The 87291-nt window shown below is 71.0% G+C and carries 99 protein-coding genes and 1 pseudogene; 44 read left to right on the top strand and 56 right to left on the bottom strand.

Annotated features, from left to right (window positions below; genetic code table 11):
* Positions 1-175 precede the first annotated feature (175 nt).
* From ADY59_RS14245 to ADY59_RS14230, 4 genes are all read left to right on the top strand, one after another.
* The gene (locus ADY59_RS14245; RefSeq protein WP_049562311.1) at positions 176-1504 is read left to right on the top strand and encodes an SWIM zinc finger family protein; all 1329 of its coding nucleotides are present in this window, start codon (positions 176-178) and stop codon (positions 1502-1504) included.
* A complete protein-coding gene (locus tag ADY59_RS14240) occupies positions 1501-4713 on the top strand; it encodes a DUF6493 family protein (protein ID WP_049562309.1) in 3213 nt (1070 codons plus the stop codon). The genes ADY59_RS14245 and ADY59_RS14240 overlap by 4 nt, the downstream gene beginning before the upstream one ends.
* Positions 4714-4874: 161 nt before the next feature.
* Positions 4875-5657: a hypothetical protein gene (locus ADY59_RS14235; protein ID WP_049562307.1), complete on the top strand. Its 783-nt coding sequence runs from the start codon at positions 4875-4877 to the stop codon at positions 5655-5657.
* A gap of 57 nt (positions 5658-5714) precedes the next feature.
* Positions 5715-6452: an alpha/beta fold hydrolase gene (locus ADY59_RS14230; protein ID WP_049562305.1), complete on the top strand. Its 738-nt coding sequence runs from the start codon at positions 5715-5717 to the stop codon at positions 6450-6452.
* Here ADY59_RS14230 and ADY59_RS14225 read toward each other — a convergent pair.
* Entirely contained in the window at positions 6399-7595 is a 1197-nt protein-coding gene (locus tag ADY59_RS14225; RefSeq protein ID WP_049562304.1) for an MFS transporter, read from the bottom strand. The two genes, ADY59_RS14230 and ADY59_RS14225, sit on opposite strands and share 54 nt — an antisense overlap.
* A 54-nt stretch (positions 7596-7649) precedes the next feature.
* Positions 7650-8243, bottom strand: a complete 594-nt coding sequence (locus tag ADY59_RS14220; protein ID WP_049562302.1) for a TetR/AcrR family transcriptional regulator — start codon at positions 8241-8243, stop codon at positions 7650-7652.
* A 220-nt stretch (positions 8244-8463) separates the two neighbouring features.
* On the opposite strand from ADY59_RS14220, the gene ADY59_RS14215 reads away from it, so the two are divergent.
* Both ADY59_RS14215 and soxR read left to right on the top strand, forming a co-directional pair.
* A complete protein-coding gene (locus ADY59_RS14215) occupies positions 8464-9897 on the top strand; it encodes an MFS transporter (protein WP_053174749.1) in 1434 nt (477 codons plus the stop codon).
* 34 nt (positions 9898-9931) lie between these two features.
* Positions 9932-10420: a redox-sensitive transcriptional activator SoxR gene (gene soxR, locus ADY59_RS14210; RefSeq protein WP_049562300.1), complete on the top strand. Its 489-nt coding sequence runs from the start codon at positions 9932-9934 to the stop codon at positions 10418-10420.
* 4 nt (positions 10421-10424) lie between these two features.
* Here soxR and ADY59_RS14205 read toward each other — a convergent pair whose 3' ends face one another.
* Complete coding sequence (locus ADY59_RS14205) at positions 10425-11363, bottom strand: SDR family NAD(P)-dependent oxidoreductase (RefSeq protein ID WP_049562298.1); 939 nt, start codon at positions 11361-11363, stop codon at positions 10425-10427.
* Between the two features lie 102 nt (positions 11364-11465).
* On the opposite strand from ADY59_RS14205, the gene ADY59_RS14200 reads away from it, so the two are divergent.
* A complete protein-coding gene (locus ADY59_RS14200; protein ID WP_082310097.1) occupies positions 11466-12212 on the top strand; it encodes a helix-turn-helix transcriptional regulator in 747 nt (248 codons plus the stop codon).
* 173 nt (positions 12213-12385) lie between these two features.
* Here the strand turns inward: ADY59_RS14200 and ADY59_RS14195 are convergent, their stop codons facing one another.
* From ADY59_RS14195 to ADY59_RS14180, 4 genes are all read right to left on the bottom strand, one after another.
* Entirely contained in the window at positions 12386-14002 is a 1617-nt protein-coding gene (locus tag ADY59_RS14195) for a thiamine pyrophosphate-dependent enzyme (RefSeq protein WP_049562296.1), read from the bottom strand.
* Between the two features lie 40 nt (positions 14003-14042).
* Positions 14043-15140, bottom strand: a complete 1098-nt coding sequence (locus ADY59_RS14190) for an FAD-dependent oxidoreductase (RefSeq protein WP_049562295.1) — start codon at positions 15138-15140, stop codon at positions 14043-14045.
* Positions 15141-15301: 161 nt separating this feature from the next.
* Positions 15302-16009: a DUF4097 family beta strand repeat-containing protein gene (locus ADY59_RS14185; protein ID WP_156325497.1), complete on the bottom strand. Its 708-nt coding sequence runs from the start codon at positions 16007-16009 to the stop codon at positions 15302-15304.
* Between the two features lie 50 nt (positions 16010-16059).
* Positions 16060-17232: a lipase family protein gene (locus ADY59_RS14180; protein ID WP_197093630.1), complete on the bottom strand. Its 1173-nt coding sequence runs from the start codon at positions 17230-17232 to the stop codon at positions 16060-16062.
* Positions 17233-18275: 1043 nt separating this feature from the next.
* Here ADY59_RS14180 and ADY59_RS14175 point away from each other — a divergent pair.
* Positions 18276-19202 carry a Na+/H+ antiporter NhaA gene (locus tag ADY59_RS14175; RefSeq protein ID WP_331459485.1) on the top strand — a complete coding sequence of 309 codons (927 nt, stop codon included), beginning with the start codon at positions 18276-18278 and terminating at the stop codon, positions 19200-19202.
* 386 nt (positions 19203-19588) lie between these two features.
* Positions 19589-20392 carry an endonuclease/exonuclease/phosphatase family protein gene (locus ADY59_RS14170; RefSeq protein ID WP_156325496.1) on the top strand — a complete coding sequence of 268 codons (804 nt, stop codon included), beginning with the start codon at positions 19589-19591 and terminating at the stop codon, positions 20390-20392.
* Positions 20393-21169: 777 nt separating this feature from the next.
* On the opposite strand, the gene ADY59_RS14165 is transcribed toward ADY59_RS14170, so the two are convergent.
* The gene (locus ADY59_RS14165) at positions 21170-21538 is read right to left on the bottom strand and encodes a type II toxin-antitoxin system Phd/YefM family antitoxin (protein WP_197093629.1); all 369 of its coding nucleotides are present in this window, start codon (positions 21536-21538) and stop codon (positions 21170-21172) included.
* A gap of 68 nt (positions 21539-21606) precedes the next feature.
* On the bottom strand, positions 21607-21864 hold the full coding sequence (locus ADY59_RS14160) for a GntR family transcriptional regulator (protein ID WP_049562287.1): 258 nt from the start codon (positions 21862-21864) through the stop codon (positions 21607-21609).
* A 252-nt stretch (positions 21865-22116) separates the two neighbouring features.
* Between ADY59_RS14160 and ADY59_RS14155 the strand changes: the two genes are divergently transcribed.
* Positions 22117-22701 (top strand): hypothetical protein, encoded by a 585-nt coding sequence (locus tag ADY59_RS14155; RefSeq protein WP_049562285.1) that lies wholly within the window; start codon positions 22117-22119, stop codon positions 22699-22701.
* Here the strand turns inward: ADY59_RS14155 and ADY59_RS14150 are convergent.
* The 4 genes from ADY59_RS14150 to ADY59_RS51370 all read right to left on the bottom strand — a co-directional run bounded on the left by ADY59_RS14150 (position 22698) and on the right by ADY59_RS51370 (position 24437).
* Entirely contained in the window at positions 22698-22901 is a 204-nt protein-coding gene (locus ADY59_RS14150) for a hypothetical protein (protein WP_049562284.1), read from the bottom strand. The two genes, ADY59_RS14155 and ADY59_RS14150, sit on opposite strands and share 4 nt — an antisense overlap.
* Before the next feature lie 9 nt (positions 22902-22910).
* Entirely contained in the window at positions 22911-23315 is a 405-nt protein-coding gene (locus ADY59_RS14145) for an NUDIX hydrolase (protein WP_049562282.1), read from the bottom strand.
* A complete protein-coding gene (locus tag ADY59_RS14140) occupies positions 23312-23962 on the bottom strand; it encodes an NUDIX hydrolase (protein WP_049562281.1) in 651 nt (216 codons plus the stop codon). The genes ADY59_RS14145 and ADY59_RS14140 overlap by 4 nt, the downstream gene beginning before the upstream one ends.
* Positions 23963-24209: 247 nt before the next feature.
* Positions 24210-24437 (bottom strand): helix-turn-helix domain-containing protein, encoded by a 228-nt coding sequence (locus ADY59_RS51370; RefSeq protein WP_049562279.1) that lies wholly within the window; start codon positions 24435-24437, stop codon positions 24210-24212.
* 177 nt (positions 24438-24614) lie between these two features.
* On the opposite strand from ADY59_RS51370, the gene ADY59_RS51365 reads away from it, so the two are divergent.
* From ADY59_RS51365 to ADY59_RS14055, 22 genes are all read left to right on the top strand, one after another.
* The gene (locus tag ADY59_RS51365) at positions 24615-24995 is read left to right on the top strand and encodes a helix-turn-helix domain-containing protein (protein WP_049562277.1); all 381 of its coding nucleotides are present in this window, start codon (positions 24615-24617) and stop codon (positions 24993-24995) included.
* Positions 24996-25009: 14 nt separating this feature from the next.
* On the top strand, positions 25010-25168 hold the full coding sequence (locus tag ADY59_RS49960; RefSeq protein ID WP_156325495.1) for a hypothetical protein: 159 nt from the start codon (positions 25010-25012) through the stop codon (positions 25166-25168).
* Between the two features lie 49 nt (positions 25169-25217).
* Entirely contained in the window at positions 25218-25382 is a 165-nt protein-coding gene (locus ADY59_RS51360; protein ID WP_197093628.1) for a hypothetical protein, read from the top strand.
* An 84-nt stretch (positions 25383-25466) separates the two neighbouring features.
* Positions 25467-25784, top strand: coding sequence for a hypothetical protein (locus tag ADY59_RS14125; protein WP_156325494.1), 318 nt, complete (start codon positions 25467-25469; stop codon positions 25782-25784).
* A complete protein-coding gene (locus ADY59_RS49955) occupies positions 25785-25931 on the top strand; it encodes a hypothetical protein (protein WP_156325493.1) in 147 nt (48 codons plus the stop codon). It begins immediately after the preceding gene.
* A 109-nt stretch (positions 25932-26040) separates the two neighbouring features.
* On the top strand, positions 26041-26184 hold the full coding sequence (locus tag ADY59_RS49950; RefSeq protein ID WP_156325492.1) for a hypothetical protein: 144 nt from the start codon (positions 26041-26043) through the stop codon (positions 26182-26184).
* A gap of 33 nt (positions 26185-26217) precedes the next feature.
* Positions 26218-26400 carry a hypothetical protein gene (locus ADY59_RS14120; protein WP_049562275.1) on the top strand — a complete coding sequence of 61 codons (183 nt, stop codon included), beginning with the start codon at positions 26218-26220 and terminating at the stop codon, positions 26398-26400.
* A 43-nt stretch (positions 26401-26443) separates the two neighbouring features.
* Positions 26444-26758 (top strand): hypothetical protein, encoded by a 315-nt coding sequence (locus ADY59_RS14115; RefSeq protein WP_049562273.1) that lies wholly within the window; start codon positions 26444-26446, stop codon positions 26756-26758.
* A gap of 111 nt (positions 26759-26869) precedes the next feature.
* Entirely contained in the window at positions 26870-28066 is a 1197-nt protein-coding gene (locus ADY59_RS51355; RefSeq protein ID WP_049562272.1) for a hypothetical protein, read from the top strand.
* 2 nt (positions 28067-28068) lie between these two features.
* Positions 28069-28383 (top strand): hypothetical protein, encoded by a 315-nt coding sequence (locus ADY59_RS51350; protein ID WP_049562270.1) that lies wholly within the window; start codon positions 28069-28071, stop codon positions 28381-28383.
* On the top strand, positions 28380-30386 hold the full coding sequence (locus ADY59_RS14100) for an FtsK/SpoIIIE domain-containing protein (protein ID WP_049562269.1): 2007 nt from the start codon (positions 28380-28382) through the stop codon (positions 30384-30386). Before ADY59_RS51350 ends, ADY59_RS14100 begins: the two co-directional genes overlap by 4 nt.
* Positions 30387-30666: 280 nt before the next feature.
* Complete coding sequence (locus tag ADY59_RS14095; protein WP_049562268.1) at positions 30667-30885, top strand: hypothetical protein; 219 nt, start codon at positions 30667-30669, stop codon at positions 30883-30885.
* Complete coding sequence (locus tag ADY59_RS14090; protein WP_156325490.1) at positions 30885-31067, top strand: hypothetical protein; 183 nt, start codon at positions 30885-30887, stop codon at positions 31065-31067. The genes ADY59_RS14095 and ADY59_RS14090 overlap by 1 nt, the downstream gene beginning before the upstream one ends.
* Positions 31068-31122: 55 nt before the next feature.
* Positions 31123-31305: a hypothetical protein gene (locus tag ADY59_RS14085; RefSeq protein WP_049562265.1), complete on the top strand. Its 183-nt coding sequence runs from the start codon at positions 31123-31125 to the stop codon at positions 31303-31305.
* Entirely contained in the window at positions 31305-31457 is a 153-nt protein-coding gene (locus ADY59_RS49945; protein ID WP_156325489.1) for a hypothetical protein, read from the top strand. The genes ADY59_RS14085 and ADY59_RS49945 overlap by 1 nt, the downstream gene beginning before the upstream one ends.
* On the top strand, positions 31454-31846 hold the full coding sequence (locus ADY59_RS14080) for a hypothetical protein (protein WP_049562264.1): 393 nt from the start codon (positions 31454-31456) through the stop codon (positions 31844-31846). The genes ADY59_RS49945 and ADY59_RS14080 overlap by 4 nt, the downstream gene beginning before the upstream one ends.
* A 105-nt stretch (positions 31847-31951) precedes the next feature.
* Positions 31952-32224, top strand: a complete 273-nt coding sequence (locus ADY59_RS14075) for an HU family DNA-binding protein (RefSeq protein WP_049562262.1) — start codon at positions 31952-31954, stop codon at positions 32222-32224.
* Positions 32225-32292: 68 nt separating this feature from the next.
* Positions 32293-32457 carry a hypothetical protein gene (locus tag ADY59_RS49940; RefSeq protein ID WP_156325488.1) on the top strand — a complete coding sequence of 55 codons (165 nt, stop codon included), beginning with the start codon at positions 32293-32295 and terminating at the stop codon, positions 32455-32457.
* A 68-nt stretch (positions 32458-32525) separates the two neighbouring features.
* Positions 32526-32717 (top strand): hypothetical protein, encoded by a 192-nt coding sequence (locus tag ADY59_RS14070; RefSeq protein ID WP_049562261.1) that lies wholly within the window; start codon positions 32526-32528, stop codon positions 32715-32717.
* A gap of 5 nt (positions 32718-32722) precedes the next feature.
* Positions 32723-32950, top strand: coding sequence for a hypothetical protein (locus ADY59_RS14065; protein WP_049562259.1), 228 nt, complete (start codon positions 32723-32725; stop codon positions 32948-32950).
* Positions 32951-32981: 31 nt separating this feature from the next.
* Entirely contained in the window at positions 32982-33278 is a 297-nt protein-coding gene (locus ADY59_RS14060; RefSeq protein ID WP_049562255.1) for a hypothetical protein, read from the top strand.
* Between the two features lie 61 nt (positions 33279-33339).
* Positions 33340-33822, top strand: coding sequence for a hypothetical protein (locus ADY59_RS14055; RefSeq protein WP_049562253.1), 483 nt, complete (start codon positions 33340-33342; stop codon positions 33820-33822).
* Between the two features lie 236 nt (positions 33823-34058).
* Here ADY59_RS14055 and ADY59_RS14050 read toward each other — a convergent pair whose 3' ends face one another.
* From ADY59_RS14050 to ADY59_RS13895, 33 genes are all read right to left on the bottom strand, one after another.
* Complete coding sequence (locus tag ADY59_RS14050; RefSeq protein ID WP_049562252.1) at positions 34059-34334, bottom strand: hypothetical protein; 276 nt, start codon at positions 34332-34334, stop codon at positions 34059-34061.
* Between the two features lie 72 nt (positions 34335-34406).
* Positions 34407-35171: a CHAP domain-containing protein gene (locus ADY59_RS47520; RefSeq protein ID WP_156325487.1), complete on the bottom strand. Its 765-nt coding sequence runs from the start codon at positions 35169-35171 to the stop codon at positions 34407-34409.
* Positions 35168-35317, bottom strand: a complete 150-nt coding sequence (locus ADY59_RS51345; protein ID WP_197093627.1) for a hypothetical protein — start codon at positions 35315-35317, stop codon at positions 35168-35170. Before ADY59_RS51345 ends, ADY59_RS47520 begins: the two co-directional genes overlap by 4 nt.
* Positions 35307-35636 (bottom strand): hypothetical protein, encoded by a 330-nt coding sequence (locus ADY59_RS14040; protein WP_156325486.1) that lies wholly within the window; start codon positions 35634-35636, stop codon positions 35307-35309. The genes ADY59_RS51345 and ADY59_RS14040 overlap by 11 nt, the downstream gene beginning before the upstream one ends.
* Positions 35633-36064 (bottom strand): hypothetical protein, encoded by a 432-nt coding sequence (locus ADY59_RS14035; protein ID WP_049562250.1) that lies wholly within the window; start codon positions 36062-36064, stop codon positions 35633-35635. Before ADY59_RS14035 ends, ADY59_RS14040 begins: the two co-directional genes overlap by 4 nt.
* Positions 36061-36519, bottom strand: coding sequence for a hypothetical protein (locus tag ADY59_RS14030; RefSeq protein ID WP_049562249.1), 459 nt, complete (start codon positions 36517-36519; stop codon positions 36061-36063). Before ADY59_RS14030 ends, ADY59_RS14035 begins: the two co-directional genes overlap by 4 nt.
* Positions 36516-37436: a hypothetical protein gene (locus ADY59_RS14025; protein ID WP_049562248.1), complete on the bottom strand. Its 921-nt coding sequence runs from the start codon at positions 37434-37436 to the stop codon at positions 36516-36518. Before ADY59_RS14025 ends, ADY59_RS14030 begins: the two co-directional genes overlap by 4 nt.
* A 10-nt stretch (positions 37437-37446) precedes the next feature.
* A complete protein-coding gene (locus ADY59_RS14020) occupies positions 37447-40194 on the bottom strand; it encodes a hypothetical protein (protein WP_156325485.1) in 2748 nt (915 codons plus the stop codon).
* Positions 40194-42854, bottom strand: a complete 2661-nt coding sequence (locus ADY59_RS14015; RefSeq protein WP_049562246.1) for a hypothetical protein — start codon at positions 42852-42854, stop codon at positions 40194-40196. The genes ADY59_RS14020 and ADY59_RS14015 overlap by 1 nt, the downstream gene beginning before the upstream one ends.
* Before the next feature lie 141 nt (positions 42855-42995).
* Complete coding sequence (locus ADY59_RS14010; RefSeq protein WP_049562245.1) at positions 42996-43427, bottom strand: hypothetical protein; 432 nt, start codon at positions 43425-43427, stop codon at positions 42996-42998.
* Entirely contained in the window at positions 43424-43849 is a 426-nt protein-coding gene (locus ADY59_RS14005; RefSeq protein ID WP_197093626.1) for a hypothetical protein, read from the bottom strand. The genes ADY59_RS14010 and ADY59_RS14005 overlap by 4 nt, the downstream gene beginning before the upstream one ends.
* A 2-nt stretch (positions 43850-43851) precedes the next feature.
* A complete protein-coding gene (locus ADY59_RS14000) occupies positions 43852-44070 on the bottom strand; it encodes a hypothetical protein (protein WP_156325484.1) in 219 nt (72 codons plus the stop codon).
* A gap of 5 nt (positions 44071-44075) precedes the next feature.
* Complete coding sequence (locus ADY59_RS13995) at positions 44076-44507, bottom strand: hypothetical protein (protein ID WP_049562243.1); 432 nt, start codon at positions 44505-44507, stop codon at positions 44076-44078.
* On the bottom strand, positions 44504-44818 hold the full coding sequence (locus ADY59_RS13990; protein ID WP_049562242.1) for a hypothetical protein: 315 nt from the start codon (positions 44816-44818) through the stop codon (positions 44504-44506). Before ADY59_RS13990 ends, ADY59_RS13995 begins: the two co-directional genes overlap by 4 nt.
* Entirely contained in the window at positions 44818-45573 is a 756-nt protein-coding gene (locus tag ADY59_RS13985; protein WP_049562240.1) for a hypothetical protein, read from the bottom strand. Before ADY59_RS13985 ends, ADY59_RS13990 begins: the two co-directional genes overlap by 1 nt.
* Entirely contained in the window at positions 45573-46589 is a 1017-nt protein-coding gene (locus ADY59_RS13980; protein WP_156325483.1) for a hypothetical protein, read from the bottom strand. The genes ADY59_RS13985 and ADY59_RS13980 overlap by 1 nt, the downstream gene beginning before the upstream one ends.
* The gene (locus ADY59_RS13975) at positions 46586-46978 is read right to left on the bottom strand and encodes a hypothetical protein (protein ID WP_049562237.1); all 393 of its coding nucleotides are present in this window, start codon (positions 46976-46978) and stop codon (positions 46586-46588) included. Before ADY59_RS13975 ends, ADY59_RS13980 begins: the two co-directional genes overlap by 4 nt.
* Before the next feature lie 191 nt (positions 46979-47169).
* Positions 47170-48243, bottom strand: a complete 1074-nt coding sequence (locus ADY59_RS13970; RefSeq protein WP_049562236.1) for a hypothetical protein — start codon at positions 48241-48243, stop codon at positions 47170-47172.
* A gap of 663 nt (positions 48244-48906) precedes the next feature.
* Positions 48907-49365 (bottom strand): hypothetical protein, encoded by a 459-nt coding sequence (locus ADY59_RS13960; RefSeq protein ID WP_049562233.1) that lies wholly within the window; start codon positions 49363-49365, stop codon positions 48907-48909.
* A gap of 9 nt (positions 49366-49374) precedes the next feature.
* Positions 49375-49803, bottom strand: coding sequence for a hypothetical protein (locus ADY59_RS13955; protein ID WP_156325482.1), 429 nt, complete (start codon positions 49801-49803; stop codon positions 49375-49377).
* Positions 49804-49816: 13 nt separating this feature from the next.
* Positions 49817-51193, bottom strand: coding sequence for a phage major capsid protein (locus tag ADY59_RS13950; protein WP_049562230.1), 1377 nt, complete (start codon positions 51191-51193; stop codon positions 49817-49819).
* Positions 51190-52200 carry a head maturation protease, ClpP-related gene (locus ADY59_RS53360; RefSeq protein ID WP_082310095.1) on the bottom strand — a complete coding sequence of 337 codons (1011 nt, stop codon included), beginning with the start codon at positions 52198-52200 and terminating at the stop codon, positions 51190-51192. The genes ADY59_RS13950 and ADY59_RS53360 overlap by 4 nt, the downstream gene beginning before the upstream one ends.
* Entirely contained in the window at positions 52197-54209 is a 2013-nt protein-coding gene (locus tag ADY59_RS13940; protein WP_049562228.1) for a phage portal protein, read from the bottom strand. Before ADY59_RS13940 ends, ADY59_RS53360 begins: the two co-directional genes overlap by 4 nt.
* Before the next feature lie 14 nt (positions 54210-54223).
* Entirely contained in the window at positions 54224-54511 is a 288-nt protein-coding gene (locus ADY59_RS13935) for a hypothetical protein (RefSeq protein ID WP_049562226.1), read from the bottom strand.
* A 294-nt stretch (positions 54512-54805) separates the two neighbouring features.
* A complete protein-coding gene (locus ADY59_RS13930) occupies positions 54806-55057 on the bottom strand; it encodes a hypothetical protein (RefSeq protein ID WP_049562224.1) in 252 nt (83 codons plus the stop codon).
* Positions 55054-56454 (bottom strand): hypothetical protein, encoded by a 1401-nt coding sequence (locus ADY59_RS13925; RefSeq protein WP_049562223.1) that lies wholly within the window; start codon positions 56452-56454, stop codon positions 55054-55056. The genes ADY59_RS13930 and ADY59_RS13925 overlap by 4 nt, the downstream gene beginning before the upstream one ends.
* Positions 56451-56933, bottom strand: coding sequence for a hypothetical protein (locus ADY59_RS13920; RefSeq protein WP_049562221.1), 483 nt, complete (start codon positions 56931-56933; stop codon positions 56451-56453). Before ADY59_RS13920 ends, ADY59_RS13925 begins: the two co-directional genes overlap by 4 nt.
* A 101-nt stretch (positions 56934-57034) precedes the next feature.
* Positions 57035-57172, bottom strand: coding sequence for a hypothetical protein (locus tag ADY59_RS49935; protein ID WP_156325481.1), 138 nt, complete (start codon positions 57170-57172; stop codon positions 57035-57037).
* 117 nt (positions 57173-57289) lie between these two features.
* Positions 57290-58141: a hypothetical protein gene (locus ADY59_RS13915; protein WP_049562220.1), complete on the bottom strand. Its 852-nt coding sequence runs from the start codon at positions 58139-58141 to the stop codon at positions 57290-57292.
* Entirely contained in the window at positions 58138-58647 is a 510-nt protein-coding gene (locus ADY59_RS13910) for a hypothetical protein (RefSeq protein WP_049562218.1), read from the bottom strand. Before ADY59_RS13910 ends, ADY59_RS13915 begins: the two co-directional genes overlap by 4 nt.
* Positions 58648-58837: 190 nt before the next feature.
* Complete coding sequence (locus ADY59_RS13905) at positions 58838-59926, bottom strand: AfsR/SARP family transcriptional regulator (RefSeq protein WP_197093625.1); 1089 nt, start codon at positions 59924-59926, stop codon at positions 58838-58840.
* A 137-nt stretch (positions 59927-60063) separates the two neighbouring features.
* A complete protein-coding gene (locus ADY59_RS13900; protein WP_049562215.1) occupies positions 60064-61443 on the bottom strand; it encodes an alpha/beta fold hydrolase in 1380 nt (459 codons plus the stop codon).
* Between the two features lie 132 nt (positions 61444-61575).
* Positions 61576-63642, bottom strand: coding sequence for a S9 family peptidase (locus ADY59_RS13895; RefSeq protein WP_049562213.1), 2067 nt, complete (start codon positions 63640-63642; stop codon positions 61576-61578).
* Between the two features lie 45 nt (positions 63643-63687).
* Here ADY59_RS13895 and mshB point away from each other — a divergent pair, with 45 nt between their 5' ends.
* The 3 genes from mshB to ADY59_RS13880 all read left to right on the top strand — a co-directional run bounded on the left by mshB (position 63688) and on the right by ADY59_RS13880 (position 65973).
* The gene (mshB, locus tag ADY59_RS13890; RefSeq protein WP_049562211.1) at positions 63688-64593 is read left to right on the top strand and encodes an N-acetyl-1-D-myo-inositol-2-amino-2-deoxy-alpha-D-glucopyranoside deacetylase; all 906 of its coding nucleotides are present in this window, start codon (positions 63688-63690) and stop codon (positions 64591-64593) included.
* Between the two features lie 447 nt (positions 64594-65040).
* Positions 65041-65454: a DUF6113 family protein gene (locus ADY59_RS13885; RefSeq protein WP_049562209.1), complete on the top strand. Its 414-nt coding sequence runs from the start codon at positions 65041-65043 to the stop codon at positions 65452-65454.
* 18 nt (positions 65455-65472) lie between these two features.
* Positions 65473-65973, top strand: a complete 501-nt coding sequence (locus tag ADY59_RS13880; protein WP_053174738.1) for a flavin reductase family protein — start codon at positions 65473-65475, stop codon at positions 65971-65973.
* Positions 65974-66022: 49 nt separating this feature from the next.
* Here ADY59_RS13880 and ADY59_RS13875 read toward each other — a convergent pair whose 3' ends face one another.
* Positions 66023-67072: a hypothetical protein gene (locus ADY59_RS13875; RefSeq protein ID WP_049562208.1), complete on the bottom strand. Its 1050-nt coding sequence runs from the start codon at positions 67070-67072 to the stop codon at positions 66023-66025.
* A 75-nt stretch (positions 67073-67147) separates the two neighbouring features.
* On the opposite strand from ADY59_RS13875, the gene ADY59_RS13870 reads away from it, so the two are divergent.
* The gene (locus ADY59_RS13870; protein ID WP_049562206.1) at positions 67148-67579 is read left to right on the top strand and encodes a hypothetical protein; all 432 of its coding nucleotides are present in this window, start codon (positions 67148-67150) and stop codon (positions 67577-67579) included.
* Positions 67580-67617: 38 nt separating this feature from the next.
* Here the strand turns inward: ADY59_RS13870 and ADY59_RS13865 are convergent, their stop codons facing one another.
* The 8 genes from ADY59_RS13865 to ADY59_RS54020 form a co-directional block, all read right to left on the bottom strand.
* Positions 67618-70119, bottom strand: a complete 2502-nt coding sequence (locus ADY59_RS13865) for a penicillin acylase family protein (protein WP_049562317.1) — start codon at positions 70117-70119, stop codon at positions 67618-67620.
* A 337-nt stretch (positions 70120-70456) separates the two neighbouring features.
* The gene (cysS, locus tag ADY59_RS13860; RefSeq protein WP_049562205.1) at positions 70457-71827 is read right to left on the bottom strand and encodes a cysteine--tRNA ligase; all 1371 of its coding nucleotides are present in this window, start codon (positions 71825-71827) and stop codon (positions 70457-70459) included.
* Between the two features lie 9 nt (positions 71828-71836).
* Complete coding sequence (locus ADY59_RS13855; protein WP_049562203.1) at positions 71837-73675, bottom strand: sigma factor-like helix-turn-helix DNA-binding protein; 1839 nt, start codon at positions 73673-73675, stop codon at positions 71837-71839.
* A gap of 48 nt (positions 73676-73723) precedes the next feature.
* A complete protein-coding gene (locus tag ADY59_RS13850; protein ID WP_049562201.1) occupies positions 73724-75544 on the bottom strand; it encodes a UvrD-helicase domain-containing protein in 1821 nt (606 codons plus the stop codon).
* A gap of 3 nt (positions 75545-75547) precedes the next feature.
* Positions 75548-77794, bottom strand: coding sequence for a hypothetical protein (locus tag ADY59_RS13845; RefSeq protein WP_049562200.1), 2247 nt, complete (start codon positions 77792-77794; stop codon positions 75548-75550).
* 145 nt (positions 77795-77939) lie between these two features.
* The gene (locus ADY59_RS13840) at positions 77940-78716 is read right to left on the bottom strand and encodes a class I SAM-dependent methyltransferase (RefSeq protein WP_049562198.1); all 777 of its coding nucleotides are present in this window, start codon (positions 78714-78716) and stop codon (positions 77940-77942) included.
* Positions 78717-78816: 100 nt separating this feature from the next.
* Positions 78817-79878, bottom strand: coding sequence for an ABC transporter substrate-binding protein (locus ADY59_RS13835; protein ID WP_049562197.1), 1062 nt, complete (start codon positions 79876-79878; stop codon positions 78817-78819).
* A 17-nt stretch (positions 79879-79895) separates the two neighbouring features.
* The gene (locus tag ADY59_RS54020; protein ID WP_049562196.1) at positions 79896-80126 is read right to left on the bottom strand and encodes a putative acetyltransferase; all 231 of its coding nucleotides are present in this window, start codon (positions 80124-80126) and stop codon (positions 79896-79898) included.
* Positions 80127-80241: 115 nt separating this feature from the next.
* On the opposite strand from ADY59_RS54020, the gene fdxA reads away from it, so the two are divergent.
* The 3 genes from fdxA to ADY59_RS13815 all read left to right on the top strand — a co-directional run bounded on the left by fdxA (position 80242) and on the right by ADY59_RS13815 (position 82482).
* Positions 80242-80568, top strand: a complete 327-nt coding sequence (fdxA, locus tag ADY59_RS13825) for a ferredoxin (RefSeq protein ID WP_049562195.1) — start codon at positions 80242-80244, stop codon at positions 80566-80568.
* A 74-nt stretch (positions 80569-80642) separates the two neighbouring features.
* Positions 80643-81713 carry a succinyldiaminopimelate transaminase gene (dapC, locus tag ADY59_RS13820; RefSeq protein ID WP_156325479.1) on the top strand — a complete coding sequence of 357 codons (1071 nt, stop codon included), beginning with the start codon at positions 80643-80645 and terminating at the stop codon, positions 81711-81713.
* A gap of 100 nt (positions 81714-81813) precedes the next feature.
* Positions 81814-82482, top strand: coding sequence for a DUF4178 domain-containing protein (locus ADY59_RS13815; protein ID WP_049562193.1), 669 nt, complete (start codon positions 81814-81816; stop codon positions 82480-82482).
* On the opposite strand, the gene ADY59_RS13810 is transcribed toward ADY59_RS13815, so the two are convergent.
* Positions 82479-83342: a hypothetical protein gene (locus ADY59_RS13810; protein ID WP_231618710.1), complete on the bottom strand. Its 864-nt coding sequence runs from the start codon at positions 83340-83342 to the stop codon at positions 82479-82481. The genes ADY59_RS13815 and ADY59_RS13810 overlap by 4 nt on opposite strands.
* On the opposite strand from ADY59_RS13810, the gene ADY59_RS13805 reads away from it, so the two are divergent.
* The 5 genes and pseudogenes from ADY59_RS13805 to ADY59_RS13785 all read left to right on the top strand — a co-directional run.
* Positions 83341-84177: a 2,3,4,5-tetrahydropyridine-2,6-dicarboxylate N-succinyltransferase gene (locus ADY59_RS13805; protein ID WP_049562192.1), complete on the top strand. Its 837-nt coding sequence runs from the start codon at positions 83341-83343 to the stop codon at positions 84175-84177. The two genes, ADY59_RS13810 and ADY59_RS13805, sit on opposite strands and share 2 nt — an antisense overlap.
* Positions 84177-85232: a succinyl-diaminopimelate desuccinylase gene (dapE, locus tag ADY59_RS13800; protein WP_049562191.1), complete on the top strand. Its 1056-nt coding sequence runs from the start codon at positions 84177-84179 to the stop codon at positions 85230-85232. Before ADY59_RS13805 ends, dapE begins: the two co-directional genes overlap by 1 nt.
* A gap of 191 nt (positions 85233-85423) precedes the next feature.
* The gene (locus tag ADY59_RS13795; RefSeq protein ID WP_049562314.1) at positions 85424-86221 is read left to right on the top strand and encodes a TIGR00730 family Rossman fold protein; all 798 of its coding nucleotides are present in this window, start codon (positions 85424-85426) and stop codon (positions 86219-86221) included.
* An 11-nt stretch (positions 86222-86232) separates the two neighbouring features.
* Positions 86233-86955, top strand: coding sequence for a TIGR00730 family Rossman fold protein (locus tag ADY59_RS13790; protein WP_082310091.1), 723 nt, complete (start codon positions 86233-86235; stop codon positions 86953-86955).
* Positions 86874-87291 (top strand): annotated as a pseudogene (locus ADY59_RS13785) (hypothetical protein); the annotation flags it as partial. The gene ADY59_RS13790 and the pseudogene ADY59_RS13785, both read left to right, overlap by 82 nt.

Below are 87291 nucleotides of genomic sequence, written 5' to 3'. Positions count from 1 at the left end.
CCGCGGCCACCACGATGCTGCTGACGCTGGCCCAGAACGAGCGACTACCCCAGAACCGCGTCGAACTCGCCACCGAACTCGTCATCCGCGACAGCACCGCGCCTCCCTCGCTTCCCTCCGCCTGAGCCGATCCGACCGCGCCGGTTTGTCGGTGGGCTGATCTACTGTCCCGGCCATGACTTCAGCGACGCAGGCGTACACGTACGCCGCGCCCTCCTCTCTCGTCGACGGTCGTCTCGGCTTCGCGACCTCCGGCGGGCGGGCCCTGTCCGGCCCCGCCGTGGCCCCCCGGTTCTTCAGCGGCGTGGTGACGCAGGCGGCGCCCGCCGCGGCGGGCCTGCTCGGCGTCGCCGCCGTGGCGCTGGCCCGCTACCACCAGCCGCAGGCGCGGCCCGCCTGGGTGCGTGACCCGGTGGTGACGTGCAACGGCGACCGGCTGCGGTTCGAGTCGTTCTCGGCCTGTGGCGGCGTGTACGCGCGGCTCGATCTGCTGGACGGCGCGCTCGACGGCGAGGTGTTCGACCGGGGCACCACCAACGTCGACGTGAACGCGCCGCTGCGGGAGGCGCTGGCGCGCATCGGCGCCCGTGACCCGTTGCACCTGGGCGTCGGGCTCGACGAGCTGGTCGTGACCACGATGGACGGCGCGGTGGTGGAGAAGAAGGTGCCGCTGCCCGAACGCTGGTTACGCGGCTTCGCCGAGGTGCAGGTCATCGCCTCGGGCATGGACCAGCGGGGGGAGCTGGCCGGCATGGCGGCGGTGCGGTTCCTGCGCGGGCTGCCCAAGAAGGGCACGGTGTGGGTGGCGCAGGCGGGGCGTGAGCTGAAGGTCGCCGACCGCCGGCTCCCGGGCTCGGTCCAGCTCGCCGGCCCCAACCGGCTCGGCACCCTTCTGCCGCTGCTGCGCTTCGCGAAGTCCCTGCGGGTCTACGGTCCGGCCGACGCCGCCTCCAGCGCCTGGGAGCTGGAGCTTCCGGGCATGCGCTACACGCTCACGCTCTCGCCCGAGCGCTGGCGCGGCTTCTCCGGCGAGGGCGCGGTGCTCGACGACCTGGCCACCGACGAGGCCGAGAACGACGCCGACGTGGTGGGCATGCTGCTCAACTTCGAGCCCGAGGTCGAGATCGGCCTGCTGGCCGGCCGCGCGGGCATTCCCGCTGACCGGGTACGGGCCGCGCTGACGCGGCTCGGCGTCGCCGGCCGGGTCGGCTACGACCTGTCGGAGGCCGCCCACTTCCACCGTGAGCTGCCCTACGACAAGGACAACGTGATCCTGCTCAACCCTCGGCTGGCCAAGGCGCGCAAGCTCGTCGACGCGGGCGCCGTACACCTCGAAGGCGAGCTGGCCACCGTCCGCACCTCGGGCGGCGCGCGGCGGGTCTCGCTGGCCGACGACTCCTGCACGTGCGAGTGGTGGTGGGACCATCACGGCTCCCGGGGGCCGTGCAAACACGTGCTGGCCGCCCGGATCGTCGCCCGCGCCGCCGTGGAGGTCTCCCGATGACCCTCTGGACGGAGCTCTGCGACCTGGTCGCCCGCAACCAGGTCACCCGCCTCGCCGACCGGCTGGTCACGCTCACCGAGGAGGAGCGCGCCGAGCTGGGCGGGCGGCTGCCCGGCCTCGTCAAGGAGCTGCGCCGCGCCCGCACCGAGCGGGTGCGCGCCCAGCATTCCGACGACTTCGAGGAGATGGCGTCCTGGGAGGTCGGAAGCCTGCTCGACGAACTGGCCGGCGCGCTGCTGCTGACCGGCGTCGGCGTCATCACCGGCCCGGCGGCCGCCGTGACGTGGATGACCGGCCGTGACGTCAACCGCCGCTGGGCCGCGGCCCCCGACGTCGCCCAGGTGTGCCGGGTGGCGGCCGGCCGCCCCCTGGAGTGGCGTCGCGAGGTCGCGGTCCGGCTGGCCCAGCGGGTGCGCCGTCCCGCCGACCGCATCGCGCCGCTGGCCGTGGCGCTGCTGCGGGAGTCCGGCGCCGTGCCGCCCGACCACGATCCGCTGGTGGCCGCGTGGCTGTCCGCGCCGAGCGTGGCCGACGACCCGCTGACCCCCGCGTTGCTGCCTCGTGTCTTCACCGCTGACGGCGCGGGCCGCGCCCTCCGCGACGAGCGGCTGGAGCCCCGGCCGAGCGGCTGGCTGGCCGCCGCCGCCCGCGAGCTGCCCAGGGAGCAGGCGCTCGACGGTTGCGTGAGCCGTTTCCTGCGCGGAGGCGAGGCGCAGGACCTGCGGTTCTTCGTCCGGCTGCACCTGCTCCTCGACCCCACGCCCGAGGAGTCCGCGCCCCGCCTGCGCGACTACCTGCGGTTGTTGCCGTCGGCCCCGGGGACGGTCGCCGAGCTGGCCGCCGGGCAGGTGCGCGGGGCGACGCAGCTCGACCACGCCGACCTGGTCGAGGCGGTCGACGCGCTCACCTTCCGTGACGAGGCCAAGCTGGCCGCCACGGGCCTGCGCTGGCTCGACCAGGCGATCCGGGCTGCCCCCGAGGTGGCCGCCGACTTCGTGACGGCGCTGACCACGGCTTACGCGCACAAGTCCTTCGACGTGCGCAACCGCGCGGTCGAGCTGACCCTGAAGCACGCCGGCCTGTTCGCCGGCCACACCGGGGCGATCCTCGACGGCGTCCGCCACCTCCCCGCCGACCTGGGCGCGAAGCTGGCCGAGCGGTTCGGCGGGGAGATCCCGGTCGAGGAACCGGCGGCGCGGAAGGAGTTCCCGCCGCTGCCCGAGCCGCCGCAGGCGCGGCCGTTCCCCGAGCCGGGGATCTTCCCTGACTCCCATGATCGCTGGGTCGAGCGCGAGCGCTGGCTGGCGGCCTTCGTCGCCGGGACAGCCGGCGACCGGGCGGCACTGCGCCGCGAGCTCCAGCGCCAGGTCGAGCAGGACCAGGGCTACTGGCGGTCCAGGGACGTGCGTGTCGACCCCGGCGACTGGCAGTCGGCGCTGGCGGCCGAGCTCGTGACCCCCGGCAGCGTGCCGGAGCTGCCGCCGATCGGCCCGGAGAGGTTCTGGGACAGGGCGAACCACTCCGTGAGGGTGCGCGAGCTCATCCGGGGCGAGGAGCCCGGCCCGGAGCCGTCGCCGCGGCGCATCACGGTGATCGGCGGCTACCGGCCCGGCCGCTATCTCGACGACGACGCCCCGCTGCGCGCCATCTTCATCACCTGGACCAGCGACGACGGCCCGGACGGGGCGGTGGCCCGCGAAGGCGACCGGCAGATCCCCTTCGCAGGGGGCCGGATCCACCTGAACGGTTCCCCCACCGACGTCGAGGAGCCGTCGCGTCACGACGACGAGGAGGACGAGGAGGACGAGGAATACGGCGGCTACGGACCGGATCGGCTCAGTCCGGTACGGGCGAGGCCCGGCGTCCTGTACGACGACTCGGTGGCGGCCATGCCGCCTTGGATCCTCGACGACGCCTACGAGCGCATGGCCGAGCTCGGCGTGGACCCCGCCCGGATCGCGGCGATGCGGGCGGGGGACCGGGTGCCGCCGCCCCGCCCCGACGAGCCGCTGGTGCGGGTGACCGTCGTCTTCGTCCCTCCCCGGCTGCGTTCCTACCAGCCCAAGGAACTGCCCGAGCACGACGAGTGGCGGCGGCGCAACCAGCTGCCCCATCCCCATGGCGTCTCCCCGCTCCACGACTTCCTGCTGTACCGCTACGCGGAACTCGCCGAGGCCCTCCGCAACGGCGCCCTGCCGCCGGTGCTGCTGGCCACGCCGACCTGTATGAGCGGCCACCTCGACCCCGACGTGCTGATCGACCGGCTGGAGACCTGCGCCGCCGCCGGCGTCGAGCCACCCCCGGCCGACCTGGCGCAGGCGCTGCTGCGGTTGCCCCGAGGCTGCCACGGGGCCGCGGCCGACCGGGCCGCCAAGGTCGACTCGGAGGCGGCGCGCTCGGCCGTTCGCTGGCTCGCCGGTGACGGCATGGCCGACCCCGAGTGCGGCCACGTGTGGCGCCACATGGTCGACGCGTCCATGGTGGAGTTCGGCGACGGCGAACCGGAATACTTCACCGAGGTCAGGCTGCAGCCGGTGCTGCGGGTGACGGCCCCGACCGGCCATCGGCTGATCGACGAGGTGCTGCTGCGCCAGCCGTTCGACTGGAGGGTCGAAGAATACGGCGGCACACCCGAGGCGTGGCCCGCCATGCTGCCATCGCACCGCGAGGTCGTGGCCGTCAACTTCCTGCCCTTCCTGCTGCGCTCCCGCTGGGACGCGAGAGTGACGCCCACGAAGATCACCGGCTTGGAGATCGCCCAGGGGCCCATGGGGGAGTCCACGGGGGTGATACTCGCTTTCCTGCTGGCCGACAGCGTGCCCGGTATGGTCCCGCTGGTCCTGAGCATGGCGGCCAGGGGCGAGCTGCCCGCCGAGGCGATCGGCCGCCAGCTCGCGCTGGTGCTGCGCCGCACGTGGCTGGAGACCCGCGGCGCCATCACGGCCCTGACCGGGCTGGCCGACGCCGGCGGCCACCAGGAGGTGTGGCGCATCCTGCGCGCCCTGCTGCCCGAAATGCTGCCGGGCAAGGGACGGCGCGTCACCGTGACCCACACCGAACTCGTCGCCTTCGCCGCCGACGTGGCACGCTGGACCGGCGCGCGCGGGGAGATCCCGGTCATCGGCGAGTTCGCGCGAAGTCGCCGGACGAGCCGCTTCGTCCACGAGTGCAAGCGGCTCCACGCCCAGCTGACCGGGCCGGCGTCATGAGGGAGCATTCCGCCGGGCGGGGGCCCGTCCGCTGAAAGTTTCCCCGGCCGCAGCGCCTCCACCAGCGTCGTTGCCGGGGGCCGTCGCCGCGCGCCCTCCTGTCCGCACCGGATGGCGTACCGTACTCCCGCTCATCCACATCCGCGTCCAAGGGAGTCGTCGTGCGTACATGGTTGGCCCGCGCCGTTGTGTCCTTCCTGATGGTGCCGCTGGCCGCCTCGGCGGCCCCACCCGCCTCCGCTCAGACGGGCACCCGTACGTGCGCGAAGGCGAACCTGCTGTTCTGCGAGGACTTCCAGGCCATGGCCGTCGGCGGTGCGAGCAGCCTCCGCTGGGGAATCGACACCGAGCACGGCACGCTCACCGTCGAGCGCGGCCGGCGGGGGCAGAAGGTGCTGCGCGTGCACACCGAAGGCAACGGCCGCGCGTTCCTCAAGGTGGACGACTTCGCCGCGCCGGGCAACAGCTTCTACGGGCGCGTACGGTTGCGGGCCGGGGCGTTCCCGACCGCGCCGGCCTGGGCGCACTACACGCTGGTCGAGGCGACCGGAGACGGGCCCGAGATCGTCCGTCCGCTCGGCGGTCAGTACGCCCCGCCGCCCCACGGGGGAGCCGCGTACTGGGGCGTCGGCGCGGACGGCGGCCCCACCGGGGACTGGACGAACTGGCGAACCACCGCCCCCTCCGTCGCCGGGGCATGGACCTGCGTGGAATGGCACATGGACGCCGCCGACAACCGGATCTCGTTGTGGTTCGACGGGGTCGCCAAGCCGGAGCTCACCGTGTCCACCCGGGAGCACGGCGGCAACCCGGTGGACTTCGTGTTCCCGAGGTTCGACACCGTCAAGCTGGGCTGGCAGCTCTACCAGGCGAACCCGACCCCCGCCGGCTACGACGTGTGGATGGACGACATCGCGCTGAGCACCCGGAGAGTGGGCTGCTGACGCGTGCAGCGGCGGCGGCGTTTGCCGTGACCGCCCTCGGGCCGGGAGAGTGGCACGATGCACCAGATCATCCTGTTGCCCGGTGGCGGGCGGACCTCCACGGACTGGCGGCTCGCCGCGCCCCTGCTGGAGGCGGCGGGGGTGCGCGCGGTGGCGGTCGACCTGCCGGAGCTCGGCACCTGGTCCTGGGCCGGAGCCGTCGAACACCTGAGTGAGGCGATCGACGACCACGGCTTGGAGAACCCGGCGGTGGCCGGGCACTCCCTCGGCGGCATCGTCGCGGCCCTGTGGGCCGCGCAGCATCCGGAATGCCCGCTCGCGGTCAATCTGGACGGGCACACCAATCCCACCGGCCCCTTCGACGGGATCGACCCGGTCGAAGCGGAGCGCACCATGCGCGCGTTCCTCGCGGGGGAGACGGCTGGTGATCCGGAGCTGACCCACTTCATCGCGCAGATGGACGCCCTCGACCTCATCCCGGTCTACCGGGCGGCCCGTTGCCCCCTCCTCGTCGTCTCCTCCACCGGCTCGGACCTGAGCGCGATGCTGCCCCCTGACGTTTCGGCGGCCTTCGACGCCTACGTCCGCGGATTCTCCCGTGAGCTGACGGAGGCCGCCGCGCGAACTCCGTTGCTCTCCCTGGCCGACATGGCCACCGGGCACGACATGCACCTGGAGGCGCCGTACGAGGTGGTGAGCCTGATTCTCGGGCACCTGCGCGGCGGTGAACGCCGCGGGGCGTCAGCGGGGGGTGGCGGCTCCGGCGCGGTCCAGGGCGGGGCTGTCCGTCGTTGACCGCGCTCTGGTACGGGCGAGCTCGGGCAGGAGGGACACCAGCCCGAGTACGGCCAGCGCGACGCCCAGCCAGAGGGGAGCGCGCAGCCCGAAGCCGTCGATGACCAGCCCGCCGACCGACGAGCCGATGATCACGCCGAGGGTGATGAACGAGGCGTGGACGGTGTTGACCAGCGGCCCGGGGTTGCCGGCGCGCTGGACGCGTACGGCCATCGCCGGGTTCATGGTCACGCCGACCAGCCCGACGCCCAGCATGGCGATCACCGCCGGGACGCTGAGGTGGGCGAAGACCGCGAATGCGGCCAGGAAGATGGTGTTGAGGATCAGCCCGGACAGCAGGACGCCGATGGTGTGTCGGTCGGCCAGGCGTCCGACGAGGTAGTTGCCGATCACGGTGGCCGCGCCGTACGCGACGAGCAGGAAGGGAACGGCCCCCGAGGTGAAGCCGGTGACCTGGGTGAGGATCGGGCTGAGATAGCTGAAGGCGGCGAAGGTCGCGCCGATGATGAGGGTGCTGGTCGACAGCGCCAGCCACAGCCGGTCGTTCCTGAAGACCGCCAGTTCCTGCCGGAAGTCGGTGTTGCCGCCGTCGGCGCGCCCGAGCCGGGGAACGCCCGTCATGGTGGCGAGGGCGGCGACGACGGTCAGGGCGCCGACGGCCCAGAAGGCGGCGCGCCAGCCGAGCTGCCCGCCGATCAGCGTGGACAGCGGCAGCCCGAGCAGGGTGCCGAGCATCAAGCCGTTCAGGACGACGGCGAGGGCGCGGCCGCGTACCTCGGGGCGGCTCAGCTGGACGGCCACCGAGATGGCGACCCCGAAGAACGCCTGGGAGGCGACGCCGGTGATGACGCGCGCGACCATCATGATCGAGTAGGAGGGCGCGACGGCCGCTAGCACATTGCCCGCCAGGAAGATCGCGAACAGCAGCATGAGCGCGGGTTTCGGGCGTATCCGTACCAGCGCGACGGTCATCAGCGGCCCGCCCGCCGACATGGCCACGGCGAAGGCGGTGATCAGGTAGCCGATCTGGGAGATGGTCACGCCCAGTCCGCCCGCCATCTCGGGCATCAGGCCGCCGACGGCGAACTCGCTGGTCACCATGGCGAAGATGCCTATGGCCAGGACATAGACGGCTCTGGGCAAGGGGGCTCCTTTTTGCATCAATCGGTGTAGAACTCGGGCACCAAAAAGCAGGGGTCAGGCCAGGGCGTCCATGGCCGTGGCCGCGATGGCCTCGATGGTGGCGTCGCCGGCGCCGCCCTGGGCGGCCACCCGGATCCCGGCGATCACGGCGTTGACGAACCTGGCGAGGTCGGCGGGATCGCGGGCGGAGCCGATGTCACCGGCGCGCTGCCCGCTCTCGATGACGGCGCTCAGGCCGGCGACCCTGCGCCCGGTGTCGCGATCGAGCATCAGGGCGATCTCCGGGTCGCGCCCGGCGAGCTCCATCGTGGTGTTGACGGTCAGGCAGCCGAGGCCGTAGCCGTCGCGCCGGTTCGCCGCCTCAGTCCGGAGGATCCCGGCGAACAGCGCGCGGATCCGCTCGATCGCCGGGAGCGTGTGATCGTCAAGAATGCGCAGCTGGTCGGCGGTGGTGGCGTCGATGTAGCGGGTCAACGCGCGTTTGAACAACTCACGCTTGTTGGTGAAGGCGTTGTACACGCTGCTGCGGTCCAGGCCGAGCGCCTCGCACAGATCTCTGGTCGAGGTCGACTCGTAGCCGTTCGCCCAGAACGTGCGCATCGCGGTGTCCAGGACCCGGTCCTCATCGAATGATCTCGGCCTTGCCATACGGGCACGCTACCGGTTTTGCACCACTCGGTGCAATATGGGGCCGTCCGGCCTGCGAAAATGCCGGGCGCGTGCGGGCTGACCTGGGCATTTGACCTCAACCGCGGTTGAGCTGGTGGGCTGTTCGCTGTCGACCTTCAGTCCAGAGAGAGCGAACAGCATGGACACCACAACCGCAGATTCCTCTCGGCGCCCGGCCTCGGCGGACCGGCGGTCACCGTTGACGCTTCCGGTGGTCCTGGTCGGCGTCGTCCTGGTGGCGATGTCCATCTCGGGGACCGCGGTCGCGCTGCCGAGCATGGGCCGTGATCTCGACGTCTCCGGGGCGGCGCTGAACTGGGTGGTCGCCGGGTACAACCTGGCCTTCGCGGCCATGACGCTCGTGGCGGGCTCGGCCGCCGACCGGGTCGGCCGCCGCCGGGTGTTCATCGTCGCGGCGCTGGTCTTCGCGGCCGGGTTCCTCGCGACGGCTCTGAGCCCGGAGATCGTCGTCACCGACGTCGCCCGTATCGTCTCCGGCGCCGGAGGGGCGGGAATCATGGCGGCCGGCGGCGCGATCCTGGCCTCCAGCTACGACGGTGCGGCGCGTAACCGGGCCTTCGCGCTGATGGGAACCATGGCCGGGATCGGCATCGCCATCGGTCCCACCCTGTCGGGCGCGCTGATCACCGCCACCGGGTGGCGGGGCAGTTTCGCGATCTTCACGGTGATCGGCCTGCTGATCGCCCTGGGCGCGACCCGTGCCCGCGAGTCCCGCGCGAGCGGCGCCGGTCCCGTCGACCGGGCCGGCAGCGCGTTGTTCATCGCCGCGCTGGCGCTGCTCATGTTCACGCTCCTGGAGGCGCCCGCACGCGGCTGGGCCCACCCGCTCGTCCTGGTCACCGGGATCGCCGGCCTGGCCGCCCTGGTGATCTTCGGTGTCGCGCAGCGGCGCAGTGCCGCTCCGGTCCTGGCGCCCTCGCTGGTGGCCAACCGCGGTTTCCTGGGGTGGAGCCTGGCGACGCTGACCACCTCGATCGGGTTCCTCGGCGTCCTGGTCTTCCTGCCCACCTACCTGCAGGCGGCGGCGGGGCTCTCCCCGGCGGCCGCGGGCGTGGCCATGCTGTTGCTGACCGCTCCCGTGCTGATCGTGCCCATGGTCGCGGTGACCCTGGTGAACAAGGGCGTCTCGGCCCGGCTTCTGATCATGGTCGCGCTGGCGCTGGTCGTGGCCGGGAACCTGTGGCTGACGGGGCTGAACGCCGGCGACGCGGTCTCGGCCGTCGCGGCACCGCTGGTGTTGATCGGCGTCGGCATGGGGGCGTCCTTCGGCATCACCGACGGCCAGGCCATGGCCCTGGTCCCGGCCGACGCCGTCGGCATGGCGGCCGGGTTCATCAACACCCTGCGCGGGGCCGCCGAGGCGCTCGTGATCGCCGCGTTCAGCGCCTCGCTCATCGGCCTCCTGGCGACCAGGCTGGGAGACGGGGACCGCGCCGCCGCCGTCAGCGCCGGACGGGTCACCACCGGAGCCGGGGCCGCCGCCGAACTGGACGCCTTCACCTGGTCCTGGCAGATGACACAGTTCGGCGTCGCCCTGCTCTGTCTCGTACTGTCGGTCATCGTGGGCGTCCTGATCCTCCGGGGCCCGGCCGGGCCCCGGCAGGCCGCCTGACCATCGGACCGTCTGACCGCAGCAGGGAGATGCCGTGCGCGCCAGTCCGGACGACCGCCTCACGATCGGTGAGATCATCCGCCGGACCGGCGTGTCCGCTTCCGCGCTGCACTTCTACGAGCGCAAGGGTCTGATCTTCAGTGAACGCGGGACCGGCAACCAGCGGATCTTCTCCCGGCACATGCTGCGCCGGATATCCCTGATCATCGTGGCCAAGCGCCTGGGCATCCCGCTGTCGGACGTCGCCGAGGTCTTCGCCACCCTCCCCACCGACCGCGCCCCCGCCCACGAGGACTGGCAGCGGGTCTCCCGGATGTGGAAGAGGCAACTGGAGGAACGCCGCCGCGCCATCGAGAGCCTTGAGCACGAGCTCACCGGCTGCATCGGGTGCGGCTGCCTGTCCATGAGGGCCTGCCTGCTCCTCAACCCCGACGACGCCCTGCGGGGCAGCGGGCCGGGCCCGGTACGGCTGCAGAAGTCCGGGCCCTCCCTCCCCGGCGACCCCGAGGCTGGTGGCGGATGACGTACTACTGCGACGCGCACGCGCGGTTCAACAGCTCGGCGGTCGCCTCCCACAGGCGCTGCTCCCGGTCGCGGTCGTGGGCGACCGGCCGCACCTCGGCCGGCTGGGACCTCACCACGAACGCGCCGTCGCGCAAGTGCGCCCACTGGTCGTCGAGGGCCATCGCGGCCAGCAGCGGACCCGAGCGTCGCGGCGTCGACACGCCGGGGACGCGGCCCAGGGCGCAGGCCACCGCCTGAAGCGCCTCGGGAGCCTCACGGCCGAGCGCGGTGCCGGGCATCCAGCCCGGTTCGAACACCGACACGCTGATCCCCGCGCCGGCCCGGCGCTGCAGCTCATGGGCGTAGTACAGGATCGCCAGCTTGGCGTTGGAGTAGGCGACGGCGGAGGCGGTCCTGCCCGGGGGCAGCTCCCCGGTGGCCGGGCGGGCGAGTTCGACGGGGTCGGCCCACCTGGCCCCGGCCACACCCAGCAGCTTGCGCCAGAAGTTGGCGTGATAGGTGTTCGAGCCGAGCAGCACGATCCGCGCCGGGGCGGTGAAGGAGTCGAGCAGGTCGCCGATGAGCTGGGCATGGGCGAGGTGGTTGACGGCGAACGTCATCTCGTAGCCGTCGGGCGAGGCCCGCCGCGTGTCGGCCGACATGGCGCCGGCGTTGGCGACCAGCGCGCGCAGCGGCCGAACCGTGCCCGTGGCGAGCAGCTCGCGCACGGTGGCTGCGGCGGCACGTACGTCGGCCAGGCGCGACAGGTCGCAGCCGATCTCCCGGACGCGCGCGCCGCGCGCGCGGACCTCGCCGGCGACCGCGGTCAGGTCCCGCCCGGCGCGGCCGACCAGCAGCAGGTCGGGCCGCTGCCCGTGCGGGCGGTCGGCCATGGCCGGCACGGCGTGGCGGCCCAGATTGCGGGTCGGACCGGTGATCAGAACAGTTCCGGGTTCGCTCATGGCCCCAGCCTGCGCAAGCGTCACGACCGCAGCCACTCGTCCGGTTTTCATAGGACTGCCCGGGCCAGGACAACCGGTCCGGGCTCGCGCATACTGAGGCGCGTGGAAGCGTGGGAGTTCGGCCGGACGGTACGCCGCTGGCGCGACCGGATGGCACCTGGGGAAGCCGGGGTGCCGGTGGGCCGCCGGCGCCGGGCCGGCGGGTTGCGCCGTGAGGAGCTGGCCGCGCTCGCCGGGATCTCGGCCGACTACCTGACCCGTCTGGAGCAGGGGCGCGCGACCGCGCCGTCGGCGCAGGTGGTGGAGGCGCTGGCCCGGGCGCTGCGCCTGTCCGACTCCGAACGCGACCTGCTCTACCGGCTCGCCGGGCACGCCGCGCCCGGCCCGGACGTCGTGCCGTCGCGGATACCCCCGAGCGTGCAACGGCTGCTCGACCGGCTGTCGCACACCCCGGTGGTGGCGTACGACGCCAGCTGGACGCTCGTGCTGGCCAACGCGCCCTACGACGCGCTCATGGGCGAGACGACCACGTGGCGCGGCCTGGAACGCAACGCCGTCTGGCGCAACGTCGCCCGCCTGCCGTCCCGGGTCGTGCACACCCGGCGCGAACAGGCCGAGCACGAGGCCCGGCTCGTGGCCGACCTGCGCCTGACGGCCTCGCGCTACCCCGCTGACCTGGCCCTGCGACGCCTGATCGCCGACCTGGCCGCCGGCAGCCCGCGCTTCGCCGAACTCTGGGACGCCGGGACCCCGCCGCCCCTGACCGACCCGTCCAGGCGCAAGACCATCGACCACCCGGACCGCCTGGCCCTCGCCCTCGTCCTGGGCACCCAGTCGCTGACGCCGTGACGGGCACGTGTGTACGGGATCGCGATGTTCATCGCGGCTTCACCGGCTGACCGGAGGGCGTTCAGCGATGATCGATGAACGGTTGCGGGCGTGCTCGTCGCGACTGCCCGCCCGACGCAGGAGGCGCGCCGGCGCCCTTCCGGACGGGCGCCTCCCGGGAATCGCCCGGCCGGTCAGCCGAGTTCCGCGGGCAGGTCGCGGGAGCCGACCTTCGCCACGATCAGCGCCGGTGCGTTGGACGCCTTCGCCGCGGCCAGCGCCTGGTCGAAGGCCGCGGCGGTGGTGACGGACCGGGCCGCCTGCACGCCGAGCCCGTTGGCGAACTTGACGAAGTCCCAGCGGTTGAGGACGACGTACGGCTTCGGCTGGGTGGTGGGATCGCTGAAGTAGTCGGCGTCGAGCAGGAACTGCTCGAAGGCGTAGATGCCGTTGTCGATCACGACCACGACCGGGTCACGCGCGTAGCGGACCATGGTGGACAGCGCCTGAGCGGTCATGTGGAAGCCGCCGTCGCCGCAGATGACCAGCGGGCGGCGGCCTGAGCCGAACGACGCCCCGACCGCCGCCCCCATCGAGTGTCCGATCGAGGCCCACACGGCCCCGCACAGGAAGCCGTCGCGGCCCTTGATCGGCAGGTGGGCGGCCGAGTGGACGCCGAGGAAGGTGTCGGGGATCACCAGCCAGGACGCGTCCAGCGCGGCGCCGATGCGCTCGAACACCTGGCGATAGGTCAGCGGGCCCGCGGCCGTGGGCGTGACCGGATCGGCGGCGGCGGGCACCGGTCGCGGCGCCGCCTTCGCGGCCTCGGTGACGAGCGCGGCGACGAGGGTGTCAAGGTGCGCGTTCTGCTTGGCGGCGTTCTTGATCTTCACCTTGCCGTCATAGGCGGTGACGATGCGGTTGGTGCCGGTGCGGATGAGCGTGGCGTAGCTGCTCGGGAACACGCAGCCGAGCATCACGAGCAGGTCGGCCTGCGCGATGGCCTGCACGGCGGGCAGCGAGTGCGGCGGGGCGTAGACACCGGCCCAGCCGTCGCCCTGCTCGGGCAGCACACCCTTGGCCGGCAACTGGACGGACCAGCGCACACCGAGCCTGGCGATCAGGTCGGCGACCTCGTCGGCGAGCCCGTGGCGCTGAATCTCGACGCCGACCAGGACCAGCGGCGACGTCGCGGCGCGCACCAGGCCGACGATCGTGCCGGCGAGTTGCTCCTCGGTGCCCGCCGGCGGTTCGGTGACCGGCAGGGCGCCGGACGGGGCCGGGCAGGTCGCCGTCCAGATGTCCCTGTTGATCTCGATGTAGACCGGCCGCTTGCGCTTGACGGCGGTGGCGATCGCGGCGTCGACCACGCCCGGCACCGCGGCGGCCGTTCCGGCGCGCGCCGCGTTCGCGGTGACCAGCTTGTAGGTGCTCAGGTCGTGGTCGGGCAGCCCGGTCGAGTGCGAGAACAGGACGTCGAAGTCCTTGAGGTTGGCGAGGTTGGCCGCGTTGGGGCCGCCGTTGACGACGACGACCGGGCTGCGCTCGACGAAGGCGCCGGCGATGGCGTTGACCATGCTGAGAGTGCCGGCGCCGTTGGCGACCGCGACCGCGCCGAGCCCCTTGGTACGGGCGTAGCCGTCGGCCGCGTAGCCGGCCTCGAGGTCGCTCGCGGTGACGATCGTCGTGACGCCGTTGCGCCCGGCCGCGTCGAACAGCCCGGCGCAGTAGGCGGCGGGCACGCCGAACAGAGTGTCGACTCGCTGCTGGGTCAGCCTCTTCAGCACGTAGTCGGCGACGGTGAAGGCCACGATGACGCTCCAGTGCAGGCCCGCCGGGGCGGGAGATCGGTCAGTCGGAGACGGAGAGCCTGGGGTCGACCAGCCGCCTGTTGCAGGGGTGGTCGATGTGGTTCACGGGCATCGGCACGGGCGCCGCCTGGCCGAACGCGGCGGCGATGAGCCGCACCAGCTTCTTGCACTCGGCCGGGTTGAGGTCCTCGTCCTCCTTGTTCCAGTCGGGGGTGCCGCCGATGACGACATGGTCGGAGCGTGGGAACAGGTAGCCGTTGCGGCTGTAGAGGTACTGCAGGGCCGGCTGGGCCGGCAACATCGCGAGGTAGCCTCTGACCCCGACCAGCTTCGTGTCGTTCCACAGCTTCTTCGCGCCCATCCCGGTGCAGTTGACGATGATCTTGTTTGGCACCGCCGCGAGGATGTCGGCCTTGGTGGCGAACGTCTTGGTCACGATGGTGACGCCGCGCGTCTCCAGGTCCCGTTGCAGCCGAGGGAGGAAGACGGGCGGCTCGACCAGCAGCGTCTGATACAGGAATCCGGGCTGGGTATGGTTCTGGAACGGCAGGCGCGTCAGCCGCTCGCGGGCCGGCAGCAGGCCGGGCAGGAGGTCCAGCACCATGTCCAGCCCCTCGGCCGGCTTGGGGCAGTAGTTGGGCCGCTCGTGCACCCCGAAGCCCTTGCCGATGCTGTCCTTGAAGGTCGTGTAGGACGTCTTGATGATCGCCTTCAGGTCCTGCTGGTTCATGGCGGTCTCGACGACGGACACGGCCCACTGGCCGCCGGCCTTGAACGACGTGGTGTCCACCGGCTTGCGGGCCGCGAAGATCTTGACCTTGAGCCCGAGCTCGAGCAGCCTCGTGGCGGCGGTCAGGCCCATGACGCCGGCGCCGAGCACCGCGACCTCGGTCTCGGGCGAGGAGGTCAGGAACTGCCGGACGATGTCCTTCACCTTGGCCGCGCAACCCCAGCTCAACGAGATGCCGGCGCCACCGTGGCCGTAGTTGTGCACGATGAACCGGCCGGACACCCGCTCGGAGTTCAGCCGGAAGGTCCCCTCGCGATAAGGCCGCACCCCCGTGACGCACGCGCCGGGCACGCCCGGATCGAAGGTGAAGTCGGGTGTCGGCAGGTTGGTGAGTTCCCGCACGTGCATCGCGGCAGCCCCTGACTGATCGTGTTACGTGTCATCGGGGGCGAGGACACTCGTACCCGGCGCCGGAGACGCCAGCCCGCCGAAGCCGAGGCTTGACCCGGCCCAGGGCAGGTGTTTTCTGCGGCCGCCGCGAAGGCCGCCCACCGCGACGTGCGCGCCCGTCAGGGCGTCCTGACCTCCAGGTCCCCGGAGTCGCTGGACAGCATGATCGTGCGCCGGGCCGAGGGGACGCTCGCGGGCCTGATGTTCTTGCGGCCGGAGTCCGTCCTGGCCACGATGTCGTACGACCCCTGCGGCACCTGGATCACGGTCCTGCCCGAATCCGTGATGGTCGTGACCTGGTCGGGCGGCCCGGCGAAGACCAGGTTCACATCGCCCGAGCCGGTCTCCGTGGCGACCTGCCCGCCCGTCAGCCCGCCGGCCTCGATCGCCCCGGAGTCGGTGGTGGCCTCCCAGTCGCCCGACAGGTTCGTCAGCGTCAGGTTCCCCGAGTCGGAGCTCGCCTTGACGCGGAGGCCCCTGGGCACCTCGATGTGGTAGCTCACGTCGCAGGACGCGCCCAAGGCGCCCCACCCCCAGGTGGTGGGACAGGCGAACGACAGTTCCAGCGTGTCTCCGCGTACCTCGTGGCGGGCCTTCGGCTTGTCCCTGAGCCAGCTCAGCCGCTCGGTCACGCGGATGTCCCGGCGATCCGACTCGACCACTTCGACGGTCCCGGAATCGGCTTCGACGTGCAGCGCCGCCACCTTGCCCGGGACGTCGTACGACACGGCGTCCTCCGTCAGCGAGCCGCCGGTGCCGCACCCGGCCGACACCGCCACGAGCCCGAGCAGGCTCGCGATCATCATGCTTTTCTGGGTCTTCGTCATGTCCATCTCTTGGAGACTCGGCCGTACCGGCGTTCCCGATGACGGGCGGATCAGGCCCGGCTGTCCGTGAAACCGGCGACGACCAGTGGCAGCGCCTCGCGGACGGTCTGGTTGTGATCCACGTCGCCCGCGTCGGTGAGGGTCTGCGTGGCGCCGAGGGAACGCAGCTGACGCCGGCAGTGAAGCGCGTTGTCGTACGCGACGTCCTTGTCGCCCTTGGCGTGATGCAGGCGGACCGGAACGTCCGGCTTCCAGTCGCAGGTGGAGTCGAGCGCGGTCAGCAGCTGCTTCAGTTCGCCGGTCGGCTTGCGCACCCTGTCCAGGAACTTCGCGGTGAACAACTTCTCCGACGTCGGCGGCAGCGCCTGGGCGATCTCCGCCGCCTGGTGGTTACCGTCGAAGAGCTTCTCCGCCTGCTTGTCGTACGGGGGACGGAAGACCTCGCTCGGCGTGCGGTAGATGTCGGTATAACGGTCAGCCGAAATCACGAAGTACGCCAGATAGAGCGAGGACATCCGAATCTTGTCATCAGCCGCGGCGGCCTGGAAAGAACTCAGGTCGAACGGCCCGGCGATCGGGGCGAGGCCGCCCAGCCGGAAGTACGGGTCCTGACCCTGCTGCAGGAAGCGCCCCACCATCATGGCCGCGGGACCGCCCTGGGAGAAGCCGCTGACCAGCACGCGCGAGTCGAGCCGGCGCTTGTGGTCCCTGGTGAAGGCGCGGGTCGCGCGCAGGGCGTCCACCGGGGCGGAGACCGTCGTCTTCGGGTCTCCGTAGGTGTGGTGGCCGGGCCCCGTGCCCAGGCCGAGATAGTCAGGGGCGGACACCGCGTGCCCGGACGCCGCGAACAGCAGCGCCGAGGCGCGGTCGGTGGATTTCGCGTTCACCGAGGCCACATCACCCCGGTAGACGGTGGTGCCGTGCAACCAGGAGACGACCCGCAGGCCGCGCCGCCTGTTGTCGGGCAGGGCGACCAACTGGCTGGCGGTGGTGGGCCGGCCCTTGGCGTCGATGGTGCGATAGACCACGCGGTAGGCGCTGACACCGTATTTCACCTGCGCCGCATCGATGCCGGTCGCCCTGAGCCGCTCGGCGACCTGACCCTTGTCCAGCTTCTCCACCTGGGTCGAGGAGACCACGGCGCCGCGTGCCACGGTTTGTGCGGCCGAGGCGCCGGCGGGGAAGGTGGTGGCAAGGCAGCCCAGGGCGAGCCCGGCGATCACTGTGGCACGGGAAAAGGTCATGCCGAAACCCTAGATACAGCCGCAACGAGCGGCATTGCTGAGGGCACCCTGGTTCCTGGTGGTGCCAGCCTTACCCTGCGTCGCAGAGCCCGAACCGCGTCTTCGTCCCGCCCGGACCGCAACTGCCGGCCCAAGCGTTCACCACGGCCACCCCCGCTCGCCGGACGCTACTGGAAAGCAGACGAAGCCCTCAGGGAGAGGTGACCCGGATCGGCTGTAGCTCTATTGTGCAGCAGCGTGATCGGTTGAGTCGTGGGAGTGGCGCTTGGTCGTTTTCGCCTGTGCGGGGTGCGGTGCCGTTCTCACTGCGAAGGTGTCGCGGGTCACGCTTCCCGACCACGCCGACCAGCAGTACGGCCATGACCTGCTCCCGGAGCTGCTGGAGCCCGGCACCTACGCGGTGCGGTCTGCGCCTTCTGGACCGCCGTGGCGGACCTGGGACGAGGTGGGCGCGGAAGAGGCGGCAGCGCGTGGTGTGTACCTGCCGGTGCACTCCCTGTCGTACGGAGCTCCGGGAGCGGTCGGGATCGCGCCTGGGGATGTCCGCGGAACCGCCCTCGTCCGGGAGCGGTGTGACGGCTGCTGCTGCGGTCTGGACGAACGGAACGGCCCCAACCTGGCGTGCGTGAAGTGCGGGCTGGCCGTGGCCACCCGCGTTGACGACTGCGGACGCTGGCAGGTGGTGTGGCTGGATCCACGCGCTGCGCGCCCGGTCAGCGTCGAAGGCCCGGCCCGCCCGCTGGTCGGCTGGGAGGAACTGCGAGAGGCGTATCCGGGCACGCCCCCCGTTCTGCAGCCCGGCTGGTGGAGCCCGTGGTGGGAGGCGTCGGTCGCGGTGGCACTGGCACACCTGCTGGCGGTCTGCGGCGGCCGGCGGGTCGTCGTCCCTGACGGACCGGTCGCCGAGGCGTTTCGCAAGGCACTCGACCATCTGCTCCCTCCAGGCCCATCGGCACGCAACCTCGTCCTGGCCGGGCCCGGGCTGTCCGCCGTGACAGGGGACATCGCCCTGGTGCCGCGACATCCGCAGACCGGCGAGGTATGGCCGTGCGACGCGAAAGCGGTGGTGCCGCTGGCCGCTGACGTGCGGCGGATGGGGCATCCCGATGGCCACCGACATCGCCTTCGCCGTCGCCGTCCTCGCGGTGATCGGCCGGCACCTGCCCGCGCCCTTGCGCACGTTCCTGCTCACGCTCGCCACGGTGGACGACATCTGCGCGGTCATCGTGATCGCCGTCGCCTATACCGATGATCTGTCCCTGACCGCGCTCGGGCTCGCCGCCGCCGGTCTGGCCGTGTTCGGTTACCTGCAGAACGGGCGCGGCCAGGCTGTCGCCCGGGTGCGGGCGGCGGTGCCCGGATGGCTGCTGTTCGGGCCGCCGGCCCTGGTCATCTGGGCGCTGATGCACGCCTCCGGCGTGCACGCCACGATCGCCGGAGTCGCGATGGGCCTGCTCATGCGCACCAGCGCACGGGATGGCGAAAGGTCCAGCCCCTCACACCGGGCCGAGGAGGCCCTGCGGCCGATCTCTTCCGGGCTGGCGCTGCCGGTGTTCGCACTGATGTCGGCGGGTGTCTCACTGTCTGGAGCGGGCGGGTTCTGGACCAGCACCATAACCTGGGGCATCCTCGCCGGCCTGGTGGGCGGCAAGCTCGTGGGCATCTTCGGCGCCACGTGGCTGGCCGCTCGCTTCACCAGCGCCCATCTCAACCCCCAGCTCGGCTGGGCCGACATCGCCGGCGTCGGAATGCTCGGCGGCGTCGGCTTCACCGTTTCCTTGTTGATCGCCGAACTCTCCTATACCGACCCGGCGCACCTCACCGACGCCAAGGGCGCCATCCTGTCCGCCTCAGCGGCCTCCGCCGTACTGGCCGCCCTGTTGCTGGGCGCCCGCAACCGCCACCACCGGCACCTGCGCGCCCAGCTCTCCGACGCTCGCAGCAGCTGAGGACACCGCGCCCATGGGCGTGGCTCTTGACCGTGTCCGGCGACCGCTCCGCCGAACTCAGATGAGCCAGCCACCGCTCGACCGGCTCCACCGGCCTGATCATCGCCGGCCACCCACACCGTACTGTCGCCAACTACCCGCACCTACGCCAGATCTCGCCCGGCCTGCCGTTCATCCCGGTCCTTCAGGGCCGATTACCTTCTCCGGACTACTGCGGCTTCAGTGGCTGTCCTTGAACCACGTGAGAGCGGAATCGGGCCGCGCTGCTGGACCGGGACTGCAGGACACGGCCGTCCTCCGCCGGAGTGGTGCCGTGCTCATCGAGGGGTGAACATCAACCACATTTTGAAGGACGCTCCCGCCCACGTGTGATGGAATCATCGGTGATGATCAGACATCTCGTGATCGCCGGGCTGTTATCCCAAAACCTGTTCCTGCAAGCCCCCGTACTCCACGTGATGACGTGGAACGTCTGCGCGGGCACGAACAGCAACTGCCCGCTCTTCCGCCGCTCAACCGCCGAGGTGGCCTGGCACGTCGCCGTGTTGGCGACCAAGGCGGACGTGGTCTACCTCCAGGAGTTCTGCACAGGCGCGGATGCCGACCTGGAGCGCGAGCTGGAGGCCCGCACCGGCCGGGCGTGGAGCGTCAAGTCCGCCGGGCTCACGCGCCCGGACGGCTCGCCGTACCGGTGCTACCCCGACTGGAACGGCAGGCCGCGCGGGGTGCAGAGCGTCACGCTGGCCGTGGCCGCGCAGGACGCCCGCTTCGAAGTGCATGCGTTGACGTCGCCGCCGTGGAGCGCCCGCAGGTACGCGGTCTGCACGGCTCACCGGGCGTTCTGCACCTCGCACTTCTCGTCGGGCGCGGAATACGACGACAGGCAGAAGGGCGCGCCCTACCGGCACGCCCAGCTTCGTGAGCTGTTCAAGCTCGGCCGAGGTGTAGTCGGCGGCGACCTCAACCTGGTGCCGCGCGATGCCGCCATCGCCTACAAGGGCCGCGACGAATGCGACCCACGCAACCGCTGGACCTACGTCACACGCAAGCGGAAGATTGATTACCTGTTCGCCGGCGTCGGCCGCATACGAGGTTGCTTCGTCGACTACGGCAGGAGTAGGTGGTCCGACCACGTCCCGATGCACGTGTGGGTGGCGCGACAGGAAGAGGTCGCGAGCCTGCGGTCTTGAGCATCACCTCCTCACAGCTCACCGGATCCAGGAACCACGGGAAAGGTCCCTTGCCCGGGCGGGCAGAGAGGTAGGCCGCTTGAGCACCATGAGCCCTTCGACCTCGCCGAGCCGGCCGCGTTCGGTGGCTTCGCGTATCCGGTCATGCAGGTTCGTGATGATCTGTGCGAGTCGCATGGCTTGTGCGGGAACTGGCCCAATGCGCGCCAGAACGCCCTCACCGACAGGGAGGCAGCGCCCCCGCTCGCGAAACGCCCTACGATCTGCGCCATGCCCGCACGCGGGTGCGCCGAGCGCGTCGTAGGCCAGGGCGAGGCCGCCAGGCGCCGCATCGCCGATGTTCTCCGGGAAGGCGACCCTGATCAGAGGGCGTGAGGGATCGTGGGCAGGCATTGGGGAGAGCCACCCGTGAGCGATCACAGCCAGCCGTGGACAGCCGGACACGCGAAACCCCCGTAGCCCTGCATCAGTGCAGGTCAGGCGGGGGTTTTCCCTGTTGGGGATAAGCGCGCCCTGCAGGATTCGAACCTGCGACCGTCGGATTAGAAGTCTGTGGGCGGCTGTGTCGGGCTTGTTCGGGATGTGTCGGGGGATCAAGGTTTCTGCTGGTCGGGGCGGGGGTGCCGGGTGGCGGCGTGTCGGTTTTGTCGCCCCGGACCGGTGGCGTCCGAGACTGCCGGTCTCCCCACGGTCTCCCACCGGTCACCCCCGACGCCGGTCGGAGGAGCGCAACAGGAAGCCCCGCACTCGGATGAGTGCGGGGCTTTCCCGTTGCGGTTACTGCTCGGTGTAGCCGTCGCTGACGAGTTCGATGCGCCGCTCGTGCACATGAGTGTCGGCATGGCCGCCGGGAAAGCGCTGGGTGCTCTTGTCGCTGATGCCGTCAACGGTCCAAGCCTCGGTGACCTCGTCGCCGTCCACTGTGAGGGTGATGGTGTCGGTGCCCCACTCGGGATTGTCGTTGTCGCGGGTGAAGGAGATGGTCTCCATGCTCTGCTCCTTGGCGATCTGGTCGATGGGGACGATGGCGGCGACGCGGCGGCCGTGTCGGGTGATGTAGGTGGTTTGGCCTGCGTACTCGGCGCGGTTGACCAGGTCGCCGAACTTGGCGCGTCCTTCGCGGAGGCCGATCTCGTCTTCGCTCACACCCATGAGAGTACACAGTTTGCATTGTGTACACAATGGCTTTGGGGGAGTTGATTGGCCGGGGGTGCTCACCGGCCGCCGGTGGGCCACTTGCCGCGCGGGGAGACGTAGGTGCCGCGCTGGGGGAGCGTGAACACCCAGCCCTCCTCCCGGAGATAGGCGACCGCCGCCCGCGCCGTATCCCGGGCCACCCCGTGCTCCCGCACCATCTGCGCCTCCGACGGGATCGGATCGCGCGGCTCCAACTCGCCGGCCCGAATCATCGCGATGACGATGTCTGCGAGCTGGCGGTATATCGGAGTCGGGTCGAAACGATCAACGGTCATGATCGCAGACGTTAACTACGTCCCACCTGTAGTGCATATGGGCGACGTCGCCCACGTTGCCTACGAGGTAGACGAGATCAAACCGGGCAACGTAGGGTGATCGGGACCCGACCGTCAGTGCGTGTCCCCCACGTCACGGGCGGTCGGGTCACCCCGCGTAAAGAACCCGGACGGTCGGCGAACCGGGGGCGGCGGCGGAGCGTCCTACAGGCCGTCAACCGTCCGCGACACACCGCCCACACCGGAGCCTTGATGCGCCGCCGAACCCGCCGCCGGGCCGCCTTCGCCACCGCGGCCGCCATCCTGGCCGCCCTCGCCTACAACTGCGCCGGCGGCTCCACCGGCAGCCCTGCCGCGTCGCGGCCGTACGCCGCGGCGACCGGCACTGCGGCCGCGACCGACCCGGAGGCGTGCAAACAGGACGGCGTGGCCGCGTTCCTCGACGGGGTGGAGCGGCATGCCCGGCGCGGGTTCGCCCCCGGCCGGGCCGCGCTTCCGTGGCTGGACTCGCTCGACGCGGCGGCGGGCAGCGGCGCGCCGTACGTCGGCGTCCTCATCGAGAACGCCCGCACCGCCGCCCGAGAGTTCAGGGAGACGTCCGGTCCGCGGTCGGCCCGCTTGTATCGGGCGCGGCAGGTGCATCTGGCCGCCGCCACCCTCGTGCAGGCGTGCGGGCTGGACGGGCGGTACCGGTTTGATGAGCGTGATGTGCGATTGCGCGCGGTCGCGGCGAAGCCGAGAAGGTCGGGCCGACCGCTGCCGGACGTGGGGGACTCGGATTCGAGTTCCGGCTCTGGGTCGTCGTGCCGGCGGCGCGGCTGGTTCCGGGCCTGCTAGCTCTTGCCGAGGAGGCGGGCGCCGAGCCGCACCGTGTGGCCGCGGCCTGCGCAGGACCGGCAGGCGCCGAACGCGCCCTTGAACATGGTGGAGTGGGATTCCTTGGATCGGCCGCAGGCGCCGCATGCCCGGTAGGGGTGGGCGGCGCACGATCCCAGGTAGATGGCGGCGATGAGGGCGAGCAGCAGCAAGGCTTCCATGAGCGGCTCCTACTTGAGGTGGGTGTCGAGGTACTCCTGGACGGGTGGGAAGAACGGGAACGGCACCAGCGTGCTGACGCGGGCGCGGTCGCACCACGCCACTTCGGCGAGCTCGTCAGCATCCGCGACGTGGGCGCCGCCGGCGAGCACTTCGCACACGACGTAGATCATGCGGCGGCCGGTCGACGGATGGATCCGCTCGCCCAGCGTTTTGACGGCGGAGACGACGAGGCCGACCTCTTCGCGGGTCTCCCGCACCGCGGCGTCCTCGCCCGACTCGCCGGCCTCGACTTTGCCGCTGGGGAACGTCCACAGCAGGTCGCCCTCGCGCTCGCGCCGGCAGACGAGCAGGACCTGCTCGCGGTCGACGATGATGGCTGCGGCGATGGCGGGCTGCTGTTCGGTGTCGTTCACGGGCTGTGCTCTTTCTCCAGGGCGTGCAGGACCGGCGGGTAGATCAGGTTAGCGGCGACGAACTTCGTGAGCTGGTCACGCGGCACCCAGATCACGGACACGTTTTCGTCGGCGTCCCGGTTCTCGACTTCGCCGGCCAGGTAGGCGGCGAGGTAGTACTCGCAGCGGACGCCGGTGACCGGGTGGAGTCGGCCGCCGAGGTGCTCTTGCACGGTGCAGTGGATGCCGGTCTCGGCCAACGTTTCGCGGACGGCGACGCTGTCGGGCTGCTGGCCTGGTTTCACCATGCCGGCGACGAACTGCCAGCGAAGGCCAGCTGCGTCGTCGCGGCGGCAGACGAGGAGGACGTCGCCGCCGCGTACGACGACGGCGATGGCGACGGTGAGTGCGACGGGTTCGCCGGTGGGGCGTGCGGCGTCGTTGAGCTGGTGGGCGAAGCGCGCGCGTTCGCCCGAGGTCGTGCGGTCGAGCAGTGTGTCAAGGGCGCGCTGCAGCTCTGGGCGTGGTGTTGCGTCCTGGTTGCCATGCCAGTAGGCGACGGTGCGCCGACCGACGCCGAGGCGTTCGGCGAACTCGTCGTGCGTCATCCTCAGGGCGGCTTGGAGGGCGGCCGCGTGGCGGCCGGTCCAGCGGTCCACGACTTCCATGGGTGTCCCTTGGTGGGCTGTCCAGGGCTGGCGGGTGAGCCCTGATGCTAGCTAACTGGTGGTTGTGGCACTATCGCCGTTCGGTTAGCTCTGGCGAGGGGTGCTGGGTCGGCGTGCTGCTGCCCATGCGGTCGCGCGGTGTGGGCGGTTGGCTTGAAGCATGGGTTCGTTGCGGCAGGTCGCCGCGCTGTCGGTGGGATGCGGAACGCCCCGCGAGGTGTCTCGCGGGGCGCGGTGTCGCGTCGGCTCACGCTTCCTTGAGTCGGCCGGTGCGGCGTGCCCATTCGACGATGTCGTCTTCCCACCAGTAGTCGGTTTTGGTGGCGACTTTCCCGGCCGGCGGGGGGAGCGGTTCGACCTGTTTGGCGCCGGCGGCTCGTTTGCGCCAGGCGTTGACGGTGTTGGTGCTGACGCCGAGCAGGGCGGCTATGTCGCTCATGGCGAGCGGTCGGGGGCGCGGCGGGGTGTCGGTCATGTGCTCAAGTGTACCGGTGTCGGGGGCGCGCTGAAAATGGGTGCACCGATCAGCTTGACGGGTGCACCTGTGGTGGGTACGGTTGTGCTTGTTCGACCAAGCAAGACGGCCCGCCCCGGTGCGTCAACACCGGAACGGGCCTTGATCCACCACCTGCGTCAACAGGAGGAGGACCCAATGGTCCAGCCTATCTCGATCAGCAGCCGCGAGGCGGCCACCGCCTACAGCGTCTCCCCGCGCACCATCCGCCGCTGGGCCCAGACCGGCCGGCTCGACGCCGTCAAGACCGGCGGCCGGTGGGCTATCGCCGTCGAGGTCAACCTCGACGAGTTCAAGCCCAACCAGGTCGACCGGGCGCGCGAGCTGATCGAGCAGGGCGCCATCCTCCCCACCAAGCGGCCCGGCACCTACACCGCCGTCTCGTCCGACGGCACCGTCACTTACCTCGTGCACGCCTCCGGCTGCACTTGCCCGGCCGGACAGCGCGGCAAGCACCAGTGCTACCACCGCGCCGCCGTCGCCATCCTCACCGCCGCTCCCGCCCGTCGCGCGGCCTGACCGGAGGTCCTGTCATGTTCGGAATCACCGTCTACCAGGTCGAGGACGGCCAGCGCAGCGACTTCGTCTACTTCGAGCGGGTCGCCACCGCGCCCGCAATGGAGGACAGGGTCACCAAGCTCCACCTCCGGTTCCCCGCCCCCGGCTTCACCTTCGCGGTCGAGCGCATTTGAGTCGACCTCATCCCGGCCTTCAACCATTTGTCCTCGGAAAGGACCGAGCATGTCCCGCTTCAAGAAGCCGCTCACGTGGCTCGCCGTCATCTTCGTGCTGTTCTTCCTGTTCACCCGCCCCGCCCAGGCCGCGGGCGCCGTCAACGGCGCGTTCGACGGCATCCTGCACGGCGCCGACCAGCTCGCCATCTTCCTCGGCAAGGTCCTCGCCTAGCTCCAGAAACGCCCGGGTCAGGCGCTGCGAACGCCTGACCCGGGATCCGATCCACACCCACCTGTCGCCCAGGAGGAGAGATCTGTGTCCGAGTCTACGACGATGTTCGTCCCGCTCCCGCGCATGCCGGAGCAGCCGTGCCCCACCTGGTGCACGTCCGACCACGACGGCGAGCCCGCCGGCCAGCGCAGCCACTGGACGCCCGTCGCCAGCATCCCGACCGAGTTGGCGCCGCTGCAGCTCGTCGACCTGTCGCAGTTGGACGGGTTGGACCCGCTGGTGACGCTGCACGACGAGACGGGGAACCGGTTCGTGCCGGTGTCGCTGGAGGAGGCGGAGGCGTACGCCGTGGCGATCCTGTCCGCGGTCACCCGGGCCCGCGCCGCGCAGGCGGTGGCGTGAATGACCGCGGACGAGGCGTTGAAGACGCTCGACAAGACGCTGAAGGCGAACGCGAAGCGGCCGGCTGGCACGCGTCCGCTGATGGACCGGAGCGGTTGCACGCACCCGGGTTGCACGAAGTGCGACAGCAAGGCGGGCAAGCGGTGACGCCGCCGAAGGACAAGGCGGAAGAGCTCGCCAAGAAGCTCAAGAACCTGAACAAGCACGACTCTGCGATGCCGGCCAAGTCCACCCCGTCGAAGCCGCTGGACAAGCGGTGACCGGCGTTGAGGGCGCGCTGCTCGAAGTCGAGCGGTCCGCCGTCGCGACGGAGCGGGCGCGGCTGACGGCGGCTGAGGATCTGCTCGCCCTGGTGGACGCCGAGCTTGCCGAGATGCAGGCCGCCGTCAACCGCCTCTGATCCACCGAGCCCGACCGACTGAAGGAGAACCACATGGGCCAGAGCAAGGACGAGCAGAGGGCCGCCGTCAAGAAGTACAAGGACGCGCTCGCCTCGCTGCACGCGAACCAGGAGCGGGAGGAGGCGGCGGGCATCCGCGAGGAGACCCCCAAATACCGGCGCCTGAACAGGGCCGTGCTCGACGCCGAGAAGAACATCCCCTGGTACCGCCGCTAGCCCCAACCAGCCCGCCCGGAGCAAACACAACGGAGGAACACCCATGTTCGGAAAGCCCGGAATGCCGCCCCTGCCCGCCTACCAGCCCGCAGCGGACTGCTGGAGAGACCACGAGTTCGGCCAAGACACCGCCGCCGACATCGAGGCGATCCTGGACGGCCTGCTCCTCCAGAAGATGAGCGAAGCCCTCCAAGAAGCCCCCCAGGTGTTCGCCGCCATGGCCAGCGACCCGGCGTACTCGCACCTCAGCAAGGAGGCGTGGGACGAGGCCCTCCGTGAGGTCGTCGACGGATACGGCGACACGCCCCTTATCAGCGAGTACTTCGACGACAAGATTCGCGGCGCCCTCAGTCTGTAGCGCCCTGACAGCCGCAGCCCGACCGGAGCCGCCAGGCAGCCGGCATCCCCCAGGAGCGAGCCGGGGGCGGGCGCCAACCTCGACCAACCCCACAGACCAGAAAGCAGAGCCATGGACACGATTCAGCCCGAGCGGGTGAACGGCAGCCACCCGGCCGCCCACCCGCCGCCCGCCAAGATGTCGCGCGCCGAACGGCAGGCCGCCGACGAGCTCGCCCGCGTCGAGCGTGACCGGATCCGGGAGGAGGCCCGCCGCGCCCGCGAGCGCGACCAGGAGAAGTGGGCCGCCGAACGCGACCAGCTCCGCGCCGAACGGAAGCGCGACCGCAAGACTCGCAGCAGCGCCGAACGCCGCGAGCGGATCGCCGCCTGGCAGGCCCGCGCACAGCGCTGGTGGCACGCCTTCGTCCTCGTCGGCGCCATCGTCGGCGTCAACGTCGTCGCCATCATGGGCCAGGTCACAGCCTTCCAGGCCGATCCGTTCGGCTGGCCGCTGCTGGGCGCGCTCGGCGCCGCGGCGGTCATCGAGTCGATCGCCATCTACGTCGGCTACCACGCCCACGTCGCCCTCATCGAAGGCGACTCGGTGATGCGGCTGCGGCTCGCCTCCTACGGGATCGCCGGCGGCGTGGGCGCGCTCAACTACCACCACTACTCGCCGGACTGGTCGTTGAGCGACCTGGCCGTCATGTTCGGCGCGGCCAGCGTGCTGTCGCCGTGGCTGTGGGCCATCCACTCCCGGCACCAGCACCGGCAGGTGCTGCGCGCGCAAGGGCTCATCGACCCGCGCGCCCCCAAGTTTTCTGGGCTGCGCTGGCTGCTGTGGCGTCGGGAGACGTGGCAGGCGCTCCGCTGGGCCGTCCGGTACAGCGAGCAGTCGCCCGCCGCCGCGATGCTGGGCATGCACCGCGACCGCATCCTCGCGGACGCCGACCGGATGGCGGGCCGGGCGCGCGGAGACCTCGCCGCCGCGCAGGCCACCCTGATTCGGGCGCAGTCGGATGCGCTCGCCGTCCTGGAGTTGCTGCCCGGCGACGCCCAGGAGACGTCTGCGGAGATCACGGACGGGCGCGCGGATGAAACCGCCGATGAAACCCCGATCGAAACCAGCGATGAAACCGGCGCCACGCCCGCCATGTGGGCGCACTGGCAGAAGGTTGTCGAGGTCGAGCGGCGTATCCCGTCCGGTGCCGAGCTGGCCACTGTCGGCAAGTGCTCGCCCCAGTACGGGGCCAAGAAGGCGCGCGAGTGGCAGGCCGACATGGACGGCCGGACCCGGCATGCGCTCCAGTCCAGGAAGCGGGGCTGACCATGACTGCCATCGTTCTCCTCGCCCTCTTCGCTGGCATCGGCTTGGCCCTGTGTGCCGTCCGCCCCGACGTCCCGACACCCGAAACCACCCCCACACCCAGCCAAGCCCTCGCCGCCCTCCGCGCGGCCGGACTACGGCGCGTCGCCTGGCTCGCCATCCAAGCCGTCGCCGGCGTGGTCCTGGTCATCCTGGTCGCGGCCATGAGGACCGGCCTCTACCACCTGCTCCTCGCAGTCGCGGGAGGCGCGAGTTGGCTCGCCGCCGCTGTCGCGCTCAACCCGGTGCGCATCAACCGCTTGGAGATACGAGCGTGAACCAGCCCGAACGCCGCCTCCGGATCGTCCCCAAGCCGGAGGACGCCCCGCCGCTCTACCCGCCCCACCCCGACGACCCGGAACAGGAGGAGGACATGCCGGACGGCCACGAGCTCGCCCTACTCGGGCACGCCGATGTCACGCCGATTGAGCCGACCCGCGTCTGGTCCCCCCGCCGCACCATCACCGTCGTCACCGCGCCGATCGCCCGGCAGGTGGACGTCATCCGGCACGAGCACGGCGGGCTGCTGCGGGTGGGGGCGAAGGCCACCCGCGCCAGCGTCGCCTACGGGTCGATCGGGCTCGGCCGGGCGGCCGGCGCCTGGTGGCGGTGGGTGACCGCCGCCGACCATGAGCAGGCGCTGGCGTCGAAGCCGGAGTTCGTCGCACAGGAGCGCGCTCGCCGGCGCAAGGTGTCGCTGGGTGCGCTCGCTGCGGGCCTGCTCGGTGATCTGGGCCTGTGGCTGTTCATGGACTGGCCGTGGTGGGGCGCCCCCGCGATCCTGCTCGGCGTCACGGCGTCTGCCGGCGGCGCGGCGGAGTTCGTGATGCGCCGCCGAGCCGAGAACGCCGTCGCCGCCGATGACGAGGTGGTGCGCGGGATCGGCACCCACCCGAATAGCAAGGCCGTGCGCAGGTTGTTCGTGGCCGCCAAGCTGGCGAAGCGGATCGAGGACGTGAAGGTGATCGCGCCTGGCGTGGTCCGCGACGCCATCGCGTGGATGTGCGAGGTCGAGCTGCCTGGCGGCGGAACCTATGACGAGGCGTTGAAGCAGCGCGCGAGGCTGGCGGCGGCGTCTGGTCGCGGCTTGTCCCGCCTGTACGTGGACAAGGTCCCTGACCACGAGGGGCGTGTACGGCTGTGGTCGCCTGACCGAGACCCGCTCAGCGCGCCGAAGGTGGACTGCGAGCTGAAGGGCCGCACGACGCCCGTGGACGTGTGGACGGAGCGGGTGCCGCTCGGCCTGACCGTGCGCGGCGCCCCGATGGGGTTCTCCATGCCGGGCCGGTCCCTGCTCGTCGGCGGAGAGCCGGAAGCCGGCAAGTCGGTCGCCTGCAACATCCTGCTCTGTTTTGCCGCGCTGGACCCGAGCGTGGAGCTGTGGCTGGCCGACGGCAAGGGTGTCGACCTGCTCGATTACGAGGATCTGGCTCACCGGTCGGTGCTGCGGCCGGACCCGGAGGCGCTGCTGGAGATGATCCAGGAGTCGATCGAGGACATGGAGGAGAAGGGCGCGCAACTCGCGAAGCTGCGGGTCAAGAAGCTGACGAAGGAGTTGGCGGAGGAACTGGGCTGGTCGATGTCGCTGCTGCATGTCGATGAGCTGGCGTACTTTACGACGCATCCCGAGTTCGGCGCGAAGATCACCGAGGCGTTGCGGGATCACGTCTCGCGTGGCCGGTACGTCGGGAAGTTCACCAGCGCGGCCACGCAGCGGCCGTCCGGCAAGGTGGTGGACACCGAATTGCGGGACCTGCTCTCGATCCGGCTCGCGCTGCGCTGCAACACGCCGCAGGCCAGCGACATGATTCTGGGCCAGGGCTGGGCGTCGCGGGGACACAATGCGCAGCTCATCGACGCGAGCCAGCGCGGTTCCGGTCTGCTGTTCGCCGAGGGGTCTACGCCGGTGACCGGCCGGACGGGGTTCCTCGACGATCCGGACGTGACCCGGCTGGCGAGGACGGCGTACAAGCTGCGTGAGTCCGCCGGCACTCTGCCGGTCACCGATACGCATCCGGGCCGGATGCTGCTGGAGGCGTGCGTCGCGGCGTGCGGCGAGGCGGAGAAGATTTGGACCTCCGAACTGCTGCCCCGCCTGGCGAAGGATCAGACGTGGGCGCACCTGGTCGACGACCCGGCTGAGCTGGCCAGGCTGCTGCGCCCGTACGGGGTCGCGCCGGGCCAGGTGTGGATCAGCGATGGGCGCGGCTCGGGGGCCAACCGGCAGGGCTACACCCGGTCGGGATTCACCGAGGCGCTCAACCGGCTCCACAGGCGCTGATCCCGTCGCCTCCGCGACCCCCGCTAGCCCTCCTAGCGGGATGTTTTCCCAGGTCGAAGCGCCCTAACGGATTAGGCGGATCGCCTAAATCTCAGGGGCGAAATGTCTAGATTCAGGGGCCGCTCAGGCGGCGATCTAGCCCCGAGAAATCGCCTCCAAGAGGACGCCTCCGTAGACCGCTGAGCGGGTGGTTGCGGCCGGCTCTCCAGACCTTCTGGAGGGCCGCCCGGAGCAGCCGCTCCCGTATTCCCCACACACCCCACCGGGACAGGAGACAACCATGCGTGACCGGATGCCGCCCGAGATGCTCGCCCGCGCCAGGGGGCAGGGCCAGGCCACCAACAAGCGCAACCAGACCGCCGACGTCGCGAACGGGTTCGGCGTCACCCGCGCCGACAAGCAGCGCGCCCGGCGGGAGCTCATCGCCGAGGTTGGGCCGCGCAAGGCGAAGCAGCTCATGCGGGACTCCGCGGACCGTGCGGTCAAGGGGTGGCGCTGATGGCCGTGTTCGCGAAGGTCGCCGCGATCGGCGTCGTGGTCGTCGTCGGCTCGCTGGCCACGCTCGGCCTCGCGTTCTCCGGCCAGGTGCCGTTCGCCGTGGCGGCGCTGGTAGCGACCGGCGTGCTGGCGGTCAGCGTGATCGTGATGTTGGCGCGCGGCCCGCAGGAAGCCGACCAGTAAACCCCCACCAGTTCGACGGAGCAGAGCGCTCCACCCCACGAGCAAGGAGACGTCCATGAAGAGCGAGCTCAAGTACAAGACCGTCGGCGGAAACATCGTCACCTGGAAGAGGGCCGCCGGGTGGGAGGAGAACGACAAGAACCCCTGGGGGGGCTTCAAGTGCGACGGTTGCGGCGCGAGCGACACAGCGTATCCCTCGCAGGCCGCGAATCATGCGCTGACCTGTAGGGCCCTCTGATGGCCGCCACCTGCCCGCGCTGCACGACGGCGCTCGACGGCGGTCCCATCGTCTACCGGTGCGCCGCCTGCCGGCGCACCGTCTACGCCGCCGACCTCGACACCGAGCACCACGCCCCCGCCAACCCGATCGTGATGGCAGGTGCGCGGTGACCGGGCGTCTGGCCGCCGCCGTGGAGGCCATCACCGACGCGCTCCACGCCCGCAACCTCGACAAGGCGCGCACCCTCTTCGACGAGGCGGTCCACGGGCGGCAGGAGCTCGTGGAACCTCTTGTTCGTCGGCTGGCCGCCACCGTCACTGTCCCGGCCGGGATGGTCGTGTGGGGGTTCGGCCTCGACATCTGGGCCAACCCGTACCGCGATCCTGACGAGACGGCGTGGCGGTGCGGTGGGTGCCGGATGACTGCCAGCCACTACAAGACCGACCGCGCGGCGCGCCGGTCGGCTGAGAAGCACGTCGCCGAGGTGCATGGCGGCCGTCTGGCGGTCGTGTCGTACCTGGATGAGGCGTACTGGGCTGCCGTCGAGGCGGCTTCCTGACCCGGCCGTTCGGGGTGCTCCGTCCGCCGCACCGGGCGGGCGGGGTGCCCGGGGCGACCGGTCATAGGGAACGGACGTAACCCACCCACAGGAAGAGAGCACCACATGAACAAGACCCAGCTCATCGACGCCGTCGCCGCCTCCACCGGCCGCAGCAAGGCGGACGTGGCCGCCATCATCGCCGCGACGCTCGACACGGTGCAGGAGGCGGTCGCCGCTGGCGACACCGTCCAGATCATCGGGTTCGGGTCGTTCGAGCGCCGCCCGCGCAAGGGCGGCGAGCGGCGCACCCCGCAGGGCGGCACCGTCCACGTCGAGGCCAAGCACGTGCCCGCGTTCAAGGCGGGCGCCGGGTTCAAGCAGGCCGTCTCCGCCTAGCGCACGGGTGGCCCGGTCCTGGCGCGGCCGGGCCACCCGCCCCATCACGACCAGTGGAAGGAGAGGAGATGCGCACCACCAAGCCTCACGTCCAGCGGGCCACCTGCCAGAAGTGCAGGCGCGAGGCGACGTTCACCTGGCCCGCCGGGCTCACGGAAGGCGCGCACAAGGACGTCACCATGTGCGCGTGCGGGCAGGGCCACGACTGGACCTTGCGCATCCGCTTCCGGTAAGTCCTGGCCCGGACATGGGCCGTCCGCCCTCTTCCGTCGCATAGCCACCCACCAGGAAGGAGCCCTTCATGAGCAAGCCCAAGACCGCCAAGGAAGTCCTCGACCAGCTCGGCGCGAAGTGGTCGCCCGACTTCGACGACTACGCGTCCGGCAAGACCAGCAGCCCGCGTTGCGTGCTGTGCAGGCACAGCCCGTGCGACTGCCCGGAGTTCGGGACGCCCGAGTACTTCGCGCTGATCGACAAGCGGCACGGACGGTGAGCGGCATGACGTACGAGAAGGCCCTAGCGGCGGCCCGGAAGGTCGGCAACGCGAACGCCGACGACGCGGGCGCGATGGCGCTGTACTGCGCCGACATCCTCCAACTCATGGTCGGCGCCGCGTCCCCCAGGCTCGTGTGGGAGGGCGCCCAGAAGGCCGGGATGACGCACCTGCAGCTCGCCCTGCTGGCGCAGAAGGACCCGGCCAAGGTGCATGACCTGATGTGGAGCTAGGCCAGGACGACGACGCAGAACGGAGAACACGATGACCAACCCGCCCGCGCTCCCCACCTGGGAGACCATGACCGACCTCGACAAGGGCTGCGCACTCCTACACCTGGCCAAGGTTGAGAGCGACGGCAGCGCGTACGCCCGCCAGCACTACCCGGCCCGCTACTTGTCCCACCCCGTGCTCAAGGCCCTCGACAAGGCCGCCGCCTGCGACCACGCAGCGAGCCTGTTCGCCGACGGCATCGACGGCGCCTACGAGCGGCTCGGCGGCGACGAGGCTGACCGGCTGTACGACCTGGCCCTCGATGCTGATCGGGGAATGTCGCGATGAACCGGCCGCCCCAGCCCGGTAGCCTCGCACACGCACCCGACCACACGCGAGGAGACAGCGCATGCGCCCGATGAGGTTCCAGGCCACCCTGCAAACCATGCTCACAGGCAGCCCGGCCATCACCGGCGTACGCATCCCCGCCGACGACCCCAGACTCGACAACGCCGTCGAAGTCACCCTCGCCAGCGGAGCCCGGCTGATGCTCACCACCATCGGCTCAGCAGCCCCCGGCGCCAACGACTACAGCGTGCCCGAGGAGATCGTCGAAGGGGACCCACTCCCAGCGGTCCCGCCCGTGCACCTCGACACATCCAACGGCGTCCGAGTCGCCGACGTCGGCGCTTTCCTGGCCGCAGCCATTACCAACGCGGGCAGCAAGGAAATCTCGGCGGTGCAGGTGATGGCCCCCAACTCGCCGCCCGAGCACGCCATCGAGGTCGCGTTCCACTCCGGCGCGAAGGTGTGGATCTATCTCCGGCACGCTCTCCGCGCCGGAGAGCAGCCATCCCCGCAGCAGGCGTACAAGGTGAAGGCCGCCATCTGAGCGGAGTGCGTCGGAAACGAGCGAGAGCCCCGGGATGCTTCCCCATACCCGGGGCTCTCGCACGTCCACTGTAAGACCTGATGTCCGGATTCGCTTATCGTGTGGCGCGGCCCGACGGCATCCTCATCGAGCCGATCGTGCTCGCAGCAAGAAACGCCCCCGATCCTCCTGAGAGGGCGGGGGCGTTCTCGCCCAGGCGTCGGGGCTACCGTACGCCCGGATCGCCGGGAGGTCTACTACTCGTCCCGAACCGCAACCACGAGCGGGCGGCCGCGGTTGTCGCGCGGGTCCGCGACCGGGGTGGTCTTCCGCTGCGACGTGAACCACGCCCACGCGAACAGGGCGGCGTCGAAGAGCTGCTCGACACCGGACTCGGTGAGCTCCCATTCGGGCGGGATCCAGCCGAGGGCGATGCCGAGCCTGGCGAGCCCCATGGCGACGAGGGCGACCGCCCCGCGCACCATGAGCGGGTAGCGGACGGAGACCGGGACGGGGTACGGGGTGTGTGTCATAGCCCCTCCTTCAGGGGGTGCCGGCCTCGCGCGAGGTCGGGGATTTGGGGTCCTGCCGGGCGGTGTGCCTGGTCAGGCGTCTGCGACGTCGAGCCGGATCGTGACCTGCTCGATCTCCGACCGGATCCGTGCGACGAGCGCCTCGACGTCGATCTCGTCATCGCGCTGCGCGAGCACGGCGACGAGCTCGCGGATGGTGGCGTTCTGCGCGTCGAGCTGGGCCAGGATCTGACGGAGCTTCACGCCGTGGTCGACCAGCACGCTGCGGGGCTTCCAGGTCGGGTTCGCCTCGGTGGCGTACGGGACCGGCATCGTGTCGGTCTCCCATGCCGCCTTGTAGATCTCGTCACGTGTCATGTCGTCCTCCTCGTACGGCGGGTTCCAGAACCCCGCGATGTCCCCGGCGCCACGGACGCGCCGCTTGCACTGGTTGCCGGTGTTGCCCTCGATGGTTTGGACCCGGCCGTCGCCGAGCACCTGCTCGACGATGCCGACGTGGTCGACCGCGTCGGGGTCGTTGCTGCCGCCCCAGTCCATGTAGACGATCGCCCCCGGCTTCGCGTGGCGGAGGATGTTGGCGACCGTGCCGGCGTGCCAGCGGCCGAGCCGCTCGCCGTCCTCCGCCGACCACACCGTGTAGGCGCGGTCGCCGTGCGGGCAGACGGCGGCGTAGTTGCCGGACAGGTGAGCGGCCCACGTGATGGTCATCTGACACCACGGCGTGCTGCCGAGCGCGAAGTAGGAGCCGTTGCGGGACCCGTACCAGCGGTGCACCGGATTCGGCTCACCCCAGCCGAGCGCCTTCTCCATCTGCGCCAGCATCGACTGGGCGCTCACGACGGCCGCCCGCGATACACGCCGTCCGCGTCCGGGTCGCCGTACAGGCGGCGCAGCACGGCCTCCTCGTCGGGCTCGGTGGGCCCGGTCGGATGCCGGTCCACCTTGGCGGCGACCAGGTCGGCTTCTGAATCCTCATGCCTCATTCGGTTCTCCTTCCTCGCTGCGCTTCTCCAGCAGCGCGATACGGGCCTCCAACGCGTGCCTGGCCCGACGCTCCCGGTCGACCGTGTCCTCCAGCTCGCGGCGCTTCCGCCGCTCCTCGTCCAGCAGGGTTTGCAGGTCGGCCACCTGCACCGTCAGCCGGTCGTTGAGCCGCTCCAAAGACCCGACCGCGCCGATCGACTGCTCGCCCTTGTCCCTGCGCCGGTCCCGGAAGTAGGCGAGCAGGCCCGACACGGTGCCGCCGCCGAGCGCCGCAGCCAGCACCGAGCCGAGCAGCGTGAGCGCGTCCGGGCCCATCACGCCCCCCTCCGCGACAAGCCGACCCTGCGGATGTAGAGGCCTGCGGCGCCGACCAGCAGCGGGTACGCGGCCAGCAGGCCGCCCCAGCCGGAGAGCGCGACGATCGCCACCCCGTAGACGAGGCACGCCAGGGACAGCAGGTGCAGGCCGAGCAGGAACGCGGGCAGTCTGGTGGCTGTGAGCTGCCCGTCGCGTTCCCGCACGCTGGACGCGCCGGCGAGCCAGCAGGCGCAGCCGACGAGCAGGATGGCCGCCCACAGCCGGACCGCCCACCACGGCAGCAGCGTCTCCAGCGCCTGCGAAGACGCCAGCCCGACCAGCGAGGCGACGCCGGGCAGGATGCCGAGCAGCGCGAACATGCAGTCGAGCGGCTGGGCCTGCACCCAGACGGGGAGGCGGCGGACGAGGCGGGGGAGCGGGCCGGTCATGGCAGCGGGATGACGATGATGTCGCGGGCGGCGATGTCGGCGTTGTTCGGGGCGGTCCCGTTGGTGAGGTGCATGGTGCGCAGGTAGTAGAGCTGTCCGGGCGTCAGGCCCTCGATGAACGACACCCGGCTGCCGTACTGGAATTCGGTGTCCTCCCGGGCGGCGAGGTAGCCGCGGATGGTCACTGACGGGGCGAGGACCTGCGTGCCGTCCGAGTTGTCGCGGAAGAGTTGCGGGGCGAGGAACAGCCGGTCGACGGCGGAGGCGCCGTTGTCGCGGAACCCGCCGCCGAGCGTGAGCCGCACCCGGCCGCTGGGCGGGGCGATGAAGTAGACGCCCACCTCTGGGCTGCCGGTCTCATAGCTGGTGTTGGCTATCTCGGTGATGATCGTGTCATCGTGCACGTACGCGGTCGGCTGTACGGCCCGTACGAGGTCCCCGGCTTCGATGCTCATGGGATCGGCACCACCCCGATGTCTCGGCAGCCGATGTCCTGCGTGCTGCCTCCGCTGTCTGTGGTGGCGACCGCGTATTTGACGACGGCGTAGTAGAGCTGGCCCGGGGTGAGGCCCTCCAGCACCGACTCCCTGGAGCCGTAGTGGAAGGCGCCCGCGCAGATGTCGGACCCGAAGCCCCTGCTCGTGACGCTGGGGGAGAGCACCAGGTCGCCGGAGCTGTTCGTCTCCCGCACCTCCGGCGACAGGAAGATGCGGTCGCCGCCTGCGCCGTTGCCGAGCGCCCCGCCCACGATGAGCAGGACGCGGCCCGACGTGGGCGCCGTGAAAGTGACGCTCACCTCCGGCGTGCCCGTGATGTAGCCGCTGTTGGACGGGTTGTTGATCTGCGTCGAGTTCTGCGCCCACGCCGCCGGCGGGAAATCCAGCGCGCGCACCGGCCGTCCGGCGAAGCTGCCACCGAGCGGCGTTGGCGTTACGGAGATCTCCCGGCAGGCGATGTCCGCCGTGCTGCCGCCGGACACCTTGTAGAGGACGCGGGCGTAATACAGCTGCCCGGCGGTCAGCCCAGTCAGCAGCGTGGTCCGGGAGCGGTGAACGTTGGCGCCCACCTCCCCGGGCGTCCCCACGCCGCGGGTGGTCACGTCGGCCGCCAGGACGACGCTGCCGGAGACGTTGGTGAGCCGCACCTCCGGCGCAACATGGATGCGGTTGGTGCCGCCGTTGTCGCTACCGCCCATCCCCACGGACAAGATGACCGTGCCGGAGGTGGGCGCGGTGAAATTCAACTCCACCGCCGGCGACCCTGCGATGAAGGTGGTGGAGCTGATCTGGACGATGCCGGTCGTGTCGCTGTCCCACACGGCGGGAGGGAAGTCGTCGGCCGAGATCTCCGCCCCGACGAGGATGTCTACCACGGATGCCTCCTCATAGCGCGTAGATCGCAGGCTGGAACAGGGCCACCGGGGCGCCGGAGTCGTGCGCCTTGACGACGCCGTTCACCGAGCGGGTGACGGTGAGGGTTTGGACGGTGCCCGCCGCGGCGCCGACCGCGCTGACGGTCATGCGTTCGCCGCCGATCATCACGTCGAATCCGCTGGCGGTGGTCGACCAGAGCGGCCCGGTCGGGGTGGTGATGTCCACGGCCGTCTCGGTGGTGTCGAGGGCTTCGTTGAGGACGGTGTCGACCGGCATGTAGCGGCTGTCGCCGTCGTAGGTGGCGACCACCATTGGGCTCTCTGGGCTGCAGTTGAGGGTGATGGCGTGCTCGAAGTTGCCGAGCACCTCGGAGTACCCCTGGACGATCTGGCTGATGGTCTCCGGCGGCAACTGGCTGGGCGGGTTGGCGACGGTGACGCGGTCACCAACCTCCAGCGTGCGGGCGTCCTCGGTCAGGGTGGCGTCCGTCGAGAAGGATTCGTGGGCGAGGTTGATGGCGAGCTGTGGCACGCGCGCCTCGTCGACGGTCCCCATGTGCAGCCGCCAGCCGGCCTGCTCGAACAGGTCCAAGTCGTACTCCACCGAGATGGTGACCTCGGAGGGGTAGCGGCCCACCCCGTCCGGCGGGGCGAGCACGGACAGGGTGCCGGTCTCCTGCACCGCCCGCGCCGAGCTGCCGCCTTCGCGGGTGACGGTGATGTCGTTGGCGATCCTCTGGTCGTCGTCCACCGGCGACGGCGTTTCGGCGAGCTCGTGCTGCTCGTAGTCGAGGGCGAGGTGCGCGTCCTGGTTGTAGAGCGCCTCGCGCGGCCGATACCCGAGGCCCAGCACGTCGCGCGGCTCGAACAGCATGCCCATGTCTGCATCCGCAGCCTCCGTGAGCAGGGTGAGCAGCGTGGCCGGGAGCTGCGGCCCCATACGCACCGTCTGGTCGAGGTCGCCCGCCATCCGGAAGCTGACGCCTTCCTCGCCGCACAGCCGTTCGATGCGGCGGCCCGCTGTCTCGCCGCGCCACGCGTCGAGCTGCGCCCCGAGGTCGAACAGGTCCGTCACCACGTTTTGCACACTGAGGTGGCCGACGGCGGTTCCTGTTAGGCCGCCGGACGGGGACACGATCACCACTCCCACCCGGCCGAACGTGTTCCCCGAGAGGGTGCCGGTGGTGGTCAGCCCGGAAGTGGCGCCCGGCTCCAGGGTGGCGACCGCGTAGTCGATGTCCGCCCCGTCCTGCGTCAACTCGACACTCACCAGCAGGAGCTCGCCGTTGACCGCGTACGCGAGATCGCCCGTGTCGAACAGCAGCGTGCCACCCGCGTCATAGGACCTGAGCCCCAGGGTGCCGCCGGTCCCATAGTGCAGCTCCCACCGCCTGGCGGTCCCCGTCGTATAGAACGTCACGACCGCCTGGTTGTCGCCGTCGCCCGCGCTCGGAACCGCGAGCAGGCATCGCACCTGCGCGAAACCCGTGTCCGCGTGCGCCGGACACGCGCCCCTCAGCTCGGCACCGTTCAACACGAGGATCGGGTTGGATGCGGTGAAGTCCTCGAAGCTGGCCAGCTCCGGCGCCCCGGTGATGGTGAGCGGCTCATGCGCCAGCGCCGGAGCCAGCGACGTCGAGCCCTCCTCATCCTCCATCGGCCAGTACGCCACCAGGCCCGCGGTGTCGTAGATACGGCCGCGATACAGGGCGCTGCCGAGGACGCTGCCGGACTGGGCGAGCCGGCGCAGCACCCCGGACGCCTCGACGGGCACGTACACGTCCTGCCCGCTGATGTCCCACCGCGGCGGCCACGAGCTCACCTCGCCGTGGAAGCGGTAGCAGCGGTCGGAGATGGAGGCGTCGCCGTTGATCGTCCACGTGTTCGGGCTGCTGGCCGTGTCCGCGAAGCTGGTGTCGCCGGCCGTCTGGCTCGTGAAATCCGGCTTCGCCACCACGGTTCCGGCGATGCCGTTGCGGTACTCGGCGGCGAGCACACGGCCCTGCATCCCAGCGAACGTGAACGACGGGATCTTGCCGATGAACAGGCTCGACGTCGAGTTGAAAATGCTGGTCGTGCCTGCGGTGACGATGGTGTCGCCGAGCTGCGTCCACGACCCGTCCAGCGTCGGCGCGGTGTAGAAGCGCACCTCGTAGTTGCCCGAGCCGTCGTTCACGTCCAACGTGGCGCGCACCGCGAGGCGGCGGTCCGTGGTGATGGGAACGGTCTCGGTGGCGGACTCGCTCTGCTCTGCGGCGCCGTCCTCGGTCCAATACAGCCGCAGCGTCCCGCCCTCCAGCAGGTAGAGCGCCCACGAGCCTTCGTCGCCGACGCTGTCCCATTTGCCGATCAGGTCCTGGCTGATCCCGATGCCCTCCCACGAGTCGAGGACCAGGTCGATGCGGACGTCGATATCCCCGGTCACCGACAGGGCGGCGGAGTCGGGGGTGCTGGCGTAGTCGCCCATCCCGCCCGGAACGTTGAGGTACGTGGGCCCGTCCTCGACCGCCACGCGGATCGGCGTGTTGCGGCCAAGCTGCCCGTAGTAGGCGCCGACCGGGTTGCGGGGGCTGTAGTCGCCCGACCTGTTGTTGAGAGTGAGCGAGCATGAGCCATGGTCGAGGGAGGAGGCTTCGTCCGCCCGGCCGCGCTGCACCTGCACCATGTCGCGCCGGTAGACGTGCGAGGTGACGTCCACCCAGCCGCCATCGAGATACAGTTCCACGACCAGGGGCAGCACATCCTCAGGGAAAGCCATCACGTCCTCCCGAGTACGAGTTGGACGTTGCCGCCTCGGGTGCGGATGGCGCCGCGCAGGATCTTCAACAGCAGGTCGTCCACCGCGCTGCCGGAGGAGCGGAGTTCGAGCACGACTGGCGCCGGGCTGGTGCCGCCTGCGGCCATCATCGCGGCGGACTGTCCCGCGGGGACCACGCTCGACCCGAAGGGCAGCCTTGCCAGTTCGGGGCCTCGCTCGCCCACCAGGGTCCAGCCGCCGGCTGGGCCGCCGCCTGCTTTGCCGCCGGCGAGGGCGGAGCGTACGCCGGCGGTGGTGAGCCCCATCCGGTCGGCCATCGCGCCGGCGTCCTTCTTGGACAGGCCCATGCGGCGGGCCATGGTGATGAACTCGTTCCGCTGCTCCTTCATCGTCGAGAGCAGGGTGGAGCTGGAGCGGCCCTGCTCTTGCATGGCGATGACGACCTCGCGCGCAGCGTCCGCCAAGTCCAGCAAGGCACCGCGGTTCTCGCGGCCCTTCTCGGAGGTGAGGGACAGCCTCTTTCCGTTCTCTTTCAGGCTGCGGCCGGCGGCGTCCCAAGCGGCCTCGTACGCGCTGACTGCGCGGGTCTGGCCGATCAGGGTGGACGACAGCTTCTCCAGCGCCTCACGGAAGCTGAGGACCTCGCGCAGGCTGTCGACGATCCCGTCGAGCCCGCCCCTCGACGAGCCGCCCTGCTGGCCCTGCCGGAACGCCATGCTGATGCTGCCGAACCCGCCGCCGCCCATCATGCGCGCCCGAGTCTGCCCGGCCGGGCTCACGCTCGACCCGAACGGCAAGTTCACGAGCTCCGGGCCCTGCTCGCCGACCATGACCGGGGTTCCGCCGCCGATCCCGCCGGTCGCCATCTTGCGGAGGCCGCGGCCGCCGCCCGAGATGCCGCCCGACGCCCGCCCGAACCCCGGGAGGAGCTCACGCAGCGACGCCGTACCCGACTGGTAGGTGTGCGTGGTCACGTAGTTCGACCGGATGGTGACGGTCTTGCCTTGGATGGACGCCAGAGCCCGCTTGGCTGCGGCCACCTTGGCCTGCAAGTCGGAGATCTCGCCCCGGATCCGGGTCCGCTCCGGCCGGGTCAAGTTCGGGTCGTTCAGCCGGTTCTTGGCTTCCTTCAGTCGAGACTTCAGGTCGGTCAGGTCGGCCTCGACGTGCGTGGTCACCTGCTCAGGCGTCGCCAACCACTGGTCCGCCAACGCGCGCGCCTCAGCCCGCGTCCTCCCCGCTGCCTGCAGCGTGCTCACAAGCTGGTCGCGGTAGCGCTGATACTTGCCCGCGATCTCCTCGGTCGAGGCGCCCTCGGCCTGCATCGAGGAGATGTGCTTCTGCGCCGCCCGCGCCAGATCCAGCAGCGCAGACCGGTTCGCCCGGCCAGCCTCCGTGTTGACGTTCAGCGTGCGCCCGTTCTTGCGGACAGACTCCGCAGCCCGGTCGATCGCCTCCTCGACGCCGATCTGAGCATCGGCGGCATCGAGCGCGGCCCCGTTCAGCTCATCCATCGCGGTGGCCAGGTCGCGCAGCCCGACCGTGGTGTCGGCGGCCTTGCCGCCCAGGACGCCCGTTGCCTCGGCTGCCTTCTGCACCCCGTCCGGGTTGGCGGCGGCCGCGTCGAGGGCGTCCCATTGCGCCTTCTGCTTCTTCATCTGCTCGGTGTTGATGCCCATCGACTCGGCGACGCTGTGCATCCACCTGCCGAAGCTGACGCCAGCCGATTCCCCCGCGTCGTTGGCAGCCTCGATGTCGCCGGTCAGATCGGACCACGAGTCCGCCAGGTAGTCGATCGCCACCGTGGTCGCCTCCGCCGTCCGGGCGACGAACTCCAGCGCGCCGGCGATGTCGTCGGCGTGCTCCTCCGCCGTGGCGCCGAGATTCGACAGCGAGCGTTCCAGCGCGCCGAAAATCTCCGGCGAGCGGGCGGAGATCCGGTCCAGGACGGCGGAGTAGCCGCGCTCCAGAGGGCCGAGGGCGGGGCCGAGGGACGCCACCCCGTCACCGATCGACCGAACAAACCGGTCGACGGACGGCTGGCTATCCTCGAAGAACCGCGCGAGGAAGGGCTTCAGCCGGCCGAACGTGTTGCGGGTGACGGTGGCCGCGCGACTCGCAGAGTCCTCCATCGGCTGCGCCACCTCGGCCAGCTCCGAGCGGACCTCCCGCGCGGTCTGCGCCCAGTCGCGGCGCACCGCCTGCGACTGCACGGCCGAGGCGACACCAATGCCAGTCAGCGCCGCACCGGCGGCCAACGTGATGCCGCCCGCCACGGTGCCCGCACTCGCAGCCGCTCCCACCAGGCCAGCGGTCAGCAACGCCCCTGCGGCCGGGCCCAACCTGCCGAAGGTCTTCAGGGTGCTCGCGGCGAAGCCGGACACGAACCGGCCGCCCCGCTCGGTGCCGTCCTTGATCCCGTCGGAGATGCCGCCGCCGAGGTCCTGGCCGCCCTTGACGAACCTGCCCCGGGCGTCCCTCAGCCGCCCGTCTGCGCCCTCAACGATCCCGTCGCCCAGAGCGCGGCCTGCGTCCTGCCCGGCCTTGCCGAGTGTCGCCTTGGTGTCGGCGGCGAAGGCGCGCTGCTTGGTGCGGGCGGCGGCGAAGGCCGGCCCGGACTTGTCCTTGGCCGTGATGACAATTTCGACGTCATTCGCCAAGCCAGCTCACCTCCTCCCTGGGCTCCGGTCCAGCCATTTCCTCCAGCCGCAGGAGCTTGAGTAGTCCTGCGTCTTCCTGCATCAAGGCGCCGGGCAGGCAGCCGAAGCGTTCGCACTGCCGCAGCACCCACCTCGCGTGCGTTAGCTCGCGAGGCTCGGCGACAACGCATCCATCGGCAGTGACGCCTCCGGGAACGGCTCGCCACTGGCCGATTTGCTGTCCAAAGGGGCGGCGACTCCGGCGATGGCGTCGGCCCACTGGTCGAGCACCTCGCGCACGAAGCGGGGGTCCTGGTTGAGGAACTCCTGAGGCGTGCACGGGATGGGTGTGCGGGTGCCGTGCTCGTTTTCGTCTTCGAGGTTCCAGCTCACGAGGTATTCGCCGAACTCGAGGAACAGGTCGAGGAACTCTTTGCGTCCGTCCGGGGTGGAGACGTCGATGCCGCCGTCGAGGATGGGCGCGAACTGGAAGTAGGTTTCCAGGCTGGACCGTCGGGCGCGGATCTCCAGCCCGGCGAACTCGCCGTCGGCCCACGTCAGCTTGAGCGTGCGCGGGCGTACGAACCCGGTCACGCGCTGGTCCAGGTGGGGATGGCTCCGTTGGCGAGTACCAGCGGCACCTGGCCGACTAGGGACCCGTCAGCCGCCCGAGTGAGCGCGTAGTCGGTCGGGAGCAGGGTGCACAGCGGCGTGGTGCCGAGGGTCTGGCCGGACACGGTGAGTGTGAACTCTCGGGCCACGTTGGTGCTGGGCGCGGTCTTGAACACGTCGTGCGACATGTTGGCGGCGTCGTTGAACACGAGGTTCAAGGTCATGCTCATGTCGGCGAGCAGGAGCTGCCGCTCCATCGCGCTCTTGTCCACGCCCGTGATGTCTTGGACCGCCCTGGGGGTGGCGAACTCGAAGTTGGTGATGTCGTTGCGGATGTCGCGCAGGGTGCCGCTGCTGTCGTCGATCGACAGCGCGGACCAGGCGAGGCCTGATTCCTTGGCCACGGCTACTGCCCTCCCTCTTCAGCTTTCTTGATCTCGACCTGGACGCCGCCGAGCGCGGTCACGACCGACAGCAGGTCACGTTTCGGATCGGCGAACTTCTCGGTGTAGATCACCGGGACGTGGCCTGCCTGGACGTCGATGACCACGCGCTTCGTGTCGTCGTCGCACAGCCCTGCCTCCCGCAGCGCGGTGAGCAGGTCGCCGCCTATCAGGTACGCCACGTCGGTCACCCTTTCCTCTGATGGTCGGCGAGCCGGTCCTGGTGGAGGCTGAAGTCCTCAACCCAGTCCTGGCCGCGTTGATGCTGGCGGAGCGTGCCGAAGTCCTGCCGCCAGTCGCCGCCGCGCACGCTGTAGAACTCGGGCCGGGTGCGGTGCTCGGCGAAGCACCGCTGCCGCGGCTCGAACCGGAACACGGTCAGCCCCTCCGCCGTCCGCAACTCCCGGAACGTCCGCCCGGAGTCCGCCCGGATGTAGAGCGCCTGCGCACTGCCGAGGTCGGTGCGCTCGTCCACCCGCGTCTCCCAGCCGTGCAGCCAGGCGAGACAGCCCACCTCCTCGCACGCGCTGCGCACAGCCCGGTCGGGTGGCGAGATGATCCGGTACGTCTGGAACGCGCCCGCCGGCGCGGACGGGGTGATCCTCGTCAGTGGTCTCACGGCTGCCTCCCTCTCGGCGGATCCGGTCGCGGCCCACGCGGATCGGTCGGGTCGCGCGGGCCCGGACGTCTCCCCGGCGGCGGGCCAACCCGCACCGGCTCCCGCACAGGCCGGCCCGGGGCGGGGAGCGGCTGCGACGCCTGCTCCAGTCGCAGGAAGCCGGGCCGCGTGTCGGCCTGGATAAGGCCCTTGATCCCGGCGATGTGGGCGACGCCCTGCTCGTCCCACGCCTCGACCGGGACGGCGAGCAGCGTCTCGTCGTCGACCGTGTAGAGGGCGACCGTCCCGCTGGTGCACGGCGTGAAGGCCATCAGAACACCACCGAGACCGGGTTGACGCTGACGACCACGACGAAGGACAGCGACGTGAAACCGCCTGTCGTGCTCGTGACCACGCGCAGGTACTGCTCGACCGCCTGATCCCGCGCGGTCTGAATCCGCTCCGATGTCGGCCCGGCGGTGACCTCGGTGAACGCGCCGCCCGTCACCGCCGCGAACGCATCCGCCGCAGCGTCGTCCGAGGACTGCTCCAACGCGATCGTCACGTCTGTCCCGGTGAACTCGGTGACGTGCAGCCACGCCTGCAGCCCGAACGATCCGGCCGCACCGAAGTCGACGGAGTCGCCGTCGGTGGCCTCCGTGTCGGTGCGCGCCCCGGCGGTGAGCTGCCGTCCCCACTCCAGCCCGTAGCCGTTGGCGAGGGCCTGCACCGAGATGGTGAGGCTGCCGTCAGCGGCCCTGCTCGGGTCGTAGTTGATCTGTTTGCCGACCATGCAGGCGGCGGGGGAGCCGAGCGCGGTGCCGCGCCCGTACGTGCAGATCCGGTCCGTGGTCGGCAGGGTGGACAGCACCTCGTGCGCCGCGGCGGTGGCCGGGTTGAAGAACGACGTCCACTCCAGCGCCCCGTCGCGGACGAGGCCGATGCGTTCCATGCCGCTCTTGTTGATGCCGGTCACGTCCTGGGTTCCGGCGAGGCCGCCGCCGATCCGGCCCAGCGAGCCGACGTCGCCGGACAGGTCGTAGCCGCCGAGCCAGAAGGCGTCGCCGAGGCCGCTCTGTTTCGCCATCAGGGCACCTGCTCCCACACGTCGTTGATCAGCACAGGGACCGTCAGCGTCATGACCCGGTACAGGGTGCGGCCCTGCTCCAGATAGCCCGCCTGCGCCGACAACGGAGTCCCCGCCATCCCCAGCACGTCGACGTTGCGGACGTTGCCGCCGAGCTCGAAGTCGCCGCTGTAGGCGGTCATCAGCACATCCACAGCGGTCATCACCGCCGGGTCGATCGCGTCGCGCGGATCGGAGTCGGCGTTGGTGTAGATGCGCAGGTTGAACGCCACCCGCGCCGACGTCACCCGCAAACCGGACCCGGCCGGGAGTGGAGCTATGGAGTCCGCCCAGATTGCCGCTGTCAATCCGTTGCCGGGCGGGTTCGCCGGCTCGTGCGCGTTCACCCGCTCGAACAGGCCGGAGGCGAGGGCGTGGGACTGGAGAGCGTCCAGGATCGCGGCAGCATGCAGCGCCAACGCAGCCTCCAAGCTCGGTGCGGGCGTGTCGTCGAAGGTGGAGGTGGAGTTGCCTGGCGTGCCGTCCCAGGAGGAGTCGGGGGAGTCGCCGTCGAAGTAGTCGCCCAGCGTCGCAGTCTGCTCGATGAGGACCTGCGTGAAGTCGCCCGCCCCGGTCGCGAAGTTGTAGTTGTCCGTGATGATCTGGCCAAACGCGGCGTTGGCCGGGGCGGTGGCGGTGATCGACACGCGGGAGACGGTGCCGCCGGGCACGCTGTATGGGCCGTCCGAGTAGGACAGCACGTTGGCGGCGGCGTCCCGCCACTCGACGTAGATCGTGCCGGAGATGGCGGCGGCCACGTTGTCGATGTAGACGTACTCGCTGAACGTGTAGGTCTCGCCCGGGGTGACGGCGCCGCGCGCGCTGCTGGTGAACGTGCCCGAGCTGTACCGGGCCGCCCACTGCCGGTCGAAGCCCTGCCCGGTCACGTCCGTCCTGGTGGGTGTGGAGCCGCCACCCCACCCGTCCGCGTCGTTGGCCAGGGCGGGGTTAACGCACAGGTTGCGGCGGATCGTCATTGCAACCTGCCGATGTAGCGGCGCAACGTCTGCTGCGCGATCTGCGGGGCCTTCTTCTTCAGGTGCTGGGCGACCCGCCGGAACGTGAAATACCCCTCAAACCGCGTGACGGGGCTGTTGCGGGAGCCGACGCCTTCCAGCCACCACCCGTAGATCACCCGGTCGTCGTACAGCACGCGGGTGAGCGGGCCGATCGGCCTGTTACGGATCCGGGACTGGTAGTGGCCGGTCGGATGCTTGAGCACGCGGACGAGCGTGAACCCGATGTCGCGGAAGCCCTGCTCGGCCACCTCGTCGACCGCCGCCTGCGCGAAATCGTCGAGCACGCGGGGCGCGCGGCCGTCGTAGACGGGGCCCTTCATGTGGATCGTCGCGTGGATCTCAAGCACGGGTCTCACCCCTCGCCCTGCGCATGTGCGGCCCCGCCAGCGCCGCCACCTCGCCCCGTCCGCCTCGGACGACCGTGCCGCACGAGCACCTGAAGACGACCACGCCTGTCGCCGCGGCCCGCCGCCACCCATCAACCGGGGGCAACTCGCGCGCCTCTGCGCGGGCCGTGAACGCGGTGCAAGAGCCCATGTCAGACCGCCCTCGTGCGGGCCTTGCGGCCGTACGCGTCGAAGGCCATGGCCAGCACGTCGCCCGCGCCGCCGCCCACCTGCCGGGACTGCGGACGCGACCCGGCCACCGACCCCGACGCCGCCGACCGGGCGCCCGCCGCCGTGTAGCCGCCCTGCTCGCCCAGCAGTTGCGCCAACGCCAACGCCACGACAGCGTCACGCACCAGGCCGGGCACCAGATGCCGGACCACCGCGGCAGCCGTGTCGTGCGCGGCCGCTGTCGTGCCGAGCGCCCCCCGCGTCACGGTCAGCGTGCGCGGCGCATACACGTCCGCCCCCGCGGTGTGCGCGGCCAGCACGCTGCCGTCCCACGCCCTGCGCACGGTGAGGTCGTTGCCCGCGACGTCCACCACGAGCATCCGCTCCGACCCGACCAGCAGCACCTCATCCACCGCGTAGGCGGTGCCGTCCGTCACAGTCACGGTGACGGACGCGTTCGACGCCGTCAGGTCGGCGGCGATGTTCTGCCCGGTGTCGAGCATCGCCCGACCGGTGACGATCATCCGCTCCGTACCGACGCGCAGAATGTCGCCCACCCCGACCGCCGCGGCGTCCGTGACGTCCACGCTCGTCTCGGAGGCGTCGAGCGCCTCAGCGAGGGCGCCGGCCGGGGCCTCGTCGAGCGGGCAGCCCGCGTACACGCCGGCGATGGAGATGGCCTGCTGGTGGGTGTCCCCGCTGGCGAACGCGGCGGAGGAGTCGAGGTCGATCTCTAGCCTGTTGTACGGCGGGCCGCCCGTCGGATACAGCAGGAAGTCGCTGGAGGCGACCGTCACCCCGCCCGCCATAAGGGTGGTCACCGAGGCGAGCTCGTGCTGGTCCAGCCACAGCCGCCACGGGCGGGCCCGCTGCGCGTTCGGCCAGTCGAAGGTGCGGGTGGCGGTCTCCGGGTAGAAGCGGCGATGCAACCTGCCCTCGACGGTGCGCGAGGCGGAGTCGATGGCGCGGTCGACCTGCGCGTTGCTGCGCGCGGTCTCCTTGACGTCCAACGCCCGCTTCACGTCCTCGCGAGTGCAGTACCACGGTGCCGCCATGTCCGTCCCCTCCTCCCTGCGCTGATCGGCTCTCCACGGCCGTTTGTGGCCCCCGGGCGCCCCTTAGCCGTGGACGGGCGCCCGGGGAGTCTCAAGAGGCGTCAGCCTCGCCAGATCCATCCGTCGAACCGGCAGTGGAGCTCGCCCCGCGGGCCCGCTTGGAGCGGCTCCCCGTCTTGGGGGCAGGCTTCGGGCGGTCGGTCCCGCTCGTCTCGGGCGAGCTTGGCGGCCTCTCGGAGGATGTCTCGGAGCTGCTCCCAACTGATGGCTGCTCACCCTCTCCGATCTCGGACGACGGCCGGGCGGCATCCTCCGCAGACCCGGCCGCCGCGTTCGACGCCCCACCATGGCGAGTGATCTTCGGCATGTTCTCCTCCAACCCAGGCGCCGGCCAGCCGCCGACGGGCTGCATCACCAGGCCGCACGGCACACAGGCATACGCCGTCTGCTCCACCACCCCAGGCACGATCATCGGCTTGTGGATGCGGCGGACCACGCCCTCAGCGCGGCACCCGGCAGTCGAACAGGCGACGTCAACGAAGGGCAGCCGCGACCCACGCACGGCCCGTCCCTCCTCGACGCGCTCCCTGCACCCGCAGTTCGGGCACGCCTCCAACCCCACCGCGTACGAGGTGGAGCAGTCAGCGCACCCGTGCAGGCTCATCAGCCGGCCACCAGCGTGGCGCCGTCGGTCAGCGGCACCCAGGTGCAATACCAGGTGACCGCACCATCCGGGGTGGTGCCGGTGGTGACCTGCTCGATGTTGCCCGTCGACACGACGACGCCGGACAAAGCCTTGCCACCCTTGTTCAGGTCGGGCGGCGTGTCGGTCTGGTCGAGCACGCCGAGCACTGTCCCCACCGTCGAGTCGGTGGTGCCGATGTCCGTGGCCGTGACGAGGTCAGCGGTGTCGCCGGCGGTCGGGTTGGTCTGCAGCTTGACCGTGTTGGCGACGGTGATGCTGGTGGTGACGACACCCCACAGCGCGGTGATCATCACCTCGCCGCCCGCCACCGTGAAGATCGTGCGGGTGTCCGCCGCGAACGCGCCCGAAGGGGACGCGACCGGGCCGCTGCCCAGCAGCAGAGTCCGCACCTGCGAGCCCTGGATCATCGTGGTCATCCCGGCCCCCTACGCGTCCACGTTCGTGGCGAGGTTCGCCGGATCCCGCTGGACCATCAGGTCGTGCAGGATCGCGACACAGATACCGCCGTCCACGGTCGCCTCGACGCAGTTGAACCCGTCGGACAGCTGGGCGGCCCGCACCGTGACCACGGTCGCGTCGTTCGTGGTGTCGTCGCCCAGGTCGTACGTTGCCGCAGCCGCCTGCTCGACCAGCGTCCACGTGCCGCCCACACCGGGCGCCTTGTGGAAGCGGGTCATGACGGCGAGGTTCTGCTCGCTGGCGCCGTCGATCGACTCCTTCAACGTCAGAATCGTGCTGCCGTCGTCCTCGAAGGTGACGAACGAGATGGCGGCGGCGTCCTTCATCGGGATGTGCACCCCGGACGCGGCCGGGACCACGTTGAAGACCCTGCCGAGCCCTTCCATTCCAGACATGTGCCTACTCCTCTCAGCGCGCCGCGATCTCGACGAACGGGGACAGCGACGGGCCGCCGTTGTTCGGCGTGATCGCGCTCTTGATCCAGGGCTTGCCGTCGACGCGCTGGATGATCCGGTACGTGGTCTGGTCCGACCCGAACTTGTAGTCGGTGGAGGAGTCGGCGGACATGGTCTGCCGGTCTCCGACCAGGTAGTACGACAGGTCGACGAACGCCAGGTCGGAGCGGTCGCCGAGCCGGCCAGCCTTCTCGCTGACCACCAGGGGCCGACCGAAGATGGTCATCGGGGCCGGGCCTGCGACGTTGGTCAGCATGACCGGGCCGCCGCCCGTACCGACGGACAGAGCCATCGTGAACAGTTCGGGGATCGCCTCGGGGGAGCAGATCCAGATGCCGCGCGACAGCGACGCGGGCAGCATGCGGGAGTACATCTTGATGACGTTCTCCAGCACGATCGTGTCCGCGGGCTGGCCGGCCTCCGCGGCGACTGCGACGCCTGCGCTGTTGCCCGCGCCGAGGAAGCCGAGCGGCTCGCCGACGCCGCTGCCGGACATGAAGGCGACGTCCTCGAAGAAGGCGAGCGCCTGCGGCCACAGCGTCTCGATCAGCGCCGCGAACGAGATGAGGGAGTCGGACAGCAGTTCGTTGGGGACGACGGCCAAGCCGGTGAGCTTCTGCGCGTCGAGGACGATCTTGCCGAACTTGGGGTTCGACTCTTCGAGCATGGCGGCCTCGTCGGTCCAGTAGCCGACCATGCCGCCGAAAACGCTGGACGCGTTCGATGTGGAGTCGATCATCGGGAACGGGACGCGGGCCGACTCCATCGGAACCACCGTCGCCCTTGGCCGGACCACGGCCATCTCCAGCGCCACCTGGAGAAGCTGCGAGCGCAGCGTCTCCGGGACGAGGAAGCCGCCCTCGCTGGGCACCACCGTGCTGTAGGCGTTCCGGATCCGCTGCATCTTCGCCCGCGCGTCCGCGTTCGGGTTCAGATGCCACGCGTTGTGGAAGTACTCCGCCGCGCTCGCGAACTCGTTGTCGAGCACCGCGCCCGGAGCCTTCGGGTTGTACGCCGCCGCCTGCCGGTGCCCGGTCAGCATGTTCGCCGGGCGGGTCTGCGGGTCCAGGTTCAGCCGCTGGATGCCGTCCCCGCTGGCCGCGTTGTCCTTCAGGAACGCGGCCATGCCGCGCTGCACCTCGGCCTCGATCTGCCGGTGCAGGTCGGTGCCCGGCGCCTGCTGAGCTTCGGCGTACGCCTTGATGAACTCCTGTAGCGCCTTCGTGTCGGCGAGTACCGGCGCGAGGCGGCCCGGGTCGCCCATCATCTCCGCCAGCTCGTCGCTGTTCTTCGGGATGGGGATGTCCTTCGGCAGGACAGGTGTCGTCACAGCACAGCCCTCCTCAGGCTCGCCAGCACGCCCTCCGGCGTGGGGGTGTTCAGCATGTGAGCGACAGACGCCGCCCACGGATCAGGGTCCGGCTCGACGGCCGGCTCAGGCCCGGCGTCAGCGGGGGGCGCCTCCGCGTCCAGCGGGGCGGTTGGTGCAGGCGCCGGCGGCGGGGTGGGAACCACCGCGGGGGACGGCGCAGCAGCCGCAACGGGGGCCTCAGGCTGCTCGCGCACCGCCGGCGCCTGGCTCTGGTCCCCCAGGGCGGGGGTGTGGGCGGCGGCCCGCCAGCGGGCGGCGTCGCCGTACGGGAACAGCGCGGCCACCGCCACCCGGCCCGCGGCCTCCTGCCCGCCTGGCTCGTCCTCGTCGCTGTCGGCTGTCGCGGCGAGCTCGTCGGCGAGACCGGCCTCGACCGCCTGCTCGGCGGTGTACCAGGTGCCGAACCCGCCATCCACGAGCATCCGCTCGCGCCACTCCTCGACCGTGCCGCCCGCCCGGCCGGCGTAGATGCCGGCGATGGTGGAGGAGATCTGGTCGAGCAGCCCGGCCATCGCCCGCATGTCGGCGGCGTTGCCGCGGCAACCGCCGGAAGCGTCGTGGATCATCATCTGTGAGGCGCGGTTCATGCGGATGGTGTCGCCCGCCATCGCGATGAAGCTGGCTGCGCTGGCGGCGAGGCTGTCGACGGTGACGGTCACATGGCCGGGGTAGTCGGCCAGCATGTTGTAGATCGCGATCCCGTCGAACACGTCCCCGCCAGGGCTGTTGACGCGCACGTGCAGCGGCCCCGACACCGTCGACAAGGCGGCGGCCACGTCGACCGCCCAGATGCCCCAGAACCCGATCTCGTCGTACAACAGCAGCTCGGCGGGCTGGCCTTCCGTCTGCGCGGTCACCTTCAGCTCCGGCCGGACGTGCCCGCCCGGGAGCGGCTGCGCGTTCCGGTCAGCCAGCAGCGCCTGCACCCGCGCCGCCAGCGCAGCATCGATCCTCGGCTTGCTCATGAGTCACCCCAGTGAGGTTCCACGGTGCCACGGCACCGGATCGTTCCGAGGCACGCGAAGAAGCCGCCATGCGGATACGACTCGCGCACGTCGCGCAGCGTGTCGAACCGTTCGCCGTCGATATCGCGGCATTGGAAACATGTGTTCGAGTCTCTGATCTCGCTGGCCTCGTACCAGGTGGCGCCCCGCCCATCCGCGATCGCGAGCTCGAGGGTGGCGAACCGGCCCAGGTTCTCCGCCGCCCAGATCGCGCCGCCCAGCTCCGCGCGCAGCCCGGCATCCGTCAGGCTCTCCAGCCACGCCCCGACCCGGCCGGCCACCTGCTCGCCCGTCATGCCGGGCGCCCACACGCGGAGCGCCGCCCTGCCCGCAGCCACCGCCAGGCTCGACGCGAGCAGAGCGGCCGTCACCGCAGCGCCGGCCGCCAGCGCCGCCGCCAGCGCGCCGGAGACGGGGGCGGGCTCGATGGCGACACCCTGCGCGGCCGCCACCTCCACCATCCGCCCGGCCGCCGCCTCCGCCTGCAACACCATGACCGCCTCCAGCAGCGCCGCAGCCACACCACTGGAGACGGCCAGGCCAACCAGACCCTGCGCAGCACCCTCGCCGGCGCCCTCATCGACGACGCGCCGGATCTGGTCGAGCAGCTCCCGCCGCTGGTCTTCGCTGATCTGCTCCCATTCGGCGAGCAGATCTTCGAGCCGGTCCTCCCAGTCCTCCCGCCCGGTCACCGGGTCGGCAGCGGCGCGCACCTGGAGGCGGCGCAGCAGCGCGTCAGGGGACGGCCCCGGCGGCGGCGGAGCGGCAGGGGCAGGGGAGGGCTGTGGGGCGGGTTCCTTCCAGACGAGCGTGTCCGGCAGATCCAGCGCCTCCACCACAGACTCGCCGGTGAAGCCCGCGTCCACGTACAGCTTCGCCGCCGTCGCCTTGCTCGTACGCTCACGATCCCGAGACTCGGCGTCAGGCGGCACCGGGTCCTCGTAATCGAACTCCAGGTCGCGGGCGGTGTCGCCGAACAGCGGCAGGAAATCATGGTTGAGCGCCGCCTTGATCCGCTCCAGACGGGGGACGGTCAGGTACTCGGCGAACCACGCCGCCGACGCCTCACCCACCGCCCGGTTTACGTCGTCAACGTCGCCGAGCGCGAACTTCGGCATCCCGAACGCCTCACGGATCACATCCCGAGACACCTGCCGCAGCTCGACGAACTGCATGTCCCGCTGCGTGAACTTGCGGTCCACCCACTTCAAGCCGCCCTCAAGGATGGCCACCCGGTGCGCGGCCGCGACACCGCGGTGCTGCTCCTCCCACCGGTCGCGAAGCTGGTTGAACTCCTCGTCGCCTAGGTTCTGCGGCGCCTCGATGATCCCGGACGGCAGCGCCGAGTTGACGAAGAAGTTGCGGTTCCACTCCGCGCTGTACCTGGTCGCGTCCAGCTCGGCCAGGATCGACTGCACCGGGCCCATACCCCGGTACGGGTCCATCGGGTTCGGCATCCGCAACTGGATGACCTCATCCAGCCGCAGCGGCACCTGCTCGCCGTCAGGACTGACGTAGATGTAGCCGGCCAGGAAATCCTGCGGGTGCGGGACCGGGATCATCCGGTCCGGCCGGACAGGCCACAACTCCAGCGGGATGGAGCGCATCCGCGGGTTGCGGGCCACCACCCACCAGCCCTCGCCCGTCAGATCCACGTGCTGCTGTGTGGACTCGACGAACTCCTGCCGCGGCATGAACGGATTCGGCTTCCGCCAGATGTCGAGCGCGAGGTGCGAGGTCTGCTCGACCCGGTCCTCGTCCTTGCCCGAGGCAGCGCGGCGCCACAGCTTCCAATCCACCTGCGAGGCCGCGTTCGACGTACGGTGCACGATCGAGAACAGGGTGCCGACGGTACCCATCGCCTGCATCTGCGAGACGGCGTCGTTCCGGCCGGAGAACGGCAACGCGAACCGGGCACCGCGCGAGGTGTACGGGACGGGCGCCTTGTTCGTGACGGCGCGGGCCAGCATCCCGAGCGGCGACCTCAACGCCGGTCACCACCCGACAAGGCTTCCAGGACCAGCAGGGAGACGCCGCCGACGGCGAGGCCAGCGGCGACATGCAACGTCCAGGCGGCGGCGGTCAGCATCCCGAAGCCGGCCACACTGAGCAGCAGGGTTCGGATGGCGGGCCAGGCCGGGAGACGGCGGGCGAGCCAGCGGGCCGCGCGCACGGCCAGAGGGGTGCGCGGCGGACGCGGAGTGGCGGCGGCGCGCTCGGTGCGGAACGCCTGCCGGAAGCCGACTCGGGGGGCCGTCGCGGGGGTGGCCATGACCCGGATGGTACAGACGAGACAGGAGAATCTACGGTTTCAGGTGCACGAAGGCGAAAAATTTCCTGTGCCGCTAACGGCGGGGTTGACGCGGACGCCTCGCCGCCCGCAGCCGAGCCACCTCGGCCCAGGTCACGGACGCCCGCTCCCAGCTCTCAGCCGACCGAGTCCACGCCGCTTCCGCGCGACCCCACGCCTCGGCAGCCTCCCGCCACGCCCGATCGACCCGACGGCACTCACGCGCCACCAGCCACACCACCACGATGGCGCCGACAGCCAGTACACCCAAGGCCATCACAGCCACGTCGCCTCCTCCAGCGCCTCGACCGACACCCCGCCGACCCGGGCCGCCAGGCGCAGCCGCACCGGCCGCACCGCCGCAGCGATCCGCCACCGGGCCCGCTGCCGCCACGACGGCGGCGGCAGAGGCGGGCGGGTGTCCGGGATCAGCCCGAACTCCATCGCCTCCTCATCCGAGATGCGCTGGTAGGTCACGTACTTGCGGACCTGGAACCGCTGCTCATCCACGTCGAACCCTTCCGTCATCGTCCCAGTGTGCGGATACGCGGACGCGTCCCGCTGTAGAAGGCCAGCAGCAGCGCGTCAGCGTTGTCCGGCGACCGCCCCAAGCGCTTGATGATCTCCTCCTTCTTCTCCACCCGGATCCTGCCTTGCGGGTCGACGTCCCACTGTGGTTCGACGAGTTGCGCCACGGTGGTGTCCGCGTTGGCCATGCCCGACAGGTCCCAGCCGCGCCGCTCCGACATGCCGCGCCCGACCTCCCACCACAACTCCGCCCGCAGGTTGACGTACTTGTCCGGCCTCGACGCCTTCTCCGCCACGTTCACCGCCACGATCTGCACGCCGCGCAACCCCCGATTCCGGAGTTCGCCGATCACGCCGAACCCGACACCGATCGAGTCGACTTTTACCGAGGTGGCGCCCGACTCGCGGATCGCGTTGAGCACGAGCGGCGCGATCTTCTCCGGCCGGTCCGTGTGCGCCCGCCACTCCCGCCCGGCCACCCGGCCGCGCCGCTCCCGGATCACCGTCTCATCGCCGCCGCCCCCCACGTCCACCCCCAGCTCGACCGGCAGCAGATCGGCCGGCGCGGGCTTGTTCTCCGGGTCGATCCGGCACGCCGCCAAGTCGCTCGTACGGACGACCTGCCATTCGCTGTCCTCGCTGAACTCGCCGAGCACCTTCGACTTGTAGAGCGGATTCTCGACACCCCACTCGCGCGCCTTCTCCTCCACCCACTCCCTCGACACGAGCGCCTGAGCCACCGCAGACGGCACCTGCTCGCCGGTCAGATTCGGCGAGTCGAACGCGCTGATCCCGATCACGTTCCAGCTACTGCCCGGCTGACACACCCGGCGGAACTCCGACGCAGGGTTGTCCGGGTTCCCGATCGCCAGGATTCGGCAGTCGGTGTTCGTGGTGAGCGCGTCGGCCGCCACCCAGAGTTGCCCCGGAATCCCGCACGCCTCATCCAGGATGACGAGCACGTAGCGGGCGTGGATACCCTGGAACGCCGACTCGTCGTGGTCGGCCGGCTTGCGGCCAAAGGCGACCAGCTCGCCGCCGAGATGCCACTCGGTCTGATTTACCCGGCCAGGCAGTTTGCCTGCCGCGTGCATGCGGCGGATGTACCGCCACAGGATCGCCCTCACCTGGGCGTAGGTGGGCGCTGACGTGACCACGAACGCGGTGCCGGGCTCGTGCGTGTCGAGCCACCATGACGCCACCCCCGACGCCACGTGGCTCTTCCCAACGCCGTGCCCGCTCCTGACGGCGGTACGGCGGTGATCCCGCACCGACTCCATGATCTCCCGCTGCTTCGACCACACCACCTGCCGAAGACGGCCCTCCACCCAGCCGGCCGGATCCCCCACAAATGGGCGCGGACGGAGAGCCGCCGCCGCCACCGACCAGACACTCACGCCGCCAACCTCTCCAACTCGACCGCCACCAGCTCGCGCACCTGCCCCGCCCGCTCCCCGAGGTCGAGCCGATCCAGCACCGCGACGATGACCGCCGCCAACGCCTGCCCCTGCTGCTCCGTGATCGCAGTCAACCGCTCATCGATCTTCAACCGGGCGATATCCGCCAGCACCCGCGCCGACCGGTCCAACGCCCGCTCATACATGGCCAGCTCCGCGCGCAACTGCTCGCCACCCTTCGCGTCCTGATACCGCCACGCCTCCTCCTGAAGGCGGGACACCCGCTCCCGGAACACGTCCTTCGCCGCCAGAATCTCGCCGGCCAGCGATGCGAGCGCCGACAGCGGATTGTCGACCGGGGTGACGCCCCGCCTGGCCAGCTCGCCGAGCGCCTCGTGCGCGGCCAGCCGCTCGGCCGCCTTCCGGCGCACCTGCGGGGCTGCGCCGCCGTGGGCCACACACACGGCGGCGCCCTTCACCGGCCACGCCTTGCACGGGCCGCGCTTGGTCTTCCTGCCGCATCGACCCGATAGCGATGGGTCTTGGCCTGTCTGGGAGGGTGATGGGTCGCTCATCGGACTCAGGCTCCTTCGCCCCTGCATCCGGGGAACATCTGGCGTAGGAGTTCCGCCAGTTCTTGCTGCTCCTCTGGAGTTTCTGCCTCGTATTCGATCTCGAATTCGTCGGTCTCCGGGTCGAATCGGATGGTCTCTTTCACTGCTCTGCCCTCCTGGAGGCTTCGGGGGGACGCTGGGGTGCGCGCACCTGTGGGTAGGTGCGCGTAGGTGCGATGCTGGTTGTGGCGTGCGCGGGGCTGTGCGGGCCGTGGAGCGGTTCATGGGTGGTGTCGGGTGTCCTGGGTAGAGTGCGGGCGCGTTCGCGGCTCTCCGTGGATCTGAGGGCCTCGAATTTCGGGGGAGAGGCGGGCGAGGGCAAATTCGGCTGCGCGCCGGACCCGGTCCTCCATGTCGGCCACCTCGCGGCGGCGGCGCTGGAGCGCCACGTGGTCCCGGGTGAACTCGGCGACCGCCGCCACGAACTCGTCCACGCCGATACGGTCGCCTCTCCTCACCGGCCACTCTGTGAGCCGGACACCTAACGCAGCCTCCAGCTTGTCCAGCAGTTCGAGCCGCTCCTGAGTGTCGAAGTCGAGCCGGGTGGCACCGGCTTCAGCTCGGATCTTCTCAGCCTGCTGGTAGAGCTCGTTGCGGTGCTCCTGCTTGAGGTTCCATATCTCGCGGGCCCGGATGTTGTCGGCCCGACCCACAAGGTCGGCCAGCAGCGCGATGGTGAGCTTCGGCTGCCGCTCGGCTGGCTTCACCACGATGCGGAAGCGGCGCCGGTTGGCTCGGTCGGGTGGCTCCATGAGCCCCCACCCGGTCGGTATCTCCTCAGGTCGGATCATCCGGGCGGAGGCGACGACCCAAAAGCGCGAACTGTACGGCCACCAGGCTTCGGCCTTGGCCGGCTCGTCGAGTTCGCGCAGCCAGTCGGAGCGGGAGGTCTTGAGCTCGTGCACGTCGATGCCGTGGCCGCGCGAGGCCCACACTCCGATGCGCAGCAGGTCGCAGCGCCGGTTGCTGCCGGGGGCGGCGACTTCGGGGAGGAGGATCTCGCCGTCCTGCTCGGTGCCGGGCTTGCGGTAGTGGCTGATGAGCGCGTCCATGAGCTGACTGGTGACGGTCACGGGGTGCTCCGTTCGGGGACGTGGACGATGTACGGCTTGCGGCCGGCCCGGCACCGGCTGATCCGGTAGTGGCGGCCCGGCTTCGGGTCGTGGGCGTGGAGACGTTCGCAGTACGGGCAGGTGACGGCGGCGACGGTGCGCCCGGTCTCGGGCAGCGTCATCAGGACGGCCGGGACGTGGAGGGTGATGAGGCACACGTCGGCGCGGTAGGCGTCGCTGGTGTGTTCGCAGAGGGTGGCGTGGCGGCTGCCGGTCACCGTGCACAGCGGCCAGGCGGGGGCGTCGGGGCCGGGTTCGGGGCGGTGGCAGGCGAGGCAGGTGGGCGCGCACGGGGTGGCCTCGTTCCACGCCTTGTCGCGGCGGGGCGCTCTCGGGTGGCCGGTCGTGCGCGCCGGCTTGGCGGCCGGCGCGGTGGCGGTTTCAGGGATAGCTGGAGCGGGTGGTGCGGGGGTGTCGCCGAAGAGCGCGTCTTGGAGGTCGAGGACGGGGGCGGGTCGGCGGCTCATCGGGGGCTCCCTTCGGGGCGGTTGTTGTGACGGTGTGTAGTCATCGGGGATATCCGGGATATCCGGGATGCTGGGCGTCTGAGAATCTGGGGTTGGTGGCTCTCCGTGTAGCAAAAACCATAGGGATATATACAGAGAGTAATAATAGTTAAAAAATAGTTTCTTATATATAGGGGCCCGGATATCCCCTCTACCGCCCCCTGACCTGAGACATCCGGGATGTCGGGGACCACATCCGGGATGTCGGGGACCACATCCGGGACATCACACAGAGTGACATCGCCCCCTCCCCCTCCGGCCCTTCGCGCCTTGAGTCTTCGCGCCGAGAGTCTTCACGCCCCGAGTGTTCCCGCCGCGGGGGCTTCCGCTCCGAGCCTTCCCTGGTGTGCCGTTCGTGCGCGTCCGCCGGCGGTGTGAGTGGGCCGCCGTGGTCGGAGCCCTCTCGCCGTGGGCCCTCGCCGGCGGGGGACGTGGCTCGCCGCGCAGCACCTGCTTCCTGGGACGCCGAGGGCGGCAGCCCTTTGTCCTTCGCCGGGCGGGGGTCGATCGCGGGGTCGTGGTTGAGGATGGAGCGTTCGATCCAGCGCAGCTCCTCGCTCGGTTCGAGCCCCAGCATGTCGAGCAGGAACATCCGGTAGGCCCGGAAAACCTCCAGCGCCTCGGCCTGGCGGCCCGCGCCGTAGAGGGCGAGCATGAGGTGGCCGTGGGGGCGTTCGCGGAGAGGCTGGGCCTTGGTGACGGCGCGCAGCTCCTCGATCAGCCGCAGGTGGTTGCCGAGCTCCAGCTCAAGTTCGACGCAGCGCTCGAAGGCGAGCAGGCGGCGCTCCTCCAGGCCGTGGGCGATGCTGCGCACCAGGTCGCTGTCGACGTCGGAGAGGGCGGGGGCGCGCCAGAGCTTGAGCGCCTCCCGCAGGGTGCGGGCCGCCTCCTCGCGGTGCAGGGTCTGCGCCTTGGTGACGAGGTGTTCGAACGCGGTCAGGTCCAGATCCATCGGAGCGACTCGGATGAGGTAGCCCGAGGGCCTGGTGATCACCATCTGGTAGGGCTGTGCCGTGTCGTTCAGGGTGCGGCGGAGCTGGGAGATGCGGATCTGTATCTGGTTGCGCGGGGTGCCGGGAGGGAAGTCGCCCCACAGCGCCTCCACGAGCCGGCTGACCGGCACCACCCGGTTGGCCTCCAGCAGCAGCATCGCGAGCACGACGCGCTGCCTCCCCACGCCGAGCTCAAGCTCTCCCGCTTCCCCCAGGACTTGCAGCGGTCCGAGAATCCTGAATCTCACGGGAGGATAATGCCCTGGTGATTTTGCACCATGATTGATGACTAGTTGCATTGGCGCAATTTCGTGATATTTGCGCGAATTGCGATGCCTGGCCGGGTTGGTGGTGGCAACGTTGAGCAGCCCGTCAGCGGGCACTCTCAGCACCTGGTGTTCCCGGGCGGGAGTCGCCTGTCGGTGAGATAGCGGTTGATGTGGTCGCGGGCGCAGGCGCTGGCCCCGTAGAGGGTGTGGCCGGGGCCGTCGTGGGCGATCGTGACGCTGCCCGGGACCTGGGCGAGGATGCGGGAGACGGCCTCCGATTCGCCCCAGGCCCCGGCGCCCAGCAGAGGCGGAAGGCCCTTGGGGAGCGGGGCGGGCGGGTTGCTGACCGGGGCCGGCCAGCCGATGCAGGCCAGGGAGCCGGTGGCGAGGGTGTTGGCGGCCCCCGCGGTGGGCGCGGCGCGGCGCAGGCGGGTGACGGTGTCGTCGACCTGTGCGCGGGAGGCGGGGCGGGGCCAGTCGGTGCACTCGGTCACGCCGGTGCTCTGGTCGGGATAGCGGGCGCCGCGCTCGGGGACGAAGGCGGCGGCGTCGCCGGTGTGGGCCTGGCGGATGGCCTTGGCCAGGGCGGGCCAGCCCGGCTCACCCTGCCTGGCTCTGCCGATCGCGAAGGAGCGCAGGTCACGGCCCGTGTAGGCGACGTTGGGCGCGGCGGGGACCGGGGTGCGGTCGGCGCGCTTGACGAGGGACCGGAACTTCGCGGGGACGTCGCGGCAGTCGCCGGAGGCGGCGCACCAGGTGAAGAAGCGGCGCAGGTGCTGCTCGTTGTCGTGGGCCATCGCCGCCATCTCGCCGTCCCAGTCGGCGGTGCTGTGGTTGAGGGTGCCGTCGAGGACCATCGTGCGGACCTGGCCGGGGAAGAGGCGGGCGTAGGCCTGACCGTAGAGGCCGGCGTAGGAGGCGCCGTAGTAGTTGAGCTTGGCGCCGCCCAGGGCCTTCCTGATCGCCTCCATGTCGCGGGCGTGGTCGGCGGAGCTCATATTGGCGAACAACTCGGGGTCGTTGTGGCGGCAGGTCTCGGCCGCGCCCCGGTTGGTGTCGGACAGGCGGCCGAAGTCGGCGTCGTCGCGCGGGAACCGCTGGATGGGGAGGCGGGTCCAGGTGCAGTCGAGGCCGGTGCTGAGGCCGCCGAACTGGCGGCCGTAGCCGCGGGTGTCCCAGGTGACGAGGTCCATGCGTTCGCGGAGCTTCGTCCACCAGGAGGACAAGCTCTGCGTCAGGCCGATGCCAGGGCCGCCGGGGCCGCCGTAGGAGATCAGGGCCGAGCCCTCGGACGTGCCGGTGGCCTTGAGGCGGCCCAGTTTGAGGGTGAGGCGGCGGCCGTCGGGTTTGCGCCAGTCGACGGGCACCTGCAGGTCGGCGCACTCCATGCCGATCTTGTCACCGGGGCACGGGCTCCATGCGAGGGCGGGGGACGGCTGCGCGTGGGCGCCGGTCGGCCCGATCAGGGCGAGGGCGAGGAGGAGGGGCTTGAACATGACGTTCACGATCGCCGAAAGGGCGCCCCGCCCACATCGGACCACGGTCTGGTTCTGGCAGGGGCTGAATCAGACCGTGGTTCGTCATCCCCGGGTCGTAGATGCGGGCCTTTCTACAGGCGCAGCGCCTTCTTACAGGTGCAGCGCCTTCTTGAGGAAGTCGACCTGGAGCAGCATCAGGTTCTCCGCCACGACCTCCTGCGGCGTCATGTGCGTGACACCCGACAGCGGCAGCACGCTGTGCTGGCGCCCGGCCGCGAGCAGCGCCGACGACAGGCGCAGCGTGTGCGCCGCCACCACGTTGTCGTCGGCCAGGCCGTGGATGAGCAGCAACGGCCGTTCGAGCTTCGCCGCGTCATCGAAAAGCGATGACTTGTCGTACACATCCGGCTGCTCGCCCGGATCCCCCAGATAACGCTCCGTGTAGCAGGTGTCGTACAGCCGCCAGTCGGTCACCGGCGCCCCCGCGACGGCGGCGTGGAACACGTCGGGCCTGCGCAGCACCGCCAGAGCCGCCAGGAACCCGCCGAACGACCAGCCGCGGATCGCCACCTTCGTCAGGTCGAGGTCGTCGGGATACTGCTCGGCCACGCCCTGCAGGGCGTCGATCTGGTCGTCGAGCGCGGGCGTGGCCAGGTCGTTCAGCACCGCCCGCTCGAACGCCGGACCCCGGCCCGGCGTGCCCCGCCCGTCGGCCACGACCACCGCGAACCCCTGTTCGGCGAACCACTGGCTCTCCAGGTAGCCGCCGCGCCGGTTGAGGACGCGCTGCGCGTGCGGACCCCCGTACGGATCCATGAGGACGGGCAGCGCCCGTGAGCCGGGCTCGTGCCAGGAGGGCAGCACCACGGCGGTGGACAGCTCGCGGCGGCCGGAACGGCCGAGCGAGACGCGCAGGTCGAGGCCGGGACGCTCGGCGTGGGAGGGGATCGGGATCGCCACGCCGTCGCGCCTGACGACGGTCGTGGCCACGCCCTCGGTGTCGAGGCTCTGCTCGGACAGCACGCCGACGCCGCCCGCCATCCGCCCGGAGAACACCCCGGACCGGGTGGAGACGGGCAGCAGCGAGTGCCCGTCCCAGGTCCAGAGCTGGATCTCGGCCGGGTCGCCGCTCGCGCTGAACAGCACGCTGTCGTGGTCGACGTCGAGCACGGCGCGCACCTGCAGCGTGGGCGGGGTGACGGCGCGGTCGCCGACGAACAGCCGGTGGCCGCCGTCGGCGGTCGCCACCCAGACCAGCGTGCCGTCGTCGAGGTGCCCGGGGACGCCCTGGACGATGTCGACCCAGGCCGGGTCGGTGTCCTCGCGCACCAGCGTGGACGTGCCGTCGGCCGGATCGACAGTGAACAGGCGCATGGTCTTCTGGTCACGCGACAGCGTCACGATCGACAGCGCGTGCGCGTCCCAGGAGGCGGTGGTCAGGTATTCGTGCTCGTACGGCACCGCGACCCGGGAGCCGTCGAGCCCCAGGACGAACAGCTCGGTGACGGCGTTGGGCGTGCCGGCGGCCGGGTAGCGCTGGGCGGCGGCGGGCCGGTCGGGGTTGGCCGGATCGGCGATGTACCAGGTCTGGACCGGCGCGTCGTCGGCCCGCTCGACCAGGAGCGCGTCGCTCGACGGTGACCACCAGTGGCCGCGCATGCGGTCCATCTCCTCGGCGGCGATGAACTCGGCGAGACCGTAGGTGACCGTCGGCGATTCGGGCGTCGCCAGGGCACGGTCACCGCCGGTCGTCAGGTCGTGCACGTGGAGGGCGCCGCCGGTGACGTAGGCGACATGCCGCCCGTCAGGGGAGATGCGCGGATCGATCACCAGGCCGGGCGTGTCGAGCCTGCGCGTGCGCCCGTCGGGCAGCTCGGTCACGTACAGCCCGCCGGCCAGTGCGAACGCGGCCCTGGTCACCGTGGAGTCGGTCGAGTAGGCGACCACGCCACCGGCCTGCTCACGGCTGCGCTCGCGCCGGGCGCGCTCCTCCGGTGGCAGGTCTCCCTCGCCGGCGTCGAGCGTGCGCGGATCGACCACCAGCCGCTCGACGTGCGTCTCGGTGTCGAGCTCCCACAGGCAGGTCACCGGATCGGTGCCCGACCCGGTCCGCAGGAACACGACCCTGCCGCCGTCAGGGGAGATCGTGAAGCCCCTGGGCACTCCGAGGGTGAAGCGGCGGGTCCTGGCAGACAGGCGCGGGAAGCTCTCACTCATGGGCCCAATCCTGCCAGCAACCAGGCGCCCGTTACGCTCTGGACCATGATGGACCGACGGCTGCTGCTGGTGCACGCTCACCCCGACGACGAGTCGATCGGCACCGGCGCGACCATGGCGCGATACGCGGCGGAAGGCGCTCACGTCACGCTCGTGACCTGCACGCTGGGCGAGGAGGGCGAGATCATCCCCGCGGAGCTCGCGCACCTGGCCGCCGACCGTGACGACGCGCTCGGCCCGCACCGGATCGGCGAGCTGGCGGCGGCCTGCGCGGCGCTGGGCGTCGAGGACCACCGCTTCCTCGGCGGGCCGGGCCGCTGGCGCGACTCCGGCATGATGGGCGTCGCCTCCAACGACCGCCCCGCCGCGTTCTGGCAGGCTGACCTGGACGAGGCGGCCGGCGCGCTGGTCGAGGTGATCCGCGAGGTCAGGCCGCAGGTCCTGGTCACGTACGACCCGAACGGGCATTACGGGCACCCCGACCACATCCAGGCGCACCGCGTCTCGCGCAGGGCGTACGAGCTGGCCGCCGATCCGGCGTTCGGCGAGGGTGAGCCGTGGCGGATCGCGAAGTTCTACTACACGGCCAGCGCCAGGTCCGTGATGCGCCGCACCAACGAGGCCCTGCGGGAGGCCGGCGCCGGGTTCATCGTGGAGAGCGTCGAGGAGATGCCGTTCGGCAGCCCGGACGACGTGATCACCACCGAGATCGACGCGCGGCCGTGGATCGGCCACAAGGCCGCCGCCATGCGCGCGCACGCCACGCAGATCACGGTCCGGGAGCCGTGGTACGCGCTGTCGAACGACATCGGCCAGGAGGTGCTCGGCGTGGAGCACTTCGTGCTGGCCGAGGGCGTACGGGGGCCGGCGGTGGCCGGGCCGCCGGTCGAGGCGGGTGGGCTCGGCGAGCCGCACGTCCGCGAGAACGATCTCTTCGCGGGCATCCACTAACCTCCTCGATGTGACTCTTCCGCTCCCTGAGGGGAGCGGCTTCTCGCCAAGCCGCTCCCGCGGCCCGGCGAAGGTCAAGCCCTGCCCTCAAGACCTCGATCGCCGCGTCGACGCCGGCATGCGCTTGGTGACCGCCTGCCGTACGTCGCGACCCGGCCCGGGCGGGGCGGTCGCCGCGTCGCACGACTTCCGGCGATCCTCCGGGCACTGCCCGGGCGCGTCGGCCCGCTCGCCGGTGAGGCGCAGCAGAAACTTGAACGACCTGGGCACATCCGCCTCTCACGCTCGGTAACGACACCACCTCGCCATCGACCGGCACCGACAAACCCGAAGGACAACTGTGATACGCAGACCCGGCAAGCCAGGGCACGCCAGAGCTCTGGTGACCATCCCGCTCCCGAATCCCCCGACGACGGCCGAAGCCGCCGGTCCTCTCGGGAGGATCTGATGGAGCAGCGCAGCCAGGCCGAGTCGGCGCTGGGAGGGGCCGCCTACGGCATGCTCTTCGTCCTGGGCGTCGTCATGGGCGTGGTGGGCGGGTTCACCCACGCGTTGCGCGACGACCTGCCGGAGCTCGTCACGGCGATCGCCTGGCTGGTCATCCTGTTCGGCGTCAGCCTGGGGGCGGGCAAGCTGATGGGGTCACGCCTGGGGGCCGGGGTGACCTCGGCGGGGTGGCTGCTGGTGTCGATGGCGTTCTCGTTCAAGCTGGGCGCGGGGGATCTGGTGATCTCGGGAAATCTGCCCGGGTACGTGTACCTCTACGGAGGGATCGTGGCCGTGGTCGCGGCGTTCCTGATGTCGCCCTCATCAGGGGGTTCGTGGTTGATGCATGGGCATCCGGAGAGCAGTCGGTCTTAGCGGCATAAAGTAACCTTCGTGCACCATGGGTCCATAGAGCGGCACGGAGATCGGCAAACGTACCGGAAAGTCGTCGGGCGCTTCGCCACCGGCGTGACGGTCGTCACGACCCGGGTGGCAGACGTCGACTATGCGATGACCGTCAACTCCTTCACCTCGGTGTCGCTGGAGCCGCTGCTCGTGCTCTTCTGCGCCGAGAAGGTCGCGCGGTTCCACGACGCGGTGCTGGAGGCGGGAGTGTGGGCCGTCTCGGTGCTGCCGGCCTCCCTGGAGGACGCCTCGCGGTTCTTCGCGCATCGCGGGCGGCCGTTGAACGGGCAGCTCGCACGGTGGGGGCATCACCGGGGGGAGTCGGGGGTCGCGCTGTTCGACGGGGCGCTGGCGACGGTGGAGTGCCGGACCGACGCGGTGCATCCGGGCGGCGATCATTCGATCATCGTGGGGGCGGTGACCGCGCTCGGGATGCCGGGCGAGGGGACCGCGCTGACCTACCACGAGGGACGCTACAAGGAGCTCTGATCCCGCCGGCCCGGCGCCCCTGGGGGCACCGGGCCGGTGAGCGGCCGTGTCACTGGACCGGCGGCTCGGGGACGGTCGGGGTCGAGGTGGGCGTCGTGGTCGAGGTGGGCGTCGAGGGCGGGGTGAGCGTGGGGGTCGCCGTCGGCTCGCTCGTCGGTGAGACGGTCGGCGGAGGCGGAGGCGGCGGCTGCGTGGGAGCCGGACACTCGGGGACCGGATCCGTCGGCAGATCCGTGGGATCCGTCGGCACGTCGGTCGGGTCTGTCGGCACGTCGGTGGGCTGGCCGGTCGGGTCTGTCGGCGGAGGCGTCGTCGGGTCCGTCGGCGGGGGTGTCGGGAGGTCGGTGGAGTCCGTCGGCGGCGGTGGCGTCACGTCGGTGGGAGGTGGTGCCTCCGTCGGCGTCACCGGAGGCGTGGGAGCCTCCGGAGGAGTCCCCGTGGGAGTCACTGTGGGAGTTCCCGTGGGAGGCGGCACGGGGGCCGGCTGACAGGTGACCGTCACCGTGGGGCCCGGCTCCGTGACGGTGACGGTGGGACCCGGCTCGGTGACCGTGATCGTGGGACCCGGCTCGGTGACCGTGATCGTGGGACCCGGCTCGGTGACGGTGACCGTCTCAGGCGGCGGGGCCTCGGTCACGGTGGCCGTCGCCGTGGGGGTGGCCGTGACGGTCTTGGTGGGCCACGGGAGCGGCTTGACCGTGATCTTGGGCTTGCCGCGCAGCTTGTAGGTGCCCTTGCCGAGCTTCTTCTGCGTCTTGCCCGCGCCGGTGGTCACCGGAAGCTCGGCCGTGGCGGTCTTGCAGGACTTGCCCTTGCACGTACGCTGCTTGACGCTGAACCTGGCGGCTCCGCCGTACTTGATGGAGACGTCCAGGTAGGAGACGCCCTTCTTCTTGACGATCTTTGTCTTCGCGGTGTAGCGCCCGACTGTGGGGGTGGGCGTGGGGGTGGCGGTGCTGGGGAGCAGCGCCAGCCGCGCACCGGGAGGGGGCTCGATGAGACGTAGGGGATCGGTGGTTGAGGTCTGGGTGATCGCGATTCCACCCGCACCGGCCAGTGCCGCGGTGCCCAGCAGAGCGCCCAGGATGGCTAATCTCATAATCCTGCTCTTGTGGGAGATTTCAGGACGCAGGCCATTATCCCGACCTGTCAAGATTGGTCAAGACTGAGACGCATGGACAGGCGCTATCGGTTCCGGCGCGTGGTGAACTATCTGAACCTCACCACGCCGCTCGGGCTGCTGATCTCCGTCGTGGGCGGGGCCCGCCGGCGGGCCGGGCCCGACGGGCTGGTGCTCGCCTGCGGTTACCGCTACCGCTTTCCCGTCGCGGGGGCCTTCACGGTCGGGAACGTGGTGCTGACCAGGCGCGACTCGCTGAGCGAGCGGCTCCTGCGGCACGAGGGCAGGCACGCCAGCCAGTGGGCGTGGTGCGTGGGGCTGCCCATGCTGCCGCTCTACCTGCTGGCCATGCTGGTCTCGGTGATCGTCTGCGGCGACCAGGCGTCGTACAACCCCTTCGAACGGCTGGCCGGCCTCGATGACGGCGGATACCCGCGCTCCTCCCCGCGCTGGCGCGGACGTACGGACGGTGACCCGCGCGCATAGCCGCGCCCGGAACCCGTGGGCGGTGGAGTGCCGACACGTCAGGGGGTCAGCTTGAGCGTGTGCGCCGCCGCCTTCCGCACCGAGTCCGGAGCCGAGCGCATCGGCAGCAGCTCGCCCCTGGCCCAGATCTCCGCCTGGTCCCAGTAGTTGTCGTGGAAGGCGTGCCCGGAGGCGCCCGTCAGGTTGATCCACTGCGACTTGTCCAGGTCGGACAGGTCGAGGATCATCCGCATCGACGGCACCGACGTGATCGCGTAGTCCTCCAGCACGTTCCAGCCGGTGGCGTTGACCGCGTCCTTGTTGCCCGCGACCGGCAGCGGCCCCCGGTTGAACAGGGCCTCGATCGGGCCGATCCCGGACGTGCCGAGCGTCTCGTGGGTGAGCGTGAGCCGGTGCAGGTCGCCCCAGCGCCACGCCTTGACGTCGTCGCCGAGCAGCTCGGTGAGCTCCTGGTAGGCGGAGGCGAGCGCCTGGCGCAGGATGTCGTCGCGTTCCTCGACGCGCTCCTCGGTGGTGACGTCGTCCCAGTAGCGGTCGCCGGGGGAGTTCAGCAGCAGCCCGACCACCTCGTACCAGCGGTCGCCGCCGCTCGGCCGGGCCGCCTCCGGCAGTTCGTCGTGGAAGGTCAGCCTGAGCAGGTGCCGCCACACCGCGTTGAAGTACGCCGCCGGGGCCGAGTCGAGGCCCTGGGAGCCGTCCCAGCCGTCCAGGAGCTGCCTGGCTTGGGCGCTCGGCCCTGCCAGGCTGACCCGCATCAGCGCCGGGACGAGCGTCTCGGCCAGGCCGTTGTGGTCGTCCTGCTGGACGCGCGACATGGCGGCGGCGTCCAGCTTGCCCTTGCCGATCTCCTCCTTGAGCCGGTCGAGGATGCGCTGGGAGCGGTATCCGTACGACCAGTCCTTGGTCAGCAGCGGCTCGTAGCGGGCGGGGTCGATGACGGCGTTGTTGGCGGTGACGAGGTAGCCCTCGGCGGGGTTGCGCACCGACGGGAGCTGGTCGTACGGGATCGGGGCGGTCTTCCAGTCGTACTCGCCGGTCCAGCCGGGCACGGGCACGGTGCCGTCGCCCTTCTCGCGCACGGGGATGCGGCCGGGGGCCTGGTAGCCGATGGTGCCGCTGGTGTCGGCGTAGATCAGGTTCTGCGCCGGGACCTCGAACAGCGCCGCCGCGGCCCGGAACTCGTTCCAGTCGCCCGCCTCGTTCAGCGCGAAGACCGCGTCGGCGGTCCGGCCGGGAAGCAGCGCCGTCCACGACAGGGCGACGGCGTTGGCCTCGCCGCTCGGCCGGACCGTGCCCATCACCTCGTTGACCAGCGGCCCGTGCCGGGTGCTTCGCACGGTGATGGTGACCGGCTGCCCGCCCGCGACCTCGATCCTCTCCTGCCGGGTCTCCAGCGGGACCCGCTCTCCCCGGTAGAGGTAGGTGTCGCCGTCCACCTTCTCCAGGAACAGGTCGGCGACGTCGGGCCCCAGGTTGGTGAACCCCCAGGCGATCTTGTCGGTGTGCCCGATGACCACGCCGGGCACACCGGAGAAGGAGAACCCGGTCACGTCGAACGAGCACGCGTCGGTGAGCTCGCGGCAGTGCAGCCCGGTCTGGTACCAGACGGAGGGCATCTGCGCCGACAGGTGCGGGTCGTTGGCGAGCAGCGGCTTGCCGCTGACGGTGTGGTCGCCCGAGACGACCCACGAGTTCGAGCCGATCCCGTCGCGCTCGGCCGTGCCCATCGTGCTCGGCACCGCTTCCAGCGCCCGCGCCGCCTGGGTGAGCGCGCGGGCGCCGGTGCGCGGGTCGCGCCGAGGCCGGGGCTCGGCCCGCTGGTCGTAGACGTCCTTGTCGATGGCGCCCTCGGTGACGATCGGGGCGTGCTTGTCGTACGGGTAGCCGGGGTAGAGCTGCTCGACCCGCTCGGGCGGCAGCTTCGTGAGCGCCAGGGCGCGGTCGATCTCGTCCTCGACGTTGGAGCGCAGGTCCCAGGCCATGGCCTTGAGCCAGGAGACGGAGTCGAGCGCGGTCCACGGCTCGGGGGTGTAGTCACCGTTCTGGACCTTGAGCACCGAGTATTCGAGGCTGCGGTCGGAGGCGTTGGGGTTGGCGGCCAGCCACGCGTTCACGCCCTTGGCGTAGAAGTCGAGGTAACGCCTGGTGCGCTCGGTGAGCTCGGACAGCTCCTGCTCGGCCACCCGGCGCCAGCCCATGGTCCTGATGGCCTTGTCGTTGTCCAGCGTCGCCGCGCCGAACAGCTCCGACAGCCGCCCGGCCGTCACGTGCCGCCGGAAGTCCATCTCCCAGAATCGGTCCTGCGCGTGCACGAACCCCTGGGCCATGAACAGGTCCTCGGAAGCGCTGGCATAGATGTGCGGGATTCCCGTTTTATCGCGATAAATCTCTACATTTCCGGTAAGGCCGGGAAGCCGCAGCGTGCCCTCCACCTGCGGGAACGACTGCCGGACGGTGTGGACGAGCACCCCCGCCAGCACCAGCGCCAGTGCCAGCACGACGGTCAATATCCGCGCGGACCAGCGCAGTGGCCATGGCATCCACGCGTAGGGCCTGAACCTCACGAATACCTCCATCTTTCCCGCGCCGCACTCAAGTTTGGCAGCCCTCGCTCACTCCTTCCGCCGCCCGTCACGGGCCGTTTCCGCCCCGGTACCGCGTGATATGACGCAACCCGGATGCAACCCAGCATCTGCGTATCGTGCGCATGGCGCGTACCGTCCACCACCGCAAGAGGACGGCGCCATGCGGGCGGACGGTCCCTGCCATGCCGTCCGCCCGACCTTCAGGTGAGTGCTGCTTCCGCGCAGCGAACCGCCGTCCCGCCGCACCGCGTGATGCCGCGGGACGGCGGGCACTGCGGGCGCTGCCGGGGGTTCAGCTCCAGCTCTGCCCGCCGGGGGTGTCCGACACCCGGACCCCGAGCTCGCCGAGCGCGTCGCGGAGCCGGTCGGCGGCGTCCCAGTCACGCGCCTCGCGGGCGCGGGAGCGCTGCTCCAGCAGCTCGGCCGCGCCCGCCGGCAGCGCCGCCGGGGCCTTGCCGATGTCGGACGACAGCTCCAGCGCCAGCACCTGGTCCAGGTGCAGGAACGACTCGAACTTGGCCCCCGGCGCCACCTCCGGATCCCGCTCCAGCTCCCGCATCAGCCGCAGCGCCGCCGGCGTGTCGAGGTCGTCGTCGAAGGCCGCCTCCACCCGCTCCACGTACGGCATCGCCATGGGGGAGCTGGGGGACTCCGACCACTCGGCCACCCGGGTGCGCCAGCGGCGCAGGGTGCGGTCGGCGGCCCGCAGGGTGTCCCAGGTGAGGTTCATCTGCTGCCGGTAGCGGTGCTCCAGGAACGCCAGCCGCACCGCCAGCGGGTCGAGCCCGGCCTCGGCCACGTCGGAGAGCAGCACGACGTTGCCGGTCGACTTGGCCATCTTGCGCCCGTCGAACAGCAGATGCTCGCCGTGCACCCAGTGCTTGACGACCTCGTGCCCGGCCGCCGAGTCGGACTGGGCGCGCTCGTCCTCGTGGTGCGGGAAGCGCAGGTCGATGCCGCCGGTGTGCAGGTCGACGCGCTCGCCGAGGAAGCGCAGCGACATGGCCGAGCACTCCAGGTGCCAGCCGGGGAAGCCGGCGCCCCAGGGCGCGTCCCAGGACAGCTCGCCCTCGGCGGGCTTCCACAGGGCCCAGTCGGCGTGGAAGCGCTTGCGCGGGTCGACGGCCTCGATGCGGTGCGCGGGCTTCAGGTCGTCCAGCCGGTTCCCGGAGATCTCGCCGTAGCTCGGGAAGGTCCGTGCGTCGAAGAAGACCGAGCCGTCCGGGACCGCGTACGCGTGCCCCCGCTCGATCAGCTTGGCCACCAGCTCGATCATCAGCTCGATCGTCTCGGAGGCGCGCGGCGTGTGCTCCGGCGGGCGCAGGTTGAGCGCCAGGGTGTCGCGGCGGAAGGCGTCCTCGTAGTGGCGCGCCAGCTCGGCCGGCGAGCGTCCCTCCGCCCGCGCCTGCATGCGGACCTTGTCCTCGCCGGTGTCGTCGACGTCGTCGACCAGGTGGCCGACGTCGGTGATGTTCTGACAGACGACCATGCGCACCCGCTGCCGCTCCAGGACCCGCCGGATCAGGTCGGACAGCAGGTAGGAGCGCAGGTTGCCGACGTGCGCGTGCCGGTAGACGGTCGGCCCGCAGGTGTACATGCGCAGGGCGCGGGCGCGCTCGATCTCCTCGACCTGCCTGGTACGCGTGTCGTAGATCCGCAGCATCCTCCGATGCTAGCCGCCCAGGTAGCCGAGGATGTCGCGGTCGCCCCGCTCGCGCAGGCGGGCGAGCACCTCCTCGCGTGTCGCCGTCTCCGGCAGCCCGATGCGCGCGCCGATCAGGCGCAGCCCCTCGGCCTCCGAGCTGACGGGCGCGGTGTAGCCGATCAGGTAGAGCGCCCGGTTCAGCGGCGGCATCGCGGTGGCCGCCGCCGGCAGGTGGCGGGTCAGCAGCTCGCCGCCGTCGGAGACGGTCAGGAAGATGTGGTCGCCCTCGCTCGCCTTGAAGTCGGCCAGTACGTTGCGTATCGACCCCATCGTGGGCTGGTTGTGCCAGCTGATCACCACGTCGCCGGTCGTCGTCGAGGCGGTGAGCTGGCCGCCCGGCGCCATCCCGAGGTACGCCGCGAACCCCGTCGGCAGCGGCGATCCCGAGCCGCGCAGGTGCTCGGCGTTCACGTCCACCCGGTGCCACCAGCGGCCGTCGCGGCTGCGGAAGCTGCGCCGGGTCTCCGAGACGTCCTTGCGCGGCTGGTACGGCTCGGACTCCCCGGTGGGGGAGGTGCCCGCGACGCGGATCCAGCCGCGCTGGGTCCGCTCGAACCCGGGCCCGCCCGAGTAGGCGCGCACCGAGCTCTCACTGACGTCGTATCGGGAGGTGAGGTTGGTGACGACGGTGCTGACCGAGGCCTCGCCGCCGGCCCGCTCGATCTCCCTGGCGATCATCTCCCGGATGCCCAGGTACTCGTCGCCGCCCCAGCGGGTCAGGCCGTACTTGTTCCTGTCGACTCGGCGGAAGCGCTCGTCGGCGGTGAGCTGGTTGCGAATGCCGACCAGGCTGTAGTCCTCGCCGATGCGCTCCTGGATCTCCTCGGGGGCCAGCGGCCGCCCGGCCACCGCCAGCACCGCCTCGGCCTTCTCGTTGATGCTGCGCGGCCACGGCACCACGTGCTGTTCGAGCACGCGCAGCTGCGGCACGGCCAGGATCCACCGCTCGGCCACGTCCTCGCGGACGCCGAGCTGGGTGACCATGGCCACGGCCTCGCCCAGCGGGCGCGGACCGTCGGCGAACAGCTGCCTGGTCTTCTCCCGCAGCTCGTCGGCGCCGCCGGCGACCAGCCATCCGTCGGCCTGCTCGTAGCCGGTCAGCAGCGTGCGCACGAACCGCCAGGCGGGGATGCCCAGCGTGCGCACGTCGCCCCGGTGCCACGGCACGGCCGCCGCGAGGTCGTCGGCCGGCACCGCCGAGCCGAGCCTGCCGCGCAGCCAGGAGACGTGCGCGACCAGCGCGACGGCCTCCGGCCCGCCCAGCCAGGCTTCGACGTGGTCGCGCAGGTCGCGCTCGATCTGCCGGATCCGCTCCCTGGTGACCGAGAAGCGCTGCGCCAGCTCGTCCAGCGTGGCCCGGTCGGCCGCGTACAGCCTGTCTCTCGCGATCGCCCGCTGGCGCTCGTCCAGCGCGCCGAACAGGCCGTCGATGAGCTCGGGCAGCGGCTTGTCCTGGCGGACCGCCACGGGAGCGGCGGCGGGTTCGAGCAGCCGGTCGAAGACGCCGCCGTACAGCTTCTGCACCACGTCCTTGCCGAGCATCTCCGGTGTCCGCTCGGCCTCGGCCGGGTCGGAGAAACGCAGCAGCGGCAGGATGTCGCCCAGCAGGAGGTGACCCCAGAAGGCCACGGACAGGTCGGCGAGCCGGGACGCGACGGCCTGCGTGCCGACGATGGCGCACACGCGGTCGAGCGGGATCGCCTGCCACCACGCCTCGGGCAGCTGGGGCTCTTCCGCGATCGGCGCGATCTGGCCAGGGGAGGTCCAGCGCAGGGGTGGCGCGAGGTCACTCAGGCTGAGGTTCATTGGGGTCCAACCGGCAAAGGGAAGATATCCGCAGTTCAGACTATGTGATCAGAAGGACAGAAAGGGGCTACCTCTTCCGGAATGGGATATGTAAAGCAATGATCGGGCCCGCGTACAGGCCACGAACAGCATGCTCCGCTCCCGCTGCAACGCCCTGGCACGGGCGCCCGGATCGTCGGGAGGCCGCTCGGGGACGACCCCCTCGGCCACCCCGATGAGCGCCACCCGCTCGAACTCCAGACCCTTCAGATGCGGGAACGCCGACACCCGCACCGGCACGTCACGCAGCACCCGCCGGGCCGCGCGCACCTGCTCCGGGCCGCGCGCCCCCACGGCGATCCGGTCCGCCGGCACGCCCTCCTCCAGCCAGGCCGCGATCACGCTCTCCAATCCGGACAGCTCCGCCTCGGGCGACTCGTATGCCCGCACCACCGGCCGCGCACCGAAGTGCGAGCCGCGGAAACCGTACATCGCCGACATGCCCTTGACCAGCCCGTCGGCCGGCCCGCCGCCACGCAGCCGCACCGCGAACGCCAGCGACTCGCGCGAGAGCCGGTGCGAGAGCCTGAGCGTGTGCTGCTCCGCCGGGATGCCGACCGCGCCCAGCGCCACCCGCGTGTCGGTGACCCGCTGGTGCGGATCCCCGACGATGAACAGGTCGTCGTGCGCGCGCGGCGCCGCCGCGCGCAGCAGCCGCCACTGCGCCGGGCTGACGTCCTGCCCCTCGTCCACCACGATGTGCCGGTACGGCTTCCGCCCCGGCTCCAGATCGTCGAGCAGGTCGCCCGTCGTCCTGGCCAGCAGCCGCAGCGCCTCCTCGGTCAGCTCGGCCATGCTCCGCGCCTCCGGCCCGACCAGCGCCGGCCGCCGCCCCTCCGCCTGGGCCACGATGCGCATCGCCAGCCGCTCCGGGTTGTCCACCTCGATCTTCTTGCGCAGCGTCTCGTCCCCGACGAGCAGGTCGAGCCGCGCAGCCAGGTCGTCGGCCAGCCCCTGCGAGAACGTCACCAGCAGCACCGGCCCCCGGCCGTGCGCCGCCAGATGGGCCGCCCGGTGCAGGGCCACGACCGTCTTGCCGGTGCCCGCCCCGCCCACCACCAGCACCGGATGCTCGTAACGTGCCGCCCTGGCCAGCCGGTGCTGCGGCGGATACACGTACGTGCACCACTCGGGGGCCGTCAGCACGTGGTCCAGCTCCGTTTTGTCGGCCGTGAACACCGCGCGGTCCGGGCTGCGCAACAGCGCCGCGTGCAGGTCGTCCGGGTCGACCGGCTCGCCGGGGTCCTCCAGGGCGCGGCAGCCGTCCAGCTCCCGCCACGCCTCCGCCAGCGTCCCGCCCCTGGCCAGCACCGCCAGCGGCAGATGCTGCGTCGGCGGCAGCAGCGGCTCCAGCGCCTCCACGTCCGCCTCGGTCGTGACGAGCCGGACCAGAGGCAGCGCGCGAGCGTCGATGCCCAGCGCCAGCAGATCGCCGTCGCAGATCCGCTCGAACAGCCGCGAGGCCTTCGCCGACCGGCGTAACGCGGGCTCCACCCGTTCCAGCGCCTGCGCGTCCCACTCCTCGACCACGCCGATCACCGGGTTGACGCCGTAGCGGTGCCGCTGGGCGAACGACCAGGCGTCCGCGTCCGGCAGCACCGTGCGCAACCAGTAGACGTCCCGCTGCCGCACCACCCCCCCCCGCAGGCCCTCGGCCAGCCGCAGCGTCGCCACCCTGGCGTCACGGCCGCCCCGCACCCGCTCAGGGTGCGGCGCGCCCGCCACGTTCAGCAGGAAGCGGCGCAGCGCGACCACGGCGTCCCTGCGCACCGGCTGGGCCAGTGCGCTGAGCTCCCTGGGGGACTCGGGGCCGATCGCGAGCCGCGGCACGGCTCAGTCCAGGAGGCCGAGCAGGTCGCGGTCCCCGCGCTCGCGGAGCCTGGTGAGCAGATCCGGCAGCCCCACCGGGCCGGTCATGCCGATCCGCGTGGCGATCACCCTGGCCGCCTGCTCGCGGGTGCCGCCGGGAGCCGTGTAGCCGACCAGGCGCAACGCCTTGGTGATCTTCTCGGCGCCCTGCGCGGCCACCGGCAGGTGCCTGGCGCGCAGCACACCCTCGTCCGACAGCGTCAGGAACAGGTGGCCGCCCTCCTTCGCCCCGACGTCCACCAGCAGCCGCTCGATCGACTCCAGCACCGGCCTGCCGTGCCAGGTCATCGTCAGCTCACCGGCCGCGCTCCTGACCGTACGGCTCTCGCCCGGCGACAACCCCAGGTAGGACGCGAACCCGGTCGGCAGCGCGCACTCGCCTCCGGCGAGCTGTTCGGCCGACACGTCGATCCGCAGCCACCAGCGCCCGTCCGGCTGGCGGAAACAGCGGCGCGTCTGCGAGACGTCCTTCAACGGCTGGTACGGCTTGCCGTGCTGATGAGGGTGCTCGCCCGACGACCCGTTGCCCTCCCCCGGCACGGGCACGGCCGGCGCGAACGCCTGGAACTGCGACGGCACCGGATCCGGCGGCGCGAATCCCGGCGGCAGCGAGCTCACCCCGCCGATCGGGCCCAGCGAGCCGAGCGAGCCCAGAGGCTTGGCGGGCTTGGGAGCCTTGGGAGGCGACGCGAACGCCGACGGCGGCGGGCTCTCCGGCCGAGGCGCCACGGGCGTCACCGGCGGCGCGGGCGGCGCGGGCGGTCGCGGCGGCAGCGTCGCCAGCACGAACTGCCAGGCGGGCACCTCCAGCGCGCGGATCTCCCTGCCGTGCCAGTCGGCCGCGTCGATCAGCCGCTCCTTGGGCGCCGCCGGGCCGATCGTCCTGCGCAGCTCGTCCAGATGCGCCCGGTACGGGGCCGCCTCCTCGCTGGCCAGCCAGCTGTCCAGCTTCGCCCAGAGGCGCTCCTCCGTGGCGGAGATCTCCGCCGGGGGCACCGCGAACAGCTTGGCGAGCTGGTCCACCGCCGACGGCTGGTCGGTGAAGACCCGGTTCTGCGCCACGGCCCAGCTCTTGTCGTCCAGCCCGGCGAACGCCGCCTCGATCAGCTCGGGCAACTCCGCGTCCTGCGGCCCGCCCTCCGGGAAGCCGCCCTCCTCCCGGGGGGCGTCGCCTTGGGGTGCGGCGTCCTCATTCGGTGCGGCGTCCTCCTGGGCGGCGGCCTCGTCCACCTCCTGCAGGCCCTCGGCGGCCCCGTCCCCGGCGCTGACGGCCGCGCCCTCCCCGGGCACGCCCTCCTCGCCTGCCACGGCCGCATCCGCCTCGTGCGCGCCGTCCTGGGACGCCGCGTGCGCCTCCTCGGACGCCTCGGCCGCTTCCGCTGGGGCCGCGCCGTCGTCAACGGCCTCGCGCGCGCCCTGCTCGTGCACACCGTCCTCGGCGGCTTCCTCGGCGGCTTCCTCGGCGGCTTCCGCCTGGGGCGCGTCGTCCTCGGCGGTCTCGGGTGCGTGCTGCTCGGATGCGCCGGCGGTCATGGGCGTTTCTGCCTGGGCCGCGGCGGCCTCGGGCGGGTCCGCCTGGGGCGCGTCGTGCTCGGCGCCGTCCTGAGGGGCGGGCACTTCGGCGTGAGCCGCGTACTGCTCTCCGGGCGCTGCGCCGTCAGAGGGGGAGACGTCACCCTCGGGGTGGGCGGCCGGCCGCGCTACGGAGGAGGGCCCCGCCAGGATCGGCGGCCCCTCGGGCGCGCCGTCCTCCACGGCGTGCGCGGCGCTCCTGGGGGCAGCGGCCTTCTCATCGGCGGCGGGAAGTTCGCGTTCGTCGTCGAGGGTCACGTCGCCGTGCCCGGGCGCGAGACGGACGAGCACCGCCGAGAACAGGGTGCCGAGCACCGGCCGGGCCTGGATGAACGGCTGGTCGGCCAGCTCACGGCTGGTGAGCGCCAGCAGGCCCGGCCACGACCCCGCGCGGTCGAGCGCGATCGCGACGTGCGGCTCGTCCGCTTCCTCCGGGTCGAGCACGTGCAGCGCCGGCAGGACGTCGCCCACGGCGGCGGCCGGCCAGTGCTCCAGCGCGATCTCGGTGAGGAGCTCGCCGAGCGATTCCGGTCCGATGACGGCCAGCACCCGCGGCATGGGCAGGCTGCGCCACCAGGCGTCCGGCAGGTCCGGCTGCCCGGTGAGCAGCGTGATCGTGGACGAGTCGCTCCACCTCAACGGTGGTACGAGGTCGCTCAGGCAGAAGTTCATCCCGTTCCGTTCACCAGCCCCTCACGCCGCCGTCTTGTAGCGGTGCCATCGTCGTCGCCCACGGAACAGACCATAGTCCGGCAAAACAGCCCTACGCATCATGCACTACGCATCAGCGTCGAACGGCGGCAAAGCGTAGGCGCACGTAGTCGGCCATCCAGCCGCTCTCCCTGCGCAGCGCGGGCGCGGCGAGCTCGTTCACCCGCTGGAGCAGGGGTTCCACGAGGTCCGGCGGGAGCCCGTCGAGCGCCGAGGCGGCGAACATGCGCACCCAGTCGGCGGCCCCGCGCGGGCACTCGTCGAGCGGCGTAGGCCGGTCGAAGTACTCCAGCAGCCGCACCACGAAGCCTTCCTGCTCCAGGCGGCGGGCGTACTCGGCGGGCGTGGGGAAGTACCACGGCAGCTCGGGCTCGCGCAGGCCGTGCTCACGCCAGGCGGTGAGCATCGCGGCGGTCAGCTCGGCGCAGTTGCCCGAGCCGCCCATCTCGGCGACGAAGCGCCCGCCGGGCGCGAGCGCCTCGCGCACGCTGGCGATGACGGCGGCCGGTTCGCGGCTCATCCAGTGCAGCGCCGCGTTGGAGAAGACCGCGTCGTACGGCCTGGCCACGGTGAAGTCGTGGCCGTCGCCGACGATGAAGTTCATGCCCGGGTACTGCGCGATGGCCTTCTCGATCATGGCGGCGGAGCCGTCGATGCCGAGCACCTCCGCGCCCCGGAAGGCGATCTGCGCGGTCAGCACCCCGGTGCCGCAGCCGAGGTCGAGAACCCGTTCGCCCGGCTGGGGGTCGAGCAGGTCCACGAGCGGCGCGCCCTGCGTGGACACGTAGCCGAAGCTGCTGTCGTAGGCGCGACTGTTCCACCGCTCCAGGCTCGGTGTGTCGTATCGCAAGACGATCAGCTCTCATTCGTCAGACATCGGGCCCCCGTGGCCGTGCTGTCCGTTCACTTTAGAGCCAATTGTCGCTACGACATATCACGTCACTTCAGACTCATCCCACGCTGCGTGCCCATTCCTTCCCGAGGTAGGTCTTGGCCGCGTCCGTCTGCGGGATCGTCAGCAGCACGGGCGGTCCGGGGGCGACCGGGAGCTTGGCCGCCTGCTCGGTGTCGAGCGACCCCTTCATCACCATGGCCTCGCCGCGCGCGGGCCTGGCGTACCCCTTCTGGAACAGGTTCTGGCCCTCGTCGGAGAACAGGAACTCCTGCCACAGCCGGGCGGCGGCCGGGTGCGGGGCGTCCTTGTTGATCGCCTGCACGTGGTAGGCGCCCAGCTCGGCGCCACGCGGGATCGTCACCTTCCACGAGGCGGAGTCCTGGGCGCTGCGGGCGGCGTTGAGATGGTCCCAGTTCACGATCACGTTGGCGTGGGCCGGATCGGTGAGCTGCCCGGCCTGCTTGAGCTTGCCGAACAGGTCCACGGCGCGCTTCGGCTGCGGCATGCCGCCCTGCAGCGACGCGGCCATCACCCCGTCGAACGCCGCCGCCGAGCGCAGCGGGTCGCCGTCGAGCGCGACCTTGTAGCCGGGCTTGAGCAGATCGGCGAAGGAGGCGGGGGCGGGCACGGCGCGCGGGTCGTACCCGAGCGACATGTAGCCGCCGTAGGCCGCGTACCAGGCGCCGCGCGGGTCCTTGACGTGGTCGGGCAGGTCGAGCCAGCCCTGCACCTTGTACGGCGCGAACCGGGACGCGTTGGCCACGGCCACGTCCAGCGTGAGGTCGAACACGTCGGGTTTGAGCTGCGCGGCGGCGTCCAGCGAACGCTTGCTGTTGGCCTGCGGCTCCAGCTCCTTGACCTCGATGCCGTACTTGTCGGCGAACGTGTCGATGATCTCGCCGTAGTTCACCCAGTCACGCGGCAGCGCGATCACGTGCAGCGCGCCCTCCTGCTTGGCGGCCTGGGCCAGGCGCTCCATGCTGGTGAAGCCTTCCTTCATGGAGGCGGCACGGACGTTGACCGGCGGCCCCTGTGGGGCGGCTTCTTCGGTGGACGACGCGCCGCATCCGGCGCTGGCGAGGATGGCTACTGCTGCGGCGCAGGTACGTACGGTCACACAATGAATACTTACGGTTACATCGGCTCGGGTCGAGGAGGCGCGGCGGGAACGACGCGCCCGGCCACCAGTGTCTCCTCGGAAATCTCCACCAGGGTGCCGTCGCGCTTGCGGATCCGCAGGACGCCGCCCTCCCACGATTCGAGGACGCCCACGGCGTCGCGGAACCCTCCGGGGACCCTCCGGCGTGTGGTGATCCGTGCGCCGATGTCCGCGACTGAGATAGTGATGACGAGGCGAGCGGCCACGAGTTTGCCACCCTCCGTTTCAGCCAGGGTGCGGGCACGGCAATACTAGGGCCTAGCAAACCGCGGTCAGAGTCATGCCATGGTGCGGAATGGTGCGGAGAAGAAGGAGCTCGAGGTGACCTACGTCATCGCGCAGCCTTGCGTGGACGTCCTGGACAAGGCGTGCATCGAGGAATGCCCCGTCGATTGCATCTACGAGGGCGAGCGCATGCTTTACATCCACCCCGACGAGTGCGTGGACTGCGGCGCTTGCGAGCCTGTGTGCCCGGTCGAGGCGATTTTCTACGAGGACGACCTTCCCGAGCAGTGGAAGGACTTCTACAAGGCCAACGTCGACTTCTTCGAGGACCTGGGCTCGCCCGGTGGCGCCTCCAAGGTCGGCAAGATCGAGAAGGACCACCCGGTGGTGGCGGCGCTGCCGCCGCAGGCCGCCGAGGAGTAGCGGGCGCAGGCACGCCCGCGGGTGTTCGGCCCGCGGGTCGTTCCCGCATGTACGGCGCCCGACCAAGGAGAACTGTGAACAACCTGCCCGACTTCCCCTGGGACCGGCTGGAGCCGTACAAGGAACGCGCCCGCGCACACCCCGACGGCATCGTCGACCTGTCGGTCGGCACGCCCGTCGACCCGGTGCCCGGGATCGTCCGTGACGCGCTCACCGGGGCGGCCGACAGCCCCGGCTACCCGTACACGCACGGCACCAAGGCGCTGCGCGAGGCCGCGGCCGGCTGGTTGCGCCGCAGGCACGGCGTCACGGTCGCTGAGCAGGACGTGCTGCCGCTGATCGGCTCCAAGGAGTTCGTCGCCTGGCTGCCGACCTATCTCGGCGCCAAGCGGGTGGTCCTCCCCGAGCTGGCCTACCCGACCTACGACGTGGGCGCGCGGCTGGCCGGGGCCGAGGCGACGGCCGCCGACGGGCTGCTGGCGCTCGGCCCGCAGCGCGTGGACCTGGTCTGGGTCAACTCGCCCGGCAACCCCGCCGGCAAGGTGCTGCCAGTCGAGCACCTGCGCAAGGTGGTCGCGTGGGCCCGCGAGCGCGGTGCGGTCGTGGCCTCCGACGAGTGCTACATCGAGCTCGGCTGGGAGGACCGGCCGGTCTCGATCCTGCACCCTGACGTCTGCGACGGCTCCCACGAGGGGCTGCTCGCCGTCCACTCGCTGTCCAAGCGCTCCAACCTGGCGGGCTACCGCGCCGGGTTCGTGACCGGCGATCCCGTCCTGGTCAAGAGGCTGCTGGAGATCCGCAAGCACGCCGGGATGCTGATGCCCCAGCCGGTGCAGGCGGCGATGACGGTGGCGCTCGGCGACGACGCCCACGCCGACGCGCAGCGCGAGCTCTACGCGGCCCGGCGGGCGGTGCTGCGGCCCGCGCTGGAGGCCGCCGGGTGGCGAATCGACCATTCGACGGCAGGGCTGTACTTCTGGGCCACGAACGGGCAAAGCACGTGGGACCAGGTAAGCAAGCTTTCCGAAATCGGGATTTTGGTCGCGCCGGGCGAATTCTACGGATCAGCAGGTGGGCGGCACGTTCGCATAGCGCTCACGGCCACTGACGAACGGATCGGTGCGGCAGTGCGCCGCCTCCAGTAGGATCGCCCCGCAAGCGCCCCATCCCGGGGAGCGACGTCCGCGAGCACAAATAGATATCGGTCGTTTGCCTAGGCGAACCGCGAGTGGAGCGAGCCGAACGATGAGCATGACCTCCATGGTCGTTCTCGGGCTGAGCATCGCCACCGTCCTCCTCCTTCTGGGGGCTTTCCTGGCCACCCTCCGCCAGGAAAGGAAAGGCCGCACGACCGCGCCGCCGGTGGAGGCCGCTCCCGTCGAGCCCCCGTTGCCGGCGCCGGTCAGCGAACCTGCGCATGCCGGTGCCGACTACACCGACCCGCGCACCATCAAGGTCGGCGACAAGATCGAGGTGTACGGGGCGCCCGCGCGCGTGCTCGGCGCCATGCACCTGTCCTGGCAGGGCAAGCAGTGGATCGAATACCGCCTGCGTGACAGCGCCCGGCGCGTCCAGTGGCTCTCCGTCGAGATGCGCCAGGGCCTCGCCGCCGGCGACCCGCCCTTCCTGGAAGTGCTGCTCTGGACCGGCGTGCCGACCCAGGGCATGGTGCCCGCCCGCAGCTCGCTGGTGATGGACGACGTCGAGTTCCATCCGCTGGATCGGGGCACGGTCGCCTTCCGCTCCGAAGGCGACACCGACGCGCCCGACCGGGGGCTGCTCGACTTCGCCGACTACCGCGCCACCGACGGCCGGCTGCTCTCCTTCGAACGCCTCCAGGGCCAGTCGTGGACCGCCTGCTACGCCCAGCCGCTGCCGCCCGGCTCCATCTCCATCGTCAGCCGCGCCCCCTAGGCGAGCTCGACCTCCTTGGCCCCGGCCTTGCCGCCCTTCTGCCAGCCGATCACTTCCATGTCGTTGGTCCAGGTGGCCCCGCTGTAGGCGACCTGGCGCAGGTCGTACTTCTGCGCGTGGGCCACCGACCAGGCGGCGATCAGCCACCCGCGCTTGTCGCTGGTGACGGCGGTGCTGCCGATCGCCCGGGCGAGCTGGCGGCGGGCCTCGCGGGTCTGGGCCTTGGGCGTCCGGGTCGCGCCGGCCTCGGGCGGATACCAGCAGTGCACGGCCCGCGGGACGCGGCCGGTGAACGCCGCCGCGAGGATCCGGGCCTCGGTCTCGTGCGGGGCGTAGGCGTAGCCGGCGGCGGAGCGCTGCACTGCCTGGGCCGCCTCGGCGATCGGCATCTTGCGATAGCCCTTGACCTTCTTGAGCGCGGCGAAGAACTTGTTCGTCGAGTAGACCGGGTCCATGATCTGCTTCTTGGTGCCCCAGCCCTGCGACTCGCGCTGCTGGAAGACGCCCACCGAGTCGCGGTCGCCGTAGCTCACGTTGTAGAGCTTCGACTCCTGCAGCGCCGTCGCGTAGGCGATCACCACCGCCCGCTCGGGCAGCTTGCGCCGCGCCGCGACGGCCGCGATCGTGGCCGAGATCTGCGCCTGCTCGATGTCCAGGTTGAGCTGCTGGTCGTCCGCCGTGCGCACAGTGCAGTAGGGCTCCTGGACGGCCAGTGGCTTGGCCCTCTTGAGGAGCTGGTACAGCCCGAACGAGATGGCCACGGCCAGGACGAGGACGATCACCGCGATGGTGACGACGCCGCGGGAGAAGCGCAGGTGCACGCAGAAGAACCTACCCGGCCAGATAGGCTCCGTGGCCATGACAGACGTGAGCACCATGTCACCGTTGCCGGCGGTGATCGACGAGCTGTGGGCGCGTCGTGCGGAGCTGTCGGCGGCTGACGCGGAGGCACGCCACGCGGTGGTCGCCGCCGTGGACCTGCTCGACACCGGCAAGGCCCGCGTGGCCCAGGTGACGGCCGACGGCCGGGTGGCCGTCGACGAGCGGGCCAAACGGGCCATCCTGCTGAGCTTCAAGGTGCTCGGCATGGCCAGGTCACAGGTGGGCGACTTCCAGCACCACGACCGGGTGCCGCTCAAGAGCAGCTTCGACGGGGTGCGGGTGGTGCCGGGCGCGATCGCCCGCTGGGGCTCCTACCTGGCGCCGGGCGTGGTGCTCATGCCGTCGTTCACCAACATCGGCGCGTACGTCGGCGCGGACACCATGGTCGACACCTGGGCCACCGTCGGCTCGTGCGCCCAGATCGGCCGCGACGTCCACCTGTCGGGCGGCGCCGGCATCGGCGGCGTGCTGGAGCCGCCCAACGCGGTGCCCGTGGTGGTCGAGGACGAGGCGCTGATCGGCAGCCGGGCGATGATCGTCGAGGGCGCCCGGGTGGGCCGCGGCGCGGTCGTCGGCGCCGGCACGATCCTGTCGGCCTCCATGCCCGTCATCGACGTCCACACCGGCGAGGAACTGGGCCGAGGCCGCGTCCCCGACTGGTGCGTGGCGGTGGGCGGCACCCGCCAGAAGGAGTTCCCCGGTGGCACGTTCGGCCTGCCGTGCGTGCTGGTGCTCAAGCGCCTGGAGCCGGGGCAGCGGCACGACAAGGCAGCGCTCAACGACGTGCTGCGCGAACACGGAGTGAACACCTGATGCTGGACCTCACCCAGGACGTACGCACACTGACCGCCCGCATCGTCGACGTCGAGTCGGTGAGCGGCGCCGAGCAGGCCCTGGCGGCCGAGGTCGAGCAGGCGCTGACCGCGCTGCCCCACCTCAAGGTCGACAGATCCGGACAGACGATCGTGGCGCGCACCGAGCTCGGGCACGCCGAACGGGTGCTGATCGCCGGCCATCTCGACACCGTCCCGGTCGCCGCCAACCTGCCCAGCCGCGTCGACGGCGACCTCCTGTACGGCTGCGGCACCTCCGACATGAAGGCCGGGGTGGCCGTCGCGCTCAAGCTGGCCGCCACGGTGCCCGCCCCCGTGCGCGACGTCACGTACGTCTTCTACGACTGCGAGGAGGTCGAGGCCGACCGCAACGGTCTCACCCGGGTCGCCCGTGACCACCCCGACTGGCTGGCCGCCGACTTCGCGGTGCTGATGGAGCCCACCGACGGCGTCATCGAGGGCGGCTGCCAGGGCACGCTGCGCGCCGACGTGGTCGTGCCCGGCAAGCGGTCGCACAGCGCCAGGTCCTGGTACGGAATCAACGCCATCCACCGCATCGAGCCGGTGCTCTCCAGGCTCAACGCCTACGAGGCGCGGCTGCCGGTGGTCGACGGGCTGGAGTACCACGAAGGGCTCAACGCCGTCGGCGTGCGCGGCGGCGTGGCCGGCAACGTCATCCCGGACGAGTGCGTGGTCACCGTCAACTACCGCTTCGCCCCCGACCTGTCGATCGAGCAGGCGCAGCAGCACGTCCGCGAGGTCTTCGACGGGTACGAGATCCGCTTCGTGGACGCGGCGCCCGGGGCGCGGCCCGGCCTGACGCACCCGGTGGCCGCCGCGTTCACCGCCGCCGTGGGCGGCACGCCGCGGGCCAAGCTGGGCTGGACGGACGTGGCGCGCTTCTCCGCGCTGGGCGTGCCGGCCGTGAACTACGGCCCCGGCGACCCGAACCTGGCACACCAGGCGGGGGAGTATGTGTCGCTGACGCGGATCGTGGAGAGCGAGCAGGCGATGCGCACCTGGCTGACAACGTGAAAGTGGCTCTCCTCGCCGGCCATTTGGCGGGGAGAGCCACTTTCAGTCCCGAGCAGCACCCTCGCCGGTTAGACGCAGGGTCCTCGAAATTCGGTTCCAGGTTTCCCGGGAAGTTTTTCAAGATTCTTCTGAGCCGGGTAGACCTGGAGTTCGGCGCGATCCGAACCGTATGAAGGGCTAGCGTGATCCTCATGAAATCAACTCGCCGGGAAAGGCGCCAGGGGCAGGCCGTGGTCCGCGGCGACATGGTGCCCTCCTCCACCCACGACCAGCGGCTGCTCGCCCGTCAGGGGCCGGCCGACTGGGTGCACATGGACCCGTGGCGGGTGCTGCGCATCCAGTCGGAGTTCGTGGAGGGCTTCGGCCAGCTCGCCGAGCTGCCCAGGGCCGTCACCGTGTTCGGCTCCGCCAGGACTCCGGGCGACTCGCCCGAATACACGACCGGCCGCGCCCTCGGCGCCGCGCTGGCCCGGGCCGGCTACGCCGTCATCACCGGCGGCGGGCCCGGCGTCATGGAGGCGGCCAACCGAGGCGCCACCGAGGTCGACGGCGGGGTGTCGGTCGGGCTCGGCATCGAACTGCCCTTCGAGCAGCGCATGAACGACTACGTGGACCTCGGCATCGAGTTCCGCTACTTCTTCGTGCGCAAGACCATGTTCGTGAAGTACTCCTGCGGCTTCATCGCGCTGCCCGGCGGCTTCGGCACGCTCGACGAGCTGTTCGAGGCGCTGACGCTGGTCCAGACGCACAAGGTCACCTCCTTCCCCGTCGTGCTCATGGGCACCGACTACTGGGGCGGCCTGCTCGACTGGATCAAGGGCACCCTGCTCGGCACCGGCAAGATCGCGGAGCACGACCTCGACCTGATCACCCTCACCGACGACGTGGACGAGGCCGTCAGCATCATCGTCGAGGCCGACCGCGCCCGCTCCCAGCAGCGCGAGGACGAGATCCAGGCCGTCGACTCGCAGGTCGCGGAGCCGCAATAGGCTGGCTTGCCGTGAACATCTGTGTCTATTGCTCCTCCAGCCAGCACATCGACGGCAAATACCTCCGCCTCGCCTCCGATGTGGGCGCCGAGCTCGCCAAGCGCGGCCACACCCTGGTGAGCGGCGGCGCGACCGTGTCGTGCATGGGCGCCGTCACCACGGCCGCCCGCGCGGCCGGCGGCCACACCGTCGGCGTGATCCCCCAGGTCCTCGTCGACATCGAGGTCGCCGACCGCGACTCCGGCGAGCTGGTCGTCACCGCCGACATGCGCGAGCGCAAAGGCGTCATGGACGCCCGTTCCGACGCCTTCCTCGTGCTGCCCGGCGGCATCGGCACGCTGGAGGAGCTGTTCGAGATCTGGACGGCCCGGGTGCTCGGCATCCACGACCGGCCGCTGGTGATCCTCGACCCGTGGGGGCTGTACGCGCCCCTCAAGGAGTTGATCGTCGGCATGTACGACGCCGGGTTCACCCGCGCCGGGGTCTTCGACGCCGTCGCCTGGACCACCACCCTGGAGGAGGCGTTCGACCAGCTCGAAGGCCGGGCGACCCCGGTCCGGCCGAGCGTGGCCGAGCTGGGCGAGGCCGGCCGGCTGAGCAGGATGCGGCAAGTGCGGGACTCGTGCCTCCGTGGTATGAGTACGATGCCAATGTGCTGGTCATACTCGCCATCGCCGCGCTCGTCATCCTGGCCTGCGTGGTGCTGGTCTCCCTCGGCAGGGGCGGTGAGCTGACCGAGTTCCCGCCGGACGTGCCGCCGCTCAACCTCCCCGAAGCCGGCAAGCTCACCGCCGTCGACTTCATGGCGCTGCGGCTCCCGGTCAACCTCGTCGGCTACCACACGCAGTCGGTCGACGAGACCCTGCGCAGGGCGGCCAACGCGATCAGCGCCCGCGACACCAGGATCGCGGTCCTGGAGCAGCGGGTGTCGGAGCTCCTCTCCAGCCGGTTGCACGCGCGCCAGGAGGTCTACGCCGCCCCCGGCGCCGGCCCCCGCACCGAGCACGAGCCTCCCGCGGCGGCCCACACGCTGCCCGAAGCGGGCGACCCCCTCCCCGGCACGGCCCCCC

This window comes from Nonomuraea sp. SBT364 (assembly GCF_001083785.1).
Classification (GTDB): Bacteria; Actinomycetota; Actinomycetes; order Streptosporangiales; family Streptosporangiaceae; genus Nonomuraea.
This window is presented reverse-complemented; position numbering and strand designations above follow the sequence as displayed.

Excerpts from the sequence above, each read along its gene's own strand:
- ADY59_RS14245 (WP_049562311.1), top strand. The coding sequence starts at position 176 with ATGACTTCAGCGACGCAGGCGTACACGTACGCCGCGCCCTCCTCTCTC.
- ADY59_RS14240 (WP_049562309.1), top strand. The coding sequence starts at position 1,501 with ATGACCCTCTGGACGGAGCTCTGCGACCTGGTCGCCCGCAACCAGGTC.
- ADY59_RS14230 (WP_049562305.1), top strand. The coding sequence starts at position 5,715 with ATGCACCAGATCATCCTGTTGCCCGGTGGCGGGCGGACCTCCACGGAC.
- ADY59_RS14220 (WP_049562302.1), bottom strand. The coding sequence starts at position 8,243 with ATGGCAAGGCCGAGATCATTCGATGAGGACCGGGTCCTGGACACCGCG.
- ADY59_RS14205 (WP_049562298.1), bottom strand. The coding sequence starts at position 11,363 with ATGAGCGAACCCGGAACTGTTCTGATCACCGGTCCGACCCGCAATCTG.
- ADY59_RS14190 (WP_049562295.1), bottom strand. The coding sequence starts at position 15,140 with ATGCACGTGCGGGAACTCACCAACCTGCCGACACCCGACTTCACCTTC.
- ADY59_RS14185 (WP_156325497.1), bottom strand. The coding sequence starts at position 16,009 with ATGACGAAGACCCAGAAAAGCATGATGATCGCGAGCCTGCTCGGGCTC.
- ADY59_RS14170 (WP_156325496.1), top strand. The coding sequence starts at position 19,589 with ATGATCAGACATCTCGTGATCGCCGGGCTGTTATCCCAAAACCTGTTC.
- ADY59_RS14160 (WP_049562287.1), bottom strand. The coding sequence starts at position 21,864 with ATGACCGTTGATCGTTTCGACCCGACTCCGATATACCGCCAGCTCGCA.
- ADY59_RS14155 (WP_049562285.1), top strand. The coding sequence starts at position 22,117 with ATGCGCCGCCGAACCCGCCGCCGGGCCGCCTTCGCCACCGCGGCCGCC.
- ADY59_RS14150 (WP_049562284.1), bottom strand. The coding sequence starts at position 22,901 with ATGGAAGCCTTGCTGCTGCTCGCCCTCATCGCCGCCATCTACCTGGGA.
- ADY59_RS14140 (WP_049562281.1), bottom strand. The coding sequence starts at position 23,962 with ATGGAAGTCGTGGACCGCTGGACCGGCCGCCACGCGGCCGCCCTCCAA.
- ADY59_RS51370 (WP_049562279.1), bottom strand. The coding sequence starts at position 24,437 with ATGACCGACACCCCGCCGCGCCCCCGACCGCTCGCCATGAGCGACATA.
- ADY59_RS51365 (WP_049562277.1), top strand. The coding sequence starts at position 24,615 with ATGGTCCAGCCTATCTCGATCAGCAGCCGCGAGGCGGCCACCGCCTAC.
- ADY59_RS49960 (WP_156325495.1), top strand. The coding sequence starts at position 25,010 with ATGTTCGGAATCACCGTCTACCAGGTCGAGGACGGCCAGCGCAGCGAC.
- ADY59_RS51360 (WP_197093628.1), top strand. The coding sequence starts at position 25,218 with ATGTCCCGCTTCAAGAAGCCGCTCACGTGGCTCGCCGTCATCTTCGTG.
- ADY59_RS49955 (WP_156325493.1), top strand. The coding sequence starts at position 25,785 with ATGACCGCGGACGAGGCGTTGAAGACGCTCGACAAGACGCTGAAGGCG.
- ADY59_RS14120 (WP_049562275.1), top strand. The coding sequence starts at position 26,218 with ATGGGCCAGAGCAAGGACGAGCAGAGGGCCGCCGTCAAGAAGTACAAG.
- ADY59_RS14115 (WP_049562273.1), top strand. The coding sequence starts at position 26,444 with ATGTTCGGAAAGCCCGGAATGCCGCCCCTGCCCGCCTACCAGCCCGCA.
- ADY59_RS51355 (WP_049562272.1), top strand. The coding sequence starts at position 26,870 with ATGGACACGATTCAGCCCGAGCGGGTGAACGGCAGCCACCCGGCCGCC.
- ADY59_RS51350 (WP_049562270.1), top strand. The coding sequence starts at position 28,069 with ATGACTGCCATCGTTCTCCTCGCCCTCTTCGCTGGCATCGGCTTGGCC.
- ADY59_RS14095 (WP_049562268.1), top strand. The coding sequence starts at position 30,667 with ATGCGTGACCGGATGCCGCCCGAGATGCTCGCCCGCGCCAGGGGGCAG.
- ADY59_RS14090 (WP_156325490.1), top strand. The coding sequence starts at position 30,885 with ATGGCCGTGTTCGCGAAGGTCGCCGCGATCGGCGTCGTGGTCGTCGTC.
- ADY59_RS14085 (WP_049562265.1), top strand. The coding sequence starts at position 31,123 with ATGAAGAGCGAGCTCAAGTACAAGACCGTCGGCGGAAACATCGTCACC.
- ADY59_RS49945 (WP_156325489.1), top strand. The coding sequence starts at position 31,305 with ATGGCCGCCACCTGCCCGCGCTGCACGACGGCGCTCGACGGCGGTCCC.
- ADY59_RS14075 (WP_049562262.1), top strand. The coding sequence starts at position 31,952 with ATGAACAAGACCCAGCTCATCGACGCCGTCGCCGCCTCCACCGGCCGC.
- ADY59_RS49940 (WP_156325488.1), top strand. The coding sequence starts at position 32,293 with ATGCGCACCACCAAGCCTCACGTCCAGCGGGCCACCTGCCAGAAGTGC.
- ADY59_RS14070 (WP_049562261.1), top strand. The coding sequence starts at position 32,526 with ATGAGCAAGCCCAAGACCGCCAAGGAAGTCCTCGACCAGCTCGGCGCG.
- ADY59_RS14065 (WP_049562259.1), top strand. The coding sequence starts at position 32,723 with ATGACGTACGAGAAGGCCCTAGCGGCGGCCCGGAAGGTCGGCAACGCG.
- ADY59_RS14060 (WP_049562255.1), top strand. The coding sequence starts at position 32,982 with ATGACCAACCCGCCCGCGCTCCCCACCTGGGAGACCATGACCGACCTC.
- ADY59_RS14055 (WP_049562253.1), top strand. The coding sequence starts at position 33,340 with ATGCGCCCGATGAGGTTCCAGGCCACCCTGCAAACCATGCTCACAGGC.
- ADY59_RS14050 (WP_049562252.1), bottom strand. The coding sequence starts at position 34,334 with ATGACACACACCCCGTACCCCGTCCCGGTCTCCGTCCGCTACCCGCTC.
- ADY59_RS51345 (WP_197093627.1), bottom strand. The coding sequence starts at position 35,317 with ATGAGGCATGAGGATTCAGAAGCCGACCTGGTCGCCGCCAAGGTGGAC.
- ADY59_RS14035 (WP_049562250.1), bottom strand. The coding sequence starts at position 36,064 with ATGACCGGCCCGCTCCCCCGCCTCGTCCGCCGCCTCCCCGTCTGGGTG.
- ADY59_RS14030 (WP_049562249.1), bottom strand. The coding sequence starts at position 36,519 with ATGAGCATCGAAGCCGGGGACCTCGTACGGGCCGTACAGCCGACCGCG.
- ADY59_RS14020 (WP_156325485.1), bottom strand. The coding sequence starts at position 40,194 with ATGGCTTTCCCTGAGGATGTGCTGCCCCTGGTCGTGGAACTGTATCTC.
- ADY59_RS13990 (WP_049562242.1), bottom strand. The coding sequence starts at position 44,818 with ATGGCCTTCACGCCGTGCACCAGCGGGACGGTCGCCCTCTACACGGTC.
- ADY59_RS13985 (WP_049562240.1), bottom strand. The coding sequence starts at position 45,573 with ATGGCGAAACAGAGCGGCCTCGGCGACGCCTTCTGGCTCGGCGGCTAC.
- ADY59_RS13980 (WP_156325483.1), bottom strand. The coding sequence starts at position 46,589 with ATGACGATCCGCCGCAACCTGTGCGTTAACCCCGCCCTGGCCAACGAC.
- ADY59_RS13970 (WP_049562236.1), bottom strand. The coding sequence starts at position 48,243 with ATGGCGGCACCGTGGTACTGCACTCGCGAGGACGTGAAGCGGGCGTTG.
- ADY59_RS13960 (WP_049562233.1), bottom strand. The coding sequence starts at position 49,365 with ATGACCACGATGATCCAGGGCTCGCAGGTGCGGACTCTGCTGCTGGGC.
- ADY59_RS13955 (WP_156325482.1), bottom strand. The coding sequence starts at position 49,803 with ATGTCTGGAATGGAAGGGCTCGGCAGGGTCTTCAACGTGGTCCCGGCC.
- ADY59_RS53360 (WP_082310095.1), bottom strand. The coding sequence starts at position 52,200 with ATGAGCAAGCCGAGGATCGATGCTGCGCTGGCGGCGCGGGTGCAGGCG.
- ADY59_RS13940 (WP_049562228.1), bottom strand. The coding sequence starts at position 54,209 with ATGCTGGCCCGCGCCGTCACGAACAAGGCGCCCGTCCCGTACACCTCG.
- ADY59_RS13935 (WP_049562226.1), bottom strand. The coding sequence starts at position 54,511 with ATGGCCACCCCCGCGACGGCCCCCCGAGTCGGCTTCCGGCAGGCGTTC.
- ADY59_RS13930 (WP_049562224.1), bottom strand. The coding sequence starts at position 55,057 with ATGACGGAAGGGTTCGACGTGGATGAGCAGCGGTTCCAGGTCCGCAAG.
- ADY59_RS13910 (WP_049562218.1), bottom strand. The coding sequence starts at position 58,647 with ATGAGCCGCCGACCCGCCCCCGTCCTCGACCTCCAAGACGCGCTCTTC.
- ADY59_RS13900 (WP_049562215.1), bottom strand. The coding sequence starts at position 61,443 with ATGTTCAAGCCCCTCCTCCTCGCCCTCGCCCTGATCGGGCCGACCGGC.
- ADY59_RS13895 (WP_049562213.1), bottom strand. The coding sequence starts at position 63,642 with ATGAGTGAGAGCTTCCCGCGCCTGTCTGCCAGGACCCGCCGCTTCACC.
- mshB (WP_049562211.1), top strand. The coding sequence starts at position 63,688 with ATGATGGACCGACGGCTGCTGCTGGTGCACGCTCACCCCGACGACGAG.
- ADY59_RS13885 (WP_049562209.1), top strand. The coding sequence starts at position 65,041 with ATGGAGCAGCGCAGCCAGGCCGAGTCGGCGCTGGGAGGGGCCGCCTAC.
- ADY59_RS13875 (WP_049562208.1), bottom strand. The coding sequence starts at position 67,072 with ATGAGATTAGCCATCCTGGGCGCTCTGCTGGGCACCGCGGCACTGGCC.
- ADY59_RS13870 (WP_049562206.1), top strand. The coding sequence starts at position 67,148 with ATGGACAGGCGCTATCGGTTCCGGCGCGTGGTGAACTATCTGAACCTC.
- ADY59_RS13865 (WP_049562317.1), bottom strand. The coding sequence starts at position 70,119 with ATGCCATGGCCACTGCGCTGGTCCGCGCGGATATTGACCGTCGTGCTG.
- cysS (WP_049562205.1), bottom strand. The coding sequence starts at position 71,827 with ATGCTGCGGATCTACGACACGCGTACCAGGCAGGTCGAGGAGATCGAG.
- ADY59_RS13855 (WP_049562203.1), bottom strand. The coding sequence starts at position 73,675 with ATGAACCTCAGCCTGAGTGACCTCGCGCCACCCCTGCGCTGGACCTCC.
- ADY59_RS13815 (WP_049562193.1), top strand. The coding sequence starts at position 81,814 with ATGAGCATGACCTCCATGGTCGTTCTCGGGCTGAGCATCGCCACCGTC.
- ADY59_RS13805 (WP_049562192.1), top strand. The coding sequence starts at position 83,341 with ATGACAGACGTGAGCACCATGTCACCGTTGCCGGCGGTGATCGACGAG.
- ADY59_RS13810 (WP_231618710.1), bottom strand. The coding sequence starts at position 83,342 with ATGGCCACGGAGCCTATCTGGCCGGGTAGGTTCTTCTGCGTGCACCTG.
- dapE (WP_049562191.1), top strand. The coding sequence starts at position 84,177 with ATGCTGGACCTCACCCAGGACGTACGCACACTGACCGCCCGCATCGTC.
- ADY59_RS13795 (WP_049562314.1), top strand. The coding sequence starts at position 85,424 with ATGAAATCAACTCGCCGGGAAAGGCGCCAGGGGCAGGCCGTGGTCCGC.